The sequence below is a fragment of the Massilia luteola genome (assembly GCF_034420155.1).
Lineage (GTDB): Bacteria > Pseudomonadota > Gammaproteobacteria > Burkholderiales > Burkholderiaceae_D > Telluria > Telluria luteola.
This window is the reverse complement of the sequence record NZ_JAXOFN010000011.1, coordinates 56,806-170,635: the sequence shown is the minus strand read 5'-3', so window position 1 is coordinate 170,635 and position 113,830 is coordinate 56,806. Positions and strand designations below refer to the sequence as shown.

The following is a 113,830-nucleotide window of genomic DNA, read 5'->3' as shown; positions in this document are numbered from 1 at the left end:
CGTGCAGGGTCGCGGCCGTCGTCAGCATGATGAAGAACGCGACGGCGTTCGACACGGCCATGCCGACCAGCGTGTCGAAGCGGATGCGGCTGAACTGGCGCTGCACCTGCTCGGGCGCGTGGCGCAGCGGCCGCGCATCGTCGTCCGCGCGCAGCTCCTCGACTTCCTGCGACGCCTGCCAGAAGAACAGGTAGGGACTGATCGTCGTGCCGAACACCGCGACGATGGTGGTCAGATAGTCCTTGTTCCACGCGATCCGCGGCCACACGGTCGACTTGAGCACCTCGCCCCACGACACGTGGACGACGAACACGGTGGCCACGTACGCGAGCAGCACGAGCGTCAGCCATTTCAGCAGGTTGACATAGCGCTGGTACGGGATGAACACCTGCAGCAGCACGGACAGCACACCGAAACCGACGGCGTACCAGAGCGGCCGTCCGGGCAGGATGAGCGACATGGCCTCGCCCATCGCCGCCACGTCGGCCGCGATGTTGATGACGTTCGCGATGAGCAGCAGGCCGACGATGCCCCACACCACGTGGCGCGGCGCGAAGCGTTGCAGGTTGGTGGCGAGTCCGCGCCCCGTCACGCGGCCGATGTGGGCGCTGATGACCTGGATGGCGGCCATCAGCGGATACGTCAGCAGCAGCGTCCACAGCAGATTGAACCCGAACTGGGCGCCGCCCTGCGAATACGTGGCGATGCCGCTCGGGTCGTCGTCGGCCGCGCCGGTGATCAGGCCCGGCCCCAACTTCGACAGCCAGGTCGAGGCTTGCGGCGACGGCGGCGCGATCGTCCCGTCGGCATGCTTGGTGTCTTCGGCTTTCATGGAAGCCATCATGCACGCATGTGCGCAGGCGATATGTACGCCTGCGCACACAGTGCAGGGGCCGTAATGATCAGCAGGCAGTCACTTCTCCGCCGCGATCCACTTCTCCACCTGCGCCTGCAGGATCGGCAGCGGCAGCGTGCCGTCGCCCAGCACCACCTGGTGGAATTTCGCATAGCTGAACTTCGGCCCCAGCGCCTTCCGCGCCTGCGCGCGCAGGTCGAGGATCTTGAGCGCGCCGACCTTGTAGGCCAGCGCCTGGCCCGGCCACACCATGTAGCGCTCGACCTGGTTGGCGGCACGCTCCTCGCTGTACCCGAGGTTGTCCATCATGTACGCGATCGCCTTCTCGCGCGACCAGCCCTGCGCGTGCATGCCGGTGTCGACGACGAGGCGCACGGCGCGCAGCAATTCGTCGTTCAGGTGGCCGTAGTACGCGGCAGGATCGTCGTACAGGCCGAATTCGCGGCCCAGCGTCTCGCAGTACAGCGCCCAGCCTTCGGTGTAGGCGGCGGCGCTCGGGTGCTCCGTGAAGAACTTGCGGAAGTCCGGCAGCGGCAATTCCTTCAGCAGCGCCGCGTGCAGGTGGTGGCCCGGCACGCCCTCGTGCAGGAACAGGGTCGTCATGCCGACCACGCTGTAATCCTTCGGGTCGTTGACGACGGCCCAGAACACGCCCGGATGCGACCCGTCCGCCGCGACCGGCGTGTAGTGGTCGGACGCCGTGGCGCGCGTCAGCTCCGGTTCCAGCTGGATGTCCAGCTTCGCCTTCGGCAGCAGGGTGAAATACTGCGGCAGCTTCGCCTCGACGGCGGCGTAGATCGCGCGGTAGCGGTCCAGCACTTCACGGTCGGTCTTGAACGGCTTGAAGCGCGGCTGGGCGGCGACCCATTGCGGGAATGTCTTCAGCGGGCCGTCGTAGCCCAGCTTGGGCGCCAATGACGCCATCTCCTGCTGGATGCGCGCCACTTCCTTTTCGCCCAGCGCGTGGATCGCCGCGGGCGTCAGGTCGAGGTTCGTGTTGTTGCGGATGCGCGCCCGGTACCACGCGGCGCCGTCCGGCAACGCGCCGTAGCCGGCCGTCGCGCGGCCCGCGGGCAGGTAGTCCTTTTCGAGAAACGCGTTCAGGCGCGCGAGCGCGGCGTCGATCCGTTGCGCGGCCTGGCGGTAGCCGGCCGTGAACGTCTTCTTGTCCTGGTCCGTGAACCCGGCCGGCAGGCGTTTGATGGGCGTATAAAAAATACTGGCTTCCGGGTCGGTGCCTTGCAGCTGGCGGAACTGCGGCAGCATCTTCGCCGTGATCGCCTTCGGTTGCACGACGCCCGTGCGCATGCCTTCCCTCATGTTGGCGATGGCCTGGTCGATCCAGGCCGGCAGCTGGTCGAGCCGGGACAGGTAGGCGCGGTACTGGGCCGGCGTCGCCAGCGGCTGCGAGCCGGTGCCGCTCGCGTAGTTCGCCAGCGTGCTCGGGATGTTGTCGAAGTGGTTCAGCGGCAGCAGGTGCTCGGGGAAGCGTTCGAGGTCGAGCTGGCTGCGGATCTCGAAGGCGAGGATGTCGTAGTTCAGCCGGGCCTTGTCGCCCAGCCGCGCGCGGTCGATCTTGTGCAGGTCGTTCAACAGCCCGTGGTTCGCGGCGAAGTAGGCGGCGCGGACCTTCGGGGCGATCGCCATGCCGATCTGGTCGTCGTAGCGGCTGTCGCCGTTGGCCGTCGCGTACAGCAGCGGATCGAAGCGGGCGCGCGTATCGTAGAAGCGGGCCGCCAGGTTGTCCACCTGGCGCTCGGCGGCGGATGCGGCCGGGGTCGCGGTGGTTGCGGCGGCGTGGGCGGACAGGATAGGGGCGCCGGCCGCCAGCAGGGCCGCGAGGATGGCGGCGTTCAGGGTGCGGTTCATGAATCTCCTTTGTGAGGTTATTTCCCGAAAGCATACTACGACTTGCCATACCGACCATGGCCATCGCGGTGCACCGGACTGCGCCATGCATCCCCATTTTGGCGCATGACCGCACCGACACGGTGCTTGCGCACGCTTACGGGGCAATCCATACGGCATGCTCGCCCGGAGTGCACCGCTTCACCAAATTGGAACGTTTATTGCTACTCAGAAGTGCTTATTCGACCAACTTGCACTTTTTTGGAGTAGTACGCATGGATGCATACAAAAGCGGAGCCGACGCGCTCTTCATCTTGCTCGGCGGAATCATGATCCTGGCGATGCACGCCGGCTTCGCCTTCCTCGAACTGGGCACGGTGCGCCGCAAGAACCAGGTCAACGCCCTGGTCAAGATCCTGATCGACTTCGCGGTCTCCACCATCGCCTATTTCTTCGTGGGCTATGGCATCGCCTACGGCATCCACTTCATGGGCGCCACGAGCACGCTCGTCGCCAAGAACGGCTACGAGCTCGTCAAGTTCTTCTTCCTGCTGACGTTCGCCGCCGCGATCCCCGCCATCATCTCGGGCGGCATCGCCGAACGCGCCAAGTTCTATCCGCAGATGGCCGCCACCGCCCTGCTCGTCGGCCTCGTGTATCCGCTGTTCGAAGGCATCGCCTGGAACAACCGCTTCGGCGTCCAGGACTGGCTCGCCGCCACGTTCGGCGCCTCGTTCCACGACTTCGCCGGCTCCGTCGTCGTGCACGCCGTCGGCGGCTGGGCCGCGCTGCCGGCCGTGCTGCTGCTGGGCGCGCGCCGCGGCCGCTACACCAAGGATGGCCGCATCTCGGCGCACCCGCCGTCGAACATCCCGTTCCTCGCGCTGGGCGCCTGGATCCTCACCGTCGGCTGGTTCGGCTTCAACGTGATGAGCGCCCAGACGCTGGACAAGATGAACGGCCTGGTCGCCGTGAACTCGCTGATGGCCCTCGTCGGCGGCACGCTGGTCGCATTCGTGATGGGCAAGAACGACCCGGGCTTCGTCTACAACGGTCCGCTGGCCGGCCTCGTCGCCGTGTGCGCCGGCTCCGACCTGATGCATCCGATGGGCGCCCTCGTGACGGGCGCGATCGCGGGCGCGATCTTCGTCGTGATGTTCACCCTGGCGCAGAACCGCTGGAAGATCGACGACGTGCTGGGCGTGTGGCCCCTGCACGGCCTGTGCGGCGCGTGGGGCGGCATCGCGGCCGGCATCTTCGGCAGCCGGGCGCTGGGCGGGCTCGGTGGCGTGTCGCTGGCGTCGCAGCTGATCGGCACCCTGCTGGGCATCGCCATCGCCGGCATCGGCGGCGTGATCGTCTACGGCCTGCTCAAGGTCACCGTCGGGCTGCGCCTGGACGCCGAAGAGGAATTCGACGGCGCCGACCTGGCCATCCACCGCATCAGCGCGACGCCGGAACGCGAGACCACGTTCCAGTAAGCCCCGCGCGTCAAGCCTCGCGCGCGGCCGCGTCCTCGCCTTCGCCGGCGCCGCCGCGCGCCACGGCGCGCAGGATGGCCGCCGCCAGCGCGGCCGGCTCCACCGGCTTGGCCAGGTAATCCGTGAAGCCGGCCTGCAGCGCCTTGGCGCGGTCGTCCTGGCGCGTGAACGCCGTCAGCGCGATGGCGGGAACGGTCGCCGTGGCGGCGCGGCGGCGGATGCGCCGCATCATTTCGAAGCCGTCGACTTCGGGCATGCCCACGTCGCTGACGATCACGTCCGGCACCTCATGCTCCAGCAGGGCAAGCGCCGCGCCGGCGCCCGGCGCCGTCATGGTGGCGGCGCCGCTGTACGTCAGGATCTGTTCCAGCACGTCGAGCGTATCGGGCGCGTCGTCGATCACCAGCACCCGCACGCCGGTCAAATCGGCCAGGTCGCCCGCCGCAGCCGGCGCGACGGGCCGCATGCCCGCCGCCGGCACCACGGCCACCGGCTGGCGCGCGAGCGGCAGGCGCACGGTGAACGTCGTACCCGCCTGGGGCCCCGCACTGTCCACGGCAATGGTGCCGCCGTGCAGTTCGACGAGCTGCTTGGCGATCGACAGGCCCAGTCCGAGGCCGCCGTGCTGGCGCGAGATCGACGCGTCCTGCTGGCGGAAGCGGTCGAACACGTAAGGCAGGAAATCGGCCGCGATGCCGATGCCGGAATCGATCACGCGGATCACGGCGTCGGCGTCGTCGCGTCCCAACAGCACCTGCACGCTGCCGCCCGCCGGCGTAAACTTGACCGCGTTCGCCAGCAAATTCCACAGCACCTGCTGCAGCCGTCCCGGATCGGCGCTCACTTCGAGCGGCAAGGCGCCGGTCCCGCGCCCCAGGTCGGCGCGCAGGGCGATCATCTTGGCCGCCGCGGCCGGATGCACGGTGCCCAGCGCCGCCTCGATGATCCGGGCCGGATCGACCGCCTGGACGTCCAGGCGCACGGTGCCGGAAATGATGCGGCTCATGTCGAGCAGGTCGTCGATCAGCTGGCCCTGGGCGCGCGCGTTGCGTTCGATGGTCTCCAGCCCGCGCCTGAGGGTCGCCTCGTCCCTCACGCCCCGCTGCAGCATCCCGGCCCAGCCGAGGATCGCGTTGAGGGGCGTGCGCAGCTCGTGCGACAGCGTGGCCAGGAATTCGTCCTTCAGCGCGGACAGGCGCTCGGCCTGGTCGCGTGCGATGCGTTCGCGTTCGAGCAGTTGCTGGCGGTCGGCCGCCGTCGCCTGCGACATCGCGAGGATGCGGGCGTTCGCTTCCAGCCGGGCGTCGAACACGGACGCGATGAGGGCGAGGCCGAGCACGCAGAACGTGGCCAGCACGACGAGCGTGGCGAGGCTGTCGCGGTGGACGCCGACGCGCGCGGCCATGCACACGCTGTCGGCGGGGAAGTTCGCCGCCGCCATGCCCGTGTAGTGCATGCCGACGATGGCGAAGCCCATCACGACGGCGGCGCCGATGCGCGGCACCCACACGTCCGGCGTGCTGCGGCGCAGCCGGAAGGCGATCCACAACGCCAGCGCCGACGCGCCGACGGCGATCAGCACCGACAGCGCGAACAGCAGCGGGTCGTACACGATGCCCGGCGCCATGCGCATCGCGGCCATGCCCGTGTAATGCATCGCGTTGATGCCGATCCCCATGATCAGGCTGCTGACGCCGAGCCGCACGGGGCCCAGGTTCGCGCGGCTGACCTGCCACAGCGCGAGGCCGGACGCGCCGATCGGCAACACCAGGGAAACGAGGGTGATGGGAACGTCGTAGGCGATCGGAATCGGCAGGCGGAACGCCAGCATTCCGACGAAATGCATGGCCCAGATCCCGGACCCCATCGCGATCGCGCCGCCCAGTATCCAGGCGAACTTGGTGCGTCCGGCGGCTTCCGTCACCCGGCCGGCCAGGCTGAGCGCGGAATAGGACGCGACGATCGCGACGAGGATGGAAGTCAGGACCAGTGGGGTTTCATAATATCCGGTCAGCATCGTCGACGCGCATGAGTGGCAAAACGCAAGGACATGACGATCCTTGCGGCCCCGAGGGCTTTGGCCACAGTATGCTACCGCCGCCCGTCTTCGGCCAGAATAGTAACAGGAAATCGCATTTTGTTACTGGTGCGCAACAATTTCAGCCGGCGCGGGTCAGGCGCCCCCGGCGATGCCGGCCCGCTCCAGCATCGCGTGCAGCAATACGTTGCAGCCGGCTTCCAGGTGCGCGGGCTGGGCGTCTTCGATCTCGTTGTGGCTGATGCCATCCTTGCACGGCACGAAGATCATACCGGCGGGCGCGAGCCGCGCGACATAGATGGCGTCGTGGCCGGCGCCGGACACGACGTCCATCGTCGAGTATCCCAGCTTGTCCGTGGCGGCGCGCACGGCATCCACGCAGTCCGGGTGGAACGGGCAAGGCGGGTAGTACGACACGCGCTCCAGGTCGATGCCCAGGCCCGTCGCGCGCCGCGTGCGCCCGATGAACGCTTCGATCTCGCCGTGCATCGTGTTCAGCAGGTCATCCGTGACGTTGCGCAGGTCGATGCTGAACTTGACCTGGCCGGGAATCACGTTGCGGCTGTTCGGGAAGACCTGCACCATGCCCACCGTGCCGCGGCCGTAAGGCGGATAACGGTTCGCGATCGCCACCACTTCCTGCATGATGGTCGTGGCCACCTGCAGCGCGTCGCGGCGCAGGTGCATCGGCGTGGGGCCGGCGTGCGCCTCCATGCCGGTCACGGTGCAGTCGTACCACGACAGGCCCATCACGGCGGGCACCACGCCGATCACCTTGTCCGCATCCTCGAGCACGGGCCCCTGCTCGATGTGCGTCTCGAAATAGGCGCCGATCGGGTGGTCGCCCGGCGCTTGGGCGCCGCGGTAGCCGATCCGTTCCAGCTCCGCGCCGACCGACTTGCCGTCGACGTCGCGGGCCGCATACGCCGTCTCCAGGCTGAATGCGCCGCAGAACACGCCGGACCCCATCATCACGGGCACGAAGCGCGAGCCTTCCTCGTTGGTCCAGAACGCGACCTCGATCGGCGCTGCCGTGCGGATGCCGCGCTCGTTCAGCGTGCGCACGACTTCCAGCCCGGCCAGCACGCCGTAGTTGCCGTCGAACTTGCCGCCGGTCGGCTGGGTGTCGATATGGCTGCCCGTGACGACCGGCGGCAGGGCCGGATCCGCGCCCTCGCGGCGCATGAACACGTTGCCGATCGCATCGACGGTGACGGCGAGGCCCTCGGCCTGCGCCCACCGGACGACGAGGTCGCGGCCCTGGCGGTCGAGGTCAGTCAGCGCGAGGCGCTTCACGCCGCCCTTGGCGGTGGCGCCGATTTGCGCGAGTTCCATCAGGGAGGCCCACAGGCGGGTGCCGTTGATGCGCAGGTCGTTCATGGTTTGCTCTCCGGTTGAATAAGCCACGTCGTTCCCGCGAAGGCGGGAACCCAATTTTGTTCGCGTTTCGATAACGCATATAACTTGGGTCCCCGCCAAGGCGGACGGCCAGTCCGGGGACGACGTTTACGTGGTGCTGGTGAATGCGGGCCGTTCGACATACCGCCCGGCGCCCCGCTCCGCGCGCAGGTCGCCATCCGCATACACGAGCTTCCCGGCCGCCACCGTGTGCGTCGGGATGCCGCGCACCGTGCGGCCTTCGAACACGTTGAAGTCGCCCTTCGAATGCTGCGTCCTGGCCGACAGCGTGCGCGTGCCTTGCGGGTCCCACACGACGAGGTCCGCGTCCGCGCCCACGGACACGGAGCCCTTGCGCGGATAGATGTTGAAGATCTGCGCCGCGTTCGTCGACGTGACCTTCACGAATTCGGACGGCGTCAGGCGCCCCGTGTTCACGCCGGCGTCCCACACGACGGCCATGCGTTCCTCGACGCCGCCGCAGCCGTTCGGGATGCGCGTGAAGTCGTCCGCGCCCATTCCCTTTTGCCCGGCGCAGAACGTGCAGTGGTCGGTCGCCGTCGTGTGCAGGTTCCCGCCCTGCAGGCCCTGCCACAGCGCGGTCTGGTGGTGGCTGGAACGGAACGGAGGACTCATCACGTAGGCGCGCGCGACTTCCGGGTCGGCGTGGCGGTACACGCTGTCGTCGATGACGAGGTGGCCCGCCAGCGCCTCGCCGTACACGCGCTGGCCGCGCGCGCGCGCGCGGGCGATGGCGTCCAGCGATTCGGCGCAGGACACGTGCACGATGTACACCGGCGTGCCGAGGACGCCCGCGATGGCGATCGCGCGGTTCGCCGCCTCGGCTTCCACCTCGGGCGGCCGCGACAGCGGATGCGCTTCCGGCCCGCGGATGCCCTTCGCCAGCAGTTCGCGCTGCAACTGGTACACGAGCTCACCGTTCTCCGCGTGCACGGTCGGGATCGCGCCCAGTTCGAGCGCGCGGCGGAAGCTGTTCACCAGCGTCTCGTCGTCGGCCATGATGGCGTTCTTGTACGCCATGAAGTGCTTGAAGCTGTTCACGCCGTGCTCCCTGACGAGCGTGCCCATGTCCTCGTGCACGGTGTCGTCCCACCACGTGACGGCCACGTGGAACGTGTAGTCGGCCGCCGCCTTTTCGGCCCAGCCGCGCCACGTGTGGAACGCGTCCATCAGCCGCTGCTTCGGGTCGGGGATGACGAAGTCGATGATCGTCGTCGTGCCGCCCGCGAGGCCCGCCGCCGTGCCGGTATAGAAATCGTCGGCGGTGACGGTGCCCATGAACGGCAGCTGCATGTGCGTGTGCGGGTCGATCCCGCCCGGCATCACGTACTGGCCGCCGGCGTCGACGACGGTCGCGTGCGCGGGCGCGTCGAGGTTCGCGCCGACGGCGACGATCTTGCCGCCCTCGGTGAGGACGTCGGCGCGGAAGGCGCGGTCGGCGTTGACGACGGTGCCGCCACGGATCAGGATGGTCATGGTGTCCCCTTTTGCGAAGGATGCTTCAGTCGAGCGAACGGGCCGGACGCAGCGCCGGCGCCGCCCTGCCCTTCATCATGATGCCGTACACGAGCGCGGAAATCGCGATCCCGACGAACCAGGCATAGGTGTACAGGGTCTTGAAGCCGGCGCCCACGTCCGGGAACGATTCCGGAAACGCCGCGTTCAGGAAGCCCGGGATATTCGGCAGCACGCCGGCGCCGAACGCCACGATGGCGGCCGGGTTCCAGCCGTTGCGATAACCGTAGATGCCGTCGTCCTTGTACAGCTGGTCGACGGCGAGTTCCGTGCGGCGGATCAGGTAGTAGTCGATGATCAGCACCCCCGCGATGGGCCCCAGCAGCGCGGAATAGCCGATCAGCCACGTGAAGATATAGCCCTGCGTCGACTCGAGGATCTTCCAGGGCATCATCACGAGCGCGATGCCGGCCGTGAGGTAGCCGCCCGTGCGGTACGAGATGTGGCGCGGCGCCAGCGCGGAAAAATCGTAGGCCGGGCCGACGAGGTTCGCGGCCAGGTTGACGCTGACGGTGTCCACGAGCAGCACGATCAGCGCGATCAGCACGGCGGCCCCGGTCATGCGGCTGGCCAGGTCGACCGGGTCCCACAGCGCCTTGCCGTACAGGACGACGGTGGCCGACGTGACGATGACGGCGAGCGCGGCCAGCAGGCCCATTGGCACCGGCAGGCCGATGGACTGGCCCAGCACCTGGTCGCGCTGCGTGCGCGCGAAGCGGGTGAAGTCGGGGATGTTCAGCGCGAGCGTGGCCCAGAAGCCGACCATCGCGGTCAGCGACGGCCAGAACGTGGGCCAGAACTGGCCGGCCTTCTTGCCGCCGTCGACGAATTGCGAGGGCGCGGCCAGCAGGGGCCCGAAGCCGCCGGCCTTCTCGTAGACCCAGCCGAGCAGCACGAAGCAGATCAGGATCTTGAGCGGCGCCGTGTACGTCTCCAGCTTGCGGATCGAATCCATGCCGTGCACGATGAACCAGAACTGGATCGCCCAGAACACGATGAAGCACAGCAGCTGCGCGCCGTTGATGCCCAGGCCCGCGAGCTTGGCGCCGCCGATGGCGTGGCCGGCCAGCACGCCCAGCAGCGTGTAGATCATGCTGCCGCCGAACCACGTCTGGATGCCGTACCAGCCGCAGGCGACGATGGCGCGCATCAGCGCCGGCAGCCGCGCCCCGCGCGTGCCGAACGCGGCGCGCGCGAGCACGGCATACGGGATGCCGTACTTGGTGCCGGCGTGGCCGATCAAGAGCATCGGCAGCAGCACGATGGCATTCGCGAGGAACACGGTGAACACGGCCTGGTAGGCGGACATGCCGGCCTCGATCAGGCTGGCCGACAGCGTGTACGCCGGGATGCACATCACCATGCCGACCCACAGCGCGGCGAAGTGATACCAGCGCCACGTGCGCTGCGCGGCGCTCGTCGGCGCCAGGTCTTCGTTCCACAGGTCCTGGTCCGTTGCGGGGTCGATGCTCATCGGGGCGGTCTCCATCGGTTGCGGTGCAATGTTAACTACGCGTCGGTCAATGTTACCTCCGCCCGCGGATTCCGTGGGTCCTGCGTCCAGTTCATGTACGGCTTGCCCGTTTCTTGCGGCACCATCGTGATGCACCCTTCGACCGGACAGGTGATCTCGCACAGGTTGCACCCCACGCATTCCTGGTCGATGACCTCGTAGCGCCGCGCATTCCCGTCGACGAGCCGCGCGACGGCCTGGTGCGACGTGTCCTCGCACGCCACGTGGCAGCGGCCGCACTGGATGCACTTGTCCTGGTCGATGTGCGCGATGACCTGGTAATTCATGTCCAGGTATTTCCAGTCCGTCGTGTTGGGCACGGCCTTGCGCGAGAACGCGGCGATGTTGTCATAGCCTTTGCCGTCCATCCAGCGGGATAAACCGTCCTTCATCTCCTCGACGATGCGAAAGCCATGCAGCATCGCGGCGGTGCACACCTGCACCGAACCGGCGCCCAGCGCGATGAACTCGGCCGCGTCGCGCCAGTTGCCGATGCCGCCGATGCCGGAGATCGGCAGGCCTTTCGTGACCGGGTCGCGCGCGATCTCCGCCACCATGTTCAGCGCGATCGGTTTGACGGCCGCACCGCAATAGCCGCCGTGCGTGCTGGCGTTGCCAACCGCCGGGAACGCGACCATGCGGTCGAGGTCGAGGTGCGTGATCGAATTGATCGTGTTGATCAGCGAGACCGCATCCGCGCCACCCGCGAGCGCCGCGCGGGCGGGTGCGCGCACGTCCGTGATGTTGGGCGTCAGCTTGACGATCACGGGCAGCCGCGTGTACATCTTGCACCAGCGCGTGACCTGCTCGATCAGGTCGGGCTGCTGGCCCACAGCCGCGCCCATGCCGCGCTCGGGCATGCCGTGCGGGCAGCCGAAATTCAGTTCGATGCCGTCCGCGCCCGTCGCCTCGACGAGCGGCAGGATCTCGCGCCACGGCGCTTCCTCGCACGGCAGCATCATCGACACGACCAGCGCGCGGTCGGGCCACGCCTTCTTGACCGCCGTGATCTCGCGCAGGTTGATGTCCAGGCTGCGGTCGGTGATCAGTTCGATGTTGTTGAAGCCGATGACCTCGCGGTTCTTGCCATGCAGTGCGGAGTAGCGCGACGACACGTTGACGGCCGGCGGGTCCTCGCCCAGCGTCTTCCACACGACGCCGCCCCAGCCGGCCTCGAAGGCGCGCACGACGTTATAGGCCTTGTCGGTCGGCGGTGCGGACGCCAGCCAGAAAGGGTTCGGCGACTTGATGCCGCAAAAATCGATGCTCAGGTCGGCCATCATGCCTCCGCTTTGGAAAGGATGTCGTCATGGATCGCCAGCGCGGCCAGCTTGCCGTGCTGGACGGCCTGCACCGTCAGGTCCTGCCCCGGCGCCACGCAGTCGCCGCCCGCGTACACGCCCGGCAGCTTGGTGCGAAATTGCGCGTCGACGTGGATCTTGTCGCCTTCCCGTTCGAGTTCGCGCGCAAGCGGATCGGACAGAGAGTCCGCGTCCATGTGCTGGCCGATGGCCTTGAACACGGCATCGGCCGCGAGGTCGACGACGGCGCCCGTGCCGGCGAGCCGGCCATCGATCAGCTGCGTCTCCTCGAAACGCATGCCGCGCACGCGTCCCGCGTCGTCCAGCAGCACTTCCAGCGGCGCGGCCCACGTGCGGATGCGCACGCCATTCGTCTTCGCGATCTCGATCTCGTGGCCGGTGGCGCTCATCGCCTCGACGCCGCGGCGGTAGACGAGCGTGACCTCCTGCGCACCGAGCCGGCCGATCTGCACGGCCATGTCGACGGCCGTGTTGCCGGCGCCGATCACGATGGCGCGCCGCGGCACCGGCAGTGCCGCGAGGTCGGCCGCCTGGCGCAAGGTGGCGATGTAGTCGACGGCGGCCGCGAGGCCCGGCGCATCCTCGCCCGTGAGACCGAGCCGGCGGCTCGCACCGAGTCCGAGGCCGAGGAACACGGCGTCGTAGCGCGTGCGCAGGTCGTGCAGGTGCAGGTTGCCGCCGAGGACGCGGCCGTACTGGATCTCGATGCCGCCGATCGACAGCAGGAAATCGACCTCCTGCCGCGCGAAGTCGCCGGGCAGCTTGTACTTGGCGATGCCGTATTCGTTGAGACCCCCGGCCTTTTCGCGCGCCTCGAACACGACGACGTCATGGCCCAGCATCGCCAGCCGGTGCGCGCACGACAGCCCGGCCGGGCCGGCGCCCACGACGGCGATGGTCCTGCCGGTCGACGGCGCCCGCTGGAACGGGTGGCCGGCGAATTGCGCGTTGTCGATGGCGTGGCGCTGCAGCAGGCCGATCTTCACCGGCTGGCCTTCGGCGTCGTGGTTGCGCACGCAGGCGTCTTCGCACAGGATCTCGGTCGGGCACACGCGCGAGCAGCTGCCGCCGAAGATGTTCTGCTTGAGGATGTTGACGGCGGCGCCGTCCACATTGCCCTCGTGGATGTTGCGGATGAAGCTCGCGACGTCGATACCCGTCGGGCAGGCGCGGGTGCAGGGCGCGTCATAACAGTACAGGCAGCGGGCGCTTTCGATGGCGGCCTGGCGTGCCGTCAGCGCCGGCGCGAGGTCGGTGAAGCGCTCGGACAAGGCACCGTGCGTGCCGGCGGCGGGCGGCAGGTGGTGGAGTGACTCGATCATTTGGCATCCCTTTTATACGTGGAGACTCAACCAACGTCGCCCCTGCGGAGGCAGGGGCCCAATTTTGCAAGCGCTGTCGAGATGCTGCGAACTTGGGTCCCCGCCTGCGCGGGGACGACGGTTCATTTCATCTGCGGGAACGCGAACTCCACCCCGCTGGTCGCCGTATTCGGCCAACGCTGCATGACGGCCTTTTGCCGCGTATAAAACCGCACGCCCTCCGGCCCGTACGTGTGGTGGTCGCCGAACAGGCTTTTCTTCCACCCGCCGAAGCTGCTGAACGCCATCGGCACCGGCAGCGGCACGTTTACGCCGACCATGCCCACCTGGACCTGGCGCACGAATTCGCGCGCCACGCCGCCGTCGCGCGTGAACACGGCCACGCCGTTGCCGTACTCGTTGCCGTTGATGAGTTCCAGGGCGCTGCCCACGTCCGGCATCCGCACGACGCACAGCACGGGCCCGAAGATTTCTTCCCGGTAGATCGACATGGATGGCGTCACGTGGTCGAACAGGGTGCCGCCCACGAAGAAGCCGTTGGCGCGCTCCGGCACCGTGAAGCCGCGGCCGTCGACGACCAGGGTCGCGCCCTGCTCCACGCCTTCGCCGATCAGCTTTTCGATGCGCTGCTTGGCCGCGAGCGTGACGACCGGTCCCATCTCGGCGCCATCCGCCATGCCGTCCGCGATTTTCAGGGCGCGCGTGCGCTCGGCCAGCCGCGCGACCAGCGCGTCGCCCGCGTCGCCGACGGCCACCGCCACCGAGATCGCCATGCAGCGCTCGCCGGCCGAGCCGTAGGCGGCGCCGATCAGGGCGTCGATGGCCATGTCCATGTCGGCGTCCGGCATCACGACCATGTGGTTCTTGGCGCCGCCCAACGCCTGCACGCGCTTGCCGGCGGCGCTGCCGCGGGCATAGATGTATTCCGCGATCGGCGTCGACCCGACGAAGCTGACGGCCTGGATGTCCGGGTGATCCAGCAGCGCGTCGACCGCGCCCTTGTCGCCCTGCACGACGTTGAACACGCCGTCCGGCAGGCCCGCTTCCTTGAGCAGCCGCGCATGCAGCAGCGACGCCGACGGATCGCGCTCGGACGGTTTCAGGATGAACGTATTGCCGCACGCGAGGGCGACGGGGAACATCCACATCGGCACCATCACCGGGAAGTTGAACGGCGTGATGCCGGCGACGACGCCCAGCGGCTGGCGCATCGACCAGGCGTCGATGCCGCGCGCGATCTGGTCCGTGAATTCGCCCTTGAGCAGGTGCGGGATGCCCACCGCGAATTCGACGACCTCGATGCCGCGTGCGACTTCGCCGCGCGCGTCGGGCAGCGTCTTGCCGTGTTCGCGCACGACCAGCGCCGCGAATTCGTCCGTGTGGCGCCGGCACAGTTGCAGATAGTTGAACAGCACGCGGGCGCGTGCCAGCGGCGGCGTGGCGGCCCAGGCGGGGAAGGCTTGCGCCGCCGCGGCGACGGCCGCGTCCACGTCGGCGCCGCTGGCCAGCGCCACGCGCGCGCAGGGCTCGCCCAGCGCCGGGTTGTAGACGTCGGCGAACCTGTCGCCGCCGTCCGTCACGCGGCCGCCGATAAAGTGATTGATCGTTTCCATGGTCGCTTTCAGTCGAGGTTTCAGTCGAGGTTCTTGAGGACGGTGGCCAGCTTGCCGAACAATTCGTCGATATGCTTTTTCTCCAGCACGAGCGGCGGCGACAGCGCGATGATGTCGCCCGTCGTGCGGATCAGGATGCCGTCCGCGAACGCCTGCTTGAACGCCGCGAAGGCGCGGGCGCCGACCTTGCCGGGGATGCTTTCCAGCTCGATGCCGGCGACGAGGCCGATGGTGCGGATGTCGATCACGTGCGGCAGGCCGCGCAGGCTGTGCACGGCGTCTTCCCAGTACGGTTGCAGGGCCCTGGCGTTTTCCAGGACGCCCTGCTCCTTGAAGACGTCCAGCGTCGCGATCGACGCGGCGCAGGCCAGCGGGTGGCCGGAATAGGTATAGCCGTGAAACAGCTCGATGCCGGCCGGCGCGTCCATGAACGCGTCGTGGATGAATTTTTTCGAGAACACGGCGCCCATCGGCACGACGCCGTTCGTGAGGCCTTTCGCCGTCGTCATCAGGTCCGGTTCGACGTCGAAGTAGTCGACCGCGAACGGCGTCGTCAGGCGGCCGAAGCCCGTGATCACTTCGTCGAAGATCAGCAGGATGCCGTGCTTGCTGCAGATCTCGCGCAGCCGTTTCAGGTAGCCCTTGGGCGGTATCAGCACGCCCGTCGATCCGGCCACGGGTTCGACGATGACGGCGGCGATGGTCGACGCGTCGTGCAGCGCGACGATGCGTTCCAGCTCGTCGGCCAGTTCGGCGCCGTGTTCCGGCTCGCCGCGCGAGAATGCGTTCTTGGCGAGGTTGTGCGTGTGCGGCAGGTGGTCGACGCCCGGCAGCAGCGGGCCGTACGCCTTGCGGTTCGGGCCGATGCCGCCGACGGACAGGCCGCCGAAGCCGACGCCGTGATAGCCGCGCTCGCGCCCGATCAGCCGGGTGCGTCCGCCCTCGCCGCGCGCCTTGTGGTAGGCGAGCGCGATCTTGAGGGCGGTATCCACCGCTTCCGATCCGGAGTTGGTGTAGAACACGTGGCCGAACTTGTGGTTCGTATAGTCCATCAGGCGTTCGGCCAGGTCGAAGGCGGCCGGGTGGCCCAGCTGGAACGTGGGGGCGAAGTCGAGCTGGCCGACCATCTCGCTGACGGCGGCGACGATCCTCGGCTGCGCGTGGCCGCAAGGCACGCACCACAGGCCCGCGGTGCCGTCCAGCACGGCGTTGCCGTCGACGTCCTTGTAATACATCCCTTGCGCCGAGACGAGCAGGCGCGGGTGCGCCTTGAAGTCGCGGTTGTTGGTGAATGGCATCCAGAAAGATGACATCGATTCGGGTCTAGACTCGTTCATGCGACTCCCCTTGTGAATTCGAACGTAGGGTGGGCACCCTGTGCCCACGCGGACGTTTGCGGTCCGTTGCCGTGCAAGCATGCGCGCAAAAATTTACCAACTGGCAAAAACAATGATGCAATAATAGACAGCAGGACAACTGTGGCACATATACACAATCTGCAAATACGGCCAACCGTACTGGTAGCATAACCTGCACAGTTTTGAGTGTAGCGCGATGGAGTGGCGATGGAAGCAATGGAAAAGAACGGCAGCGATGACAGGCCCGGTTGGCCCGTGCTGGCGATCGACCGCCAGCGCCGCGGCAGCCTGGTCGACCAGATCGTCGCGGCCATCGCCGAGATGGTAAATCGGCGCACGCTGCCCGCCGGGACCAAGATGCCGTCGGTTCGACAATTCGCAAAAGTGAACGGCGTCAGCACCTTCACGGTCGTCGAATCCTACGACCGCCTGCTGCACCTGGGCCTGCTCTCATCGCGGCGCGGGTCCGGCTTCTTTGTCGCGCGCGGCGCGGACGCGCCCGCGCAACAGGCCTGCCTGCCCGCGTCGGCGAGCGTCGTCGACACGCTCACGCCCGACCTGTATTCCGGCCAGTCGGACGCGCTGCCCGTCGGCGCCGGCTGGCTGCCGCCCGAGTGGTATGGCGAATCGACGATCCTCGACGCCGTGCGCCACGCGATGAAGATCCCGGCCGGCCGCCTGCGCGGCTACGGCCACCCGCTCGGCTTTCCCAGCCTGCGCCAGCATCTCGCGGCCACGTTGTCGGACGAGCTGTGCGCCGTGGAGCCCGAGCAGATCCTGCTGACGCACGGCGCCACCCACGCGTTCGACCTCGTGCTGCGCACCCTCACCCGGCCGGGCGACGTCGTGTTCGTCGAAGATCCCGGCTACGGCAATTTGCTCGCGCTGGTGCGCCACCACGGCTGCGTGCCCGTCGGTATCCCGCGCGGCGCGCACGGCCTGGACATGGAGGTCCTCGCGCGCGAGGCGCAGGCGCGCCAGCCCAAGCTCATGTTCGTCAACACGGTGCTGCAGAATCCCCTGGGCACGTCGCTGTCGCAGGCGCAGGCGCACCGGCTGCTGGCGCTGTCCGAGCAATTCGATTTCTGGCTCGTCGAGGACGACATCTACCGCGAACTGGCCGCGCGCGGCGAATCGTCGCTGGCCGCGATGGACGGGCTGCGCCGCGTGATCCGCATCGGCAGCTTTTCCAAGACGCTGTCGCCGGTGCTGCGCGTGGGGTCGATCTGCGCGTCCGCATCGCTGCTGCCGGAACTGGTGCGCGTCAAGATGATCACGGGGCTCACGACGTCCGAAGTGAACGAGCGCGCCGTGTACGACGCCGTCAGCAGCCGCGCCTACCGCAAGCAGGTCGAGCGCCTCGTGCTGCAGCTCGACGGCGCGCGCGAACGGGCGCTGGAACGCCTCGGCGACGCCGGCCTCGTGCCGCTGGCCAGGCCGCGCGGCGGCATGTTCGTCAGCGCAGGGTGGACGCAACCCGGGCCGGACGCGCACCGCAGCGGCCGCGCCATCGCCGAACGCGCGCTGCGCGCCGGCATCCTGCTGGCACCGGGCGAGTTCTTTGCGCTGCAGCCGCCCGCCACCGCTTGGTTCCGCTTCAACGTCGCCTATGCCTTCGAGCCCGCCCTGCTCGACTTCCTGCGTTCGATCCGAGGAGATCCGCCATGAGCACCACCATGAGCACCGCCACCGTCAAGCGCCGCGTCACACACCGCGACAAGGTCGAAACCACGATCCTGGGCGAGGCCGTGCGCCTGTTCGCCGAATGCGGCTACGAAGGCACGTCGATCGCGACCGTCGCCGAGCGCGCGGGCCTGTCCAAGCAGAACCTGATGTACTACTTCACGACCAAGCAGGCCCTGTACCAGCGCGTGCTCGACAACGTGCTGGACGACTGGCTCGCGCGCATGGCCAGCCTGGCCGATCCGGCCGGGGACCCGGGCGACGTCCTGCGCGCCTACGTGCGCGCGAAGCTGCAATTCTCGCGCGAGCAGCCGCTCGCATCGCGCGTGTATGCGATGGAGGTGATCGGCGGCGCCAAGCTGTACGCCGACCAGATCCGCAGCCGCGTGATCCCGCTGCTGCGCGCCGACATCGCCGTGTTCGAACGCTGGATCGCGGAAGGAAAAATCGCGCCCGTCAACGCCACCCACCTGCTGTTCGCCGTCTGGGCCATGACGCAGTCGTACGCCGATTTCGCCGCCCAGATGACGCTCGTGCTCGACCGCGAGCAGCTGCAACCCGGCGACTTCGACGACGGCGAGCGCCTGATCACGGGCATGGTGCTCGCCGCCGTCGGCCTCCAGGAGAACCGATGCCCACCTTGAACCCCGTCGAACTGCGCACGCCGCGCCTGAAGCTGCGCTGGATGGATGAACGCGACGTCGACGCGCACTATGCCGTGTTTTCCGACCCCGACGTGACGCGCTACTGGAGCAGCGGCCCGTGGACGTCGCCGGACCAGGCGCGCGAGCACATCGTCGTCGCGCAGGCCGCCTACGCGGACGGCAGCGGCATGCGGCTCGGCGTCGAGCGGATCGACACGGGAGAACTGATTGGCAGCGTGAGCCTGCACCGCTTCGTGGACGGCAGCCGGCGCTGCGAACTGGGCTACGCGCTGGCCCGCGCCCACTGGGGCGGCGGCTACGTCAGCGAGGCGCTGCGCGCGCTGCTGGACCATGGCTTCACGGCGCTCGACCTGAACCGCATCGAGGCCGACGTCGACCCGCGCAACGCCGCGTCGGCGCGGGTGCTGGAAAAGCTCGGGTTCCGCAAGGAAGGCTTCATGCCGGAACGGTGGATCGTGCAGGGCGAGCCGGCCGACACGGTGTATTACGGCCTGCTGCGCCGGCACTGGAACGGGTGATCCCGCTATTCCACCGACAAGATCCAGTCGCGCAAGGCGGCCACCTTCGGGTTGTCCTGGCGCGCCTCCGGATAGACCAGGTAGTAGGCGAACGTCTCCATGTGCGCCGGCTGCGCCAGCCTGACCAGGCGCCCTGCGCCCACCTCGTGCGCCACCATGGCGGCCGGCAGCAGGCCGGCACCCTGCCCGGCCAGCACGGCGCCGAGCAGCAGGCTGGAATCGTCGAACGACGGGCCGCGCGGCAGCCCGACGTCGTCCACCCCGTTCGCCTGGAACCACAGGCTCCACCCCTTGCGTTCGGCGTCGTGGACATGCGGCCAGCGCGTCAACGCCGCGGGTGCCGCGGGCAGGCCGTGGCGTTCGACGAGGGACGGCGCGGCCACCGGCACGATCTCGACGGATGCCACGCGATAGCTGCGCAAGCCCGGGTAGCGTCCGGCACCGTGCCGGACGGCGGCATCCACGCCGTCGCGTGAAAAATCGGCAAGCGCGGTGCTGGTCACGATGTGCAGGTCGATGCCCGGATGCAGGTCGCGGAACCGCTGCAGGCGCGGCATCAGCCACGCGGACGCAAAGAACGGCGTGACGCTCAACGTCAGCGTGCCGGCATCCACCGACTCGACCAGGCGCTGCGTGGCCTGCGCAATCTGCCTGAAGGCGTTGCGGACGGGCGGCAGGTAGTCGCGGCCCGCGGGGGTCAGCAAGATCCCCCGGTTGACCCGCTCGAACAGCCGCACGCCCAGGTGCGACTCCAGTTGGCGCACCAGCTGGCTCACCGCGCCCGGGGTCACGCACAACTCCTCGGCCGCCGCTTTCACCGACAGGTGCCGCGCCGCGGCTTCGAACGCGCGCAGCGACTTCAAGGGCGGGACAGGGTCACGCATCATTTAGAAATCCTAAATTAAACCGGGCAGGAAAACTCGGTTGTTCATGGCGCTGGCGGCGGATAAAGTGAGTGAAGTAAAACTATATCATTATCCGACAGGAGAACACATGACCGAACCCGCACGCCCCCTGCACTACCTCGACATCGGCGAGCTCGCGGGCATGATCTGGACCGGCATCGTATCGTCCCGGGACGTGACGCAGGCGCTGCTCGACCGGATCGCGGCGCTGGACGGCGAGCTGCATGCGTACGCCGTGGTGATGGCCGACGCCGCGCTCGCACAGGCCGCCGCGGCCGACCGGGAAATCGCGGCGGGCGGATGGCGCGGGTCCCTGCACGGCGTGCCGGTCGCGGTGAAGGACCTGTTCGACGTCGAAGGCTGGCCGACGCGCGCCGGCATGCGGCTGCGCAGCCAGCCCCCGGCCGCCCGCGACGCGACGGTCGTGCGGCGCCTGAAAGACGCGGGTGCGGTCCTCATCGGCAAACCCGAGCTCACCGAAGGCGCGTATTCCGACCACCATCCGCGCGTCGTCCCGCCGCGCAATCCGTGGCGGGCGGACCATTGGCCGGGCATCTCGTCGAGCGGTTCCGGCGTCGCCGTCGCGGCGGGCATGGCGTATGGTTCGCTGGCCTCGGACACCGGCGGCTCGATCCGCTGGCCATCCGCCGCCAACGGCCTGACCGGCCTGAAACCGACGTGGGGACGCGTGAGCCGCCATGGTGCGGCCGAACTGGCGGCGTCGCTGGACCATGTCGGGACGATGGCGCGCAGCGCCGTCGATGCGGGCATCCTGCTCGGCGCCATCGCGGGCGCCGATCCGGACGACCCGACCGCGTCGCCGGCCCCGGCCCCGGACTTCGCCGCCGCAGCCGGTGCCGCGGCCCGTGCCGGCCTCGCGGGGGTGCGCATCGGCGTCGACCCGGCGTGGAATCGCGACGACGTGGACGCCGGCACGCGCCAGGTCCTCGCCGACGCCCTCGCGACATTCGCGGCGCTGGACGCGGAGATCGTCGAGGTCCGGTTCCCCGCCGTGGCACAGGCCATCGCCGACTGGGTGCCGGCCTGCGCCGTGGAGGCGGCCGTGGCGCACGAGGCCCGCTACCGCGCCATGCGGGACGATTACGGCGCCGTCCTCGCCGCCGTCATCGAGGCGGGCCAGGCGCTGTCGGGCACCGGGTACCAGGCCATCCTGCTGCGGCGCGCGGCGTTCCGCGGCCGGGTCGATCGCGTGATGGCAACGGTCGACGTCCTGCTCACGCCGGTGCAGCCGTTCGCGCCGCTCACGCTCGCGCAGATCCGGACGCTGGGCGCGCAGCCGGACCTCGTCGCCCGGCTGCAGCGCTACACCTGCCCGTTCAACATGTCCGGCCACCCGACGCTCACCCTGCCGGGCGGCTTCACGGCGCACGGCATGCCGGTCGGTATGCAACTGGTGGCGCCCCGCTGGCGCGAGGATGCGCTCGTGCGGGCCGGCGCCGCGTTCCAGGCGCGGACGGCGTGGCACCGGCGCCATCCGGAGATGTAGCATGGGGCCGCGCCTCTTCTACGGCTGGATCGTCGTCGCGGCGGCGTTCGCGGTGTGTTTCGTCGGCTTCGGCTGCGCGTACACGTTCAGCGCATTCGTGCCCGCCCTGCAGCACGATTTCCAGGCGTCGCGCGGGTCTGTCTCGATCGTGTTTTCGCTGGCGGGATTCCTGTATTTTTCGCTCGGCGTCGTCAGCGGCCCGCTCGCGGACCGCTGGGGCGCGCAACGCCTGGCCATGCTCGGCATGCTGCTGGTGGGCGCCGGCCTGGCGCTGGCCGGCGTGGCGCACAGCCTCGCGACGGTGTATGCCGCCTACGGCCTCGGCGTCGGCCTGGGCATCGGCTGCGCCTACGTTCCCGCGCTCGGCGCGGTGCAGCGCTGGTTCGTCAAGCGCCGCGGCTTCGCGTCGGGCCTGGCGGTCAGCGGCATCGGCGTCGGCACGCTGGTCATGCCGCCGCTCGCGACGGCGCTGATCGACGCGCTGGGATGGCGGACCGCCTACGTGGCGCTCGGGTGCGGCGCGGCGGTCGTCGGCATCGGCATGGCCCGGTTCATCGCAAACGATCCGGCGGACAGGGGCACCTTACCGGACGGCGCATCCATGGCCGCCGGCACGATGGCCGGCGACGGTGGCGGCATGCCGCTGCGCGACGCGGTCAGGTCACGGCAGTTCGCCTTGCTGTATGCGGCCTGCCTGGTCTGCTCGTTCGGCGTGTTCGTGCCATTCGTCCATCTGGTGCCGTATGCGCTGGACCACGGGATCGGCCGCAAGGACGCCGCGTACCTGCTGGGGGCGATCGGCGTCGGCAGCACGCTGGGCCGGTTCTTCCTCGGCGGGCTCGCGGACCGGATCGGGCGCCAGGCCTTCCTGCTGGCGATGTTCGGCGGCATGGCCGCGGCGCTGGCGATATGGGCCGCGGCGACAGGCTTCCTGGCGCTGGCCGCGTTCGCGCTGCTGTTCGGCCTGTTCTACGGCGGCTGGGTCGCCATCATGCCGCCCGTGGTGACGGACTTGTTCGGCAGCCGCCAGGTCGGCAGCATCATCGGCGTCCTGTACACCAGCGTCGCGGTGGGTACGCTCGTCGGCCCCACCGCGGCCGGCTACCTGTTCGACGCGAGCCGCAGCTACACCGTGCCGATCCTGGCCAGCGCGGCGTTCAACGTCGTCGCGGCGGGGATCGCCGCGCTGGCGGGCCGGCAGGCCAGGCCCGGCTGACGCGATTACCAGGCGTGCTCGGTGTTGCGCCACGCCGGCAGCTCGCGCACGCGCCCGAACCAGGCCAGCAGGTGCGGATAGTCGTCCAGCGGCAGCCGCGCCTTGTCCTTGTACATGAGCGGCGCCACGACGGCGAAGTCGGCCAGCGTCACGGCGTCGCCGACGAGCCAGCGGCGCGTGGCCAGGTGCGCGTCGAGCACGCGGGCCGTATCGGCCAGCTCGGATTCGCCGCGCGCCACCTCGTTCGCGTCGGCCTCGAGGCCCGTGACGAATTTCTTCCAGATGTGTTCCCACGTGAGCACGCCGATGGCCGGGGCGAAATGCTGGCACGCCCAGAACATCCAGCGGCTGGCGTCCGCGCGCGCTTGGCGCGCCTGCGGCCACACGGTCTGGCCCGGCGTGCCGTCGGCCAGGTATTGCATGATCGCGCACGATTCCCACAGGATGAAGTCGCCGTCGATCAGCACCGGGAGCTTGCTGTTGGCATTGACTTCCGCGAGGCGGCGCCGGTCGTCCTGGCTGGCCAGGTTGATCTCGATGAGATCGAACGCGATGCCGAGATGGTCGGCCGCCAGCAGCACGCGGCGGGTATTGGACGAGTAGTGGTTGTAGTAGAGCTGCATGGGTCGTCTCCGTGGGTGGGTGGATGCAACGATATTAAGGCCCGGCCATGACAGATTCTGTCAGGAGTATTCCGGGATGTCGTACTCCTGCCGCCAGCGCCGCAGCAGCTGATGGCGCGGCGACGGATAGCGTTCCGTGCTCGCTTCGGCGCGCACGATGCGGTCGACGCGGAAGTGGCGGATCGCGTCGCGCAGCTCGCACCACGCGGCCATGACCCGCTTGCCCTCGAAGAAGGCGAGCGCGAACGGCCACACGATGCGCTCCGTCGCCGTATCGCGCTCGTCGCGATAGGCGATGCGCAGCTTGCACTGGCGCCGGATCGCCTCGCGCGTGGGCTGGATGAACGCCTCGACCGGCGCCGCGGCCGGAAACGCCGGCACCCACAGGCTCGTCTCGGCCATGTGGTCGCGCAGGTCGCGCGGCGTGGCGGTGGCGATCTTGGCCAGCGTGCGTTCGGCCGCCGCGGACAGCGCCGGGTCGCCCTGCTGGCGCACCCAGCGCGCGCCCAGCACGAGGGCTTCCAGTTCGTCGGCGTCGAACATCAGCGGCGGCAGGAAGAAGCCGGTGCGCAGCACGTAGCCGACGCCCGCCGAACCGTCGACCGGCGCGCCCAGCTGACCGAGGGTCTGGATGTCGCGGTAGATGGTGCGCTCGGACACGCCGAGGCGCTCGGCCAGGGCGCTGGCCGTCACCGGGCGGCGGTGGCCGCGCAAGGCGTCCATCAGTTGGAACAGGCGTCCGGCGCGGCTCATGGTGTCCGGCGCGCCCGGTGGGAGCTTCGATATTTCATAAACGGCATCATAGTACGCCGGCGCCGCCCGGTCCAGACGCCCCGCCCATCCGGCCGCACGACCAGTCATCCTGCATTTTCGGCAGTTCGTCGACACGCTGTGGCCACCCGGTCGCCACGGATGTAGAGTGACTCCATCGCAACACGTCACGTCACTGGAGTCATCATGAACAAGACCGCTTTCCGCGAATTCGCCGCCACGATGGAAGACATCGCCCACGACATCGTCCGCGCGTGCCGCCGCGGCGCCCGCACCATCGCCGCCATGCCATGGCCCGCGATGCTGGCCTGCTGCATCGCCCTCGCCTTCGTGATCAGCATCCTGCCGCTGGCGCTGTTCCTGTTCGTCCTGTTCATGGGCCTCAAGGTGGTCATCGGGGCGTTCGCCGTCGACCACCGCCGCACGCAGCGCGAACCCTACGGCAAGCAATAAGCAGGGGAACGGCATGCGCGCCAGCGACATCAACCGCGTACTCGACTTCGTGCGCGACGCCTTCAACGAAGCCAGCAAGCTGTGGTGGCGCTTTTTCGACTGGCTCGCCGTCGTCGAGTGGCGCCAGCTGTTCCTCACGTGGTTCTTCGTGCTGATCTTCTGCGGGATGATCAACGCGCCCGAGCTGGGCGGCTGGTACCTCTTCATCTCGATCGCCGTCAAGGTGCTGGCGGGCGGCAAGCGCAAGGCCGAGCTGACGGCGCGCGAGGCGACGGCGCAGGCCAACGTGGCGACGCTGGAACGCCGCCTGATGGAAGCGCAGATGGCCGCGCTGCAGGCGCAGGTCGAACCGCACTTCCTGTTCAACACGCTGGCCCTGATCGGCCAGCTGATCGAGACCGACCCGCAGGAAGCGGCGCGCGTGCACGCCCACCTGATCGACTACCTGCGCTCGACCTTGCCGCAGATGCGCCAGCGCGGCGGCGCCACGCTCGGCAAGCAGGTCGAGCTGTCGCGGGCCTACCTGGCCATCATGCAGGCGCGGATGAAGGAGCGCCTGCAGGTGCGCTTCGACGTGCCCGACTTCCTCGGCAGCGCACCGTTCCCGCCGATGATGCTGCAAACGCTGATCGAGAACGCCATCAAGCACGGACTGGAACCCAAGATCGAAGGCGGCACCGTCGCCGTGCGCGCGCATGTCGTGGGGGCAGACCTGCACGTGGAAGTGTGCGACGATGGCGTCGGCATCGATCCGCACGCGGACGACGGCGTCGGCCTCGCCAACATCCGCGAGCGCCTGCAACTGCTGTACGGCGCGGATGCCGCACTGGACATCATGACCCCGCCGGGCGGCGGCGCCTGCGCCACGATCCGGCTCCCCTACAAGATGATGGAGGACGCATGAAGCCTGAAGAACGCCCCGTCACCGCGCTGATCGCCGACGACGAGGCGCCGATGCGCGACCTGCTGCGCGCGCGGCTCGCGGTCGCGTGGCCGGGATTGCAGATCGTGGCCGAGGCGGCGAACGGCGTGGAAGCCGTCGAGCTGGGCGAACGGCACCGGCCCGACATCGCCTTCCTCGACATCCGCATGCCGGGCCTGTCCGGCATCGAGGCGGCGCGCCGCCTGTACGAGCGTTCGCACATCGTGTTCGCCACGGCCTACGACCAGTACGCGCTGGACGCGTTCGAACAGGGCGCGCTCGACTACCTCCTGAAACCCGTGTCGGCCGAGCGGCTCGCGACCACGTGCGCGCGCCTGCAGGCGCGCCTGCGCGCGCGCGCAAGGACCGAAAACGGCGTCGACGCGGCGCCGCCGCAAGACATCGGCCAGCAACTGGCCAAGCTGACCACGCTGCTGGAAAACAAGGGCAAGCCGGAGAAGCCGGCCTACCTGCGCTGGATCCAGGCCCAGGTCGGTGCCAGCCTGCGCATGGTGAGCACGCGCGAGGTGCTGTTCTTCCAGTCCGACGAAAAATACACGCGGGTGCAGACGGCCGGTGCCGAATTTCTGATTCGCAAGACGCTGAAGGAATTGCTGGACGAGCTCGACCCGGACGAGTTCTGGCGCATCCACCGCTCCACGCTCGTGCGCGTGGACGCCATCGCCGAGGTCAAGCGCGACCTGCGCGGGCGCCAGATGCTGAAGGTGCGCGGCTATCCGGGCGAGCTGGAAGTCAGCCGCAATCACAGCTATCTGTTCCAGCAGATGTGAATCGGCGCATTTTCTCGTCTTCTGCTGCTAGCATGGAGGCTCGTCGACACGACAGGAGCCCGCCATGCCCTCGCTCGCCATTCCCTGCCTGCGCTACCGCGACACCCCGGCCGCCATCGACTGGCTGTGCGAAGTCTTCGGCTTCGCCTGCCAGGTCGCCGTCCCCGGCATCGACGGCGCCATCGCCCACGCGCAGCTGACGCTCGGCGACGGCATGATCATGCTGGGCTCGGTCAGCGAGGAAGGCGACTACGGCAAGGTGCTCGTGCAGCCGGACGAGATCAAGGGCCGCCAGACGCAGACCGTCTACCTGCAGGTGAACGACGCCGACCGCGTGTGCGAGCGCGCGCGCAATGCCGGCGCCGTCATCCTGCAGGAACCGGCCGACACCGAATTCGGCAGCCGCGGCTTCATGTGCCGCGACCCGGAAGGCCATGTGTGGAACGTCGGCACGTATGATCCGTGGAAGCCGGAGGATTTGTTCAGGTCGGGTTCGTGACGCCGTCAGCAGCGTCGTTCCCGCGCAGGCGGGAATCCAATTTTCTCAAGCAGTCGATACGCTGGACTTGGGCCCCCGCCTGCGCGGGGGCGACGTAGTTGGCGCGGGGGCGGCGTGGTCGGCGCGGGCGCGGCGTGGTCGGCGCGGGCGCGGCGTAGTGCCCGTGCCGGCAACCAAGCTCAGCTGAACAACCCTTCGTCCGATCCATCCCCGTCGAAGAATCCCTGCCCGCCATCCAGGCTGCCATTGTCGACGCTGCTGTCGAACAACCCTTCCGACGACGCGCCATTGTCCAGGACCCGGTCGACGTCGCCCAGCCCGGCCTGGTCGGCCAGCGCACTGCCGGACTGGTCGCTGAACAGGCTGTTGGCCGGATCGTCGCTGTTCAGCAGGCGGTTGCCGCCCTGCACGTGGTGGCTGAACATGTTTTCCAGGCCCTGGAAGAGGAAGCCGCCCGCCGCCACGCCCGCCGCCGTCGCCGCGATCGAGCCCAGGGTGCCGCCGAAACCGCCGCGCAAAAAGCCGGACGACGGCGCCGGCTGGTACTGTGGTTGATATTGCGGTTGATATTGCGGCTGGGATTGATAAGGCTGCTGGGTGTCGCGCTGGTAGGACTGGGCCGGTTGCGTCCTGCCGCTATTGCCCCAGGAATTGGCGTCGAGGAATTCGCCGCCACCTTGCTGGCCGGAATGCTGCTGGTCCAGCCGGCTTTCCAGGCCGGCGATGCGCTGTTTGGCATTCTTCAGCGCCTGGTCGAGCAGCAAGGCGCGCTGCACCAGCAGATAGGCGGCGTCCGGCTGCTGGGCGACCGCGCGCTGGATCAGGGCATCCGCTTCAGGATCCTTCTGGATGCCATGTGCCTGGACCAGCTGGCTCAGGAAATCGTTCAACATCTGCGAATCTTGCGGGCTCATGACGTCTGCTCCTTTGAATGACCGGATAGCCCACATGTTGTGGGCGTGTCCCTGAATTCAAGTTTGCCAGCATCCCGCCGCGGTTGGCTTAACGGGCGCTGAATCGCCCGCCCGGGTCACTGCTTCAGGTCCCAGCCGCCGAACGCGTTCGGCAGCTGCGCGGCGGCCGTGGTTTCCAGCACGTCGCCCTTCAGGTTCGTGAGCACGATGGGCAGGTCGTTGCCGCCCAGTTCCAGGATCACCTGGCGGCAGGCGCCGCAGGGGGCGATGGGGCCGTCCGTGTCGCCGATCACGGCCAGCGCCGCGAAGTCGCCCGGCGCATAGCCGTGGGCGATGGCAGAGAAGAACGCCGTACGCTCGGCGCAGTTGCACAGGCCGTAGGACGCGTTCTCGACGTTACAGCCGCGGAACACGTGGCCATCCCTGGTTTCGAGCGCCGCGCCCACCTTGAAGCGCGAGTAAGGCGTGTAGGCCAGTTCGCGCGCGGCGCGGGCTTCGTCGATCAGCTTTTCGTATTTCATCGGGATCCTCCAGACCATCGTCTCCGCGCAGGCGGGGAGCCAAGTTTTGCCAGCACTATCAAACGCGAGCAAGATCAGGCTTCCGCCTCCGCGGGAGCGACGGTCGATGTTGTCGTCTTAAGGCCGAATCGTCTTGTAGATCATCGGCTGCGCGGCCGGCCGTTCGGCCGCGATGCGGTACGCCGCCTGCACTTCGCGCACGGCGCGTTCGGCGGCGTCCTGCGTGCGTGCGTGCACGAGCGCCAGCGGCTGGCCGGCGTCGATCTGCGTGCCCAGCTCGACGAGGTCGGTCAGGCCGACGGCGAAGTCGATCGGGTCCTGCGGCCGGATGCGGCCGCCGCCCAGTCCGACGACGGCCAGGCCCAGGCCGCGGCAATCCGTCGCGTACGCGTAGCCGGATGCGGGTGCCGGCACGGGCACGACGATCGGCGCTTTCGCCAGGTGCGCATCCGGATTCTCCATCAGGTCGGCCGGGCCGCCCAGCGCGGCCACCATGCGCGCGAAGCGCTCGGCCGCCTCGCCCGAATCGAGCGCGTGCTGCAGCTTCGCGCGCGCTTCGACGTCGCCGGCGGCGAGGCCGGAAATGACGAGCATCTCGGCGCACAGCGCCATCGTCACCTCGTGCAGCCGCGCGGGACGCGACGCACCGGTCAGGTAGTCGATCGCGACGCGCACCTCGACGGCATTGCCGGCCGCCGGGCACAGCGACTCGTTCATGCCGGTGAGGATCGCGGACGTGCGCGTGCCGGCACCGTTGCCGACGTGGACGATGGATTCGGCCAGCTCGACGGATTTTTCGTAGGTCGGCATGAACGCGCCGCTGCCGGCCTTGACGTCCATGACGAGCGCGTCGAGGCCCGCCGCCAGTTTCTTCGACAGGATCGAGCCCGTGATCATGGCGACGGATTCCACGGTCGCCGTCGTGTCGCGGATGCCGTAGAAACGCTTGTCGGCCGGCGCCAGCTGCGCGGTCTGGCCGATGATGGCGACGCCCACGTCCCTGACGATCTTGCGGAACAGTTCCGGATCCGGCACGGTGCAATAGCCGGGGATCGAATCGAATTTGTCGAGCGTGCCGCCCGTGTGGCCGAGGCCGCGGCCGGAAATCATCGGCACGAAGCCGCCGCACGCGGCGACCATCGGGCCGAGCATCAGCGAGACGACGTCGCCGACGCCGCCCGTCGAGTGCTTGTCGACGACGGGACCGGGCAGGTTCAGCGACTTCCACTCCATCACCTGGCCGGAATCACGCATCGCGAGCGTGAAGGCGACGCGCTCATCCATCGTCATGTCGTTGAAGTAGACGGCCATCGCGAGCGCGGCGATCTGGCCTTCGGTAACGCTGCCATCGGGGATGCCGCGCACGAAGAAGCGGATCTCTTCCGCGGTCAGGGTGCCGCCGTCGCGCTTTTTGCGGACGATTTCCTGGGGGAGGAACATAGTTTATCCCGATTCAAATGCTGTCTTCAAAACGTCGTTCCCGCGGCGGCGGGAACCCAATTTACGCCGGCACAGCGCTGACGACTTGGGTTCCCGCCTGCGCGGGAACGACGGGTTTTTGGTGTTCCGCGCCTCAGACGCCGTACGGAATCCACACGTTCTTCACCTGGCTCGCATGCTGCAGCACCGTGCGCCCACATGCCTGCTTCGGATCGAACCAGTCGCGTCCTTTCGCGCCGCCCGTCCACGTGCGCTTCAGCGATTCCGCCGACAGACGTTCCACTTCCGCGCAACCGTCGGCCGACCCGTCGTGGCGCCACACGGCATCCACGTCGAAGTGCGACGCCAGCGTGCGCGCCAGTTCGTCGTGGCTGCCCGTGACGATGTTCAGCGCGCCGCCCGGCAGGTCGGACGTATCGAGCACCTGGTACAGGTCCGTGCTCGACAGCGGATGCGTTTCCGACGGCACCGCGATCACGCGGTTGCCCAGCGCCAGCGCCGGCGCGACGAGCGAGATGAAGCCCAGCAGCGGGTTCTCGTTCGGGCACACGATGCCGATCACGCCCACCGGTTCGTTCAGCGCGACGGTGATGCCGTGCATCGGCGGCTGGTGCGCGAGGCCGTCGTATTTGTCGGCCCATGCGGCCCAGTAGAACAGGCGTTCGATCGATGCCTGCACTTCGCGCGCGGCATCCTTGGCGCCCGTCTGCGCGGTGATGCGCGCGGCGAATTCGTCGGCGCGCACGGCCAGGTTTTCGGCGATGTAGTACAGCACCTGGGCACGGTTGTGCGCAGTGGCCTTGGACCAGCCGGACGCCTTGTGCGCCGCTTCCACGGCGTTGCGGATGTCCTTGCGGTTGCCTTCGCCCACGTCGGCCAGGAACTCGCCGTCCGCGCCCGCGATCGCGCGGCTGTACGCGCCGTCCGGGCGCGCCTGCTTGCCGCCGATGTACAGCTTCGCGGTGCGGTCGACGGCGAACGGGCTGTCGCCGGCGGCCGGTTTCACTTTCCCAGTTTGCTTGAACTGAGCGGCGAGCACCGGCGCGGCGGGACGTGCATCTTCCGCCAGCGGCATCAGGTACTCGACCATGCCTTCCTTGCCGCCCTCGCGGCCAAAACCCGATTCCTTGTAGCCGCCGAAGCCGCACGCGGCATCGAACTGGTTCGCCGTGTTGATCCACACGACGCCGGCCTTGATCTGCGGGGCGACGTCCAGCGCGAGGCTGATCGACTCGCTCCACACGCAGGCGGCCAGGCCGTACACGGTATTGTTCGCGAGCTGCACGGCTTCGCCCGGTGTGCGGAAGCTCGACGCGACGAGCACGGGGCCGAAGATCTCCGTCTGCGCCACGACGGCGGACGTCGACGCGCCCGTGATCAGGGTCGGCAGATACCATGCGCCGGCTTGCGGCGTCTCGGCTTCCGGTTGCCAGATCTCGCAGCCTTCGGCGCGCGCGGATTCGACGAGGCCGTGGATGCGCTGCTGCTGCACCGGGTCGACGAGCGCCCCGATGTCGTTCGATTTGTCCAGCGGCGAGCCGACGCGCAGATTGCGCATGCGCGCCTTGACCTTCTCGATGAAGCGCGGGTAGACGGTTTCCTGCACGAGCAGGCGCGACCCGGCGCAGCAGACCTGGCCCTGGTTGAACCAGATCGAATCGACGAGGCCTTCGACGGCGGCATCCAGGTCGGCGTCGTCGAACACGATGAACGGCGACTTGCCGCCCAGTTCCAGCGACAGCTTCTTACCCGTGCCGGCCGTGGCCTTGCGGATGATGCGGCCGACTTCCGTCGAACCGGTGAACGCGAGCTTGTCGATGCCGGGATGGTTGACGATCGCCTCGCCCACGCGGCCATCGCCCGTGACGATGTTGACGACACCGGCCGGCACACCGGCCTGCTGGCAGATCTCGGCGAACAGCAGCGCGGTCAAGGATGTGAACTCGGCCGGCTTGAACACGACGGTATTGCCGGCGGCGAGCGCCGGTGCGATCTTCCAGGCCAGCATCAGGAGCGGGAAGTTCCACGGCACGATCTGGCCGACGACGCCGACGGCGCGGTAGTCCGCGAATTCTTCCGATTGCAGCTGGGCCCAGCCGGCGTGGTGATAAAAGTGACGTGCGGCCAGCGGCAGGTCGGCGTCGCGCGTCTCGCGGATCGTCTTGCCGTTGTCCAGCGTCTCGAGCACGGCGAACAGGCGCGCATGCTTCTGCAGCAGGCGCGCCAGCGCGTACAGCACCTTCGCGCGGCCGTGGCCACCCATGGCGACCCAGCCCGGCTGCGCGCGGCGCGCGGCGTCGACGGCGCGGTCGATGTCGGCCTGCGCCGCCTGCGTCACCTGCGCCAGTTCGCTGCCGTCGGCCGGGTTGAACGAACCGAACGTGTCGGCCGCATCCGTCCAGGCGCCGTCGACGAACAGGCCGAAACGGCGGCCACGCGACTCCAGCCACGCTTGCGCTTCCTTGGTGCTCTCGGGTGCGGGGCCGTAATCCATGGTCTGAAGAATCTCTTTAATTGTGGGCATGGCGAATCATCCGTTGTCGGTTCAAGGTTGCGCGTGGCGATGGGCCGCCGAATAGCTGCCGGTGACGTAATGTTCGAGCTGGCGCTCGATGTCGGTCAGCAGGCTCGATGCGCCGATGCGGAACAAATGCGGCTGCAGCCACTCGTTGCCCAGCTCTTCCTTCATCACGGTCAGGTATTGGAGTGCCGTCTTGGCGGAGGACACACCCCCAGCCGGCTTGTAGCCGACCTTGTAGCCGGTGCGTTCGTAGTACTCGCGGATCGCGCGTACCATCACCAGCGACACGGGAATGGTCGCATTCACACCTTCCTTGCCGGTCGATGTCTTGATGAAATCGGCGCCTGCCATCATGCAGACCATTGACGCCTTTGCTACGTTTTCCAGGGTGACGAGATCGCCCGTCGCGAGGATCGCCTTCACGTGCGCCTCGCCGCACGCCCGGCGGTAGGCGAGCATCTCGTCGTACAGCGCCTGCCAGTTCCCGGTCAAGACGTGCTGGCGCGTGATCACGATGTCGATCTCGGTGGCGCCGGCGGCCACGGACAATTCGATCTCGCGGAGCTTCGTTTCCAGGCTGGACAGGCCGGCCGGGAACGCGGTCGACACCGCGGCGATCGGCAACCGGCCCTGCAGCACGTGCGCGGCCGGCTGGATCATCTCGTGGTACACGCACACGGCGCCCGTCGTCAGCTTGTCGAGGCCCAGCGCCTGCATCAGGTCCGCGCGCAGCGGGCGCATGGCCTTGCGGCACAGGCGCTCGACGCGGCCCGGCGTATCGTCGCCCGACAGCGTGGTCAGGTCGATGCACTCGATGGCGCGGACCAGCCACGCGGCCTGATACTCCTTCTTGACCGTGCGGCGGTTCGCCAGGCTGGCGGCGCGGCGGTCGGCGGCGTTGCGGTTGACCTTCAGGTGGTTGATCCAGCCCAGGTCCAGCTCGATGGCCGTGTTACGTTGAAAATCCAGGTTCGGGCTCATAGCAAAGCGGTTCCGTTGGCAAGGGGTTGGACGCCGAGGTGGTACGCCAGCGTGGCGCCGATGTCGGCGAACGTGTCGGACACGGGCAGCTCGCGCGCGGGCGCGGCCGGGCCGAAGAACAGCATCGGAATGTGTTCGCGCGTGTGGTCGGAGCCGGGCCACGTCGGGTCGCAGCCGTGGTCCGCCGTGATGACGACGAGGTCGCCCTCTTTCAGCTTGCCGATGAAGTCCGGCAGGCGCGCATCCAGCTCGTGCAGCGCGTTCGCATAACCGGCGACGTCGCGGCGGTGGCCGAAGTGCATGTCGAAGTCGACGAAGTTCACGAACGTGAGCGATTTATCGGGCGCGGTATCGGCCACTTCCAGCAACCGGTCGAACAGCGCCATGTTGTCGGCGCCCTTGATGAGCTGCGTGACGCCCTGGCCTGCGAAGATGTCGCTGATCTTGCCCAGCGCGATCACTTCGCCGCCGGCATCCTTCACGTGGTCGAGCAAGGTCGGCGCGACGGGCGGCACGGCATAGTCGTGGCGGTTGCTCGTGCGCTTGTAGTTGCCGTTCGCGCCCGTGAACGGACGCGCGATCACGCGGCCGATATTGTACGGCTTGACCAGTTCGTACGCGGCTTCGCAGACCTCGTACAGGCGCTCCAGGCCGAAGTGCTCTTCGTGCGCGGCGATCTGCATCACCGAGTCGGCCGACGTGTAGATGATCGGCTTGCCGGTCGCGACGTGTTCGTCGCCCAGTTCAGTGATGATGGTCGTGCCGGACGCGTGGCAGTTGCCCAGCCAGCCCGGCACGTTCGTGATCGCGGCCAGTTGATCGGTCAGCGCTTGCGGGAACGTGGGGACGGTCTTCGGGAAGTAGCCCCAGTCGAACAGCACGGGCACGCCGGCGATTTCCCAGTGGCCGCTCTGCGTGTCCTTGCCCGTCGAGCGCTCGCGCGCGACGCTCCACGCACCGGTGAAACCGTCGCGCTTGTCGAAGCCGGCCGGCCAGGCGCCGCTCGCCTTGTGCGCGGCGGCGCCGAGCCCGATCGCTTCGAGGTTCGGCAGCGCCATCGGCTTGCCCGCGTCGAGCGCCCACTTCGCGATGTGGCCGAAAGTGTTGGCGCCCGCGTCGCCGTATTTGTCGGCATCGGGCAAGGCACCGAGGCCGAAGGAGTCCAGCAGGAGGATGAATGCGCGTGACATAAAGTTATCCCTTTATCCGTCGCCCCCGCGCAGGCGGGGGCCCAAGTTTGCCCGCATCTCGACAACGTAAGCAAAATTGGATCCCCGCCTTCGCGGGGACGACGTGTTTATTGAGCCGTTTGTCCCAGTCGTTCGATGAAGCCGTGGATCAGCGCGACCATGTCCGTGGCCGCAACCGCAGCATACTTCAGCGTCTGCTCGTGCGACAGCGGGAACGGGGTCAGGCCCTCGGCCAGGTTGGTGATGGCGGACATGCCCGCGACCTTCAGGCCGCAGTGGCGCGCCGCGATCACTTCCGGCACGACGGACATGCCGACGACGTCCGCGCCCAGCGCCTTGAACGCGCGGATTTCGGCGGCCGTCTCGAAGTTCGGGCCCGGGCAGGCGAGGTACACGCCTTCGTTCAGCGTGATGTTCTTCTCGGCCGCCGTGGCCTTGACCAGGTCGCGCATGCCGGCGTCGTACGCGTTGGCCATGCTGAAGAAGCGCGGACCGAAGCGTTCGTCGTTCGGGCCGGCCATCGGGCTGCCCGGCAGCAGGTTGATATGGTCGGTCAGCACGACGACGCCGCCGGCGTCCACTTCGGCACGCAGCGAGCCCGCGGCATTCGTCACGAACAGCAGTTCGCAGCCGATCAGTTTGAAGGTGCGCACGGCCGACGTCATCACGCCCGGTCCATACCCTTCGTAGAAGTGGCCGCGGCCCTTCATGCACGCGACCGGGACGCCGGCCAGCGTACCCAATACCAGCTCGCCCGCGTGACCGTGCACGGTGCTGATCGGGAAGCCCGGCAGGTCGGCATAGCTGATCGCGACCGCATCCGTCATCTGCTCGGCCAGCACCCCGAGGCCGGAACCGAGGATCAGGGCCACGCGCGGCGTGAAGCCCGGCTTGCGGGCGCGGATGACGTCGGCGGCTTCGAATGGAGTGTTGCTGAAGGAGTGAGTAGTCATTGTCGCGCTCTGATCGAGAATTGGGCCGGCGGGTGCACCGAAATGTGGCAACTATGCATGAATGTCGATTGTGTTGGCAAATACCATTTTTCTGTTCGATTTATATCTTGGGAGAATAAATTCGCGCTAGACTTCCTGCATGCACGTTGACCTCGACCAAACATATGTTTAAGATAAAAAACAAAAGTTTAACCCACTTGCCATCGTGACCGAATCGTCGAAGAAACAACAGCTGTACGAGGCCATCCGCGCGAACCCGTTCATTTCGCAGCAAGAGCTCGCCAACGGGCTGGGCCTGTCGCGCTCGGCCGTCGCCGGCTATATCGCGGGCCTGATCCGCGAACGCAGGCTGCTCGGGCGCGCCTACGTGCTGCCGGACCGCCGCCCCGTCGTGTGCGTGGGCGCGGCGAACCTCGACCGCAAGCTGCGCTCGACCGGCGCCCTCGCGCTGGGCACCTCGAATCCGGCCAGCCAGAGCGAATCGTTCGGCGGCGTGGCGCGCAACATCGCCGAGAACCTCGCGCGGCTGGGCACGACGGTCGCGCTGCTGACGGCCATCGGCGCCGACACCGCGGGCGGCACCCTGCTCGCCCATGCCGAGGATCTCGGCATCGACGTACGCGGCGCGCTGCGCCTGTCCGGCTGCTGCAGCGGCACGTACACGGCCGTGCTGGACCGCGACGGCGAGATGGTCGTCGCGCTGGCCGACATGGCGCTGTACGACCGCCTGGCCCCCGCCTTCATCGAGGCGCGCCAGGCGCAGCTCGCGGGCGCCGCCCTCGTCGTGGCCGACCTGAACCTGCCGCGGGACACCGTCGCCGCCCTCGCCGTCCAGGCGCGCCGCCACGCCACGCCGCTCGTGCTGGTGGCCGTGTCCGAACCGAAGATGGCGCGCCTGCCCGCCGACCTGTCCGGCGTGCGCCTCCTGATCCTGAACGCCGGCGAGCTGGCGGCCCGGGTCGGGCGTCCGCTCGCGGACGATGCCGCGATCGCACACGCGATGCGCGAAGTACGGGCCCAGGGCGCGCGCGACCTCGTCGTCACGCGCGGCGCGCGCGGCGTCCTCGTCACCGCCGGCGAACGGATCGTCGACCTGCCCGCCGCCCCTGCCGACGTCGTCGACGTGACCGGCGCCGGCGACGCGTTCGCGGCGGCGGTCTGCTGGTCGCTCGTGCAGGACGACGGTGCCGACGACCTCGTGCTGGCCTGCAGGCGCGGGCTGCACCTGTCGGCCCTCACGCTGGGCGTGCCCGAGACCGTGCACCCCGGCCTGGGGCCGGACAGCCTCGCCGCCGCCGCAACCGAACATCCGCTTCCACAGGACTGAACATGCAAGCCTTCCTCCAGTTTCCCCCCGAAGTGCAGGCCGCGCGCGCGGCCGGCAAGCCCGTCGTCGCGCTCGAATCGACGATCATCTCGCACGGCATGCCGTATCCGCAGAACGTACAGACGGCGCGCGAGGTCGAGCAGGTGATCCGCGACGCCGGCGCGGTACCGGCAACCATCGCCCTCATCGACGGCAAAATTTGCGTGGGCCTGGCCGACGACCAGCTCGAACGGCTGGGCAATGCGCCGGACGCGCTGAAGGTGAGCCGGCGCGACCTGGCCTACGTGCTGGCCGAGAAGAAGCTGGGCGCGACGACGGTCGCCGCCACGATGATCTGCGCGGCGCTGGCGGGCATCGAAGTGTTCGTCACGGGCGGCATCGGCGGCGTGCACCGCGGCGCGGAGACGAGCTTCGACATCTCCGCCGACCTGCAGGAACTGGCGCGCACCAACGTCGCCGTCGTGTGCGCGGGCGTGAAATCCATCCTCGACATCGGCCTCACGCTGGAATACCTCGAGACGCACGGCGTGCCGGTGGTCAGCGTCGGCCAGCCGGGCTTCCCCGCGTTCTTCACGCGCGAATCCGGTTTCGCCGCCGACTTCCAGCTCGACACGCCGGAGCAGCAGGCCCGCTTCATCCGCACCAAGTGGCAGCTGGGGCTCGCGGGCGGCGTCGTCGTCAGCAATCCGGTGCCGCAAGCGGCCGCGATGCGGAACGACGAGATCGACGGCATCATCGGCCAGGCGCTGCGCGAGGCGGGCGCGCAAGGCGTGAAAGGCAAGGCCGTGACGCCGTTCCTGCTGGCCCGCATCAAGGACCTGACGGGCGGCCGCAGCCTCGCCACCAACATCGCGCTGGTGAAACACAACGCCCTCGTCGGCGCCGGCCTGGCGGTGGCGCTGCACGCCACGGCCCGCACCTGACGACGAACGAGGCCCTATGTCGATCGACCTGAAGCAACTGAAATACTTCCTGGCGGTGGCCGAAGAAAAAAGCTTCAGCCGCGCCGCCGAGCGCCTGCACATATCGCAGCCGCCGCTGTCGCAGCAGATCATGAAGCTGGAGAGCGAGCTCGGGGTGCGCCTGTTCGCGCGCACGACGCGCAGCTTCGAACTGACCGTCGCCGGCAAGGCGCTGATGCAGGAAGCAGCGGACCTGCTGGGCCGCATGCGCATGACCATCGACACGATCCGCCAGATCGACCGCGGCGAGGTGGGCCGCCTGCGCGTGGGCATCGTCGGCTCGGCGATGTGGGGCCCGATCCCCGGCCTGCTGGAACAGTTCCAGAGCCAGTTCCCGCGCGTGACGTGGACCATCCACGAACTGGGCCCGAACGACCAGTGGGACGCGCTGCGCGCCCGCCAGATCGACGTCGGGTTCTGGCGCGAGCCCAGGATCGACGAGGACATGCTGAGGAACGCCGGCCTGCGCCAGGAACTGTGCTTCCGCGAGGAGGTGTGCGTGGCCATGAACGCCCAGCACCCGCTGGCGCAGCAGGACGCCATCGAGTTGATGGACATCGCGCACGAACCGATGCTGACCCTGCACCTGGACCAGTCGGCCGAGCCGCGCTACCTGATCCAGTGCTGCGTCAACGCGGGCTTCCAGCCGACGATCTTCCAGGAGGCCGCCGAGCCGCAGACCCTGCTGGCGATGGTCGGCGCGGGACTGGGCGTGGCGCTGATGCCGTCGACGACGAGCCGCATCGGCTGGCCGGGCGTGCGCTTCCTGCCGGTGCGCACGAATCCGCCGTCGGCCAACCTGTACATCACGTATCCGACGCAGGACGATGCGCCGGTCGTGCGGGCGTTCCTCAAGATCCTGAATCCCGCAGGCGAGTAAGGCGCTAGCGCAGGGAACTGTAGTTCAGCGGCGCCCACGCATAGCCGCTGCCGCTGCGCTCGATGTAGCCCAGGCCGGGGAATGGCGCGTGGGCCGCGGCCACGATGACCCCGCGCGCGGCCGCATCCGCGAACACGGCGGCGCGCTGGCGCCGCGCCGCGTTCGGGTCTTCGTCGAACTGGATCGTCACCTGCGGTTCAGCCATCTGCACGTCCTTGGCATGCAGCGTGTCGCCCACGAAGCGGATCGTCTGGCCGCCGGCCGTCAGTTCGTACATGGTATGGCCCGGCGTATGCCCCGGTGCCGGCACCGCCCGGATGCCGGGCACCACCTCGCCGGGGCCGTCGAAGGTCCGGACCCGGCCCGCTTGCCGGTAAGGCGCGAACGCCGCCAACGCCTCGTCGATGACGTGGACGCTTTCCGGACGCACCCTGGCGCGGTTGGCCGGATCGAGCCAGGCGTCGGCATCGCGCTTCGCCACGACCACTTCCGCATTGGGCAGCACGGCCTTGCCGTCGACCGTCAGGCCGTTCGAGTGATCGCCGTGGATGTGCGTGAGCAGCACGGTGTCGACGTCTTCCGGCCGGTAGCCGGCGGCGCGGATGTTGTCCGCCAGGTGGCCGCCGTGCGCCCCGAAGCTGGTGCCGGCTCCGGTGTCGATGAGCACCAGCCGCTTGCCGGTGTTGACGAGGAATGCGTTGATCGACGTCTCGACCTGCGTGCCGAGATGGTGGCTGGCCAGGACGTCTTTCACGTGGGCCGCGCCGGTGCCCGTCAACAGCTTGTCGAGCGGGATGGTCACGGTGCCGTCCGACAGCGCGGTGATCTCGACGTCGCCGAGCAGGACACGATAAAAACCCGGCGCCTGGGTGCGCACCTGGGGCGCGGCCGCGTGCGCCGCCGGCAGCCAGGCAGGCGTCGCCAGCAGCGCCGAGGCGGTCAGGAACAGGGGTGGCAGGATATGCGAAAGCTTGGTCATGGTGGACTCCTCTGGCGTTGAACAATGCATCCATGATCCAATAGCGCACCACATCAATCAAATCGATTATCAAGATTATGGGAATCAGTGAAAATGATTTCAGAGGCGTCGACCTGAATTTGATGGTGACGTTTCTCGTGCTGATGCGCGAACGCAGCGTGTCCGCCGCCGCCCAAAAGCTGTTCCTCGGCCAGCCGGCCGTCAGCGGTGCGCTGGCGCGCCTGCGCCAGCTGTTCGGCGACGAGTTGCTCGTGCGCGGCACGCGCGGCATGGAACCGACGCCGCGTGCGCTCGAACTGGAAGCCGCCATCACGCCGGCCGTGACGATGCTGCAAAAGGCGATCGCCGTACCGCCGGCCTTCGACCCGGGCAGCGCCGAGCGGCTGTTCGTCGTCGGCATGCCGGACTGGGTCGAGCACTGGCTGGTGCCCGCCCTGCTCGCACGCGTGCGCCGGCTGGCGCCGCGCGTGCGCATCGTGCTCAAGGAAAGCAATCCGTTCGCCATCAGCGACATGCTGGACAAGGACGAGATCGAACTCGGCGTGGCGTCCATGCGTCCCGGCCCGCGCTGGCAACACCAGCGGACGCTGCGCGAGATGGGATTCCGCTGCGTCTACGACCCGCGCCAGTTGCCGTTCAAGGGCGACGTGACGCTGGCGCAATACGTCGCGGTGCCGCACCTGCTGGTGAGCTACAGGGGCGCCGTCGAGGGCCCGACCGACGCGGTGCTGGCCGGGCTCGGGCTGCGCCGCGAGGTGCGCTATACGACACCGCGCTTCTCGTCGGTGCCCGGCGTGCTCGGTGCGAGCGCCATCGTGGCGACGGTCCCGGAGGTGCTGGCCGACCGCTGGGCCGCGGCGGGCCTGCTGGCGTCGAGCGCGGTGCCCGTCACGCTGGACCGCTTCACCGTCTCGATGGGGTGGCATGCACGGCGCGACGACGACGCGGCATTGCACTGGTTGATGGACGTGATCGAGGACGTGGCGCGCGCCGTCCCGTGACCCGCGGTGTCAATGCGTCGCGCCGCCCGCCTCTTGCGTATCGGCCTCCGTGACCACCGCCACCTCGACCGCGATGCGCAGCGCATCGACGATGTCGCGCAGCGCCATCGACGGCGGCCGCTCCGGCCGGTCCGCGGCCTGCTCCGGCAGGAACGGCACGTGGATGAAGCCCGCCTTCAGCGGCTGCCCCACCGCGGCGTGCATCAGCCCATAGAACACGTGGTTGCACACGAAGGTGCCGGCCGCCTGCGACACGCCGGCCGGAAAGCCGCGCAGGCGCAGCGCTTTCACGATGGCCTTGACGGGCAGCGTGCTGAAATACGCGGCCGGCCCGTCCGCCACGATGGCCGTGTCGACCGGCTGGCTGCCTGCGTTGTCGCGGATGGACGCGTCGTCGACGTTGATGGCCACGCGCTCCAGCGAAATCTCGGAGCGGCCGCCGGCCTGGCCGACGGCGATCACGATGTCGGGCCTGACGCCGGCCACGGCGTCGCGCAGGACGTCGCGCGCGCTGCCGAACACGCACGGCAGCTGGCGCGCGACGACGGAAAAGCCCGGACCGGACCAGCCGTCCAGCGCCCGCACGGCTTCCCACGACGGGTTGATGGTGGCGCCGTTGAACGGTTCGAACCCGGTCAGCAGGACGGTCTTGGCGGGAGCTTGGGAGGTGGGTGCGGTCATGGTCGCCTCATCGATACATCAGGAAGTACAGCAAAACGATATTCGCGCCCAGCAGCGGCAGCGCGGTCGGCAGCTGGGCCTTGATCACGGCATTCTTGTCGGGCAGGTCGAGCAGCGCCGCCGGCACGATATTGAAATTCGCCGCCATCGGCGTCATCAGCGTGCCGCAATAGGCACTGAACATGCCGATCGCCGCCATCACGGCCGGATTCGCACGGTAGACCCCGACCAGGACGGGAATCCCGATGCCGCCCGCGATGACGGGGAACGCGGCGAAGCCGTTGCCCATCACGACGGTAAATAATGCCATGCCCACGCAGAACGCGGCGCAGGCCAGCAGGCGCGAATCGAGCGGCATATAACGCGTCACGACGTGGGCCACGGCCTTGCCGACGCCCGCCTCGGCAAACAGCAGCCCGAGCACGGCCAGCATGTGCGGCAGCACGACGGCCCAGCTCATCGCGTCGATCAGCCGGCGCGCCTCGCGCACGCCCTGCAGCGGCGTCGCGCGCGTGAGCGCGCACGCGAGCGCCAGCGCGACGACACCGCCGCAGCCCATGCTCACGAGCGTCAGGTTGTTCGGGTCCAGCAGGACAGCGAGGCCGACGTGGACATCCTTGAGCACGACGGAACCGAACATCGTCACGACCGGAATCGCCAGCGCCGGCACGAGCAGCCGGTTGCCCAGCCGCGCCGCGCTGGATGCCCTGGCCGCTTCCGGCGGGACGCCTGCCCTGCCGGGACGCACGAGGCCGCAGCCGGCGATGAGGGCCATCGCGATCATCAGCACGCCCGCCGCGGCCGGCGGCAGGCGCTCGCCCAGCAGGTAGACGAGCGCATACAGGCCCCAGAACAGCGCCGTCGTGACGCGGCGCGGATTGCTCCTGTCGCGCAAGGTCATGACGGCCGTCGCCGCGAACAGCAGGCCGACCAGCACATAGAACAAGTCGAGCGAGACGATCACGGGGCAACCTCGGGCGCCGTCTCGCGGCGGATGCGCGCGTCGAGCCGGCGCAGGTTCCAGGCGTGGATGACGAAGGCGGTCACCGCGGTCGGGATGCCCCACAAGGCCATCCGGATGGGATCGACGTCGAGGCCCTCGGCCTTGAGGATGGTCTGCATCAGCACGATGGCGCCGAACGCGACGAACACGTCCTCGCCGAAGAACAGGCCGACATTGTCCGTGGCCGCGCTCATCGCCCGGATGTGCTGGCGCAGCGGTTCCGGCAACTGCCCGTGGCGCGCTTCTGCCGCCGCCTCGGCCATCGGCGCGACGAGGGGCCGCACCATGTTCGGATGGCCGCCCAGGCTCGTCAGGCCGAACGCGGCGGCGATTTCGCGCGCCAGCAGGTACACCGTCAGCAGGCGCCCCGTCGTGGCCGCACGGATGCGCGCGATGCTGGCCTGCGCATGCTCCTTGAGGCCGAACCGTTCGAGCAGGCCGATCGCGGCCAGCGGCAGCAGCAGGATCAGCGGCAGGTTGCGGGTCTTGATGAAGGCGGTGCCGAGCGATTCCAGCAGGTGCATCACGGGCAGGTGCGCGGCCCAGCCGGTCACCCCGCAGGCCACGATCACGACGAGCACCGGATTGGCGCGCAACAGGAATCCGGCTGCGACGGCGGCGATGCCGAGCAGCGGCCACAGGTTGACGGCGGATTGCATGAGTCTCCAGCGGTTGTGGGTGCGTGCGGAATCTTACCTCACGGGTAAGAACGATTAACACAATCCCTTGCTTGCACGGCTGTCGACAGGCTACGTGAGCAATGCGTTCGCGAAGATCCCGCAACTTGGTTCCATTAGCTTCGGCCTGGCGTCGGGCCACGTGGCTTGTGATGCCGTTGCCACATTATTTCCGCTCAAACCAGGATTCCCGACCGCAGTTTGAGTACTCGACGAATGTCGGGTAGTTCTTGCGCTTCTCGATAATTTCCCGCATAAGCAGGTTGCCAGCTTCTTTTTCACGCTGAGTCAAATCTGGAATCAGCTGTTCGTCCGTGTAATCCCGGCAAGAAGCATCGAGTTCCTTACATAACGTCAGCCAGCCGTACGCCGCCACTCGGTCATGATGATGCGATTCCGGGCTGGCGTAAGCAAATATGAGATCGAGTTGGGCGCGTATATAGCCGCGTTGCGCGGCCTCCAACAACAGTGGGAAATGTCGCTCGTTATCCTTCCCATCTACGGTGACTGTAGTCCAATACCAATAGAGCGACGGTGGATAATGCTGATCTGCCCCTTTTCGAAAATAGGGTTCTGCGCTCTTGTTGAACTGAGAATCGTATCTGTCGCCGAAATGCATCAGGCCTAACACATGCGCCGCCCGGATGTCTCCCGCATTCGATTGCCGTTCGAGTTCGGCGGCCGGGGTGGTCACGCACGTTTTCTCGGCTTTAAAAATTTTCTCCGGCCCTTCCTGTGCTGAGCTCAGCCCGCACAGCGACATCAGCAGGCACGGCACGGCGATCCAAAGCATTTTCATAAAACGCTTTTAGTTCCTCTGGTGACGGCACGGCCCCGTGTGCCCAGCCGGTGCTGTCAAGGCGACCATATTATTTTGGCCGACGTTGCAGACCACGTTACGAATTGCTGAGCCGAATCCCGTTAATGTTCAATAATCAATTCGTGTTTCAACGTTTCTTGGACGGCTTGGCTAGTCTGGTGGTCAGGCTGTTCAGCTCGCGGCTATGGAACAGGTCAATGCACTTCATGGTATCGAACCGTCCTTCGACCGAACCGTTGTAGTGGCGCGCCGCATATTTCTCAACCAGCTCACGCAAGGCGGCATAAGCCTCGGGCGCTTGATGGCCGAACTCCATGTACGCGCTGGCCGTGGCGTTGGCGTCCGCGCGCAGCGCCGGGTCAGCCGCCACGGTCGCCAGACACGCGCTCAAGGCCCAGTTTTTTAACAAGTCCTGTTGCGAGTAGCTGGCCGTCATCGGGGCGCCGTCCCCGGCCGGATCCGTTTTCTGCACGGTGGCGTGCGCGGCGGACTGCTCCGCTGCCTGCACTCCAAATGCGCAGGCGAGCAACGCGCCAGCCGCGGCGGCCGCGAAGACCGGCTTCATTTGAGCACCCACAGTGACGCGGTGTCGGGAATGAAGCCCTGGTTTTCCGGATCGTTCATCAAATGACAGGTATCCGAACAAACCGCGCCATCCCACAGCGTGACGTGGCCACGCGCATTCGCCCAGCCGCTGCCCTTGATGACGATGATGCCTTGAAGGCCAGCGAAATCGGATGTTTTCGGAGACTTCACGATCTTGTCGGCCTTGCCGAAGGTCTCTTCCAGGTAGCTCATCATGTCATTGACGCGGTAAAGATATTGCAGATTGTCCGCGCCGCTGACCATGGCGTAGCGCGAGCTCTTGCGAATCGGGAAGCCGGTGTAGTTCAGCACATAGCTCATGCGGATCGGACAGGCGTTCTGGAATCCGCCGACCGGCATGTCGGTATTCTTCTGGACCGCGCCGCCGATCTTGCGGCCGACGTCGGCCACGGGCAGACGCACGGCCATGAAGGCGGCCCAAGCGCTTTTGAACAAAGGTCTGGCCATGGGGTGCCCTGGCTCAGATGATCTTATTGGTCGCCAAGTCCCAGCCGCCAGAGGTGCCTCCGCCTGCGCCGCCTGCGACTTTCTGCTGGGTGTAGCGCCATTTCACCTTGGAGAACTTCAGGCTGACGTTTTCCGACAGGATGTCGCCAGCGTGTACGCCCGGCGAGATCATGCCGATCAGGACATTTTCCAGCTCGATTTCGAAATATTTGACGCGATCGCCATTCCCATCGGCACGCATGAATTCGAATTTAGCGCGAGGAATGGTTTTACCGACTGCGCAAGTCTGCAGCAGGATCGGCGTCGAGATATCGGCCAGTTTGGTGAACATGATGTCCTGCAAATCGGCGCGCTCGGCGGTATGGCCGCCGCCGGTCGAAGCGGTTGCGCTCTTCGGCTGGGTGATGCCCCAGTGAACCGAGCTGCACTCGATCCAGTCGCGGTGCTTGTCGTCCGCCGATTCGCCTTTGATGCCGTCGATTTGCAGGTATACGTCAATTGCCATTATTTCTCCATAATATGATTCGATGCGGCGGCTGTACCGCCGACTCGCGCGGCTCCCGCAGGCAGCGCGCTTACCTCATGTAATTGCAACTTTTATCCAAATTTTTCGCCAACACTGTTAACTTACAGACACCTTTTCGGGGCCAGCATAGCTGGTTACGAAAGCGAAAAAGTCTCGAACTGTCACAACGGACACCTCCGGATCCATCTTTTCATAGGTGGCGCGCCCCCACGGCATGGCCCCGGTCCCGTCCATGAGGCGAGTGAAGAAGGCATGCGTCTGGTCGTCGGCGATGCTTTCGTGATGGCGACACAGCCGTTGTGTTTGACCGGTCGCGCAGGCGGAAGGATGAGTATTTCGTGTTTCTACACAGCTTGTCCGGCCGACTCAGTCGACCACGACATCGATCCCGGCCAGCGCCGCCTGGTCCGCGACCGCGCGGATGCCGGCGATGCGGCCGTCGCGCACCTCGAAGTTCAGCACCAGCAGCAACGCCCCGGCCGGCAGCACCGCGGCACCCAGCTCGCCGTCGATCAGCGCCACGGCGGCGGCCTGCGCCCGGCCCTTGAATGCGCCGGCCACGGCGGCCGCGCCGCGGATCTCCGCCAGTGACCCCAGCGTCATGGCCGCCGCGTCGGCGCGGAACACGACGTCCGGGTCGAGCACCTGCAGCAATGCCGTCATGTCGCCGCCGCGTGCCGCGACGAGGAAGGTCTCGATGATCCGCTGGCGGTCGACGGTCGCCCGGTCGGCTTTCGCGCCGCGCACGCGCCGGCGCGCACGGCTGGCCAGTTGACGGGCTGCGTCGGGCGACTTGTCCAGGATCGGCGCGATGTCCTCGAACGGCAGGTCGAACAGGTCGTGCAGCACGAACGCCAGTCGTTCGGATGGCGACAGGCGGTCGAGGACCACGAGCATCGCCACCCCGACGGAATCGGCCAGCATGATGTCGTGTTCCGGGTCGGCGTCGGACGCCAGGTCGAAGTCGGGATCGATCGGATCTTCGGCACGGGCGGTCCGGGCGCGCAGCATGTCCAGGCAGATGCGCGCGACGACCGTGGTCAGCCAGCCGGGCAGGTTGGCGACGTCGCCGGTGTCGCTGCGGGCGAGCCGCAGCCAGGCTTCCTGCACGGCGTCGTCGGCCTCGTGGGCATTGCCGAGCATGCGCAGGGCGACGCCGCGCAGGTGCTTGCGGCTCGTTTCGAAACGTTCGGACAACGCGTCCTGGGGCATCTGTCACATCTCCTCGATTGGATTCGTCAACGGTATGACGCGCCTGTGGACCGCGCTCCGACGATCCCGCGCTTTTCAAAGGAGAATAACATGCAAGCCCGTATGACCAATATCGCCGCCCTCGCCCCCGATACCTTCAAGGCCCTGCAAGCGCTGGGCAATGCCGTCAAGGACAGCGGCCTGCCGGCCAGGACGCGCGACCTGGTCCACCTGCGCGCCAGCCAGATCAACGGCTGCGGCGTCTGCTGCGACATGCACCCGCGCATGATGAAGCGCGCCGGCGAGACCGACGAGCGCCTGTTCGCCGTGGCCGCATGGCGCGACACGCCTTACTTCAGCGACGCCGAGCGCGCGGCGCTGGCCCTGGCCGAATGCGTGACGCGCATGGCCGACCGCGCCGATCCCGTGCCCGACGCGGTCTGGGACGAAGCGGCCCGCCACTACGACGAACGTGCGCTCGCGGACCTCGTCGTGCAGATCTCGGTGATCAACGTGTGGAACCGGCTGAACGGCAGCACGCGCCAGGTCGCCGGCCAGTGGGCCTGAGCGCCGGCGCGGTCACCGGCGGAACGGCGCGTTTGTCCGAGCCTGGCACCGCGCCCGTTGGTATACTCCGCTGGCGTTCTTTCACCAAATCATTCAACAAGGATCTTTATGCGCTTCCTGCGTTTTGCCATTGTCGCCGCCAGCCTGGTCGTTACGACTGCGTTTGCGTCGCCGAGCGACCCCAAGCAAGGTGCCGAGTACACGGTGCTGCCAGTGCCGCAGCCGAGCCAGACGGCCGGCAAAAAGGTCGAAGTCATCGAGTTCTTCATGTACCACTGCCCGTACTGCCACGCGCTGGAACCCGTCCTGGAACAATGGGTCAAGAAGGAGGGCGACAACATCGTCTTCAAACGCATCCATTTACCGTACCAGGGCCCTAACGATCCCGAAGCGCACCTGTTCCTGACGCTGCAGGCGATGGGGAAGAGCGAAGCGTACCAGGCCAAGATACTGGACGCCGTGGGCGATATCGTAAGACGCAAGCGATCGGAGACGTTGACCGAGCAGGAGCTCCTTGGCGTGGCCTACGGCCTGCCGGGCATCGACAAGGGCAGGTTCATGGACACCTGGAACTCGTTCGGCGTAAGGACGATGCTCAACCGCCTGCCCGGCATCGTCAGCAACAACTATAAAATCGATTCCACGCCGACCGTCGTGGTCGACGGCAAGTACGTGATCTCGCCAGGACAGGTGGCTGAGGCAACGCACACGCGGGATCAGCAGCAGTTGTTCCAGGAAACCCTCCAGGTCGTGGGGGCGCTGGTGGCAAAGGTACAGCAGTCGAAATGACGGATCCGTCCCCCACGCGCGATTCGCGTTGGGGATGTTGCCATCATCGACCGCTTGCTTCGGATCGCGACCGGCCGGGCCGAAGCGGTTCCGCCGAGCGCTTCTTTCGCTCGGCTGTTCACGGATCGGTTGGCGCTATGTGATCTACGCCGTTCGCGTGCGGCGCATGCGGCCACGCCGTCGCGTCGACGCGACGAGAATCCGACCTGCACATGAGCGGCCGGCGCGTTTTGCGCACACGCATGGCACGCCGGACGGTGCGCGGTAAGCTCGATCCCGTTTCCATCCGGGGTTTCGCCATGACAGCCATCGAACGCACAGTACGCCTGTTCCTGCTGACCGCCTGCCTGGTGCTGGGCCTGGGCGCCTGCGGCGGCGACGTCGGCATCGGGATCAGCTGGTATCACGAGGACGACCACCCGTGGCCCGACCACCCCGACTGGCCCAGCTGGCCCGACCGGCCACAGGGCGCGACGGGCCTGTTCCCGGTCGCGGGCGACATCTGCGGCCAGTGCGCGGGCTCGCAGGACGGCACCGGCGGCGCCGCGCGCTTCAACGCGCCGCAGGGCATCGCGGCGGACGCGGCCGGCAACCTGTACGTGGCCGAAAGTCCCAGCGCCACCGTGCGCAAGATCTCGCCCGAGGGCGCCGTGACGACGCTGGCGGGCACGCGCGGCGCCGTCGGCTATGCGGACGGGGCCGGCGCGGCGGCCCGCTTCAACGACCCGAGCCGGCTCGTCGCGGCTGCCGACGGCAACCTGTACGTGACGGACAGCGGCAACGCCGTCATCCGCCGCGTGGCGCCGGACGGCACGACGACGACGATCGCCGGCAACGGCACGTGCGGCAGCGCGGATGGCCGGGGCGCCACGGCGCGCTTCTGCAAGCCGCGGGGCATCGCGCTCGACCGCCAGGGCAACCTGTGGGTGGCCGATACCGGCAACCACATGCTGCGCCGCATCGATGCCGCGGGCAACGTGACGACGGTGGCCGGCACGCCGGGCGTATGCGGCAGCCGCGACGGCAGCGGCGGGCAGGCGCAGTTCTGCGACCCGGAGGACGTGGGCGTCGACAACTGGGGCAATGTCTACGTCGTCGACACGGGCAATTCGACGATCCGCATGGTGAACGACAAGGGCATCGTGTCCACGCTGGCGGGCCAGGCGGGACGGTGCGACGCCGTCGACGGCAGCCCGGGCGTCTCGCGACTGTGCGCGCCGAGCGGCATCACGGTCGACGGCAACGATTTATATATCGCCGACACCGGCAACTCGACCATCCGCCGCATCGACCTGGACAACGTGACGAGCACCGTGGCCGGTGTGGCCGGCCACGCCGGCATCGTCCTCGGCGCCCTGCCCGGCGGCCTGGACCGGCCGATCGGCGTGACCCTGGCACCCGACCGCTCGATCGCGCTCACGACGCACAACCTCGTCGTGAAACTGTTGCCGGCGAAGTGATCAAGTTGGGCGGACGGGATTGCTCGCATCCTTGCCGACGACCGTGACCCACGGCCGCACATGCCATTGCTGCACGAGGCCGTGCACGACGTAAGGATCGGCACGGGCAAAGCGCTCGGCGGCGTCCGACGATTCGCCGCTGAACAGCAGCACGGCCCGGTCGGCCGGATCGGCCAGCGCGCCGGCGATGACGATCTCGCCGCGCTCCTGGGCGGCCCAGCCCAGCTTCAGGTGCTCATCGCGGTATTCGCCGCGGCGCTCCAGGTAGTCGGGCGCCAGGTCATAGATCAGCAGGAAGTGCACGGCATGTCTCCATCAAAATGACGATACTGGACATCATAATCGGTCCTGCGCGACCTCGTCATCCGCCAGCAATGAAACCGTACCTCACGCCAGCACGACGATCACTTCCCGGGCCCGCGGCCGACGCCGCTGTTGGCCGCGCCTGGCGTCGCCAGTTCACCCGCCGGCGTCATCACCGTGCCCGCCGGATGGGAGTTGGCGAGCGGGCCGGTAAAGGCAATGCCCGTGCCCGCCACGCTGGCTCCGGCATCATGGGCGAGCGCCAGCGGCGCCGCGAGCGTCAGCCTGCCTGCCCGCCACGCCGTATCCACCGCTGCGACGGTACCCTTTTCTTCATCGGCGCCGCTGCCGATGACCACCGCCTGGCCGACCGCGAACTGGCGCGGGTCGTCGACGCGGACGACGGTGGCGCCCTTGTCCGCCGGTGCCGATGCACGGGTGATCCCGGGCGAACCGACCGTTGCGACCGTCAGGGTCTCGGCATTGGCGCCCGCATCGATGACGACGGCCTGGCCCGGGGAAAAGTGCGCGACCGTGACGGCCTTGACGGTCGTCGATCCCGCAACCGCCGCGCCTGTCCTGACCGAGTCGGACGTCACGAAATCCGTGCAATCGTGATCGCTGTCCTGGCCGTCCGGATAACGCCTCGTGCTGCCCTGGGTCGCATCGATCTGGCCGAGGTGGCCGCTGGACGGGATGCCCGGCAGGTCGCGCCGCTCCGCATGCGCGCCGGGGATGCCAGGCGCGCCCGCGTAGCAGGTGGCGTCCTTGCCGGCGGCCCCGCGAAAGCCGGCGGACGCCCACGGATCGACGATGCCGCCGTAGTTCAGGCTGTCGACCACATGTCCCGCCGCATCGCGCAGCACCATGCTGCCCGCTTCCCGCGATAGTTCGGGGCCGCCAAACCATTGGTCCGGCTTGCCCTGGAATCCCGCGCTGGTCACGGTGTCCACCCGCACCACGGCATCCGTGTCGTGGGCGTAAGCCAGGGCGCGGTCCAGCACGATCCCGCTGCCGGCCGGGCGCACGGGTTCGTTGCTCGAGTGCGCATGGCGGGTGGCGGGATTGAAGCTGATGCCGGTACCGCGCACGCTGAACGGCAGGTTGGCGGCATGGCCGTACTTCAACGGCGCCGCCAGTTCGAGGCCCGTGCCCGGCTCCACGAACGGTTCGCTGGCCACGTGGCGCTTGCCGAGCGCCGGCGAAATCGTCAGGGTGAGATCGGCACCCGGCTGGCCCGCGACATTGACGATGTCGACGGTTTCGAGATTGCCGGGCGCACCGATCACGGCTTTGCCGGGCGTGTAATCGATGTTCTTTCTCACCGGGAAGCCAAACGCGCCATGCACGACGATCGTCGTGGCGCCGGCGGCGGCATCGCGGGCCAGGCTGGTGCGCCGGGCGGCGGTGCCCACGTTCTTGACGGTGACCATATCGATGCCGTGGTCGACGCTGTCGATGTCGAGCCGGATCGTGTCGCCAACCGCGATGCCATTGGTCGACGTCACCTGGATCGTGGTCGAGCCCGCCGCCGCGTCGAGACCGAGCCACGCCTGGTTGCCCGCCGTGCCGACGCCGGTAATGGTCACTTTCTCATAGTGTTCGGTCGAGCGACCGACGACGGGATACGTGGTGCCGTAGCCGAGGGCCAGCGTATCGCCGACGGCGAAACCCTTGGTGGTGGTGACCGGGACGCTCGTGGAGCCGGCCGGAATGGTGATGATGGGACCGTCGGGAAGCGGCTGCCACAGCGGTGTCGCCTCGCCGGCCGGCGTGCCGACCCGGACGACCTTGCGGATTTCGCGGTCCCGACCGCTGCCGACCGCGATCGTGTCGCCCGGCTTGATGCCGTCGACATTTCGCACGTGGATGGTCGTGTCGCCGGGCGTGGCGGGCAGCACCAGGCCCGAATCGGCCAAGCCCAGGACATAGAAGCCATGCGGTGCCAGCCGGGTGTCGGCAGGAATCTTCACCGTCGAGAACAGCGCCTCGCGCGCCGCGTGCTGGGCGAAGGTCCAGTTCGAGATATCGACCGCTTGCGCACCCGCGTTGTACAACTCGATGAAGGCATTGGTCGGATTATTGCTCGCGCCGTCGCTCAGGCGGAATTCGTTGATCTTCACGGGCGCCACGTTGCGGACTTTCGCGACGGCCGAGGCGGTGCGTCGTGCGTGGCTCGCGGAATCCGTCCAGGTTGCCATGCCGTTCAGGTCACCATTGAACGGGGCGGCGCCGGACCTGACCGTGAAGGCCGCATGCACGCTGTCACCAGGCGCGATCGCGTCGGCGAAGGTTTTCGCCGGCGCCGCCGTGCCGGCCGCCACGGCGCGCCAGCCCGCCGGCACCGCCATCGACAGCGTGGCGCCCTGGACGGGCTGGCCCGTCGTGTTCGTAAACGTGACCGTCATCTCACGGGATTCCAGCGGCACGAAGGTGTGCAGGCCGGATGGCGCGTCGGCAACGGATTTGGTCCCGACACTGACGGCCGCGACATCATAGCGGGCGGCCGCCACGTTGTGCGCGACCAGTTGGTCCGTGTCGTTGGAAGGATAGGTGCGCGGCGCCGTCATCGCACCTTCGTAGAACGTGCCTTGCGACGCGGCGCTGTTGTCGCCGCCATTGCCGAGGATGACGGCGCCCTGCTTGCGCATGGGATCGTATGACGCATCGATCCGGCGGCCTTCATACATGACGGCCAGTTGCCCCCGCCGGGCATCGCCGCCCAGCGTCGCCCAATGTCCCGGCTTGCCTTTCGTGACGGCGGTGATGAAGCGCGCGCCGAGGGTGGGCACGCCGGCGCACAGCTTCGATTTGTCGTCGTTGACGCAACCGACAAGATTGTTTTCCTGGTCGGCCATCACCCACGGCCCGGCACCGCTGCCACGATACCACCCGGTCGCATCGCCGAAATAGATTGCCTCCATCGTGCCGTTGTCGTCGTCGATGCTGTCGATCTCGCCGTTGCCGTAGTCGAAGCAGCAACCCTGGTTGTAGTGGTAGCCATTGATGACGGCGTATTGCCCGCCCGCCTGGTCATCGACGGGCACGCCCTTCGTGTCGTTCAGGCGCAGGCCCATGCCCGGCGCGATATACACGCCGTAGACCTTGTGTCCCATGACCGTGACCGGCGCCAGGTCCGCCAGCGGCAGATTGTCGATGCCGCCCAGCGCCGGCCCCGTCCACGTGCCGCGCGGCGCCTGCACCAGGTGATTGCGCTTGCCCGACTGGTCGTACAGCACCGTGATCCAGCAATAGGTATTGGCGCAAAACGCATCCTGCGCCGCCGCGTTCGCGTAACCGCCGGCATCGGGAACCGGCAGGCGCGCAGGTTGCACGACGCCGATGTCGAGCGTTTTCCCGTCCGACTGGCGCATGACCTGGTACAGCGGCCCGTCGTACGCGGCATACAGCGCGCGCGTGCTGCTGTGCGCGGCGACGCAGGGCGCATCTGCCTTCGCATAGATGTCGCAGGGGCCTTCCGGACGGACCGGGAGGGCGCGCGCGGCGGTTTTCGGGGCTGCCTGGGCGGATGCCCAGGGCAGCACTCCGCTCGACATGAACGCCAGCGTGATCGCCAGGCCGGCGGCAAATTTCAGGATTCGCATGTATTCGTTCTTTTCGATGACCGTCGGGAATGATTTGTGATCGATAACCAAATCACGGAACCGTTCATCGTAGAATGAAATACATAGCCTTGACCAATTACTTTTTCTCTTCGACCGATATTCGATTTGCAATGCCTTCGTGCCCCGGCCCGGCCAGCCTCAGCGTGGCGTCGAACCGTTCCGTCCGCGCTGGTCCGCCGCACGGGCGACGATCGCATCGGCGCGCGCCTGGGCACGGGCTTTCTCGGCGGGCGTCAAGCCGGCACCGATCTCGTCGAGGAAGGGGCCGTTGAACGGAATGGCCTGCTGCTCGGGCACGCCGTCCAGCTTGACCATGATGTCGCGCAGCGCCATGCCGTAGGCCAGCGCGCTCTGCCGGTCGGCCGCGATGGCGGGATGCCCGAACCAGAAACCGGTGAACACCTGGTACAGGCTGGACCAGTAACCCTGCTCGGCCCGCTCGTCCAGCATCCCGTTGACGCGCGCCTTCCATTCCTTCACGAGCGGATCGTCGGGGCGCGTCGTGAGGGCGGTCGGGTCGCCGAACGGGCCTTCTTCGACCAGTTCCGCCAGCGCGCCGGGAACGAACGCGCGCGCGGCGCGCTCGAGGTGGTCGATGCGTGCCATCTTCATTCGTTCGGTCAAGGTCGCGCACGCATGCGCGGGGTCGGCGAGCACTTCCCGGTCCATGCCTTCGCGCGCGGGCAAGTGCCTGGTGCGCTCGAATACGACGCAGGCATGCAATAGCCACCAGGCTTGAAACGCGTCGTGCGGATCGCCGCTCGCGGCCAGGCGCTCGACGCGCCGCGCCAGCGGTTCGGCCGGGGCCGCCTCGGGCAGCGGCGCCGGTTCGCCCAGGCCGGACAGCCACGCCGGCCCCGTCGGCCCCGTCCCCGTTGCCGCGGGCGCCGTCGACGCCGCCGGCGCAGGCACGGCGGCAGGCGCAGGCGTGCCCGGCGGCGCCGGGCGCCACACCGGCAGCACCAACACGACGACCAGGCCCAGCACGGCGCCTGCCGGCACGACCGTTTTCCACCTCATGTGCGCTCCGCGTTCCCTGTTCATGGACAGCCTAACAAAGCCTTCCCCGCCGCGGCAACGCCGGCGCTGTAACAGGTTGTTGCAGCGAAACTACTCTTCATGCATCCGTACCATAATGCGTACGTATTTGATGGGCAGCGCACAGAATAATCCGGTACGCAGAGGTAGACTGTATACATGAGCACACATAAAAAACTGGCGGCGGGTATGGCTGGCTTTGCCAGCATGCTGTGGCTGGGCCTCACGGCCGCGGTCGCGGCGAACCAGCGCCGCCTCGTGTTCAACCCCACCGTCGAGCGCGAAGTGCTGCATCCGCGCAGCAGCGGCCACCGCACCCGTCCCGTCGTTCTGCGCGCCAAGGACGGCACGCGGCTGTCCGGCTGGCTGATGACGCCGCCGATGCCCGGCTCGCGTCCCGCCGTCATTTATTTTGGTGGGCGCTCCGAAGAAGTGTCCTGGGTCGTGCGCGATGCTGGCAAGCTCTTTCCCGGCATGGCCGTGCTGGCCGTGAATTACCGCGGCTATGGCGACTCGCAGGGCGATCCGGCCGAAGCGCACATGGTCGACGATGCCTGCATGCTGTTCGACTGGATGGCCGCGCACCACCACGTCGATCCGCGCCGTATCGCCGTCGTCGGCCGCAGCCTCGGTTCCGGCGTGGCCGTGCAGGTGGCGAAGGAGCGGCCCGTGCACTCCGTCGTGCTGATCACGCCGTACGACTCGATCCTGGCGCTCGCCAAGCGCAAGTTCCGCGTGATGCCGATCGAATACATGCTGCGCCACCGCTTCGAGTCGATCAAGTACGCGCCCACGCTCAAGGCGCCGACCTTCGTGCTGCGCGCGGCCAGCGACGATATCGTGCCCCATTCGCACACCGACCAGCTCGTTTCCAAGCTGGCCCGGCTGATCGCGGACGAGACGGTGCCCGATTCGGACCACCTGAACATCCCGTACCTGGAAGACACCCAGGCCCGCATCGCCCGTTTCCTCACGTCGCAGTTCGCCTCGGCGCCGGCGGCGATCCCATCCCCGGCCGTGTCCGAGATCGTCGTGCCCGCGGTCAAGGCGCCGGCCGCGGCGGCCGTCGCCGCCCTGCCCGTGCCGCCCGCCCTCCCCCTCGCCGAACAATAAGCACAGTGGTTTTCTATACGAAACCGGCTGGACTTGCGGTCATTTATATTTTAACCATATAAATTGCGAAGTAAAATCGTATTTGCCACGAATAAACGGGCTGATGCATAGTTCCGAAAATCCCCCCTCCCAGCACAGCCGTTGCGCCGGTACAATACGGGATTCAGGAGCCAAATCGATGAAATTCAAGCATATTTGTATGACGATCGCGGCGCTGTGCATCAGCGCCAGCGCCAGTGCCGACATGGCCGGCGCGAAGCTCGCGATCGTCTACGATGCCGGCGGCAAGTTCGACAAGTCCTTCAACCAGTCCGCCGCCGAAGGCGTGGCCCGGTTCACCAAGGAAACCGGCGTCAAGGTGTTTGAAGCGCAGGCCAACTACGACACCCAGGCCGAGCAGGTGCTGCGCGCCCTCGCGCGCAAGAAGCTGCTGCTGATCGTCTCGATCGGCTTTTCGCAGACGCAGCCCGTGCAAAAGATCGCGGCCGAATATCCGAACGTGCACTTCGTCATCATCGACGGCAATGCCCAGGGCAAGAACGTCAATTCCGTGCTGTTCAAGGAGCAGGAAGGGTCTTATCTCGTCGGCGTCGCCGCCGCGATGGCCTCGAAGACCAAGACGATCAGTTTCGTCGGCGGCATGGACATCCCGCTGATCCGCGCGTTCGCCTGCGGCTACGAGCAGGGCGCGAAAGTGGTCAACCCGAAGATCCAGGTGCTGCAGAACATGGTCGGCACGACGAGCGCGGCCTGGAACGACCCGGCCAAGGGCGGCGAACTGGCGCGCGCGCAGTTCGACCGCGGTTCCGACGTCGTGTTCGCCGTGGCCGGCGGCTCCGGCATGGGCGCCCTGCAGATGGCCAAGGAAAAAGGCAAGCTGGCGATCGGCGTCGACTCGAACCAGAACTATCTATACCCGGGCACCATGCTGACGTCGATGGTCAAGCGCGTCGACAACGCCACCTACGAAGCCTTCATGAAAGCCCGCAACGGCCAGTTCACGTCCGGCATCACGTACGAAGGCCTCAAGGAAGGCGGCGTGGACTGGGTGCTCGACAAGGACAACCGCATGGTCGTCACCCCCGAAATCGAAAAACGCGTGCTGGCTGCGCGGGCCGACATCATCGCCGGCAAGGTCAAGGTGGTCGACTATCGCGCGGCCGGTTCCTGCCCGCAGTAACGTAGCGAATGGTTGGAAGATCGAAGCGCGCCGCGCCGGTTCGAAGCCGGCGCGGCGCGCTTTTAGATGAATGCATCCCTTTTACTCTGTCTACCGAAAACGGACCGCTATGCAGTCAGCCGTAGAATTTCGCAACATTAGCAAAGCCTTCGGGGCGGTGCAGGCGAATGCCGACGTCAGCTTCTCGATCGCCAAGGGCTCGATCCACGGCGTGATCGGGGAAAACGGCGCCGGCAAGTCGACCCTGATGAGCATCCTGTACGGCTACTACAATGCCGACGGCGGCCAGGTCCTGGTCGACGGCCAGGCGCGTGACATCCGCACCAGCCACGAGGCGATCGCGCTCGGCATCGGCATGGTGCACCAGCACTTCATGCTCGTCGAGAACATGACCGTGCTCGACAACGTCATGCTGGGCAATGAAGGCGGTTTCAAGCTGGCCGCCAGGCGCGGCGCCGTGGAAGCGACGCTGCGCGAGATCTGCGACCGCTACCGCCTCGACGTCGATCCGCTCGCGACGGTCCAGGACCTGTCCGTCGGCGCGCAGCAGCGCGTTGAAATCCTCAAGCAGATCTACCGCAGCGCCAACATCCTGATCCTCGACGAACCCACCGCGGTGCTGACCGCGCAGGAGACGGCGTCGCTGTTCGAGATCCTGCGGCTGTTCAAGGAACAGGGCAAGACCATCATCCTGATCACCCATAAGCTGCAGGAGATCATGGAGATCACGGACGAGGTGACGGTGATGCGCGCCGGCCGCGTCGTCGGTGCGGTGCGGACGGCGGAGACGTCGAAGGAACAGCTGGCGAACCTGATGGTCGGCCGTCCGATCCAGAGCGAGCTGCCGCGCGCGCCGTTCAACCCGGGCGCCGACGTGCTGAAGGTGTCGAACCTGCAGTTGAAGGACGCGAACGGCGTCGCCCTGCTGTCCGACATCGATTTTACGCTGCGCGCGGGCGAGGTCGTCGCGATCGCGGGCGTGTCGGGCAATGGCCAGAGCGAGCTGCTGGAGATCCTGTCCGGCATGCGCCTGCCGACGAGCGGAAAGGTCGAATTCCTCGGCCGGGCGCTGCCGTACCAGGGCCGCACGAACGCGGACGGCCTGCCGGCCACGTTCCGCACGCTCGGCATCGGCCACGTGCCGGAAGACCGCCTGCGCGACGGCGTGATCAAGGATTTCTCCGTCATGCAGAACACGGTGTTCGGCTACCAGGACGACGTGAAAAACCGCTGGGGCCTGTTCGACTATAAGAAGATCGCGCAGCGCTGCGCGCACCTGATGACGGCGTTCGACGTGCGTCCGAACAATCCGGACCTGCGCATCGGCCTTCTGTCGGGCGGCAACCAGCAGAAGGTCGTGATCGCGCGCGAAGTGGCGGCTAAGCCGAAGCTGATGCTGGTCGGCCAGCCGACGCGCGGTGTCGACATCGGCACCATCGAAAGCATCCACACGCAGTTGCTGCGCCTGCGCGACGAAGGCGTGGCGATCCTGCTGTCGTCGGTGGAACTGGAAGAGGTGCGCGCGCTCGCCGACCGCATCATCGTGATGTGCGGCGGCCGCATCGCCGGCATCCTCCCCATCGACGAATTCGACACCACCCGCATCGGCCTGCTGATGGGCGGCATGCACAAGTCCTGACCATGAAAAAAACCGAACTCCCACGCTGGGCCACGGGTTTCGTCCTGCCCGTCCTGAACCTGATGTCGGCGCTGCTCGTGGCGGCGCTCGTGATCCACCTGCTGGGCGAGAGCCCGTCGGCATCGCTGGGCATCCTCGTCGACAGCGCCATCCTCGATCCGGAAGGCCTCGCGTACACGCTGTTCTACGCGAGCACCTTCATCTTCGCCGGCCTCGCCGTGTCGGTCGCGATGCAGGCGGGTCTCTTCAACATCGGCGCCGAAGGCCAGATGTACGTCGGCGGCCTGGGCCTGACCTGGGCCGTGCTGGCGCTCGACGGCCACCTGCCCGGCTGGCTGATGATCCCGATCGCGATGGTCGGCGCCGCCGTCTTCGGCGCGTTGTGGGCCTTCATCCCGGGCTACCTGCAGGCGAAGCGCGGCAGCCACGTGGTCGTCACGACGATCATGTTCAACTTCATCGCCGCGAGCCTGATGAACTTCGTGATCGTCAAATACCTGATCCCGGAAGGCCAGCAGAACCCGGCCTCGCGCGTGTTCGCCGACAGCGCCGCCCTGCCCCTCTTGAATAAGCTGCTGCCGGTGCTGGGCGACACGCCGCTGAACATCAGCTTCCTCCTCGCGATCCTGGCGCTCGTGATCTACGGCGTGATGGTGTGGCGTTCGAGCTGGGGCTACCAGCTGCGCGCGACGGGCCTGAACGCCAACGCCGCGCACTACGCGGGGGTGAAAATCAGCCGCACGATCATCGTCACGATGCTCGTGTCGGGCGCGCTGGCCGGCCTCGGCGCCGTCAACTCCGTGATGGGTTCCACGCACTACCTGAGCCTGAACTTCCCGGCCGGCGCCGGCTTCGTGGGCATCGCCATCGCGCTGATGGGCCGCCAGCATCCGGTCGGCATCTTCCTGTCGTCCGTGCTGTTCGGCGCGCTGATCCAGGGCGGCTTCGACCTGTCGCTGGAAAAGCCGAACATCCCGCAGGAGACCTTCATCTTCATCCAGGGCCTGATCATCCTGTTCTGCGGCGCGATGGAGAATTTCTACGCCCCCGCCATCCTGAAACTGATCAACCTCACCCGTACCGACAAGGGGGTTTGAATGGAAGACTTCCACATCGCCAGCATCATCGTCTCCACGGTCCGCAACGCGCCCGTGCTGATGTTCGCCGCGCTGGCCGGCCTGTTCGCCGAGCGCTCGGGCGTCGTCGACATCGGCCTCGAAGGCAAGATCCTCGCGTCGGCGTTCGCGTCGGCCGCCGTCGCCTACGTCACGCAGAATCCGTGGTACGGCATCCTCGCCGGCATGGGCGTGTCCGTCGCCCTCGCGATGGTGCAGGCATTCGTGTCGATCACGCAGAAAGGCAACCAGCTCGTGTGCGGCATCGCGATCAACATCGCCATGAGCGGCCTGACGTTCGTGCTCGCGCAGTTCTTCTTCCAGCAGGGCGGCCGCACGCCCGACCTGCGCAACGCGCGCCTGCTCGACGTGACCCTGCCCGGCACGGCGACCCTCGAGCACATCCCCGTCATCGGCTGGCTGTACGGCCACCTGATCGGCGGGCAGTCGGTGCTGGTCTATGTCGCGTTCCTGCTGCTGCCGGTCGTGCACTGGGTCGTGTACCACAGCCGCTTCGGCCTGCGCCTGCGCGCCTGCGGCGAGAACCCGCACGCGGCCGACGCGGCCGGCGTCTCGGTCGAACGCACGCGCTATCTGGCCATGTTCGTGGCGGGCGTGCTGTGCTCCTTCTCGGGCGCGTACCTGACCCTGGTCCAGAGCGGTTTCTTTTTGCGCGACATGTCGGCCGGCGCCGGCTACCTGGCGCTGACGGCGCTCGTCTTCGGCAACTGGCGGCCGCTGCACACGGTGCTCGGGTGCCTGATGTTCGGCCTGTTCGGCGCGATCCAGATCCAGCTCGAAGGCGTCGACATTCCCGTCGTCGGCCGCTTGCCGGGGTCGTTGATCCAGGCGATTCCGTACATCGTCACCGTGATCGTGCTGGCCGGCCTGATGGCCAAGTCGGTCGCGCCGAAGGCGATCGGCAAGCCGTTCGTGAAATCGCGTTAAAGCGCATCGGCAGGCGCAGGGCGGGCATTTGAGGCCGGGGGCCTCAAATGAAACGAGCCCGCGCGTAACGTCGGCACATCGCAAACGTCCGCGCGGGCACAGGATGCCCACCCAGCGAGGTCATTCGTTCGCGCGGCGACTCGACCTCGCCAACGTCCACGCAAACCCCACGCCCACCGACGCCCCGGTCGTCTTCTCGAACAACGGGCTGTCCTTGTTCGCATTCCCCGCATAGCTGTCCATCCGGACGAACCCGAACACCCGCACGTCCGGATCGATCCGAACCGTGCCGAACACGCCCGTCCGCACGAGCATCAAGCCGCCGTCCGCCCGATACGCCGGCCGGTCCGCCGTCGCATACTGCGGCGCGACCTCGTAGAAATAGCGGTGGATGCGCGCATCGCCGAACAAGGCGCCCAGCTGCGCTTCCATCGTCCAGCGACCCGCATCGCCGCGCCGTTCCCACACGAAGCGCGGCTCCGTCGTCCAGCCCTGGCGGCGCACGCCGCCGCGCCCTTCGATGACGGCGCGCAGCGGCAGCTCGAAGCGCAGGCGTCCCGCGTCGCCCAGGTCGGCGAATTTGTATTTCACGCGCGGGCCGAATTCGACGAGCGTGCCGAGATCCGGCATGCCGCGCCGTGCCGCCACGTCCTTCGAATGCGCGGGCAGCGCGGCGGCGAAGCCGACGTCGAATTCGACCTTGTCCGTGTCCAGCAGCCGCGCGCCGACGCCACCCTGGTCCACGCGCAGGACCTTGCCGCGATACAGGAGAAACGGCAATGCGAGAACGCGGTTGCTGCGGTCGGATGCGCCCGGATACGCGGGCGTGCTGAACGCGGCGGCGCCCACGCCCGCTTCCCACAGGGGCAGGTTGCGTGCATCGGGTTCGGCGGCCAGCGCAGGCAGCGCGAGGAGCAGGGGTAAAGGCAAAGCGAGACGAAGCATGGTAGTGGTCCGGAACGAGTTGCCGCAGATTCTAACGGCACGCGCCCCCGCGCGGCGCGCGGCGCCATGAAAAAAACCGCCGCGGCCTCATGAGCACGCGGCGGTTCGCGAAGGGATGGCGCCGGGGTTACGGCCAGATCGCCTTCAACAATTCGGCCAGGTTGTAGCCGCCCTTGATCATCTGCGTCTTCGCGAGCGCCGAACTGGGCACGGGGTAATCGTTCGGCACTTCCAGCGTCCACGTGTAATAGGTCTCGCCCTTCTTGCCCACCTGCTGCACGATTTTCCCCGCGGTGACGCCGGCGAACGCCAGCTTCGACACGGCCAGCGTATCGTCCGCCCACTGGTATGGCCACGTCACCGGGTCGCCCGTGTTGTGCGCGACGTCCGGCTTGCCGTCGATGACGGCCTGGGCAAACTGCTCTGGCGTCTTCGTGCGGATGCGGCGGAACGCGTAGTCGACCGTCGTGCTGTCCCAGTACGAGTGGAACGGCTTCGTCAGCGCCTTCGGCACGCCCGGCTTGACGGGCTTCGGCTCGCCCGGCGGGATCAGGTTGGCGGACATCTGCTCGATCTTCGCATCGTCCATCAGGAAGTTGTTGCCGCCGCGCGAATCGAAGACGACCGTCTCGTCGATCTCGGCCTTCGTCTTCGGCACGACGAAGCGCCCGTCCTTGTCGACGAAGGCGGCGCCCACGTGCAGCGGCTGGACGATGTCGCCGGCCAGGTGGGTGACGAGGATCAGCGCCTGGCGTCTCGTGAATTTGTGCGGGTTGGTGGCCGGGGTGTCCTTGCCCTGCAGGACGGCGATCGCTTCCTTGAGGGTCTGCACGATGTCGTCGTCGGCCGTGCCGGCGGCGCCGTCGTGATAGTGGTCGAGCTGGAATGGCACGTCGGTGTAGTGGTACTCGCTGTGCTTCGGGTTGGCGTTCACGTACTCGATCATTTCCGGCGTCTGCGGACCGCACCAGTTGCCCTTCACGCAGTCGGGCCAGGTGGAGACGGCCGCCAGCGATTCGCCCGGCAGCAGCAGCGCCTTCACTTCGGCCTCGGCGTGGGTGCCCTTGATCAGCTTGTCGGCGATGGCGCCGACGGCGCGGTGGCCGTCCGTGCCCCAAGCGGCCGCGTCCAGCGACACGAAGGCGCCGGCCAGCGCCACGATGCATGCGATTTTCTTCATTGAGGATCTCTCGTTCATACAGTTTATATCGTTAGCGCACCTTGTGGATGCGCTGCGGCGCAGCCAGGCTCGTCGCTCCCAGCTCCGGATGCTTCTGCAAATACGCGATCAGGGTGTCGAGGTCGCGCAGGCCCGTCTCGACGCGGCGCGTGCCGCTGGCGAACATCGGGATGTTGTCGCCGCCCTCGGCCAGGAAGTTGTTCGCCACCACGCGATAGGTTTTGTTATCGTCGAGCGGCGCGCCGTCCACCTTCACGCCCGCCACGCGGCGCCCGGGTGGCTGCGTGCCGTCCCAGTCATACGCCAGGCTGCCCGACACGGCCAGGATCGACGGCTCGGACGACGCCGGCCGGTCCCACTGCTGTTCGAGCACGCGGCGCAGCTGGGCGCCGGTGAGGTCCATCACGACGAGCGTGTTCCCGAACGGAAGCACGGCCTGCGCCTGGCCGAAGGTCACGACGCCGCCCGCGCCGGCTTCCAGGTCCTTGCGGATGCCGCCCGGGTTCATGAAGCCGATCTGCACGCCCTGGTCGCGCGTGGCGGCGACGGCCGCGTCGGCGATCACGTCGCCCAACGCGGATTCGCCCGACGGCGCCTCGCGCCGCGCGATGGACGCCGCGATGCGCGCCACCGGCTTGGCCAGCACCGCGCGGCTCTGCGCGCGCACGTCGGCGAGGTAGGCGGCCAGGCCGGGATCGGGTGTGAACGCATCCGGCGCCATCACCACATTGCGCACCTGGATGTCCTCGACGGCCTTGGTGGCCGGATCGAGGCGCAGGCGGATGCGCGACAGCAGGTGGCCGTAGGCGTCGGCCTGCGTGACGACCTTCCCGTCCACCTTGCACAGATAACCCGTGTGCGAATGGCCGCTGATGACGAGGCGGATGGCCGGGTCGAGCTTCCTGGTGATGGCGACGATGGGACCGTGCAAGGTGTCGCAATCGGCCTTGTCGTACGGCTGGTCGGCGAAACCGCCCTCGTGGATCAGCACGACGAATACCTGCGCGCCCTGCGCGCGCATCGCCGGCAGCACGGCATTGATGGACGCCGCTTCGTCGTTCACGGCCAGGCCCTTGATCGACGAAGCGACCGTCACGGAGGCGAGATCGTGCAGCACGGCGCCGATCAGGCCGACCTTGACGCCCTTGACGTCGACGATGCGCCAGCCCGGCACGAGGTTCTTGCCCGTCCGGGCGTCGACGACGTTGGCGGCGAGATAAGTAAAACCGGCGCCCTTGAAGTCCGGCGCGAAGCGGCAGGCCTTGGCGGGCCGCGGCGAATCGCAGCCGCCGTGCTGCTGGCGCAGGAGTTCCTTCGGTCCCTGGTCGAATTCGTGGTTGCCGAGCGAGCTGGCGACGAGTCCCATGCGGTTCATCGCCACGATGCTCGGTTCGTCCGCGAACATCGACGACACGGCGGGACTCGCGCCCACGAGGTCCCCGGCCGCGACGAACAGCAGATCCGGGTCGTCCTTGCGGAATGCGTCCAGCGCGCCTTTCAGCACGTCGATGCCGCCGGCCTGGATGGTGCGCGGTTGCGTCGAACCCGGCGGCGTATAGGTGTATTTGCTGGGTTCGAGGTTGCCGTGGAAGTCGTTCAGCGCGACGAGGTTGATCTCGATGGGCCGGTGCGGCGTTCCGGCGGCCGGCCCGGACGGCGTGCCGGCGCAGCCGGACAACAGCAGCGCGACGGCCAGGGCCAGTGGACGGGAAGCGATCATGTGAAGCCTTTTGTCATGCGTAAAAGCAGCCATCGATTATGGCATGCGGTCTCTCCGCGCTGGTCTTTACGGGCGGCGATACGACGAGAAAAAAACGGCCGGTGTCGCCACCGGCCGTCTTCGTTACGTCAGGCCGCGTCCATCAGAACTCGTACTTGACGGTGACCTGTGCGGCCCACTGCGATTCGCCCTTGACCTGGCGGATCTGGTACGGGTCGACCGAGGTGCGGACCGCGTACACATAGTGGCCGTTCGCATCCAGACCGGCGTAGTCGACGAAGCCGCGGGTCTGGCCTCCCGACGAGAAGAACGGCACCTCGTTGATGTGGCCCCACTTCTTGTTCAGCAGGTTGCCGAAGTTGAGGATGTCGAACGAGATCGACGCCTTGTTACGCTTGAACATGCCCGGGATTTCCTGGCTGAGGCGCAGGTCGATGCTGTTGGTCCACGGCGAGAAGTCGCTGTAGCGGGTCACGACGCCGCCGGCCGCGCTGCGCAGGGCCTTGTTGGCATTGACGACGTCCCAGAAGCGCTGCTCGTTGGCGTGGTTGGTCGCCGTATCGCCCGCGAACACGACCTCGCCCGAACCGAAGGCTTTCGGGATGTACAGCAGGTCGTTGCCGCCGACGCCGTCGCCGTTCATGTCGTTCTTGAAGGTCCAGCTGTACGGCTTGCCGGTACGGCCTTCGTAGAACACGCCGAAGCGGGTCTTATAGGTGCCGAAGAAGGCCTTCTCGAAGTTCAGCAGCGCGTTGATGCGGTTCTTGACCAGGTAGGCCGAGTTGGCGGCCACGTCTTCGTTCGGGTTGTAGATCGAACGGGCGTTGAAGTTCGAGCCCGACGTCGACGACGTCAGGTTCGACACTTCCGTCGCGTAGGTGTGGCTCGCCGCGACCGACCAGCCGAAGCCCTTCGTCATCGGGTAGGACAGCGACAGGGTCGACACGCGGGTCTCGCCCTTGTCGGTGCCGGTGACCTTGATCACGTTGCCGAAGGCGGAGTTGGACAGCGACTTGGTCGTGTTCGTGCAGCCCTTCTTGGTGCCGACCGAGTTGTTACCCACGCTCCAGCAATTGGCGTCCAGGCCGCCGGCGTTCCAGAACATCTGGCGGCCGTCCGGCGAGGTGCGCGTCGACGTGCCCAGGTTCAGGCTCTGGAAGTAGATGCCGTCCTTGGTGTGGGCGTACAGCAGCTCGGCGCCGGCGACGAGGCCGTACCACGGCAGTTCCGTTTCGAACGCCAGGTTGGCTTTCCAGATCGACGGCTGTTTCAGGTTCGGATCGAGCAGGTCGACGTTGGCGGTCGGCGGGGTGGAGCCGCCCAGCGTCGGCTGGTTGTTGACGTCGGTGCTGAACGCGCCGCTGGCCGTCGGCGGGCACTTCGTGTTGCTGGTGGCCGAGCAGGTGATCTGCTGGGTCGTCATGCCGGTGTTCTGGAACGGGTTGGCCAGCCACACGCTCATGGCGGCGCCCTGGAACAGGCCGGCGCCACCGCGCAGCTGCATGCGGCGCGGCGTGTCGAAGTTGTAGTTGAAGCCGAAGCGCGGCTGGAACAGCTTGGTGCCGTCGATGGTCTGCTGGTTGTTGTAGCCGAAGCCGCCGGTCTGGCGGCCGTTCGGCACCAGCACCGCTGCCTGGGCCACTTTCGGGTTGGCGACCGGCTGGCCGCCGACGCCCACGTCATCCACGCGGAAGCCGTAGTTCAGGGTCAGCTGGCGGTTGACGTTCCACGTGTCCTGCAGGAACAGGCCCGTGTTCGTCATGTTGAACCCGGCGACGGCGTCGTTCAGCGTGAAGCCCGGTGCCGGCACCTGCAGCGTGTACGACGTGAAGCGGCCCGTGCGCAGGTTTTCCAGCACGGCGGCTTCGACCTGGGCTTGCGACGCGGTGTTGCAGTTGATGCTGCCGAACGAGTAGCTCAGGCTGTTGTCGCAACCGAAGGTGTAGTTGCCGTACACGTTCTGCAGGAACGCGTTGTAGATCTTGTTCTTCTGGTAGTCGGCGCCGAACTTGAGTTCATGGTCGCCCAGCGTCCAGTTGGCGCCCGCGTAGTAATCCTGCGTACGGGTACGCAGCGAGTTCATATGGCGCGAGTTGTCCGTACCCAGGTTGATGGTGCGGCTGCCGGTGGTCACGCCGCTCGGGGTGCCGGCCGGCACGGCGCCGGTGAACTGCACGCCGATGGTCGGCAAGGTCGTGTTGTTGGTCGGGACGGAGTCGTAGTTGCGTGACGACGCCTTCAATTCGGTCGAGAAGGTCGGGGTCCAGTCCGAGAACAGCTGGGCCACGGTGGTCTCGATCTGCTTGCCCTGCGAGTAGTACGCGGAATCCAGGCTCAGGCCGGTGGCGCTGAACAGCGAATACTGCGGCTCGGCCTGCGTCGTGCGCTGGTAGCGGATGTTGGCGCGCTGGTTGTCGCTGATGTTCCAGTCGACCTTGAGCATCTGCTCGCGCGAGACGAAGTTGCCGCCGCCCTGCGCCAGGCCGCCGGCGTTGACGCCGTACTGGCTCTTCATGATGTTCTGCACGGCGGCGATTTCGGCCGGCGTGATGGCGACCGTCGTGCCGTTGCTCGAGCCGATCGGCCCGAAGTCCGGCGCGTTGCGCGAGGAATTGGTTTCTTCCGACAGCGCATACAGGAACAGCTTGTCCTCGACGAGCGGGCCGCTCGCCCACACGCCCTTGGTCGTTTCCTTGAACGGCACCGGATCCGAATAGCTGTCGTTGGCCGAGTTGTAGCGCTGGCCGGCCAGGCGGTCGTCGCGGTACACGTAGTACACGCCGCCCTTCCACTGGTTCGTGCCGGACTTGGTGACGGCGTTGATGTTGCCGCCGGTGTAGCCTTTCTGCGTGACGTCGTAGTTGGCGACGTTCACCTGCGTCGACTGGATCGCTTCGATCGAGATCGGCTGGCGCGCGGTCGGGCTGCCGCTCGCTTCCAGGCCGAACGTGTCGTTCACGTTCACGCCGTCGACGGTGATCGAGTTGTAGCGCGAGTTCTGGCCGGCGACGGACAGTTCACCGCGTTCCTTGTCGGTCTGCGAGACGCGCGGATCGGCACGGGCATAGTCCTGCAGGTTGCGGTTGATCGACGCCTGGATCTGCAGCTGGGTGTTGCTGATCGCGGTGCCGGCCCCCATGTTGGAGCGGCTGAAAATGTCGGAACGGGCGCGGTTGCCGGCGATGGTCACGGTCTGCATCGGCGCGCCGACGGTGGCGTCGACGGTGGCGGTTTCCGCCAGTTGCAGATAGATGCCTTCGCGTTTTTCGGTGACGCCGTCCTTGGTGATAATGATCGTGTACGGACCGCCGGTACGCAGGCCGCGCGCGATGTAGCGGCCTTCGGCGTCGGCGACGACGTTGCTGACCGAACCGGATTCGGTGTGGATGATTTGCACCGAAGCGCCGGCGGCCGGTCGGCCATCCGCGCTCGAGATACGGCCACCGACAGCCGACGTCGTGTTCTGCGCCAGGGCCGGCGCACCCGCGAGCGCAATCGACAGAGCCAGCGCCAGCTTGGTCAGCTGGATCCGTTTTTGATAGATCATTGATTAACCCCAAATAGACTTGATTTTATGGTTGGGAACGGAGTTCCCCCTCGAGTACTGCAAACTCTCGGACCGGCCAGCTCATGACGGCCAGTCTGTATCCGGTCGAACTGCTGTCTTGTCGATGCATTTGTGGATGACAATGCACCAACAAAAGGCAGCGCACGCGAGTCTAGCGGCTTATTGTTTCCAGGCTATTACACCGGAATCCGCTCTATTTCTTGGCCGTTGCATTAATAAAAGACCAATATGCATGAAGGCTCTTATCGAGACAAATACGTTTTCTTTTTTGAATTTATAGCTTGCGCGTATAAGTCGCTTAAAAAACGGGCATGACGTCGCGTGCAGCTTGTCTTTTCCCTCAGGATCGGACACGGCGGGATTATAAATGCGGCATTCTCTGATGAAATTCTTTCGCTTGTTTTTTAGGCAAACGGAACGAGAAATCGCGGGATTTGTAGCGAGTTGGCCACAGAGACCGCCTATGCATATGCGCTTTCCACGCAGTCAAGGCGGCAACAGTCGTTGGGGAGGATAACCGGCGGCGGAGCCGCCGCCGGCAGGCGGGGAATTACTGCGACGTTCAGTGCTTCACGGCGGTGCGGTCGAGCGCCACGACATCCGCCTCGAAACGCGCATACCGGGCATCGAGCTGGCGCGTCAGGCGCGCCTTGTCGGCGTCGGGCAGGAAGCTGTAGCGGATACTGTTGTAGGACGCCTTTTTCACTTCCGCGTAGCTCGGCTTGTAGCGGCTGGCGAACAGCACGTACTCGTGGGCCAGGTTATGGCGGGTCACGCCGGCGTCGTCGGTCGAGATCACGTACGGCACGCCATACTTGCGGTACAGCGTGATCGGGTGGTCCTGGCCCTGCACGCCCTCGATGAAGGCGTTCGACGTCAGGTTGATCTCAACCGGGATGTTCTTCTCCCGCATCGTCTTCATGATGCCGACGGCGTTCGTCTCGTGCGCGAGGTCGATGCCGTGGCCGATGCGCTGCGCGCCCGCCACGTTCAGGGCCTGGTCGATGTGGTACTTGAGGTCTTCCGGCGGCACGTCGCCCAGCGCCAGCTCACCCGCGTGCATGGCCACGTTGACCTTCGGGTAGACCTTCTTCAGGAAGCGGAACATCTGCATGTGCAGCGTGTAGTCGCGCATCGACACCATCTGGCTTTCCTGGCCCACGATGTTCACGCCGACGATCTTGCCGCCGCGCGCCGCCGCCTCGAACGCGGCCAGCATGGACGAGAACACGCGCGACGGCGAGAACAGGCGCACGACATAGGTCTGGTAGCGCATCGTGAAGTTGTCGTCGTCGATGCCCTGCGCCGCGTCGTTGACCGTCTTGACGAAGCCGTCGACCGACGCCTTGAAGGCCGGGCTGGCGTCGAGCTTCTGGCGCGCGGTGTCCAGCAACTGGGCGAACTTCGCGTCGTCGCGCGCGGTGTCCCAGGCCCGCTTGTCGAACTCGGGGTCGGAGATCGTGTCCGGGCTCTTGAACATCGTCTCGATGTAGCCGACGTTCTCGGCGAGCGCGCGGTTCTTCAGCTCGAGGAGGCCGTCGTGGAAGTTGTGGTCGGAGACGGGGCCGAAGTAGCCGAACGTCTGGAAGAACTGGCGGTCGGGCGGCGGCTGGACCGCGCCGTGGTTATTGAAATCCTTGCTCGACCAGTGCTGTAGCAGCTCGCGCCACGTGGCGTCGTCGGCGTACACGTCGGCACCCGACAGGCAGGTGCGGTCCTTCGGCTGCTTGGCGCGTTCGGCGTCGACGAGGCTCTTGTCCGTCTCGATGCGGTAGGTCAGCTTGTTGACGCACGCGCCCTGCTTGTCCAGCCAGTCGACATAGGTCTCGGCATAGATCGCGCCGGAATAATGGTGGTGCAGGTCGCCGCCCTTGGGCATCTGCGAGAAGAACAGGACCAGTTCCGCCGTCTTGGGCTCGGGGCCCGCGATCAGGGCGGCATAGTGGCGCGCCGTGGCCGCTTCGTTGGGGCCGGACGCCGGCGGGCGCGCGGAAGCGGTGGCTGTGAGGGCCGCCAGGGTGATCAGCAGGCTGCTGCTCAGGGTTTTCGTCATATCGGTCTCGGCTGGTGAGTGATCGGTGGCAGCCCGTCTCCAACCGCTGAACCAGACACCGTCGCCCCCGCGAAGGCGGGGCCCAAGCTTGCGCAGTGCCTGCGCACGAAACTCGGGTTCCCGCCTGCGCGGAAACGACGTGATAACGCGGTTCCGCGTGCTCGAATTACTGCGCCCGCTCGTGCACCCGCTTGCCCGCCGCATACGTGGCGCGGATGGCGCGGTCGTCGCCCAGCAGGGCCAGCGCGAACAGGTTTTCCTCGAGCGAGTCGCTGTTCGCCGTGCGGCGCGCCAGCAGCGGCGTCGCCTTCGGATCGAGGACGATGAAGTCGGCCTCGGTACCGGCGGCAAAATTGCCGATCGTCCCTTCGAGCTGCATGCTGCGCGCGGCGCCCAGCGTGGCGAGATAGAACATGCGCAGGGCCGGGAGATAGCTGCCTTTCAATCGCGCAACTTTATACGCTTCATTCATTGTTTGCAACATCGAGAACGACGTGCCGGCGCCGACGTCGGTCCCGAGCGACACGTGGGCCTTCACGCCGTCCGCCTTGGCGACGTCGAACAGCCCGCTGCCCAGGAACAGGTTCGACGTCGGGCAGTGCGAAATCGCCGAGCCGGTGTCGGCCATCAGCGCGAAGTCGACGTCGTCCAGCCAGATGCAGTGGCCGAACATGGCGCGCGGCCGCATCAGGCCATAGTGCTCATAGACTTGCAGATAGCTGCGGCGCTCCGGGAACAGGCCCTGCACCCACGCGCATTCGTCGCGGCTTTCCGACACGTGGGTCTGGATGTACGTCGTCGGGAACGCGCGCGCCAGTTCGCCCGCCGCGCCCAGCTGGGCCGGGGTCGACGTCGGCGCGAAGCGCGGCGTGATCGCGTACAGCGCGCGGCCGTTGCCGTGCCAGCGTTTGATGAGGTCTTCGCTGTCGCGCAGGTCGGCCGTGTCGCGCAGGAAGTCCGGGCAGTTCCGGTCCATCAGCACCTTGCCGCCGGCCATGCGCAGGTTGCGCGCGGCGCTGGCCTCGAAGAACGCGTCGACCGATTCCTTGTGCACCGTGCAGTAGACCAGCGCCGTCGTCGTGCCGTTGCGCAGCAGTTCGTCCAGGAAGAACTCGGCGACGGTGCGCGCGTGCACCGGGTCGGAAAACTGGCGCTCGGTCGGGAACGTGTAGTTCTCCAGCCACGGCAACAGGTCCGGCGCGGGCGAGCCGATCATGTCGGTCTGCGGGAAGTGCAGGTGCGTGTCGATGAAGCCGGGCGTGATGATCTGGCCGCGGTAGTCGACGATGCCTGTCCCGGGCGGCAGCGTCGGCGCCAGCTTGTCGTAGTCGCCGGCGGCGAGCACGCGGCCGTCTTCGACGACGAGCAGGCCGTCCTCGTGCCAGGCGTGGGCGTTGTCAAGCAGCGCCGGATCGGCGTGGAAGTGCAGCAGGCTTGCTCGGTAGGCCTGCACGTTGCGGGTATCGTTGGACATCTTAGTCTTGTTCCAGTAAGGCGGGGGTTGCGGTCGCGAGAGGGGCGGACCTGGCCGCCGCCTCCCAGACCATCAGCAGTTGCGCGACGACGGAGACGGCGATCACGGCGGGCTCCTTGCCCTTGATGCCCGGGACGCCGATCGGGCACACCATGTCGTCCAGGCGCGCGCGCGACACGCCGCGGTCGCGCAGGCGGTGCTCGAACTGCTTGCGTTTGGTATCCGATCCGATCAGGCCGAACCAGTCCCGGTGCGCGGGCCGCCTGAGGATCGCTTCGGTCAGGCGCTGGTCGAGCGCGTGGTTGTGCGTCATGACGAGGAAGCACGTGCCGGGGGCGGCCTGGCGCGCCAGGACTTCCGGCATGTCGGTCGCTTCCACGACGACGTTGGGCGGGATCACAGTCGGAAACATGTCCTCGCGTTCGTCGACCCACGTCACGCGGCACGGCAGGTCCGCGAGCAGGCGCACGATGGCCGCGCCCACGTGGCCGGCGCCGAACAGCATCACGTGCGCGCGCGGCGCCTGCACGTGGTCGACCAGCCAGCGCCGCTTGTCGCCGTCCAGCAGCACGCGGGTACCGCCGCTGCGCTCGAAACCCGGGTAGCGGCCGCCCTGGACGAGGATGTTGTGGCCCAGCGCATCGACCAGCGCGCGGTCGGGCTCTCCGTCCAGCGCGACGAGGCGCCAGCAGTCGTCGTGGCGGCGCGCCGCCAGCTGCGCGCAGTGGTCGCGGTCGACGAGTTCGAACGCGAGGTGCACGACGCCGCCGCAGCATTGGCCGAGGCTGGGGCCGAGCGGGAAGCGCTCCAGCCGGCGCGCTTCGCCCTTGTCCAGCATGGCGCGCGCGGTCTCGATGCCGCGCAGCTCCAGGTGGCCGCCGCCGACGGTGCCCCACTGCCCGTGCGCGTCGACCAGCATGCGGGCGCCGGGTTCGCGCGGCACGGAACCGTCGACCCGCGCGACCGTGATCAGCACGGCCGCCTGGTCGGTGGGGATGAGCCAGTCGTCCATGTCAGGCCGCCTTGGATTCCTGCACGGCGTGTTCGACGAACGAGACGGCGTCGAGGATCGCCTCGCTCGTCGCCGGCGCGCGCAGCGGCGGATTCACCTTGTGCCCGCCGACGGCCGAGATAGCGTCGCGGATCGCGAGGAACACGGAGAACGGCAGCAGCAGCGGCGGCTCGCCGACGGCTTTCGAGCGGTGGATCGAATCGGCGACGTTGCGGTTGTCGAACAGGCGCACGGTGAAGTCGTCCGGGCAGTCCGACACGCCCGGGATCTTGTACGTGGACGGCGCGTGCGTCATCAACTTGCCCTGGCCGTTCCACCACAGTTCTTCCGTCGTCAGCCAGCCCATGCCCTGGATGAAGGCGCCTTCGACCTGGCCGATGTCGATCGCGGGATTCAGCGAGTTGCCGGCGTCGTACAGCGCGTCGACGCGCAGCAGCTTCCATTCGCCCGTCAGGGTGTCGATGACGACTTCCGACACGGCCGCGCCGTACGCGAAGTAGAAGAATGGATTGCCCGTCATCGACTTCGCGTCCCAGCTCAGGTTCGGCGTGGCGTAGAAGCCGTCCGACCACAGCTGCACGCGGGCCAGGTAGGCCTTGGCGACCAGTTCCCCGAACGGGATTTCCTGGCCGTTCGCGAACACGGTGTCGGCGACGAAGCGCACGTCGTCGGCGCCGCCGCCGTACTGCTTGGCGGCGAAACCTGCCAGGCGCTCGCGGATCTGGCGCGCCGCGTCCTGGGCGGCCTTGCCGTTCAGGTCGGCGCCCGTCGATGCCGCCGTCGCCGACGTGTTGGCGACCTTGCTCGTATTGGTCGCGGCGATGCGCACGCGGGTGAGATCGACGCCCAGTTCGTGCGCCACGACCTGCATCACCTTGGTGTTGACGCCCTGCCCCATCTCCGTGCCGCCGTGGTTGACGAGGATGGAGCCGTCCACGTACACGTGCACGAGCGCGCCGGCCTGGTTCAGGTGCGTGACGTTGAACGCGATGCCGAATTTCAGCGGCGTCAGCGCGAGGCCTTTCTTCAGCACGGGGCTCGTCTTGTTGTGCGCCTCGACGGCCTGGCGGCGCGCGCGGTATTCGCTCGTCTCTTCCAGCTGGGCCACCAGTTCGTGGATCACGTTGTCGACGACGGGCTGGCCGTACGGCGTGACGTTGCGGTCGATCTTGTCGTAGAAATTCAGCTTGCGGATGTCGAGCGCATCCTGGCCCAGGTTGCGCGCGATCTCGTCGATGATGTACTCGATCGCGATGGCGCCCTGCGGACCGCCGAAGCCGCGGAACGCCGTATTCGACTGGGTGTTCGTCTTGCCGGCCGCCGCGCGGATGTCGCAGTCGGACAGGTAATAGGTATTGTCGAAGTGGCAGATGGCGCGGGTGGCGACGGGACCGGACAGGTCGGCCGAATAGCCGGCGCGGCTCACCATGTCGACCTTCGCCGCGACGATGCGGCCGCTGTCGTCGTAGCCGACTTCGTACAGGTAGTGGAAGCAGTGGCGCTTGCCGGTGACCATCATGTCGTCGTCGCGGTCGGCGCGCAGTTTGACGGCGCGGTTCAGGCGCTTCGCCGCGATCGACGCGCAGGCGGCCCACAGCGCCGACTGCGATTCCTTGCCGCCGAAGCCGCCGCCCATGCGGCGGCACTCGACGACGACGTTGTGCGAATGCAGGTTCAAGGCATGCGCCACGACGTGCTGCATCTCGCTCGGGTGCTGCGTGGAGCACAGCACCAGCATGCCGTCGTTTTCCTGCGGGATGGCGTACGAAATCTGGCCTTCCAGGTAAAACTGCTCCTGGCCGCCGACATGCAGCTCGCCCTTGACGCGGTTCGGCGCGCGCTCGAACGCGGTCTCGGCGTCGCCGCGCGTCAGGCGCATCGGCGGCAGCACGAACGAGCCGGCGGCGCGCGCGGCCTGCGGGGTCAGGATCGCGGGCAGTTCCTCGTACTCGATCTTGACCTTGCGGACGGCGCGCCGCGCCAGGTCGTGGCTGTCGGCGATGACGACGAAGATCGGCTGGCCGATGTACTGCACGAGGCCATCCGCGAGGATCGGATCGTCGTGGATGATCGGACCGCAGTCGTTGGTGCCGGGGATGTCCTTGGCCGTCAGCACGGCGCGCACGCCGGGGCTGGCCAGCACGCCGGCGAAGTCGATGTCGACGATGCGCGCATGCGCCTTGCCCGACAGGCCGAGCGCCGCGTGCAAGGTGCCGCGCACCTCGGGGATGTCGTCCGTGTAGTCGGCCTGGCCGAGCACGTGCAGCCGGGCCGATTCGTGTGCTTTTCCGAGACCGACCTGCGCCCAGGCGGCCTTGGTCAGTGCGGGGGATCCTGCGTCGTTCATGGTGTTCTCCTCAGGCCACTGCGTCGGTGGCGGATGTCGTTGCGCTTTTCGTTCCTGCCTTCGCGAACGGGTTGACTGCGGACGTCGGCAGCGGGTCGTCCTTGCGCGTTTCGAGCCAGTAGCGGCGCAGCAGGTTCTGCGCGGTCTTCATGCGGTAGGCGCTCGATGCGCGCATGTCGGACAGCGGCGCGTAGTCCTGCGCCAGCGCGGCCATTGCCGCCGTCACGGCGGCTTCGTCCCACGCGCGGCCGTTCAGCAGGGCTTCCGCCTGCGTGGCGCGCTTGGGCGTCGCGGCCATGCCGCCGAACGTGATGCGCGCATCGACCACGACGCCGTCGTCCAGCGTGAAGGCGAAGGCGGCGCACACCGCCGAGATGTCCTGGTCGAAGCGCTTGGCCAGTTTATAGGTGCGGAACGCCACGTTCTTGCGCGGCAGCGGCACGCGCACGGCCTGCACGAATTCGCCGTCGCGCCAGTCCTTGACCTGGTAGCCCAGGTAGAAGCTTTCGAGCGGCATGGTGCGCTCGCCGTCCGGTCCGCGCAGCACCAGTTCGCTGCCGAGCGCGATCAGCCACGGCATCGAGTCGCCGATCGGCGAGCCGTTGGCGACGTTGCCGCCCAGGGTACCGGCGTTGCGGATCGGGAGCGACGCGAAGCGCTGCCACAACTCGCCCAGCTCGGCGTCGTAATGCTTGCAGATGGCGGCGTACGCATCCTCGAGTGAGACGCCGGCGCCGATCTCGATGAAGCCGTCCTGCTCGCGCAGGGTCTTCAGCTCGGCCACGTGGCCCAGGTAGATGATGTCGGTCAGTTCGCGCATCTGCTTCGTGACCCAGAGGCCGACGTCGGTCGAGCCGGCGAGGATCGTCGCTTTCGGATGCGCGCCGCGCACCGCGACCAGTTCGTCCAGCGTGCGCGGGGCGTGGAAGGTCTGGCCTTCGTACGTGTAGGTGGCGCCGGCGTCGCGCTGCAGGGCGCGCAGCTGCTTGGTGACGGCGTTGCGGTCGAATTCCGCGGGCGGCAAGGTCACCATGCGCTTGGCGGCGTCGATGATGGGACGGTAGCCCGTGCAGCGGCACAGGTTGCCGGACAGGGTATCGTCGATCTGGCAGCGGCTCGGCTCGCGGCCTTCCTGCTCGAGGTACAGGCCCCACAGCGACATGGCGAAGCCCGGCGTGCAGAAGCCGCATTGCGAGCCGTGGCATTCGACGAGGGCCTGCTGCACCGGGTGCAGGGCGCCATCCTTCTGCGCCAGGTCTTCGACGGTGAACAAGGCCTTGCCGTCCAGCGTCGGGGTGAACTGGATGCAGGAATTCACCGACCGCATCTGCAGTTCGCCGTTTTCGAGCGATCCGAGCACGACCGTACAGGCGCCGCAGTCGCCTTCGGCACAGCCTTCCTTGGTGCCGGTGCAGTGCAAGTCCTCGCGCAGGTGCTGCAGGATGGTCTGCGTCGGCGCGACGTCGTTCACTTCATGGACGGCGCCGCGGTAGAAAAATCGGATCGGAGTGGACATCATCGCCTCGGTTCGGAAAGGACATGTGAAAATATGACTGACTGGCTACTAGGTTAGCACCGGGGGTCGGGCAAGATATATCGGAATACGGATTTTGAATATCAGGTATTTCAAATATCGAGGTGCGCGCCTGCGCGGCGTCCTTACCTAGCATGCCCGTCCTGTCCGCGGCACGCAATGCGGAACGAGCCAACATTGCGAAACTTGCTATGCTTGAGCCGTCACCGGGAGGCTTCATGGCATTGCACATCGTTCATTTCATCGGACCGATCAACGCGAACTCGGCGTGTACCGTGCGCAACCTGTGCCTGCAGGCGCTGCAGAGCGGCGCGACCGGGATCGAGCTGCACATGTCGACGGAAGGCGGCAACATGACGGCCGGCTTCGCCCTGTACTACTTCCTGAAATCGTTGCCGCTGCCGCTGACGACGTGGAACGTGGGCAGCGTGGAATCCGTCGGCGTGGCGATCTTCCTGGCCGGGACGCAACGTTACGCCTGCCCGGGCACGCGCTTCCTCATCCATCCCCTGCACTGGGGCTTCGGCAACCTCGTGGCGGCGGACCATGCCCGCATTTCCGAATGGCGCGACTGCCTCGACTTCGACGCCGAGCGCTACGCCGCCATCTTCGAGGACGCCACCCGCGGCGCGCCGGACGCCCACGACATCCGGTCCTACCTGACGGCCTGCTCCCGCATCTACACGGCCGAGCAGGCCGTCGAGGCCGGCATCGTGCACGCGGCGCAGCAGGCGCGCCTGCCGGAAGCGGGCACGACGTCGCACTGGTGGAATTAAAAACATCATCTAAATCTGATAGCGCTCGCTGTCAGATTGCTGCAACAAAAGGTGGCATTAATCCCTAGAGTAGAGTGATTATTCGCGTATTTTCCTTGCGGCACTTTTTCTGGTCGCTCTACAATTTATTACAGATTCGTTACGCGGCCCAACCCATCGCCTCGGTAGTGTCTCTATAACAAAAACCGTCCACCCGCAGTCTTCAGCAGGTCAATCCCATGAAAAAACGCATCATCGCGAGTGCGCTCGCCTTGTCTTTTGCCGTGCCTTGCGCATTCGCGCAGAACGCTTCCGCCGTCCGCATCAGCGGCTTCGGCACCGGTGCCCTCACCTGGACCAATACCGACAAGGCCGAGTTCGGCCGCCCGAACCAGGCCAGCGGCGCCACCAAGGACGTCACCACCGGCGTCGACTCCAACTTCGGCGTACAGGCCGACTACGCCGTCAACAGCTGGCTGTCCGTCACGGGCCAGGGCCTCGTGCGCAAGGACGCGCAGGACGACTTCGGCGCCGAGCTGGCCTGGGCCTTCGCCAAGGCCAGGGTCTCGGACGACGTGGCGATCCGCGTCGGCCGCATGGGCGTGCCGGCGTTCATGATTTCGGACTACCGTAACGTCGGCTTCGCCAACACGATGCTGCGTCCGCCGGCCGAGATGTATTCGCAGATGCTGTTCAACACGGTCGACGGCGCCGACGTCACCTGGCAGCACAGCTATGGCGACACGACGTACACCGCCCAGTTCGCGGTCGGCAAGAGCAAGGTCGACATCGCCGGCGGTCCCACGCTGGACGGCCGCCGCCTGACCGCGCTGAACCTCGTGGCCGAACACGGCCCGCTGACGGTGCGCTTCGGCCGCGTCGACGGCCGCCTGGCGCTGAACGGCTCGACGTCGCTGGCGACGCTGCTGAACTCGCTGAACGCCGTCGCGGCCGGCTACCGGATCCCGCAGGCGGCCCAGCTCGCTTCGGACATCGACGTGCACGACAAGAAGGCCTCGTTCACGTCCCTCGGCGCAACGCTCGACTGGAACGACGTCGTCGTGCAGAGCGAGTACGCGAAGCGCAAGACCGACAGCTACATCAACGACACGACGTCGTGGTACGTGATGGGCGGCTATCGCATCGGCAAGTTCCTGCCGTACTACAGCCACGCCAGGCTGACGATCGACGGCTCGGTCAACAACGGCATGCCGGCGGCCTGCCCGGCCGGCTACCCGGCCGCGTGCACCCCGACGCTGGCCGCGCTGTCCGGCATCGTCTCCACCCTGCGCTACACGGGCGTGAGCCAGGGCGAGCAGCAGACCGACACGATCGGCGTGCGCTGGGACTTCTACCGTTCGCTGGCGCTGAAGGTGCAGTTCGACCACGTGCGCCCGAACCAGGCGAGCGGCCTGATGGTCAACGCGCAGCCCGGCTTCCACGGTCCGGTCAACGTCGGCGCCGTCGCGCTCGACTTCGTGTTCTAAGGAGAGGTCGATGAAACATCTGATCAAGACGGGCATCGCCGTCGCCGCACTGCTGCTCACCCTGCCGGCCATGGCGGAGGTCGTGGTCGTCGCGAATCCGAAGGCGGCCGAATCGTCGATGACGAAAGACCAGGTCGCACAGTTTTTCCTGGGCCGGTCGAGCGCGATGAACCCGATCGACCAGCCGGAAGGCACCCCGGTCCGCGCCGAGTTCTACAAGAAGGTGACGGACAAGGATGCGTCCCAGGTCAAGTCCCTGTGGTCCAAGCTGGTGTTCACCGGCAAGGCCACGATGCCCAAGGAAGCCGCGGACAGCGCCGCCGTCAAGAAGATGGTGGCGAGCGACCCCAAGGCCATCGGCTACATCGAAAAGAGCGCGGTCGACGCCACGGTCAAAGTGATCTACACACCGTAAGCATCCCCATCCACCCGCCCGCCCCGGCCTGTCCGGCGGCGGGCTGTTGAATTCAGAGGTAACGGCATCATGAGCATCAAGCGCAAGATCTGGGCACTTCCGGTCATCTCGACCATCATCTTCGGCCTCGGCGTGGCGGTGTCCGCCAGCATCGCCAGCGGCGCCCTGGACTCGATCCACACGACCGAGGCCGTCGATTACCCGGCGCTGGGCACGGCGAAGGCGCTGACGACCGACCTGCAGGGCATCACCGACGGTCTGCGCGATGCCGTTTCCGAAGGCGACAAGACCCGCGTCGCCCAGATCGGCGAACAGGCGAACAAGGTCCGCGCCAAACTGGCCGAAGTCACCAAGATTCCGGGCATGGATGCGACCGGCAAGCGTCTCTCGAAGGAATTCGAGGATTACTATGCGCCGGCCGTCTCGGCCGCCAAGATCATGCTCGAACTCGAGAAGGGCGATCCGCAGGCCACCGTGCAGCGCATGCAGGCCGCGCTGACCGCGCTCAATGCCGACGTCGCCAAGTTCAACGAGCAGGCCCAGCAACAATTCAAGGACGGCATCGCACAAAGCGCGTCGAGCGTGCGCCGCGTGCTGTCCGTCACCATCCTCACGGCACTGATCGTGATCGCGACCCTCATCGGCGTATCGTGGTTCGTCATCCGCACCATCTGGCAACAGCTGGGCGGCGAACCGGAATATGCGCGCGAGATCACGCGGCTGGTTGCGGCCGGCGACCTGTCGATGGAGATCCGCCTCGACGCCGGCGACCAGCACAGCCTGCTGGCCGCGCTGCAGGAAATGCGCACGCGCCTGGCGACGATGGTGTCCGGCATCAAGACGTCGGCCGAGACCATCGCCACGGCCAGCGCCGAAATCGCCAGCGGCAACGCCGACCTGGCCGGCCGCACGGAATCGCAGGCGGGCAGCCTGGAGCACACGACGCGCGCCGTCGAATCGCTGACGGAAACCGTGCGCACGAACGCCGCCAACACGAGCCAGGCCAACTCGCTCGTCGTCTCGGCCACCGACATCGCCACCCGCGGCGGCGAAGTGGTCGGCAACGTGGTGAGCACGATGGGCGCCATCAACGCGTCCGCCAAGCAGATCGTCGACATCATTTCCGTGATCGACGGTATCGCCTTCCAGACGAATATCCTGGCCCTGAACGCGGCCGTGGAAGCGGCCCGCGCGGGCGAGCAGGGCCGCGGCTTCGCCGTCGTCGCGGGCGAGGTGCGCAACCTGGCGCAGCGCTCGGCGGCGGCGGCCAAGGAAATCAAGCAGCTGATCGGCGATTCCGTCGCCAAGGTCGACGCCGGCAGCGCCCTCGTTGACGAAGCGGGCGCGACGATGGAACAGATCGTCGCCTCGGTCCGCAAGGTGCACGACATCATGGCCGAGATCAGCGTGGCGGGCCAGCGCCAGGCCGAAGGCATCGAGCAGATCGGCCACGCCATCGACGACATGGACCAGATGACCCAGCAGAACTCGGCCCTCGTCGAGGAAGCGTCGGCGGCGGCGGAATCGCTGGCTGAGCAGACCGAGCAGTTGTCGGGTGCGCTGGCGCAGTTCAAGCTGACGGCCGGACACGCGCTCGGCGTGCCCGCCGGCCAGGCACGGCTGGCGCTCGCGCGCGGCTGAGGCGCAGGCGCGATCCGCGATCGGGCAAGGTGTGCGCCCTGCCCGGATTCGGCGTATGCTTTAGTTGTCAAGCGCCGTACTGCATGAAGTGACCCCTGGTCGCGCTGATGCACCCCCGGCCGTCAAGGCGGCCACTCTCCGGCACGACGCTCGCGACGAGTCATCGGGGAGAACATCATGCGCCACATTCTGAATCGCGACTACCCACCGGGCACCGCGCCCGGCGCCCTGCAACACCACCCTCACGAGGACAGCCGCTACTTCGGCACGCAGAACGCGGAAGCGCCACCCGCCGGCACCACGTTCCAGGAAACGCTGGGCACCATCGCACAGTGGAACGGGCCGGAGGATGACGATGCGTGGACCGCTCAGGCCGGGGACGTGCGCGCCGGCGACGACGGCCCCAGCCAGACATGGGAAGACGTCGAGCCCGCCCTGAAGAGCGACTGGGAGCGCAGGCACGCGGGCGGCCTGGCGTCGGCCTGGGACAAGGTGAAGACGGCCATACGCCATGGCTGGGAACGGTCGATGCACTGACATCATGAACCCGGTCACATCATTCCTGGTCGCCGTCAGCCTCGCCGTTGGCGCCGTCCTCACCTACTGGGCCAATCCACTGCTCGGATTGCCGTTCCTGGCGCTCGCCGCGATTCTCGCGCTGTCGTTGAAGATGGCGAATGCGTGGGAAAAATTCGTCATCCTGAGGCTGGGGAAACTCCACAGCGTCAAGGGCGCCGGCTTGTTCGCCATCGTTCCCATCATCGATAACGTGATCGCCGTCATCGACGGACGCATCCAGACCACGGCCTTCAACGCCGAGCAGGCCTTGACCAAGGACACCGTCCCGGTCAACGTCGATGCCATCATTTTCTGGCACGTGCACGATGCGGAGAAAGCCGCGCTGGCGATCACGAATTACCGCGAGGCGATCGACCGGGTGGCCCAGACGTCGCTGCGGGAAATGATCGGCCTGTCGATGCTGACGGCGCTGCTGTCCGACCGCAAGGAGGCGGACGCGCAGTTGAAGGAATCGATCGGCCGGAAAACGGCGCCGTGGGGGATCTCCGTCGGTTCGGTGGAAATCCGCGACGTCGCCATTCCGGTCGTGCTGCAGGATGCCATGTCGCGCCAGGCCCAGGCGGAACGCGAGAAGCAGGCGCGGGTCATCCTCGGCTCCGCCGAAGCCGCCATCGCCGGGAAGTTCGTGGAAGCGGCCGACATGTATGCCGGCCACCCGGCCGCGCTGCAGCTGCGGGCGATGAACATCATCTACGAAACGACGAAGGAGCGCGGCGCCACCATCCTGATCCCCAGTTCGATGGTCGACAGCCTGAATCCTGCGACCGCACCCGTCTGGCCAAACTTGCAAGCCCCCTCCCCTTGACTTAGAATCGACCTCCGCGCTGGCCTCGCCAGTTTCACGACGATTCTTGACGGTGATCCTTGGAAACCGTACCACTTTGGGTGCTCATCCTCGCACTCGTTCTCCTGATTCTTTGCTCGGCCTTCTTCGCGATGGCGGAAACCGCCCTGATGGCGGCCAATAAATATCGCCTGCGCCATCTTGCGAAACGGGGCCACCGCGGCGCCATCACCACGTTGTGGCTGCTGGACCGCACGGACAAGCTGCTGTCCCTCGTGCTCATCGCCAATACGCTGATCAACGCGATGGCGACGGCGCTCGTCACCGCGATCGCGATCCTGTTCTTCGGCCACGCGGAAAGCGTGATCACGATCGCCACGGCCGTCGTCGCGTTCCTGCTGATCGTGTTCGCGGAGATCTCGCCGAAGATCATCGGCGCGACCTACCCGGAACGCATCTCGCTCGGCTCCAGCTATGTGCTGCGTCCGCTGATGAAGGTGGCCAAGCCGGCGATCTGGTTCGTCAACCTGTTCGTGCAAAGCCTGTTGCGCCTGCTGCGCATCCGCGGCGTCGGCGTCGGCCATGCGGATGCCCAGCAGCGCCTGTCGCCGGAAGAATTGCGCTCCGTCGTGCTGGAAGCGGGCAGTTATATCCCGCAAAAGCACAAGAGCATCCTGCTGAACCTGTTCGACCTGGAAAAGATTTCCGTCGAAGACATCATGACGCCGCGCCCCCAGATCGAGGCGCTGAACCTCGCGTTGCCGGTCGAGGACATCAAGGCCGAGCTGACCACGTGCTACCACAACAAGCTGCCCGTGTACGAAGGCGAGATCAATCGCATCGTCGGCATCCTGCACGTGCGCAAGGCGGTCGCGCTGCTGAACGAGCAAGACGACCTCACGATCGGACACTTCCGCGAACTGTTGACGGAGCCCTATTTCATCCCGCAAGACACGGGCGTCTTCACCCAGCTCCAGTATTTCCAGGAAAACAAGGAACGCCTGGGCATCATCGTCGACGAATACGGCGAGGTGCAGGGTCTCGTCACGCTCGAAGACATCATCGAGGAAATGATCGGCGACTTCACGACGTCCACCCCGGGCGCCGCGCGCAGCGATGCGATGGCGTGGAATGCCCAGGGCGAAGTCCTGCTCGAAGGCACGACGCCACTGCGCGACATCAATAAAAAGCTGGGTCTCGACCTGCCCCTCGACGGCCCCAAGACCGTCAACGGCCTGCTGCTGGAACAGCTGCAGGAAATCCCGGAATTCCCCATCGCCCTCAAGATCGGCAACTGTGTGATCGAAGTCGTGCAAGTGCAGAACCAGGCCATCAAGGTCGTGAAACTGTTGCGGCCGGTCGCGGTCAAACGCTGGCTGGCAGCCTGATCGCGCTTCGCCGGCCGAGCGCCACCGGCCACGATCCGGCGGTTTGCCCCTGTCCTTGCACGAGGAATAACGATGTTGTTCACCCGACATTGCCTAGGCCACACATACCATTTCGTCCACGTGGTATGCATGCATCTTTCCCCACGACAAAGTCTTGACCGATTTGATGCCTACGGGCATCATCGAGAACATCCGCCGGGGCCGTTCGTCCTGCCCGGCTTCTTGTCGTCCTTCCGACCTTAACCATATGGCAGCAGTCCTCCCCAACACCACCCCAGGCACTGCGTTGCCCGGGCTGGCGCGTGCCCTCGTGCAGGCGGGACGCTTGACGCTGCCCCAGGCGGACACGCTGCAAAAGAAGGCGTCCGCCGACAAGGCCGGTTTCATCGACACCCTGCTGGGTGCCGGCACCGTCGACGCGCGGTCCCTGGCCGCCTTTTGCGCCGAAACCTTCGGCTATCCGCTCCTCGACCTCACCACCTTCAGCCTCGAGGCGCTGCCCGTCAATGCCATCGACGCCAAGCTGATGCAGGCCCAGCGCGTCGTCGCGCTGGCACGGCGCGGCAACAAGATGTCGGTGGCGCTGTCCGACCCGACAAATACGCAGGCGCTGGACCAGATCAAGTTCCAGAGCGAATCGACGGTCGAACCGGTGATCGTCGCCCACGACACCCTGCTGGCCCTGCTGGCGAATCTCTCCAAGAGCGCCGAGCAGGACTTGAGCGAGCTGGTCGGCGACGAACGCGAGATCGAGTTCGCCGAGGACGAGCCGCAGCAGACGCAGGCATCGGAAGCGGCCGCCGCCGAGGTCGAGGATGCGCCCATCGTGCGCTTCCTGAACAAGGTCCTGATGGACGCGATCACGCTGGGCGCGTCCGACATCCACTTCGAGCCGTACGAAAAGCAGTACCGCATCCGCCTGCGCGTGGACGGCGTGCTGCGCGACCACCTGGCGCCGCCGCTGTCGATCCGCGACAAGCTGGTCTCGCGCATCAAGGTGCTGGCCAAGCTCGACATCTCGGAAAAGCGCGTGCCGCAGGACGGCCGCATGCGCCTCGTGCTGTCGCCCACGAAAACGATCGACTTCCGCGTCAGCACGCTGCCGACCCTGTTCGGCGAAAAGACGGTCATGCGTATCCTGGACGCGACGCAGGCCCAGATGGGCATCGACGCGCTCGGCTACGACCCAGACCAGAAGGCCATCCTGATCGATGCGATCACGCGCCCGTACGGCATGGTGCTCGTGACGGGCCCGACGGGTTCCGGCAAGACCGTGTCGCTGTACAGCTGCCTGAATGTGCTGAACAAGCCCGGCATCAATATCTCGACGGCGGAAGACCCGGCCGAGATCAACCTGCCGGGCGTGAACCAGGTCAACGTCAACGAAAAAGCGGGCCTGACCTTCCCCATCGCGCTGAAAGCCTTCCTGCGCCAGGACCCGGACATCATCATGGTCGGCGAGATCCGCGACCTGGAAACGGCCGACATCGCGATCAAGGCCGCGCAGACGGGTCACATGGTGTTTTCCACCCTGCACACGAACGACGCGCCGTCGACCCTGACGCGCCTGATGAACATGGGCGTGGCGCCGTTCAACATCGCCTCGTCCGTCATCCTGATCACCGCCCAGCGCCTCGCACGCCGCCTGTGCACGTGCAAGCAGCCGCTCGACATCGGACGCGACACATTGAAGGCGGCGGGCTTCCGCGACGGCGACCTGGACGGCGACTGGAAGCCCTACGGCCCCGTCGGCTGCGAGCGCTGCCTCGGCTCCGGTTACAAGGGCCGCGTGGGCATCTACCAGCTCATGCCGATCTCGCCGGCGATCGAAGCCCTGATCCTGTCCCACGGCAACGCGATGCAGATTGCCGCCCAGGCCGAGGCCGACGGCGTGAACTCGCTGCGCCGGTCCGGCCTCATGAAGGTCAAGCAGGGCCTCACCAGTCTCGAGGAAGTGCTCGGCTGCACGAACGAATAAGGATTCAACATGGCAACGACATCCGTCCCGGCGCGCCGCGGCGCAAGCGCGCAAGTCAAGGAATACATCTTCGCCTGGGAAGGCAAGGACAAGACCGGCAAGACCGTGCGCGGCGAAATGCGCGCCGGCGGCGAGACCATCGTGAACGTGACCCTGCGCCGCCAGGGCATCATGGTCACCAAGGTCAAGAAGAAGACTTATCGCAGCGGCAAGAAGATCCAGGACAAGGACCTGACCCTGTTCACGCGCCAGCTGGCCACGATGATGAAGGCCGGCGTGCCGCTGCTGCAATCGTTCGACATCGTCGGCAAGGGCCACTCGAACCCGTCCATGTCGAAGCTGATCATGGACCTGCGCGCGGACATCGAGACGGGCACCAGCCTGAACAACGCCTTCCGCAAATACCCGCTGTACTTCGACCCGCTGTTCTGCAACCTCGTCGGCGCCGGCGAGCAGGCGGGTATCCTGGAAGACCTGTTGACGCGCCTGGCGATCTACAAGGAAAAAACACTCGCGCTGAAGAGCAAGATCAAGGGTGCGCTGATGTACCCATGCGCGATCATGGCGATCGCCTTCATCGTCACGGCCGTGATCATGATCTGGGTGGTGCCCGCATTCAAATCCGTGTTCTCCAGCTTCGGCGCGAACCTGCCGGCGCCGACGCTGATCGTGATGGGCATCTCCGACTTCGTCGTGCAATGGTGGTACATCATCTTCGGCTCGATCTTCGGCGCCCTGTACTTCTTCTTCCAGTCCTGGCGCCGCTCGCTCAAGATGCAGCAATTCATGGACCGCGTGCTGCTGCGTCTCCCCATCTTCGGCGAAGTGATACGCAAGGCCACCATCGCCCGCTGGACCCGCACGCTGGCGACGATGTTCGCGGCCGGCGTCCCGCTGGTCGAGGCGCTGGACTCGGTCGGCGGTGCTTCCGGCAACAACGTCTACCTGGACGCGACGAAAAAGATCCAGACGGAAGTCAGCACGGGCACGAGCCTGACGGCCGCGATGCAGAACGCCAATGTCTTCCCGAATATGGTCACGCAGATGGTGGCCATCGGCGAAGAATCCGGCGCGCTGGACGGCATGCTCGGCAAGGTGGCGGACTTCTACGAGGAAGAAGTGGACGAGGCCGTCAAGGCGCTGTCGTCGCTGATGGAGCCCTTGATCATGGTCGTGCTGGGCGTGCTGATCGGTGGTCTGGTCATCGCGATGTATTTGCCGATCTTCAAGCTGGGCTCGGTGGTGTAACGGCGGGTCGAGCCACTGAACGGCCGTCCGCCACGGATTTCCTCGCCATTGTGCGCTACCGCACCGTGCTGCAAGGCAATGACTGATAAGTTGAGAACGAATGTTCACAACTTATCGGTCAATTCCAATGCCCTCTTGCCCCGAATGCGGTTCCACCTATATACGCCGGATCGCGCGTACTCCCCTGATGCGTATCCTGTGGAGCAGCGAGCACATCCTGTGCAGCGACTGCGGGGAACGCTCGCTGGTGTTTCCAAAGCTCAGGAAGTTCGTCACGAGAAGCCGGACGCCGGTCCGGCAAGCACGCATCAAGCCGAACAGCCCGCTTCATCCCTGACCCCGTTCGAACCCGGCCAAGCCACCGAACCGCTCGACGGCAAAGTCGATGAACAACCTGGTCCGCAGCGGCTGAAACTGCCGCGACGGATACAGCAGGTATAAATCCTGCGCCCGCGCCGACCACCCGTCCAGCACCCGCACCAGTTCCCCGCTGTCCAGCAGATCGCGGACCAGCCAGTCCGGACACACGCCGATCCCGCTGCCCAGAACCAACGCCTCGCGTATCGCCAGCGCATTGTTCACACGGAAGCGGCTCGAGACCGGCAGCCGCGCGTGTTCGCCGCCGCGGAACAAGTCCACCGTATTGCCCGGTGTCCAGGCGAAGCGAACGAAGTCGTGCGCGGATAACGCGTCCGGCTCAGCCGGCACGCCGCGCCGCGCGAGATACGTCGGTGCCGCCACCAAAAAGCGCGGCACCGTCGCCAGGTGCCGGCCGATCGCATCCGGCGGCAAGGTGCCGCCCAGCCGGAATGCGACGTCGACGGCTTCCTCGACGAGATCGACGAAGCGGTCGTTGAGGATCAGTTCGACGTCGATGGCGGGATGGTCCGCCATGAACCGCTGCACCATCGCGTTGATGCGGAACTGGCCCAGCGCGACGGGCGCATTGATCCGCAACAGTCCCGCCGCCTGCCCCGTCATGCCCTGGACGGCGCCCACGGCCGCGTCGAATTGCTCGATCACCCGTCGGGCGTCGGCGTGGAAACGCTGGCCCTGCTCGGTCGGGGACAGGCCGCGCGTGCTGCGCTCGAACAGGCGCACGCGCAATTGCCGCTCCAGCTGGGCCAGCCATTTGCTGACGGTGGGCTGCGTCGTGCCGAATTCGCGCGCCGCCGCGGACAGGCTGCCCAGTTCCAGGGTGCGTACGAAGACGCGCATCGCGTGCAGGGTGTCCATCGTCTTTATTCCGTATTGGAATGAGTGATCTGCGATCCTACCATCTTCATCGCCATTCCAGAATGACCTATCGTGAGCGCTCATTCCAAGGAGCTCACCATGACCCGACACAAGCCGCTCGCGGCACTCACCCTCGCCCTGGCATTCCAGGCGCAACCCGCGCTGGCGGGCGACCACTGGCTCACGTCCTGGTACGCGGCGCCGCAACCGGCCTGGGACGGCAGTTTTACGCTGCCGATGAACGTCCCGGCCCGCCTCGACGACGCGACCCTGCGCGAGACCGTCCGCCTCAGCGCCGGCGGACAACGCATCCGCCTGGTGTTCTCGAACCGGTATGGCCGCGAGCCGGTCAAGCTCGGCGCCGTGCGCGTCGGGCCGGCCGACGACGCACGCGGCGGCCGGACGCTGACGTTTTCCGGCCAGCCGGGCGTCGCCATCTTGCCGGGCGCGACGGTGACGAGCGATCCCGTCGCCTTGCCCGTGCGGCCGCTGTCCCGGCTGGCCGTGACGACCTGGCTACCGGCGCCCACGCCCATCGCCAGCTTTCACTGGGGCGCTCAACAGACCGTGCAAGTCACCATGGGCAACGACACCGCCCGGTTCGGAGGACGATTGTTCCTGAACGCCGTCATGGTCGACGCGGCGGCGCCAGGGCGCACCGTCGTCGCCCTCGGCGATTCGATCACGGACGGCAACGGGTCAACGCCGGATGCGGATCGCCGCTGGCCCGACGTTCTCGCGGAACGGCTGGCAAAGCACGGCATCGCCGTCGCCAACGCTGGTATCTCGGGCGGCAGGCTGGCGCGCGACGGCATGGGGCAGAGCGCCGTCGCCCGCTTCGGGCGCGACGTGCTCGGCCAGCCCGGCGTGTCGGACGTGATCGTTTTACTCGGCATTAACGACATCGGCTGGCCGGGCAGCCCGTTCGCACCAGGCGAGCGCGCCGCCACGCTGGACGAGCTCACGGCCGCCTACAAGCAACTGGTCGCAGCGGCCCACGTGCGCGGCGTGCGCGTGACGGCGGGCACGTTGCCGCCGTTCGAGGGCGCCCTCGCCGGCACGCCGTACGCCGGCCACTACAGTCCTGAAAAGGAGCGCCTGCGCCAGCAACTGAACCAGTGGATCCGCACGGCCGGCGCGTTCGATGCCGTCGTCGACTTCGACGCCGTCCTGCGCGACCCGTCCAACCCGCGCCGCCTGCGGGCCGCATACGATTCGGGCGATCATCTGCATCCGGGCGACGCGGGCTACCGGGCGATGGCCGAGGCCATCGATATCGATCGCCCATCGGCCACCGCCGCGGGCGGCCCGGTAACGGGGCAGGTACGGCCCGCCGCCTTGCCTCGGCGGCAACTTCGCCCTTAAACTCGGCGTTCCGCCCATCCGCGTCGACGAGGAACGCCATGCCCAGGTCCGGAAAGCCTGCCGATTTCACGATCATCCGTTCCGCGCTGCCGGGCGTGGACGCCGTGGAAGCGCGCAGCGATCACGTGTTCGCCCGACACAGCCATGAACAGTTCGGCGTCGGCGTCATGCTGGCCGGCGGCCAGACCTCGAGCAGCGGGCGCGGCCAGGTAGAGGCACTGGCGGGCGACGTCATCACCGTGAACCCGGGCGAAGTGCACGATGGCGCCCCTCTCGGCGGCGCGCCCCGGGCATGGCGCATGCTGTACCTGCCCCAGCCGCTCGCCAGTGCCACGGCGGCCGACCTGAGCGAAGGCGCCCGCCATGAGTACGTTTTCCATGACCCGGTCGCCCGCCATGCGGCGCTGGCCGCCTGTTTTCACCACCTCTACGCGGCCGTCACCGCGCACGGCGGGGGCGACGCGGCAAACCTGTTGCGCGAGCAGTTGCTGCTGGAACTACTGCACGGCCTGCGAGACGATGGCGCGCGATCGCGGCGGACGCCGGCCACGGCCGCGATCGCGCATGCGCGGGCGATGATCGACGATGCGCCCGCCACCGCATGGTGTCTCGCCGACCTGGCCGGCGTCTGCGGGCTCAGCCGCTTCCAGCTCGTGCGCCAGTTCGCCGGCGCGACCGGGCTGACGCCCCATGCCTACCTGATCCAGCGCCGCATCGAAGCGGCGCGCGCCCTGCTCGCGCGCGGCGTGGCCCTGGCGGACGCGGCGGCGGCCAGCGGCTTCGCCGACCAGAGCCACATGACGCGCATCTTCATCCGCACCTACGGCGTCACGCCCGGCACCTACGCGGCGGCACTGGCGTAACACCGCCCGCAATTTCGTTCAATACCGGCGCCGCGCCGGCGGCTATCGTGCGTTCCCTGTCACTGAAAGGAGAACGTCGTGTCCGCTAAAACCCTTGGGTATGTGTACCTGGCGCTGGCCATGCTGCTCGTCGGCAGCACCGTCGTGGCCAGCAAGATCGCCGCCGGCGCCCTGCCGCCGTTCACGGCCACGGCCCTGCGTTTCGCGCTCGCCCTGCCCTGTTTTCTCTTGCTGTTGCGCGTGACCGGCACGCCCGTGCCGCGTCCCGGCAGGCGCGACGGGGCGATCCTCGTCCTGCAGGGACTGGCCGGCACCGCCGGGTACACGGCGCTGCTGATGGCGGGGTTGCGCGCCACGTCGGCGGCCGACGCCGGCGTCATCCTCGGCACGCTGCCTGTCGTCGCGACCGTCGCCGCCGTGGCCCTTCTCGGCGAACGGCCGCGGCCCATGCTGCTCGCGACCGTCGCGCTGGCGAGCGCCGGGCTGTTCGTCCTGCATCGGCAACCGGCGGGCACCGCCGCCGGTTCGATGTCCGGCAATGCGCTCGTGTTCGGCGCCGTGGTGTGCGAAGCCTGCTTCATCCTGCTCAACAAGCGCTTGCGCGTCGCCGTGCCGCCCCTCGCCCTGTCGACGCTGATGAGCGCCATCGGCCTGGCGGCCTCCCTGCCGTTCGCGCTGGCCGAAGCGGCGTGGACCGCCCCCGTCGCGTCGTCCGCACTGCTCGCCGTCGGCTATTACGCGCTGTTGCCGACCGTCGGCGGCTTCCTGCTCTGGTACGCGGGGGCGGCCCGGGTCGCCGCGACGGAAGCGGCGCTGTTCACGGCGCTGGCACCGGTCGCCGCGCTGCTGCTCGCGACCCTGCTGCTGGGCGAGCCGGTGGGATGGCGGCAACTGGCCGGCATCGCATTCGTCCTTGCGGCGGTGGGTGCGCTGGCCTTCGCCAAGGAGCGATGAGGGTATGTTTTACTTCGCGCAGGCCTTGCCGCCGACGCCGTGGTAACCCTTCGCCTTGGCGTCGGCTTCCGCCATGTATTCGCCCTTCTTGGTCTTGCCGTAGTACTTGTCCCCTTCGCAGTGGTAGACCTTGCTGGAACTGTTCGCCCAGACCTTGCCCGCGCCGCCGCCGGGCGCCTGCTCCTTTTGCGCCTGCGCCGTCTTCGACGCCTTCGCGGCGGCGGGGGCGCCGTGGCTCGCGGCATGCGGCGCCGCATCCGGTGCGAGCGGATTCGGCACGGTCGTCTGGGCAAATGCCGCGGCTGCCGTCAATGCGCCGAGCAGCAATACGAGATGTCTTTTCATGGTTTCTCCATAGGATTTGCGAACGTCGTCCTCCACGGACGAGCCGCATCATATTCCCACACGACATGACAAAACGAAAAAATGACCAAACCGTAACGTGTGCGCGCCTGGCGCAGAGCTATCATTTGCATGCGTTGTACATACATTGGAACGGTCATGGAACAGACGGACCGCCGCATGCCGCCGCACGCGTCGAACGATGGCGCGCAGCCGCGACACCCGGACGCGATCCCGCGCGCCGGGCGCCGTTGCGCGCCGCCTTAGGATTGGCGCCATGTCCAGCACGCCGCCCGACCTCGACGACATCGGCCCGCTGCTGCGCACCGACGCGGCGCCGGCGCGCCCCGCGTCCGCGCCGGACCTCACGCGCCGCTTCGTGCTCGGCACCCGCACCTGGACCTTCGTCGTCCTGCTCGGCCTGTACGTCCTGCCGGGACTCGTCGGCCACGAACCTTGGAAACAGGACGAGACGTATATCGCGGACATCGTGCGCAATATGCTGGCGACCGGCGACGCGGTCGTGCCCCGGATGGCGGGCGAGGCGTTCATGGAAAAGCCGCCGCTGTTCTACTGGGTCGCGGGCGCGCTCGCGACGTTGACGTCGCCCGTGCTGCCGCTCGCCGACGGCGCGCGCCTGGCCACCGGCGCGTTCGTCCTGCTGGCCTGCGCGGCCATGGCGCAGTGCGGCCGGCGCTGGGTCGATGCGCAGTTCGGGCGCACGACCGTCTTCGTGCTGCTCGCCTGCTTCGGGATGGCCGCGTTTGCGCACCTGATGCTGACCGACACGGCGCTGCTCGCGGGGATCGCCATCGGCATGGCGGGCCTGCCGCGCTGGCGCACGCGGCCCGGCGCCAGCGGCCTGCAGATCGGCACCGGCGTCGGCATCGGGTTCCTCGCCAAGGGCCTGCTCGCGCCCGGCGTGTTCGGCCTCGCCGCCGTGCTGCTGCCGCTGTGCTTTGCGCGCTGGCGCGCGCCCGCCTATGCGCGTACCGTGCTCGTCGCGCTGCTGGCCGCGCTGCCGTGGCTGACGCTGTGGCCGGCCGCGCTCTGGCTGCGCGCGCCGAACCTGTTCCACGACTGGCTCTGGACGAACAACATCGGACGCTTCGTGGGGTTTTCCGTCCCCGTGCTGGGCGCGGCGCACGATCCCGGATTCTGGGCGAAGAACCTGTGGTGGATCACGTTCCCGGCGGCGCCGCTCGCCGTGCTCGCGCTGTGGCGCGGACGGGGCGCGTGGCGCACGGACGAGCGCATGCAGTCGGCCGCCGTGTTCGCGGCGGTCGTCTTCGGCGTGCTGGTCGCCTCGGCCTCCGCGCGCGACGGCTATGCGCTGCCCCTGTTGCCGCCGCTGGCGCTGCTCGGCGCACGCAGCGCCCTCGCGCTCGCCCCGCGCGTGGAGCTCGCGTGGTGCGTGGGCGCGCGCGTCCTGTTCGGCGGCATCGCCGCGGCGCTCTGGCTCGCGTGGACCTATATCATGCTGGCGCACGATCCGCTGCGCCTGCGCGCACTTGCCGACCTGCTGCCGCCGCATCCCGACCGGCACCTGCACGTCGCGGCGCTCGCCTGCGCGCTGGCCGCGACGGCCGGCGCGGCCTGGCTCATGGTGTTTTACCCGCGGCGCCAGGCGGCGTTGCAGACGTGGGTGACCGGGATCGCGCTGTGCTGGCTGCTCGCGGCGACGCTGTTCATGCCGTGGGCCGACGAGGTCAAATCCTATCGCGGCGTTTTCGGTGCGCTGCGGCCCGCGCTCGGGCCCGGATGCGTGGCGAGCTACGGCGTCGCCGAAAGCGAACGTGGCATGCTCCACTACTACGACGGCATCGTCACGGAACGGCTCGGGACGCGGCCGTCATCCGCCTGCACGCAGATCCTGCTGGAGAATCCGGAAGGCCGGCTGCCGCAGTGCAGCGACGCGGGATCGTGGCAACCGGTGTGGGACGGCGCCCGCCCGGCCGATCGCCACGAACACTTCTGGCTGTTCCGGCGCGCGCCCGGCGCGGCCCGGTGCACGGACCGCGATTGACGCACGGCGATGGCCGGGATCGCCGCCGCGACATCCCTGGCGGGCGCCACGCCCGGACCGTATTGACGGCATCGAACCACGAACGGACAGGGTCGGGGCGCCATACGTGGCGGCGACGCGTCACGACGCTGCCCAAAGGACGGGAAAACCCCTAGAATAGTTGATTCACGGAATCAGCCACCCATCGGAGCATCATGTCACCGGAAATCCTGCTCTTCGCCGCCCCGGCGACTCTCGCCGCGACCCTCGCCGCTGCCCTGTTCGGCCTGTTGATCGGCAGCTTCCTGAACGTGGTCGTGTACCGCCTGCCCGTGATGGCGCAGCGCGAACTCGACAACTACATCGCGCACGAGGCCGGCAAGGAATTGCCACACCCGGACCGCTTCAACCTGATGGTGCCCCGCTCCGCCTGCCCCCATTGCGGCCACCAGATCACGGCGCTGGAAAACATCCCCATCGTCAGCTGGCTGTTCCTGCGCGGGAAGTGCAGCGCCTGCAAGGCGCCGATCTCGCCGCGCTATCCGGTCGTGGAAGCCGTCACGGGGCTGCTGTCGGCCGTGCTGATCTGGCATTTCGGCAGCGGCTGGCTGGGCCTGGCGAGCCTCGTGTTCGCGTACTTCCTGATCTCGATGACCTTGATCGACTACGACACGAAGACGCTGCCGGACGACCTCACCTACCCGCTCTTGTGGCTGGGCTTGCTCGTCAACCTGGGCGGCACCATCGTCCCGCTGCGCGACGCCGTCATCGGCGCGATGGCCGGCTACCTGTCGCTGTGGGCCGTGTACTGGCTGTTCAAGCTCGCCACGGGCAAGGAAGGCATGGGCTACGGCGACTTCAAGCTGCTCGCCGCGCTGGGCGCGTGGATGGGCTGGACGATGCTGCCGACCATCATCATCCTGTCGTCGGTCGTCGGCGCCATCGTCGGCATCGGCCTGATCGTGTTCGCGCGGCGCGACCGCAATAATCCGATCCCGTTCGGTCCCTATCTCGCGGCGGCTGGTATGATCGCACTCTTGTACGGAACACCATTGACCCGCTACGCGCAGGGTTTCCTGGCCTAGCCTCCCGGCCAGGCCCGAGGTACGCATGCACACACCAGGCCCGGCCGTTTCAACTCCTCAATCCGCCCCCCGTTTCGCGGTGGGCCTCACCGGCGGCATCGGCTGCGGCAAGACGACCGTGGCCGACCTGTTCGGCGCGCGCGGCGCCGCCGTCATCGACACCGACCGGATCGCCCACGGCCTGACGGCCCCGCACGGCGCCGCGATGCCCGCGCTGATCGAAGCGTTCGGCCCCGCATACGCCACCCCCGACGGCGCCCTCGACCGCGCCCGGATGCGCGCCCTCGTGTTCTCCGATCCGGACGCGCGCACCCGCCTGGAAGCCATCCTGCACCCGCGCATCCGCGAAGCGACGGCCGCGGCCGCGCTGCTGGCGGGCGGTCCATACACGATCTTCGTCGTCCCTTTGCTGATCGAATCGGGCACGTGGCGCGAACGCGTGGCGCGCGTGCTCGCGATCGACTGCTCCGAAGACACGCAGGTGGCGCGCGTGATGGCACGCAACGGGCTGGCGGAGGAACAGGTCCGCGCCATCATGGCGGCCCAGGTGTCGCGCGCGCGCCGGCTGGAAGAAGCGGACGACGTGATCCGCAACGACGCCGGCGTCGACGCGCTGCTGCCGCAAGTGGAGCGCCTGCACCGGTTTTATCTCGACGCAGCGGAAAAATTGGCAGGACAACCAAGCCAGCGTTTGTAATTTTGTGCATCATGGTTCAGAATCACGTGGTTGCCAGCCTACATTCTTAAGGATGTCATTTTGATCGTCTACGAATACCCATTCAACGAGCGCATACGCACGTTGTTGCGGCTGGAGGACCTGTACGAGAAGTTCAAATTCTTTGTAGCGCAGGACCATCCTCTGCAGCACCATGTCGCGCTCGCGACGATCTTCGACATGCTGGAAGTGGCGGGCCGCGCGGACCTCAAGTCCGACCTGCTGCAAGAGCTGGAACGCCAGAAGCAAAGCCTGCTGGGCTACCGCAGCAATCCCGCCGTCGCCAAGGACATGCTCGACGCGGTGCTGGCCGAACTCGACGCCGTCAGCAACGCCCTCGTCAACGCCCAGGGCAAGACGGGCCAGAACGTGCGCGACAACGAATGGCTGATGAGCATCCGCGGCCGCACGATCATCCCCGGCGGTGCCTGCGAATTCGACCTGCCCTCCTACTACGCGTGGCAGCGGCGTCCGGCCGAACAGCGCTACGCCGACATCACGGCCTGGTTCGCGCCGCTCGCGCCGCTGTTCGACGCGCTGGCCCTCGTGCTGCGCCTGCTGCGCGATTCCGGCGGCCCCGTCAAGATGATCGCCGTGGCCGGCAGCTACCAGCAGATGCTGCAGGGGAAGGTCTACCAGATGCTGCGGCTGTCCGTGGATGACGCGCTGGGCGCGATCCCCGAGATCTCCGCCAACAAGTACATGCTGTGGGTGCGCTTCACGACCCAGGGCGGCGATTTGAAACCGAAGCCGCTGGAAGAAGACGTCCCGTTCGAGCTCACGCTCTGCAATTTCTGATCACCGATTTTTTTAGAAGCACACCATGACCGTCGTATCCTGCCCCACCTGCGGCAAGAAGGTCGAATGGACGGAGGCCAACAAGTTCCGCCCGTTCTGTTCCGATCGCTGCAAGCAAATCGACCTGGGCGCCTGGGCCGAAGAGAAGTACACGATCCCCGGCGCGCCGCCGGGCGACGCCGACGACGATTCCGTCTCGAAGGAATAAGCGCTTACCAGGGAGGTCGCATGCCATTCGTCACGCTCACCGTCCGCAAGCCCAAGAACGCCGAATTCAAGGACAAGGTGTTCGCCGCCGTCCACGCCGCGCTCGTCGCGACCGGCGTGCCCGACACCGACAAGTTCCAGCGCGTGCTGGAACTCGATGCGGCCGACTTCCGCTACGACAGCCGCTACCCCGACGTGACGACGACGCGCACGGACGACTTCGTGCTGATCGAGATCGTCTGGTCGGTCGGGCGCAGCGTGAAGGTCAAGAAGACGCTGCTGGCCGAGCTGATGGACCACCTGCGCGCATCCGGCTTCGATCCGGAAAACGTCATGGTCGTGTTCAAGGAGACGAACTGGGAAAACTGGTCGTTCGCGGGCGGGCGGATCCTGCACACCTGAAGCGCGCCGCGCTGGCCGCGATCGGCTTCGACCGGCCAGGTCGGCGGCCATGGCTGCAAAGGCCAGTTAGCTGTGCGGACCGATGTTGCCCGATCCGGTGAACGACCAGGGTCTATCTGACTGACGAAAGGCCAGCGGCATCGGTTTTTACGTCGTTCCCGCGGCGGCGGAAACCCGGGTTTGCGAGACCGTCCCCTGCGCGGGATACCGCACCTGGTCCAGCCATGCCAGCAACGGAATGGTGGCCGGCAGCAGGGGACTGACGGCATACGCGCCCTGCCAGGCGAACGCCTGCCCTTCCAGGCTTTGCGGCTCGCCGTCCCATTCGCGGCTGATGTAGAAGTACAGCCGCACGTGCGCATGCTCGTACACGTGTTCGACGCAGCACCACGGCTCGGCCGAGATCACGTTCACGCCCAGCTCTTCGACGAACTCGCGCTGCAGCGCATGGAAGATGTCTTCGCCCGGCTCGACTTTCCCGCCCGGGAATTCCCAGTAGCCGGCATACGGCTTGCCGTCGGGGCGCTGGCCCAGGAGCACGTCGCCGTTCGGGCGCATCAGGACGCCCACGGCGACGTCCACCGGTTTCGAGGTGATATCAATGCGCGCCTCAGACATCGACCTGTTCCTGTGCCGGCGCGGGCGGCAGCTTGCCGGCGTAGTCCTTGGCGAACTGCCAGGCCACGCGGCCCGAGCGCGAGCCGCGGCCCAGCGCCCAGCGCAGCGCGTCGCCGCGCGCGGACGCGATCTGCGCCGGCGTGCAGCCGAAGCTCGCCAGCCAGTGGCCGACGATGTCCAGGTAGTCGTCCTGCTTGAACGGATAGAACGACAGCCACAGGCCGAAGCGCTCGGACAGCGAGATCTTTTCCTCGACCGTCTCGCCCGGATGCAGGTCGCCGTCGTCCGTGTGCTTGTAGCTCGCGTTGTCCGACATCCTTTCCGGCATCAGGTGCCGCCGGTTCGACGTCGCGTAGATCACCACGTTGTCCGACTGCGCCGCGATGCTGCCGTCCAGCGCCACCTTCAGCGCCTTGTAGCCCGCTTCGCCCTCTTCGAAACTGAGGTCGTCGCAAAAGATCACGAAGCGCTCCGGGCGGCCGGCGACGATGTCGACGATGTCCGGCAGGTCGGCCAGGTCGGCCTTGTCGACTTCGATCAGGCGCAGGCCCTGCGGCGCAAACTGGTTCAGGCACGCCTTGATCAGCGACGATTTGCCGGTGCCGCGCGCGCCCGTCAGCAGGACGTTGTTGGCCGGGCGCTTCGCCACGAACTGGCGCGTGTTCTGCTCGATCTGGTCCTTCTGCGGGCCGATGTGCTGCAGGTCGGCGAGGCGGATGTTCGACGCGTGCGCCACCGGCTGCAGGTATTTGACGTTGCCGCTGCCCGCGCGCTTGCGCCAGCGATAGGCATAGCCGTGCCGGAAGTCCGGATCGCGCGGCGCGGCGGGCGGCAGCAAGGCCTCCACGCGCGCCAGCAGGGCTTCGGCGCGGTGCAGGAAGTTATCCAGCTGGTTCATCGGCTCAGGAACGGTAGTCGGCGTTGATCGAGACGTAGTCGTGCGACAGGTCGCAGGTCCACACGGTTGCCTCGGCCTCGCCGCGCGCGAGCACGACGCGCACGAGGATCTCGGCCTTCTTCATCACGCGCTGGCCATCCTCTTCCTTGTAGTCCGGGTTGCGGCCGCCGGCCTTCGCGACCAGCACGTCGTCCAGGTACAGGTCGAGCTTTGCCGTGTCGAGATCGTCGACGCCCGCGTAGCCGATGGCGGCCAGGATGCGGCCCAGGTTCGGGTCGGACGCGAAGAACGCGGTCTTCACGAGCGGCGAGTGGGCGATGGCGTAGGCGATCTTGCGGCACTCTTCCATGTCGCGGCCCTGCTCCACCGTGATGGTGATGAACTTGGTGGCGCCTTCGCCGTCGCGGATGATCTGCTGCGCCAGGTGGCGCGCAATGCCGCTGACGGCGTCGCGCAGCGCCGCGTAGTGCGGGCTGTCGGTCGAATCGACGACGAGCGTGCCGGCGCCCGTGGCGACGAGGATGAAGGAATCGTTGGTCGACGTGTCGCCGTCGATGGTGATGCTGTTGAACGAGCGGTCGGCCGCGTACTTCACCAGTTCGTCGAGCACGGGCTGCGCGACTTTCGCATCGAACGCCAGGTAGCCCAGCATCGTCGCCATGTTCGGCTTGATCATGCCGGCGCCCTTGCTGATGCCGGTCATCGTGACGGCGTGGCCGTCAATGGTCGTCGTGACCGACGCCGCTTTCGGCTGGGTGTCCGTGGTCATGATGGCTTCGGCCGCGTTGAACCAGTTGTCCGCCTTCAGGTTCGCGATCGCGGCCGGCAGGCCCGCGACGATCTTTTGCACGGGCAGCGGTTCCAAGATCACGCCCGTGGAAAACGGCAGCACCTGCTGCGCGTCGAGGCCCAGCAGGCGCGCCACTTCGGCGCACGTGGCCTGCGCGTTCGCGAGGCCCGGCTCGCCCGTGCCCGCGTTCGCGTTGCCCGTGTTGACCACCAGCGCGCGGATCGGCTTGCCGCCCGCCTTCACCGCCTCGAGATTCGCCTTGCTCACCTGGACCGGCGCCGCGCAGAAGCGGTTCCTGGTGAACACGCCGGCGACGGTCGCACCTTCGGCGAGCTTCATCACCAGCACATCCTTGCGGTTCGGCTTCTTGATGCCGGCTTCGGCGTAACCGAGTTCGATGCCGGCGACGGGTTTCAGGTCGGCGGCGACGGGCAGAGGGGAATTGACGGCCATGGCGTTCTCTAATGAAAAGATGGAAAGAAGGTGCGGTATTGTACCGCCTGCGCGAGACAGGCACGGTCCGCCGGTGCGTACGTCGCCCCCGCGCAGGCGGGCGCCCGGTTTGCTTGCGTACCGACGGCCCGGGAACGACGACTCACCTGTTAATACACACTTAAGTCGGCCAATTGATAATCGGCAACACCACCCATCCGGCGATGCCGTTTTGGTAAGATGTTCCATCCACCGGAGAAGCCATGACCGACAACCAACGCGATGTGCTGAGCGCCTGCTTTTCGCTGGCGATCGTCCTGTTCGCCCTGCTCGTGACGCAACGCTTCATCCTGCCGCTGCTGTGGGCCGCCATCCTGTGCATCGCCACGTGGCCGCTGTACGTGCGGGTCCGCACGGCGCTGGGTGGCCGCACCATCCTCGCGGCGGCCCTCGTCACCCTCGCCGCCGCCATCGTCTTCATCATCCCGCTCGCGCTGGGCGTCACGCAGGCCGCGCGCCAGGCGCCGGCGCTGGCCCAGCTGGTCGCCAGCGCCAACACCGAAGGCCTCGCCGCGCCGGAATGGCTGCACCGCATTCCGTTCGCCGGCGACGCCGTCTACAACTGGTGGCTGGCCACGCTCGGCCAGCCGCACGGCCTCGCGCACCTGCTGCAGGACGGTTCCGTCGGCCGCATGCAGACGGCCAGCGAAGTGCTCAAGCGGGTCGGCAGCGGCGTCATGCACCGCCTGGTCGACATGCTGTTCGCCTTCCTCTGCCTGTTCTTCTTCTACAAGGACGGCACCGCCCTGCAGCGCCAGACGGACGCCATCGGCGCCGACCTGATCGGCGTGCGGCGCTGGACGCTGTTTTCGCTGAAGGTGCCCGTCGCCGTGCGCGCCACCGTCAACGGCCTGGTGCTCGTCGGCCTCGCGGAAGGCGTCCTGCTCGGCATCGGCTACCAGCTCGCGGGGCTGCCGTCGGCCGTGCTGTGGGCCGCGGCGTCGGGCGTCCTCGCCATCATCCCGTTCGGCGCCCCGCTCGCGTTCTGCGCCGCCGCCGGCCTGCTGGCGTGGCAGGGCGCGACGATCGCCGCGATCGCGATCCTCGTGCTGGGCTTCATCATCCTGTTCGTGGCCGACCATTTCGTGCGCCCGGCGATGATCGGCAACGCCACGCAACTGCCGTTCATCGCCGTCCTGCTGGGGATCCTCGGCGGCGTCGAGACGCTCGGCCTCATCGGCCTGTTCGTCGGCCCCGTCGTGATGACCCTGTTCGTCACCCTGTGGCACGAGGAGCGCAGCTTCCGCGACGCGAAAGCCCTTGACCCTGACGTCGCGTGAGCCTCGAGACTGTCCCCACGCTGAAGAACGGAGACGAACGATGCTGAAAGTGGGAGAGCTGGCCGCCCTGGCCAACCTGACGGTGCGCACGCTGCACCACTACGACAGCATCGGCCTGCTCCGTCCGCAAGCGCGTTCCGATGCCGGCTACCGGCTCTACGACCGCGACGACGTGGCACGCCTGCACCGTATCCAGGCCCTGCGCGCGTTCGGCCTGAGCCTTTCCGACATCGCCCTCACGCTGGACAGTCCGGCCGGCTCGCCGCTGGCGATCGTCGACCGCCAGTTGGCCGCGCTCGAAGTCCGCATGGCGGAAGCGACGCGGCTGCGCGACCAGCTGCTGCGCGTGCGCGCGCAACTCGTGCGCGGCAGCGCGCCGGACCTGTCCACGTGGCTCACCACATTGGAAAACACCATGGACATGACGAACGTGTACGAACGCTATTTCACCAAGGAGGAACTGGACCGCCTGCCGCTGGTCAGCAACGACGCCGCGAAGGCGCAATGGCAGGGGATGGTCGAACAGGCGCGCGGCCTGATCGACTCGCAGGTCCCGCCGGATGCCGACGCCGCCCGGGCCTTCGCCCTGCGCTGGCTGCAGGCGTTCGCGCGCGACACCGGGAACGACCCGGCGCTGACGGCGAAACTCAACATGATGGTCGAGCGCGAACTGGACGCCGTCGGCATGCCGGCGTCCGTGATGCAGTACGTGCACGCGGCCATCGGTGAACTGAAGCTGGAGACGTGGGCAAAATATGTGCGGCCGGAGGTCGTCGAACGCATGCGCCGCCACTACGCGACCCGCGGCCACGAGTGGACGCCCCTGATCGCACAGATGCAGGCCGAGATGCAGGCCGATCCCGATGCGACCGGCCCGCGGGCGGGCGCGCTCGCGCGCCAGTGGATGGACCTGTTCCACGACATGGTCGGCCGCGACCAGCAGGACATCGACGCCTTCCGCGCCGCCAGCGCGACCGATCCCCTGCTGCGCATGGGATCGGGCATCGGCGGCGAAAGCATCGACTGGCTGCGCAAGGTGATGCAGGCGCAGCGGCCCTCGGCCGTCAAGGACGGCAACGATGCAGCTTAACTGCGCATCTTAACCCCGCGGCTCGTCGCCGGGCGCCGGGCGCGCGATCCGCTCCGCGCGCTGGGGCAACAGCAGCACGAGCAGCAGCATGCCGGCGACGAGCGCCGCGGACGCCGTGTAGCGGCTCAGCGCGAGGCCGCCGGCGGCGACGGGCTTGTCGAGGAAATCGCCGACCGTCGCGCCCAGCGGCCGGGTGAGGATGAACGCGGCCCAGAACAGCGCGGTGCGCGACGTGCGCGTCCAGAAATACAGCGCCAGCACGACGACCAGTCCCGCCGCGAACAGCACCGCGCCGCCGCCATAACCGAGGCCCCAGCCGGTGTCCGGATCGGCGACCCAGTCGCCGAGCGCCGTGCCGAGGGTCTGGGAAAACAGAATCGTGATCCAGTAGTACACCTCGGCGTCGCGCGTATCGAGCCGGTCGATCGACACCGATCCGAGCGCGCGGTGCCAGGCAAACAGCGTCGCCGCCAGCAGCGCGGCCAGCAGGGCCGAGCCGCCGAGGTAGCCGATGCCCAGCGAGCGGTCGCACAGGTCCGCGAGCGTGGTGCCGACCGTCGTGGTGGCGACGATCGCGGCCCAGAACAGCAGCGGGTGGAAGCGGGTGGCGCGGATCTGCGCGCTCAGCATGACGGCCAGCAGCGCCGCGAAGATCGCCGTGCCGGCCAGGTAGCCCAGTTCCATCGACATCGTCACGGCATCGCCCGCCGTTTCGCCAAGCGTCGTCGCAAGGATCTTGATGAGCCAGAAGCCGAGGGTCATGGCCGGGACCTTGGCGAGGTCGTAGCGGGAAGGCGGGGAGTCCATGGAAAGTGCGAAGTGAACGGTCGAGCCCCATCGTAGCGCACCCGGACCGGCCGGGACATTACGATGCGGTCACCATGAAAAAAGGCACCCGCGGGTGCCTTTCGTCGGACGTTATGACATCACGCCAGCTTGCCGTGGCAAGCCTTGAACTTCTTGCCGCTGCCGCACGGGCACGGGTCGTTGCGGCCGACCTTCATGCCCAGGTAGGTGGTGGACGGATCGTCCGCCATCGCCGTCGTGCCCGAGGTCACCGCGAGGGGTGCCATCAATTCTTCCGGCGCGGCCGTCGGATCGAAGTCGGCGTGCTGGTAGTTGACGTTTTCCAGGTGCGCCGCGGCCGCCTGCATGGCCGCTTCCGCCGCCTCGACTTCTTCGCGGGTCTGGATGCGGACGGTCATGATGGTGCGGATCACTTCGTTCTTGATCTGGTCCAGCATGGCGCCGAACAGCTCGAACGCTTCGCGCTTGTATTCCTGCTTCGGATTCTTCTGCGCATAGCCGCGCAGGTGGATGCCCTGGCGCAGGTGGTCCAGCGCGGCCAGGTGCTCGCGCCAGTGCGTGTCGATATTCTGCAGCATGACGTTGCGCTCGAAGCCGCCGAACGCTTCCTTGCCGACGATGCCGACCTTCGCCTCGTACGAGCTTTCCGCCGCGGCCAGCACGCGCTCGAGGATGTCGTCGTCGTTCAGGTTCGGCTCGTCCTCCAGCATCCGCGCCAGCGGCAGGGAGAGCGACCATTCGTCGGCCAGCACGCGCTCGAGCGTGGGAATGTCCCACTGCTCTTCCACCGACTCCGCCGGCACGTGGGCGCGCACGACGTCGGTGAACACGCCGGTACGCAGCGACGCGATCAGCTCGGAGATGTCGGCCGCTTCCAGCAGTTCGTTACGCTGGGTGTAGATCACCTTGCGCTGGTCGTTGGCGACGTCGTCGTATTCCAGCAGCTGCTTGCGGATGTCGAAGTTGCGGGCCTCGACCTTGCGCTGGGCGCCTTCGATGGAGCGGGTCACGATGCCCGCCTCGATCGGTTCGCCTTCCGGCATCTTGAGGCGGTCCATCACGGCGCGCACGCGGTCGCCCGCGAAGATGCGCAGCAACGGGTCGTCCAGCGACAGGTAGAAGCGCGACGAGCCCGGGTCGCCCTGGCGGCCGGAGCGTCCGCGCAGCTGGTTGTCGACGCGGCGCGATTCGTGGCGTTCGGTGCCGATGATGTGCAGGCCGCCCTGCGCGACGACGTGGTCGTGCAGCGACTGCCATTCCGCGCGCATTTTGGCGGCCTGCTCGGCCTTCTGCTCTTGCGCCGACGCCCCGTCGGCCTCGGAACCGGCTTCAATGAGCTGGATCTGCTTCTCGACGTTGCCGCCCAGGACGATGTCGGTACCGCGGCCCGCCATGTTGGTGGCGATGGTGATCATCTTCGGGCTGCCCGCCTGCGCGATGATCTCCGCCTCGCGGGCGTGCTGCTTCGCGTTCAGCACGTTGTGCGGCAGTCCCGCCTTGGTCAGGATGCCGGACAACAGTTCCGAGTTCTCGATCGACGTCGTGCCGACGAGGACCGGCTGGCCGCGCTCGTAGCAGTCGCGGATGTCGTTCAGCATGGCCTGGTATTTTTCCTCGGCCGTCTTGTAGACCTGGTCCTGGCGATCCTTGCGCTGGGACGGACGGTTCGGCGGGACGACGACGGTTTCCAGGCCGTAGATCTCCTGGAATTCGTACGCTTCCGTGTCCGCCGTACCGGTCATGCCGGACAGCTTGCCGTACATGCGGAAGTAGTTCTGGAACGTGATCGAGGCCAGCGTCTGGTTCTCGTTCTGGATGCGCACGCCTTCCTTCGCTTCCACGGCCTGGTGCAGGCCTTCGGACCAGCGGCGGCCCGTCATCAGGCGGCCGGTGAATTCGTCGACGATCACGACCTCATCGTTCTGCACGACGTAATGCTGGTCCTTGTGGTACAGCACGTGCGCGCGCAGGGCGGCGTACAGGTGGTGGATCAGCGTGATGTTGGCGGCGTCGTACAGCGATGCGCCTTCCGGCAGCAGGCCCATCTTCGTCAGGATGGCTTCGGCCTTCTCGTGGCCGGCCTCGGTCAGCAGCACGGTGTGCGCCTTCTCGTCCTTCGTGTAGTCGCCCGGGACCTCGATCTGGCCCTTGCCGTCCGGGGTCTCCTCGCCGATCTGCAGCGTGAGCATCGGCGGGAGTTCGTTGATCTTGTGGTACAGCTCCGTGTGGTTCTCGGCCTGGCCGGAAATGATCAGCGGGGTACGCGCTTCGTCGATCAGGATCGAGTCGACTTCGTCGACGACGGCGAAATTCAGGCCGCGCTGCACGCGCTCGCGCACGTCGTACACCATGTTGTCGCGCAGGTAGTCGAAGCCGTATTCGTTGTTGGTGCCGTAGGTGATGTCGGAACCGTAGGCTTGCTGCTTGCTGTCGTGATCCATCTGCGACAGGTTCACGCCCGTCGTCAAGCCGAGCCAGCCGTACAGGCGGCCCATCTGCTCGGCGTCGCGCTGGGCCAGGTAATCGTTGACCGTCACCACGTGCACGCCCTTGCCGGACAGCGCGTTCAGGTACACGGGCAGGGTCGCCATCAGCGTCTTACCCTCGCCCGTGCCCATCTCGGCGATCTTGCCGTAGTGGAGGACCATGCCGCCGACCAGCTGCACGTCGAAGTGGCGCATCTTCATGACGCGCTTGGCTGCTTCGCGGCAGACGGCAAAGGCTTCGACGAGGATGTCGTCCAGGGAGGCGCCCCCAGCCACGCGTTGCTTGAATTCGGTCGTCTTTGCCTGGAGATCGGCGTCCGACAGCGCTTCCATCTGCGGCTCGAGCGCGTTGATGTCGCGCACGGATTTTTGGTATTGCTTGAGCAGACGCTGGTTACGGCTGCCGAAAATCTTGGTCAGGAATGACATGCTGTGTTCTTCAAAAGTACGCCGCGAAAGGGTCCGAGGAGCCCAGGATGATAGCAAAAACACATCAACCCGAGAGCGCCAATGGCAAAAAGCCACCGATTTTATCATGCGATGCGGCCACACTTGGGGTCCGCCGGGCGGATCACAAGTGTGGCTGGCAAAAATTGTTATCAGATTGCATTCGATTACGCCATTCGCGCATGATTGCTCGCGGCATGGCGCGCGGCTGTGGTAAGGTCCGGGCATGCAGTCCACGAACAAACAGCGTCCCTTCCATATCTACGGCACCCGCGACCGCAAGACGTCGTTCGTCGCCACCGATTTCCTGCGCTCCAACGACCGCCTCGCCGCGCTGATGCCGACCGCCCTGCGCGTGGGCAACCTGCAGCGCGACGTCAAGGTGATCCTGCCGCCGATGTATGCCGGCTGCGACGTGCTGTCGTTCCAGGAAGCGACCCTGACCCTCGCCGTGCCCTCCTCGGCCGTCGCGGCCAAGCTCAAGCAGCAGCTGCCCAAGCTGCAGGCGGGCTTGCAGAAAAAGGGATGGCAGGTGGACAACGTGCGCATCAAGATCCAGATGCGGCCCAACGTGCCGGTGCGCGAGGAATTGAAGCCGTCGTCGCTGACCTTGCCACCGACGGCGGTGGAAGCGTTCGAGCAGCTGGGCGAAACGTTGCCGGAGACGCAGCAGAATGCCGCGCTGATCGCGGCGATCAGAAGATTGGCGGAGAGAAGGAAGAAGTCATAACGTCGTTGCCTCAAACGCCGTCGTTACCTTCAAGGCCGTCATTCCCGCGCGGGCGGGAACGACGTTGTTTTGGGTTACGGTCAAGATAACAGGCGGCGACTTACGTCAGCGCCCACTCCCTTTCCATCTGCGCCTCGTACGACACCGGCGCCCGCTCCTGCGCGCCGAAAGAAACGATCTCGTAGGATTCCGGATGCGCCAGCAGTTCGCGCAGCAGCAGGTTGTTCAGACCATGGCCCGACTTGTGCGCCTCGTAGCTGGCCAGCAGCGGCGCGCCGACGAGGTACAGGTCGCCGATCGCATCGAGGATCTTGTGGCGCACGAACTCGTCTTCGTAGCGCAGGCCGTCCGCATTCAGGATGCGGTACTCGTCCATCACGATCGCGTTTTCCAGCGAGCCGCCGCGCGCGAGGCCCATGCCGCGCAGGCTTTCCACGTCCTGCATGAAGCCGAACGTACGGGCGCGCGCCACGTCGTGCACGTACGATACCTTGCCGAAGTCGACGATGGCGCGCTGCGTCGTGCCGTCCACGGCCGGGTGATTGAATTCGATGAAGAAGTCGAGCTTGAAGCCATCGTACGGGCTCAGGCGCGCCCATTTCTCGTTGGCGCCGCTGCCCTGGCGGACTTCCACGGGCTTCAGCACGCGGATGAATTTCTTGGGCGTGCCCTGCTCCTGGACGCCCGCCTGCTGCAGCAGGAACACGAACGACGACGCCGAACCATCCATGATCGGGATCTCTTCGGCCGTGACGTCGACATACAGGTTGTCGATGCCGAGTCCGGCGCAGGCCGACATCAGGTGCTCGACGGTCGAGACGCGCGCATCGCCCTGCGTGAGCACCGACGCCATGCGGGTATCGCCCACGATGTCCGCATTCGACGGGAACTCGACGACGGGGTCGAGGTCGACGCGGCGGAACACGATGCCCGTATCGGCGGCGGCCGGACGCAGGGTCAGCTCGACCTTGGTCCCGGAGTGCAGGCCGACGCCTGTCGTGCGCACCAGCTGTTTGATGGTTCGTTGTTTGAGCATCGTTCGATTATATCGTAGGGCATTCGAGCCTGCCGGCGGCCCCCACCGGGCGGTGGCAGGAACACCACGTTTTCACGGATGCTCGGCCTCCGCATGCACGGTTTCGTGGCGGATCAGGTACAGGCCGCTGCCGATGATGATGGCGGCGCCCAGCAAAGTATATTCATCCGGCAAGGTTTTCCACATCAGCCAGTCGATCGCCACGCCCCATGCCAGCGCCGTGTACTCGAACGGCGCCACGACCGACGCCTCGCCATGGCTGAACGCTTCCGTCAGCGCCAGCTGGCCGAAAAAGCCGCTGACGGCCAATGCCAGGATCAGCAGCCAGTCCCCGGCCTGGACGGGCACCCAGTGCGGCGCGGCCAGCGGCGTCGCACCGATGGACATCAGGACCATCAGCCAGAACATCATGTGCTCGCCGCGGTCGGTGCGCGCCAGCACGCGGCCCGCGACGGCCGACACGGCATAGCACACGGCCGACGCCAGCACGGCGAGCCCGCCCAGCGTGAAGAAGCCGGCGCCGGTCGGCCGCAGCACGACGAGCACCCCGGCCATGCCGACGGCGATCGCGATCCAGCGCGCGCCGTTCACGCGCTCGCCCAGCACGAACACGGACAGCGCCGTGATCAGGATCGGACCGACGAAGAAGATCGAATACGCCTCGGCCAGCGACAGCGTCTTGAGGCCGTAGGTGAACAGCGACAGCATCGCGACGCCGATCGCGCCACGCAGCAGGTGCAGCGGCCAGCGGATGCGCAGCAGCGAGCGCTGGCCGCCGCGCCAGAACAGATAGGCGGCGACGAGCGGCAGCGCGGACAGCGCGCGGATCGCCGCCACCTGCATCGGCGGGAAGTGCGCGGACAGCAGCTTCATCGTCATGTCCATGAGCGAGAACATGGCGACGCAGACCAGCATCGCGCGGATGCTGCGCATATTCCCCGCCATCCGGCTCACAGCCGCTTCTCCATGAAGATCGACAGCGGGTCCGCGCGGTAATCGCCGAACGGCGCACAGCGCACGAAGCCGGCGCGTTCGTACAGGGCGATGGCCTCGGGCTGGTGGATGCCCGTCTCCAGGCGCAGCATGCCCAGGGCCGACATCCTGGCGAACATGACGAGGTGCTCCAGCAGCTTGCTGCCGGCGCCCAGGCCGCGGCGCTGCGCGTCGACGAACATGCGCTTCACCTCGCCGTAACCGGCGCGATTGACGAGCGCCGCGCAGCCGACCGCGCCGCCGTCGACGTCGCGCGCGACGAGGAACAGCACGTCGCCCTGCATGAGCGACGCGATGTCCATCAGGTGGTTGCTCTCGGCCGGGTACAGCGCGGCGCAGTACGCGTCGAGGCGCGCGAGCAGGTCGCGCACCTCGGGCTGGTCCGGTGTTTCGGCGTTGATGATCAACGGTCGATCAGCCCAGTTGCTTGAGCAGCGTCTCGGCCGACGACACGTCGAAGCCGCCGCTTTCCACGTTCAGCTGCTTGACGACGCCGTCCTGCACCAGCATCGAGTAGCGCTGGGAACGGACGCCGAAGCCCTTCGCGACGAGGTCGAATTCCAGGCCCAGCGCCTTGGTGAACGCGGCGCTGCCGTCGGCCATCATGCGCACGATGCCGGTGGCCTTCTGGTCGCGGCCCCACGCGCCCATCACGAACGCGTCGTTGACGGAGATGCACCAGATCTCGTCGACACCCTTGGCCTTCAATTGGTCGGCCAGCTGGATGTAGCCGGGCAGGTGCTGGGCCGAGCAGGTCGGCGTGAAGGCGCCCGGCAGGCCGAAGATGGCGATGGTCTTGCCTTTCGCGAGGTCGGCCACGTCGAACGTGTTCGGGCCGAGCGCGCAGCCTTCGGTCTCGACGTCGATGAATTCCTGCAGGGAGCCTGCGGGCAGGCGGTCGCCGATCTGGATGGTCATGGTGGTGTTCCTTTCAAGTTTTCAGAACCCGCAAGTATGCCTGAACCAAACAAAACCGGGGTCAGAGCCCTTTTTTTGGCAACAGCCCTCAGGCCATTTCCAAAATTCGGGCTCTGACCCCGGTTTAAAAACGAAAGGCCAGGCTGCTTGGAACAGCCTGGCCCCGCATCATGGAGCGCCGGTGGTCAGCCGGCGTTGGAGTCTGCTACTCAGTCGGCCTGCTTGCGCAGGAACGCCGGGATGTCGTAGGTCTCGACACCGTTGTTCTGCATCGCGCGCACCTGCTCGGACGCCTGCTCGCGGCGCCACACGGCCGGCTGCTTCATGCCGTCCATCGCGCCGGCACCGCTGGCCGCTCCCATGGTCACGCCAGCCGTCACGCCCGGGGTGCCGGACATCATCGGCGCGCCGTACGTGCCGGTGCGCAGCACCTGCTGCGGCTGCACCAGCGAGATGTTGGCCTTGTTCTTGCCGAGGCCCGTCGCGACGACGGTCACGCGCAGCTCGTCGCCCATCTCGTCGTCGTAGGCGATGCCCTGGGCGATCGCGGCGTCCGGTGCCGCGAAGGCGCGCACGGCGGCCATGACTTCCTTGATCTCCTTGCCTTTCAGGCTGCGCGACGCGGTGACGTTCACCAGCACGCCCTTCGCGCCCGACAGGTCGATACCGTCCAGCAGCGGCGACGCGACGGCCTGTTCGGCGGCGATGCGCGCGCGGTCCACGCCCGACGCGGTGGCCGTGCCCATCATGGCCTTGCCCTGCTCACTCATGATGGTCTTGACGTCGTTGAAGTCGACGTTGATGTGGCCCGGGACGTTGATGATCTCGGCGATACCGGCGACGGCGTTGTTCAGCACATCGTCCGCATGCTTCATCCAGTCCAGCATCGATTCGTCTTCGTAGATGTCTTCCAGTTTTTCGTTCAGGATGACGATCAGCGAGTCGACGTGCTTGGTCAGTTCGTTCAGGCCTGTTTCGGCGACGTCCATGCACTTCTGGCCTTCGTACGAGAACGGCTTCGAGACGACGGCCACGGTCAGCGCGCCCAGGCTCTTGGCGACTTCCGCGACGATCGGCGCGGCGCCCGTGCCCGTGCCGCCGCCCATGCCGGCGGCGATGAACACCATGTGCGCGCCGCGCAGCGCGTCCTCGATGCGCATGCGCGATTGCTCGGCCAGCTGGCGGCCGATTTCCGGACGCATGCCCGCACCCAGGCCGGACTCGCCGATCTGGATGATGTTGTGGGCGCCGGATGCGGCCAGCGCCTGGGCATCGGTGTTGGCGGCGATGAACTCCACGCCGGACACGCCCTTGTTGATCATATGCTGGACCGCATTGCCACCCGCGCCGCCAACGCCGACGACCTTGATGACCGTGCCCAATGCTGCGTTATCGACCATATCGAACTCCATGATGAACTCCTAATCTCGATGAGCCGTTTCCAAGCCCGAATTCTCACGAACGCCGTCAGAACTCGAGATTGGAAACGTGCCACTATTTTAAAAATGTTTCGTGTCCGTTACCAAGCAAAACCGTTACCAGCTGTTACTACACTCCCGAAAAGCCTCTCCCGCGTTGTGTTTACGTCCTCCACAATGCGCCGCCGCTTTTTCGGTCTCTAGAAATTCCCTAGGAACCATTCTTTCATTCGCTGCCAGACCGCCTTCACCGAACCGTCCTGACGCGTGACGATGTGTCCGCGCAGGTACTGTTTTTTCGCTTCCAGCAGCAGACCGAGGACCGTCGCATAGCGCGGGCTGCGCACGACGTCCGCCAGTTGGCCGCGGTACTCCGGCGTGCCGAGGCGCGCCGGCTTCAGGAAAATATCTTCCGCCATCTCGATCATGCCCGGCATGATCGACGAGCCGCCGGTGAGCACGATGCCCGACGAGAGCACGCCCTCGTAGCCGGACTCGCGCACGACCTGATGCACCATCGCGAACAGTTCTTCCACGCGCGGCTCGATCACGGCGGCCAGCGCCTGGCGCGACAGCGAACGGGGACCGCGGTCGCCGAGGCCCGGCACTTCCAGCGACTCGCCCGGGTCGGCCAGCACCTGCTTGGCCACGCCGTAGCGGATCTTGATCTCTTCCGCCTCGCCGGTCGGCGTGCGCAGGGCCATCGCGATGTCGCTCGTGATCTGGTCGCCGGCGATGGGGAGCACCGCCGTGTGCCGGATCGCGCCGTCACTGAAGACCGCGATGTCGGTGGTGCCGCCGCCGATGTCGATGAGGACGACGCCCAGTTCCTTCTCGTCGTTCGTCAGCACCGAATCGGCCGACGCCATCGGCTGCAGGATCAGGTCCGAGACCTCGAGGCCGCAGCGGCGCACGCACTTTACAATATTCTGCACGGCGGACACCGCACCGGTGACGATGTGCACGCGCACCTCGAGGCGGATGCCGCTCATGCCGATCGGCTCGCGCACGTCTTCCTGGTTGTCGACGATGAATTCCTGCGGCACCGTGTGCAGCAGTTGCTGGTCGGTCGGGATGTTCACGGCCTTGGCCGTCTCGATCACGCGCGCCACGTCCGTGGCCGTCACTTCCTTGTCCTTGATGGCGACCATGCCGCTCGAATTGAACGAGCGGATATGGCTGCCGGCGATCCCCGCGTACACGTTGCGGATCTTGCAGTCGGCCATCAGCTCCGCTTCCTCGAGCGCGCGCTGGATCGATTCGACGGTCGCTTCGATGTTGACGACAACGCCCTTCTTCAGACCCTTGGACTCGTGCTGGCCGAGTCCGATCACCTCGTGGCGCCCATCGGCCATCACTTCGGCCACCACCGCCACCACCTTCGAGGTGCCGATGTCGAGGCCGACGATCAGGTTCTTCGCGTCTTTTGTCATGTTTGCTGTCGCCTGCTTAAATTAGATCTGCTTTGTTGTTTTGGTATTTGTTTTTTTCTTCACCGCCGCCTTCACGGGCTTGGTCGCATCCGCCGGGATGGTGAGCGCCGCGGAGGACAGGGCCAGGCCGTTCGGATAGCGCATGTCGATCGTATCGATGCGTCCTTCCTGCAGCCTCGCCACCAGCTGGGGATAGATGCTCACCAGCCGCTGCACGCGCGTGTGCAGCGTGTCCTTGTCCTTTTCGCGTCCCAGCTCCACGCTCATCCCGTTGTCCAACCTGACCGTCCAGGCGTAGCGGTTCGACAGGCTGATCGACTCCGGCACGAGGCGGATCGGCGCGAACCAGCGGCGCAGTTCCGCAAAGCGCGTCAGCACCTCCTTTTCGCTGCCGGCCGGACCGCCGAACGCAGGCAGTGCGTGGTCCTCGTCGGCCTCGGCCAGATTGGCCGTGAACACCTCGCCCTTCACCGACAGCAGCCGGCCATCCTCGCCCCAGGTGCCGAGCGCCTCGTGCTCTTCCACCTGCACGATCAACTCGTTGGGCCACTCGCGGCGCACGCTGGCCTTGCGCACCCACGGCACCGACTCGAAGGTGGTGCGCACCTGTTCGAGGTCGGTCGTGAAGAAGTTGCCGTTGATCTTTCCGAGCACGCCATTACGCACCGTCAGCTCGTTCACGTGCTGCAGGTCCAGCCCGTACATGCTCTCGACACGCACCTCGCGCAGGGTGAACATCGGGCGCTGCGACAGCCACCACAATCCCGATCCCACGCAGGCGAGCACCGTCAGCGCGGTGATCGCGCCGGCGGTTGCGTTCAGAGCTCGCACGTCATGCCACATGTTGCTTCCCTAGTCCTTTAGGCCTTTTTCACCTGGCCGGCCTTCAAGCTGGCGGAGCGCAGGATATCCACGCACAGGTCTTCGTAACTCGTGCCCTCGGCGCGCGCCGCCATCGGCACGAGCGAGTGCGTCGTCATGCCGGGCGACGTGTTCACCTCCAGCAGGAACGGCGCGTTGTCCGACGCGCGCAGCAGTACGTCGATGCGGCTCCAGCCTTCGCAGCCGAGGGCGCGGTAGGCGTCCACCACGTGCGCCTGGATCGCGGCCGTCGTCGCCGCGTCGAGCGGCGCCGGGCAGTGATATTGCGTGTCGTCCGTGAAGTACTTGTTCTGATAGTCGTAATTGCCTTCGGGCGCGACGATCTCCACGATCGGCAGCGCGCGCGCGCCGGCCCCGGTGCCCAGCACCGGCACCGAGAATTCGCGGCCCTGGATGAACTGCTCGACCAGCACCGCCTTGTCGTACTGGCGCGCCAGGTCGACGGCCGCCTGCAGCTCGGCGGCGGCGCTGACCTTGGTGATGCCGATGGTGGAACCTTCCAGCGGCGGCTTGACGATCAGCGGCAGGCCGAGCGCCGCGACGATGCCGTCGGCGTCGACGTAGTCATCGGCGCCGATCGTGAGGTACTTCGGCGTCGGCACGCCGGCGGCCAGCCACACGATCTTGGTCGTGATCTTGTCCATGCCGACGGAGGACGCCATCACGCCGCTGCCCGTGTACGGAATGCCCAGCAGTTCCAGCGCCCCCTGCAGGGTGCCGTCCTCGCCGAAACGGCCGTGCAGCGCGATGAACACGCGGTCGAATTTTTCCGCGGCCAGTTCGGCCAGCGAACGCTCGGCCGGGTCGAACGCATGGGCGTCGACGCCTTTCGATATCAACGCCTGCAGCACGCCGCTGCCCGAGATGAGCGAGATCTCGCGCTCGGCGGACCGGCCGCCGAACAGCACGCCCACCTTGCCGAGTGCCTTCGCTTCGGTGTCTGTCATACTCACGATGCCACCTTTTGATTCGATGTCAGTTGTTGGGGGACGCCGCCGATGGAGCCGGCGCCCATGGTGAGCACGACGTCGCCATCGCGCGCCACCTTGAGGATCGTCGCCGGCATGTCGGCGATCGCTTCCACGAAAATCGGTTCGATCTGGCTGCCCGCGCGCAGCGCACGCGCGAGCGCGCGGCCGTCCGCGGCCACGATCGGGGCTTCGCCGGCCGGATACACTTCCGCCAGCAGCAGCACG

General features: G+C 67.1%; 100 protein-coding genes (2 of these 100 running past the window's edge). 43 read left to right on the top strand and 57 right to left on the bottom strand.

Annotated elements, in window-relative coordinates; genetic code table 11:
• Together U9J41_RS13665 and U9J41_RS13660 are read right to left on the bottom strand one after the other, a co-directional pair.
• Positions 1-832 carry the 5' portion of an Nramp family divalent metal transporter gene (locus tag U9J41_RS13665; RefSeq protein ID WP_322402744.1) on the bottom strand. Its footprint begins 479 nt before the window's first position, so only the first 832 of its 1,311 coding nucleotides appear in the window; its start codon is at positions 830-832; its stop codon lies off the left edge, out of view.
• A gap of 81 nt (positions 833-913) precedes the next feature.
• Positions 914-2,725: a DUF885 domain-containing protein gene (locus tag U9J41_RS13660; protein WP_322402743.1), complete on the bottom strand. Its 1,812-nt coding sequence runs from the start codon at positions 2,723-2,725 to the stop codon at positions 914-916.
• Positions 2,726-2,979: 254 nt separating this feature from the next.
• Here U9J41_RS13660 and U9J41_RS13655 point away from each other — a divergent pair, with 254 nt between their 5' ends.
• Positions 2,980-4,185 carry an ammonium transporter gene (locus U9J41_RS13655; RefSeq protein WP_322402742.1) on the top strand — a complete coding sequence of 402 codons (1,206 nt, stop codon included), beginning with the start codon at positions 2,980-2,982 and terminating at the stop codon, positions 4,183-4,185.
• A 10-nt stretch (positions 4,186-4,195) separates the two neighbouring features.
• Here U9J41_RS13655 and U9J41_RS13650 read toward each other — a convergent pair whose 3' ends face one another.
• The 8 genes from U9J41_RS13650 to aptA all read right to left on the bottom strand — a co-directional run bounded on the left by U9J41_RS13650 (position 4,196) and on the right by aptA (position 16,264).
• The gene (locus U9J41_RS13650) at positions 4,196-6,202 is read right to left on the bottom strand and encodes an MHYT domain-containing protein (protein WP_322402741.1); all 2,007 of its coding nucleotides are present in this window, start codon (positions 6,200-6,202) and stop codon (positions 4,196-4,198) included.
• Between the two features lie 156 nt (positions 6,203-6,358).
• The gene (locus U9J41_RS13645; protein ID WP_322402740.1) at positions 6,359-7,603 is read right to left on the bottom strand and encodes a Zn-dependent hydrolase; all 1,245 of its coding nucleotides are present in this window, start codon (positions 7,601-7,603) and stop codon (positions 6,359-6,361) included.
• A gap of 126 nt (positions 7,604-7,729) precedes the next feature.
• Positions 7,730-9,118, bottom strand: a complete 1,389-nt coding sequence (gene hydA, locus U9J41_RS13640) for a dihydropyrimidinase (protein WP_322402739.1) — start codon at positions 9,116-9,118, stop codon at positions 7,730-7,732.
• A 25-nt stretch (positions 9,119-9,143) separates the two neighbouring features.
• Positions 9,144-10,631: an NCS1 family nucleobase:cation symporter-1 gene (locus tag U9J41_RS13635; protein ID WP_322402738.1), complete on the bottom strand. Its 1,488-nt coding sequence runs from the start codon at positions 10,629-10,631 to the stop codon at positions 9,144-9,146.
• A gap of 35 nt (positions 10,632-10,666) precedes the next feature.
• On the bottom strand, positions 10,667-11,950 hold the full coding sequence (gene preA / locus U9J41_RS13630) for an NAD-dependent dihydropyrimidine dehydrogenase subunit PreA (protein WP_322402737.1): 1,284 nt from the start codon (positions 11,948-11,950) through the stop codon (positions 10,667-10,669).
• Positions 11,950-13,314, bottom strand: a complete 1,365-nt coding sequence (locus U9J41_RS13625) for an NAD(P)-dependent oxidoreductase (RefSeq protein WP_322402736.1) — start codon at positions 13,312-13,314, stop codon at positions 11,950-11,952. Before U9J41_RS13625 ends, preA begins: the two co-directional genes overlap by 1 nt.
• Positions 13,315-13,436: 122 nt before the next feature.
• Entirely contained in the window at positions 13,437-14,927 is a 1,491-nt protein-coding gene (locus tag U9J41_RS13620; RefSeq protein WP_322402735.1) for a CoA-acylating methylmalonate-semialdehyde dehydrogenase, read from the bottom strand.
• Positions 14,928-14,947: 20 nt separating this feature from the next.
• Entirely contained in the window at positions 14,948-16,264 is a 1,317-nt protein-coding gene (aptA, locus tag U9J41_RS13615; RefSeq protein WP_322402734.1) for an omega-aminotransferase AptA, read from the bottom strand.
• A 228-nt stretch (positions 16,265-16,492) separates the two neighbouring features.
• Between aptA and U9J41_RS13610 the strand changes: the two genes are divergently transcribed.
• From U9J41_RS13610 to U9J41_RS13600, 3 genes are read left to right on the top strand one after another with little or no spacing between them, the layout of a single operon-like run.
• Entirely contained in the window at positions 16,493-17,953 is a 1,461-nt protein-coding gene (locus tag U9J41_RS13610; RefSeq protein ID WP_322402733.1) for an aminotransferase-like domain-containing protein, read from the top strand.
• Positions 17,950-18,612 carry a TetR/AcrR family transcriptional regulator gene (locus tag U9J41_RS13605; RefSeq protein WP_322402732.1) on the top strand — a complete coding sequence of 221 codons (663 nt, stop codon included), beginning with the start codon at positions 17,950-17,952 and terminating at the stop codon, positions 18,610-18,612. The genes U9J41_RS13610 and U9J41_RS13605 overlap by 4 nt, the downstream gene beginning before the upstream one ends.
• Positions 18,600-19,151: a GNAT family N-acetyltransferase gene (locus U9J41_RS13600; protein ID WP_322402731.1), complete on the top strand. Its 552-nt coding sequence runs from the start codon at positions 18,600-18,602 to the stop codon at positions 19,149-19,151. The genes U9J41_RS13605 and U9J41_RS13600 overlap by 13 nt, the downstream gene beginning before the upstream one ends.
• A gap of 5 nt (positions 19,152-19,156) precedes the next feature.
• On the opposite strand, the gene gcvA is transcribed toward U9J41_RS13600, so the two are convergent.
• Positions 19,157-20,038: a transcriptional regulator GcvA gene (gene gcvA / locus U9J41_RS13595; protein WP_322402730.1), complete on the bottom strand. Its 882-nt coding sequence runs from the start codon at positions 20,036-20,038 to the stop codon at positions 19,157-19,159.
• A gap of 106 nt (positions 20,039-20,144) precedes the next feature.
• Here gcvA and U9J41_RS13590 point away from each other — a divergent pair, with 106 nt between their 5' ends.
• Both U9J41_RS13590 and U9J41_RS13585 read left to right on the top strand, forming a co-directional pair.
• Entirely contained in the window at positions 20,145-21,563 is a 1,419-nt protein-coding gene (locus U9J41_RS13590; protein WP_322402729.1) for an amidase, read from the top strand.
• A gap of 1 nt (position 21,564) precedes the next feature.
• Positions 21,565-22,779, top strand: coding sequence for an MFS transporter (locus tag U9J41_RS13585; protein ID WP_322402728.1), 1,215 nt, complete (start codon positions 21,565-21,567; stop codon positions 22,777-22,779).
• A 5-nt stretch (positions 22,780-22,784) separates the two neighbouring features.
• Here U9J41_RS13585 and U9J41_RS13580 read toward each other — a convergent pair whose 3' ends face one another.
• Both U9J41_RS13580 and U9J41_RS13575 read right to left on the bottom strand, forming a co-directional pair.
• Positions 22,785-23,402: a glutathione S-transferase family protein gene (locus U9J41_RS13580; protein WP_322402727.1), complete on the bottom strand. Its 618-nt coding sequence runs from the start codon at positions 23,400-23,402 to the stop codon at positions 22,785-22,787.
• 60 nt (positions 23,403-23,462) lie between these two features.
• Positions 23,463-24,155 (bottom strand): helix-turn-helix transcriptional regulator, encoded by a 693-nt coding sequence (locus U9J41_RS13575; protein ID WP_322402726.1) that lies wholly within the window; start codon positions 24,153-24,155, stop codon positions 23,463-23,465.
• Between the two features lie 204 nt (positions 24,156-24,359).
• Between U9J41_RS13575 and U9J41_RS13570 the strand changes: the two genes are divergently transcribed.
• From U9J41_RS13570 to U9J41_RS13555, 4 genes are all read left to right on the top strand, one after another.
• Positions 24,360-24,626 carry a hypothetical protein gene (locus U9J41_RS13570; RefSeq protein WP_322402725.1) on the top strand — a complete coding sequence of 89 codons (267 nt, stop codon included), beginning with the start codon at positions 24,360-24,362 and terminating at the stop codon, positions 24,624-24,626.
• 13 nt (positions 24,627-24,639) lie between these two features.
• Positions 24,640-25,530, top strand: coding sequence for a sensor histidine kinase (locus tag U9J41_RS13565; RefSeq protein WP_056438667.1), 891 nt, complete (start codon positions 24,640-24,642; stop codon positions 25,528-25,530).
• Positions 25,527-26,339 (top strand): LytR/AlgR family response regulator transcription factor, encoded by an 813-nt coding sequence (locus U9J41_RS13560; RefSeq protein ID WP_322402724.1) that lies wholly within the window; start codon positions 25,527-25,529, stop codon positions 26,337-26,339. Before U9J41_RS13565 ends, U9J41_RS13560 begins: the two co-directional genes overlap by 4 nt.
• A gap of 64 nt (positions 26,340-26,403) precedes the next feature.
• Complete coding sequence (locus tag U9J41_RS13555) at positions 26,404-26,838, top strand: VOC family protein (RefSeq protein ID WP_322402723.1); 435 nt, start codon at positions 26,404-26,406, stop codon at positions 26,836-26,838.
• 179 nt (positions 26,839-27,017) lie between these two features.
• Here the strand turns inward: U9J41_RS13555 and U9J41_RS13550 are convergent, their stop codons facing one another.
• From U9J41_RS13550 to xapA, 7 genes are all read right to left on the bottom strand, one after another.
• Positions 27,018-27,752: a DUF2076 domain-containing protein gene (locus U9J41_RS13550; protein WP_322402722.1), complete on the bottom strand. Its 735-nt coding sequence runs from the start codon at positions 27,750-27,752 to the stop codon at positions 27,018-27,020.
• A 116-nt stretch (positions 27,753-27,868) separates the two neighbouring features.
• On the bottom strand, positions 27,869-28,273 hold the full coding sequence (locus U9J41_RS13545) for a cytidine deaminase (protein WP_322402721.1): 405 nt from the start codon (positions 28,271-28,273) through the stop codon (positions 27,869-27,871).
• Positions 28,274-28,390: 117 nt separating this feature from the next.
• Positions 28,391-29,713, bottom strand: a complete 1,323-nt coding sequence (deoA, locus tag U9J41_RS13540; protein ID WP_322402720.1) for a thymidine phosphorylase — start codon at positions 29,711-29,713, stop codon at positions 28,391-28,393.
• A 133-nt stretch (positions 29,714-29,846) separates the two neighbouring features.
• Entirely contained in the window at positions 29,847-32,237 is a 2,391-nt protein-coding gene (locus U9J41_RS13535) for an aldehyde dehydrogenase family protein (RefSeq protein ID WP_425260419.1), read from the bottom strand.
• A 21-nt stretch (positions 32,238-32,258) separates the two neighbouring features.
• Complete coding sequence (gene deoC, locus U9J41_RS13530) at positions 32,259-33,215, bottom strand: deoxyribose-phosphate aldolase (protein ID WP_322402719.1); 957 nt, start codon at positions 33,213-33,215, stop codon at positions 32,259-32,261.
• Positions 33,212-34,405 carry a phosphopentomutase gene (locus tag U9J41_RS13525; RefSeq protein ID WP_322402718.1) on the bottom strand — a complete coding sequence of 398 codons (1,194 nt, stop codon included), beginning with the start codon at positions 34,403-34,405 and terminating at the stop codon, positions 33,212-33,214. Before U9J41_RS13525 ends, deoC begins: the two co-directional genes overlap by 4 nt.
• A 107-nt stretch (positions 34,406-34,512) precedes the next feature.
• Positions 34,513-35,358 carry a xanthosine phosphorylase gene (xapA, locus tag U9J41_RS13520; RefSeq protein WP_322402717.1) on the bottom strand — a complete coding sequence of 282 codons (846 nt, stop codon included), beginning with the start codon at positions 35,356-35,358 and terminating at the stop codon, positions 34,513-34,515.
• Positions 35,359-35,563: 205 nt separating this feature from the next.
• On the opposite strand from xapA, the gene U9J41_RS13515 reads away from it, so the two are divergent.
• From U9J41_RS13515 to U9J41_RS13505, 3 genes are read left to right on the top strand one after another with little or no spacing between them, the layout of a single operon-like run.
• On the top strand, positions 35,564-36,685 hold the full coding sequence (locus U9J41_RS13515; protein WP_322402716.1) for a carbohydrate kinase: 1,122 nt from the start codon (positions 35,564-35,566) through the stop codon (positions 36,683-36,685).
• A 2-nt stretch (positions 36,686-36,687) separates the two neighbouring features.
• On the top strand, positions 36,688-37,608 hold the full coding sequence (locus U9J41_RS13510) for a pseudouridine-5'-phosphate glycosidase (protein WP_322402715.1): 921 nt from the start codon (positions 36,688-36,690) through the stop codon (positions 37,606-37,608).
• A gap of 16 nt (positions 37,609-37,624) precedes the next feature.
• Entirely contained in the window at positions 37,625-38,527 is a 903-nt protein-coding gene (locus U9J41_RS13505; RefSeq protein WP_322402714.1) for a LysR family transcriptional regulator, read from the top strand.
• Positions 38,528-38,531: 4 nt separating this feature from the next.
• On the opposite strand, the gene U9J41_RS13500 is transcribed toward U9J41_RS13505, so the two are convergent.
• Positions 38,532-39,506, bottom strand: coding sequence for an MBL fold metallo-hydrolase (locus tag U9J41_RS13500; protein ID WP_322402713.1), 975 nt, complete (start codon positions 39,504-39,506; stop codon positions 38,532-38,534).
• 122 nt (positions 39,507-39,628) lie between these two features.
• On the opposite strand from U9J41_RS13500, the gene U9J41_RS13495 reads away from it, so the two are divergent.
• Positions 39,629-40,507 (top strand): LysR family transcriptional regulator, encoded by an 879-nt coding sequence (locus U9J41_RS13495; RefSeq protein WP_322402712.1) that lies wholly within the window; start codon positions 39,629-39,631, stop codon positions 40,505-40,507.
• 9 nt (positions 40,508-40,516) lie between these two features.
• On the opposite strand, the gene pcp is transcribed toward U9J41_RS13495, so the two are convergent.
• From pcp to U9J41_RS13455, 8 genes are all read right to left on the bottom strand, one after another.
• Positions 40,517-41,188, bottom strand: coding sequence for a pyroglutamyl-peptidase I (pcp, locus tag U9J41_RS13490; RefSeq protein ID WP_322402711.1), 672 nt, complete (start codon positions 41,186-41,188; stop codon positions 40,517-40,519).
• A 7-nt stretch (positions 41,189-41,195) separates the two neighbouring features.
• Positions 41,196-42,152, bottom strand: a complete 957-nt coding sequence (locus tag U9J41_RS13485; protein ID WP_322402710.1) for a DUF979 domain-containing protein — start codon at positions 42,150-42,152, stop codon at positions 41,196-41,198.
• Positions 42,149-42,850, bottom strand: a complete 702-nt coding sequence (locus U9J41_RS13480) for a DUF969 domain-containing protein (protein WP_322402709.1) — start codon at positions 42,848-42,850, stop codon at positions 42,149-42,151. Before U9J41_RS13480 ends, U9J41_RS13485 begins: the two co-directional genes overlap by 4 nt.
• A 184-nt stretch (positions 42,851-43,034) precedes the next feature.
• The gene (locus U9J41_RS13475) at positions 43,035-43,667 is read right to left on the bottom strand and encodes an SEL1-like repeat protein (RefSeq protein WP_322402708.1); all 633 of its coding nucleotides are present in this window, start codon (positions 43,665-43,667) and stop codon (positions 43,035-43,037) included.
• Between the two features lie 148 nt (positions 43,668-43,815).
• Positions 43,816-44,253: a T6SS amidase immunity protein Tai4 family protein gene (locus U9J41_RS13470; RefSeq protein WP_322402707.1), complete on the bottom strand. Its 438-nt coding sequence runs from the start codon at positions 44,251-44,253 to the stop codon at positions 43,816-43,818.
• Positions 44,250-44,741, bottom strand: coding sequence for a type VI secretion system amidase effector protein Tae4 (locus U9J41_RS13465; protein WP_322402706.1), 492 nt, complete (start codon positions 44,739-44,741; stop codon positions 44,250-44,252). Before U9J41_RS13465 ends, U9J41_RS13470 begins: the two co-directional genes overlap by 4 nt.
• A 13-nt stretch (positions 44,742-44,754) precedes the next feature.
• A complete protein-coding gene (locus tag U9J41_RS13460) occupies positions 44,755-45,246 on the bottom strand; it encodes an Hcp family type VI secretion system effector (protein WP_322402705.1) in 492 nt (163 codons plus the stop codon).
• A 387-nt stretch (positions 45,247-45,633) separates the two neighbouring features.
• Positions 45,634-46,479 (bottom strand): sigma-70 family RNA polymerase sigma factor, encoded by an 846-nt coding sequence (locus tag U9J41_RS13455; protein ID WP_322402704.1) that lies wholly within the window; start codon positions 46,477-46,479, stop codon positions 45,634-45,636.
• A 90-nt stretch (positions 46,480-46,569) separates the two neighbouring features.
• On the opposite strand from U9J41_RS13455, the gene U9J41_RS13450 reads away from it, so the two are divergent.
• From U9J41_RS13450 to U9J41_RS13440, 3 genes are all read left to right on the top strand, one after another.
• The gene (locus U9J41_RS13450; protein WP_322402703.1) at positions 46,570-47,025 is read left to right on the top strand and encodes a carboxymuconolactone decarboxylase family protein; all 456 of its coding nucleotides are present in this window, start codon (positions 46,570-46,572) and stop codon (positions 47,023-47,025) included.
• A gap of 108 nt (positions 47,026-47,133) precedes the next feature.
• On the top strand, positions 47,134-47,814 hold the full coding sequence (locus U9J41_RS13445; protein ID WP_322402702.1) for a thiol:disulfide interchange protein DsbA/DsbL: 681 nt from the start codon (positions 47,134-47,136) through the stop codon (positions 47,812-47,814).
• Between the two features lie 299 nt (positions 47,815-48,113).
• Positions 48,114-49,274 carry an SMP-30/gluconolactonase/LRE family protein gene (locus U9J41_RS13440; RefSeq protein ID WP_322402701.1) on the top strand — a complete coding sequence of 387 codons (1,161 nt, stop codon included), beginning with the start codon at positions 48,114-48,116 and terminating at the stop codon, positions 49,272-49,274.
• Here the strand turns inward: U9J41_RS13440 and U9J41_RS13435 are convergent, their stop codons facing one another.
• The 3 genes from U9J41_RS13435 to U9J41_RS13425 form a co-directional block, all read right to left on the bottom strand.
• Complete coding sequence (locus U9J41_RS13435; protein WP_322402700.1) at positions 49,275-49,577, bottom strand: YciI-like protein; 303 nt, start codon at positions 49,575-49,577, stop codon at positions 49,275-49,277.
• 101 nt (positions 49,578-49,678) lie between these two features.
• Complete coding sequence (locus U9J41_RS13430; RefSeq protein WP_322402699.1) at positions 49,679-53,182, bottom strand: arabinofuranosidase catalytic domain-containing protein; 3,504 nt, start codon at positions 53,180-53,182, stop codon at positions 49,679-49,681.
• Positions 53,183-53,341: 159 nt separating this feature from the next.
• Positions 53,342-54,223: a hypothetical protein gene (locus U9J41_RS13425; RefSeq protein WP_322402698.1), complete on the bottom strand. Its 882-nt coding sequence runs from the start codon at positions 54,221-54,223 to the stop codon at positions 53,342-53,344.
• 177 nt (positions 54,224-54,400) lie between these two features.
• On the opposite strand from U9J41_RS13425, the gene U9J41_RS13420 reads away from it, so the two are divergent.
• The 5 genes from U9J41_RS13420 to U9J41_RS13400 all read left to right on the top strand — a co-directional run bounded on the left by U9J41_RS13420 (position 54,401) and on the right by U9J41_RS13400 (position 60,236).
• Positions 54,401-55,354: an alpha/beta hydrolase gene (locus tag U9J41_RS13420; protein ID WP_322402697.1), complete on the top strand. Its 954-nt coding sequence runs from the start codon at positions 54,401-54,403 to the stop codon at positions 55,352-55,354.
• A gap of 178 nt (positions 55,355-55,532) precedes the next feature.
• Entirely contained in the window at positions 55,533-56,534 is a 1,002-nt protein-coding gene (locus tag U9J41_RS13415) for a BMP family lipoprotein (protein ID WP_322402696.1), read from the top strand.
• Between the two features lie 109 nt (positions 56,535-56,643).
• Positions 56,644-58,173: an ABC transporter ATP-binding protein gene (locus U9J41_RS13410; RefSeq protein WP_322402695.1), complete on the top strand. Its 1,530-nt coding sequence runs from the start codon at positions 56,644-56,646 to the stop codon at positions 58,171-58,173.
• A 2-nt stretch (positions 58,174-58,175) separates the two neighbouring features.
• Entirely contained in the window at positions 58,176-59,270 is a 1,095-nt protein-coding gene (locus U9J41_RS13405) for an ABC transporter permease (RefSeq protein ID WP_322402694.1), read from the top strand.
• A complete protein-coding gene (locus U9J41_RS13400) occupies positions 59,271-60,236 on the top strand; it encodes an ABC transporter permease (protein ID WP_322402693.1) in 966 nt (321 codons plus the stop codon). It abuts the gene before it with no gap.
• Positions 60,237-60,356: 120 nt separating this feature from the next.
• Here U9J41_RS13400 and U9J41_RS13395 read toward each other — a convergent pair whose 3' ends face one another.
• The 9 genes from U9J41_RS13395 to xdhA all read right to left on the bottom strand — a co-directional run bounded on the left by U9J41_RS13395 (position 60,357) and on the right by xdhA (position 76,051).
• Positions 60,357-61,181 (bottom strand): MipA/OmpV family protein, encoded by an 825-nt coding sequence (locus tag U9J41_RS13395; protein WP_322402692.1) that lies wholly within the window; start codon positions 61,179-61,181, stop codon positions 60,357-60,359.
• A gap of 127 nt (positions 61,182-61,308) precedes the next feature.
• Positions 61,309-62,361 (bottom strand): S1/P1 nuclease, encoded by a 1,053-nt coding sequence (locus U9J41_RS13390; RefSeq protein ID WP_322402691.1) that lies wholly within the window; start codon positions 62,359-62,361, stop codon positions 61,309-61,311.
• A gap of 31 nt (positions 62,362-62,392) precedes the next feature.
• Entirely contained in the window at positions 62,393-64,081 is a 1,689-nt protein-coding gene (locus tag U9J41_RS13385; protein WP_322402690.1) for a bifunctional metallophosphatase/5'-nucleotidase, read from the bottom strand.
• Positions 64,082-64,223: 142 nt separating this feature from the next.
• On the bottom strand, positions 64,224-67,628 hold the full coding sequence (locus tag U9J41_RS13380) for a TonB-dependent receptor (protein WP_322402689.1): 3,405 nt from the start codon (positions 67,626-67,628) through the stop codon (positions 64,224-64,226).
• A gap of 583 nt (positions 67,629-68,211) precedes the next feature.
• Positions 68,212-69,702, bottom strand: coding sequence for an adenosine deaminase family protein (locus U9J41_RS13375; protein ID WP_322402688.1), 1,491 nt, complete (start codon positions 69,700-69,702; stop codon positions 68,212-68,214).
• A gap of 166 nt (positions 69,703-69,868) precedes the next feature.
• Positions 69,869-71,176 carry a guanine deaminase gene (gene guaD, locus U9J41_RS13370; protein ID WP_322402687.1) on the bottom strand — a complete coding sequence of 436 codons (1,308 nt, stop codon included), beginning with the start codon at positions 71,174-71,176 and terminating at the stop codon, positions 69,869-69,871.
• Position 71,177: 1 nt separating this feature from the next.
• Positions 71,178-72,188, bottom strand: a complete 1,011-nt coding sequence (gene xdhC, locus U9J41_RS13365) for a xanthine dehydrogenase accessory protein XdhC (RefSeq protein ID WP_322402686.1) — start codon at positions 72,186-72,188, stop codon at positions 71,178-71,180.
• Between the two features lies 1 nt (position 72,189).
• Complete coding sequence (xdhB, locus tag U9J41_RS13360; protein ID WP_322402685.1) at positions 72,190-74,535, bottom strand: xanthine dehydrogenase molybdopterin binding subunit; 2,346 nt, start codon at positions 74,533-74,535, stop codon at positions 72,190-72,192.
• 10 nt (positions 74,536-74,545) lie between these two features.
• Positions 74,546-76,051, bottom strand: coding sequence for a xanthine dehydrogenase small subunit (xdhA, locus tag U9J41_RS13355; protein WP_322402684.1), 1,506 nt, complete (start codon positions 76,049-76,051; stop codon positions 74,546-74,548).
• Positions 76,052-76,287: 236 nt separating this feature from the next.
• Here xdhA and U9J41_RS13350 point away from each other — a divergent pair, with 236 nt between their 5' ends.
• From U9J41_RS13350 to U9J41_RS13310, 9 genes are all read left to right on the top strand, one after another.
• Entirely contained in the window at positions 76,288-76,845 is a 558-nt protein-coding gene (locus tag U9J41_RS13350) for a ClpP family protease (RefSeq protein WP_322402683.1), read from the top strand.
• Positions 76,846-77,063: 218 nt separating this feature from the next.
• A complete protein-coding gene (locus tag U9J41_RS13345; RefSeq protein WP_322402682.1) occupies positions 77,064-78,311 on the top strand; it encodes a hypothetical protein in 1,248 nt (415 codons plus the stop codon).
• Between the two features lie 10 nt (positions 78,312-78,321).
• Positions 78,322-78,726, top strand: a complete 405-nt coding sequence (locus U9J41_RS13340; protein WP_322402681.1) for a hypothetical protein — start codon at positions 78,322-78,324, stop codon at positions 78,724-78,726.
• A gap of 69 nt (positions 78,727-78,795) precedes the next feature.
• A complete protein-coding gene (locus U9J41_RS13335) occupies positions 78,796-80,367 on the top strand; it encodes a methyl-accepting chemotaxis protein (protein WP_322402680.1) in 1,572 nt (523 codons plus the stop codon).
• A 177-nt stretch (positions 80,368-80,544) separates the two neighbouring features.
• Complete coding sequence (locus tag U9J41_RS13330) at positions 80,545-80,904, top strand: hypothetical protein (RefSeq protein WP_322402679.1); 360 nt, start codon at positions 80,545-80,547, stop codon at positions 80,902-80,904.
• 4 nt (positions 80,905-80,908) lie between these two features.
• Positions 80,909-81,751, top strand: coding sequence for a slipin family protein (locus tag U9J41_RS13325; RefSeq protein ID WP_322402678.1), 843 nt, complete (start codon positions 80,909-80,911; stop codon positions 81,749-81,751).
• 59 nt (positions 81,752-81,810) lie between these two features.
• A complete protein-coding gene (locus U9J41_RS13320; RefSeq protein WP_322402677.1) occupies positions 81,811-83,118 on the top strand; it encodes an HlyC/CorC family transporter in 1,308 nt (435 codons plus the stop codon).
• 247 nt (positions 83,119-83,365) lie between these two features.
• Positions 83,366-85,096 carry a type IV-A pilus assembly ATPase PilB gene (gene pilB, locus U9J41_RS13315; RefSeq protein WP_322402676.1) on the top strand — a complete coding sequence of 577 codons (1,731 nt, stop codon included), beginning with the start codon at positions 83,366-83,368 and terminating at the stop codon, positions 85,094-85,096.
• Between the two features lie 9 nt (positions 85,097-85,105).
• A complete protein-coding gene (locus U9J41_RS13310) occupies positions 85,106-86,344 on the top strand; it encodes a type II secretion system F family protein (protein WP_322402675.1) in 1,239 nt (412 codons plus the stop codon).
• 327 nt (positions 86,345-86,671) lie between these two features.
• Here the strand turns inward: U9J41_RS13310 and U9J41_RS13305 are convergent, their stop codons facing one another.
• Complete coding sequence (locus U9J41_RS13305; RefSeq protein ID WP_322402674.1) at positions 86,672-87,580, bottom strand: LysR family transcriptional regulator; 909 nt, start codon at positions 87,578-87,580, stop codon at positions 86,672-86,674.
• Between the two features lie 99 nt (positions 87,581-87,679).
• Here U9J41_RS13305 and U9J41_RS13300 point away from each other — a divergent pair, with 99 nt between their 5' ends.
• The 3 genes from U9J41_RS13300 (at position 87,680) to U9J41_RS13290 (ending at position 90,762) form a co-directional block, all read left to right on the top strand.
• A complete protein-coding gene (locus U9J41_RS13300; RefSeq protein ID WP_322402673.1) occupies positions 87,680-88,945 on the top strand; it encodes an SGNH/GDSL hydrolase family protein in 1,266 nt (421 codons plus the stop codon).
• Between the two features lie 38 nt (positions 88,946-88,983).
• On the top strand, positions 88,984-89,808 hold the full coding sequence (locus U9J41_RS13295; RefSeq protein ID WP_322402672.1) for an AraC family transcriptional regulator: 825 nt from the start codon (positions 88,984-88,986) through the stop codon (positions 89,806-89,808).
• Between the two features lie 78 nt (positions 89,809-89,886).
• Positions 89,887-90,762: a DMT family transporter gene (locus tag U9J41_RS13290; protein WP_322402671.1), complete on the top strand. Its 876-nt coding sequence runs from the start codon at positions 89,887-89,889 to the stop codon at positions 90,760-90,762.
• 9 nt (positions 90,763-90,771) lie between these two features.
• Here U9J41_RS13290 and U9J41_RS13285 read toward each other — a convergent pair whose 3' ends face one another.
• Positions 90,772-91,107, bottom strand: coding sequence for a signal protein (locus tag U9J41_RS13285; RefSeq protein WP_425260407.1), 336 nt, complete (start codon positions 91,105-91,107; stop codon positions 90,772-90,774).
• A gap of 274 nt (positions 91,108-91,381) precedes the next feature.
• Here U9J41_RS13285 and U9J41_RS13280 point away from each other — a divergent pair, with 274 nt between their 5' ends.
• The 6 genes from U9J41_RS13280 to U9J41_RS13255 all read left to right on the top strand — a co-directional run bounded on the left by U9J41_RS13280 (position 91,382) and on the right by U9J41_RS13255 (position 96,316).
• Entirely contained in the window at positions 91,382-93,130 is a 1,749-nt protein-coding gene (locus U9J41_RS13280) for an ArnT family glycosyltransferase (RefSeq protein WP_322402670.1), read from the top strand.
• A 194-nt stretch (positions 93,131-93,324) separates the two neighbouring features.
• Positions 93,325-94,194: a prepilin peptidase gene (locus U9J41_RS13275; protein WP_322402669.1), complete on the top strand. Its 870-nt coding sequence runs from the start codon at positions 93,325-93,327 to the stop codon at positions 94,192-94,194.
• A 25-nt stretch (positions 94,195-94,219) separates the two neighbouring features.
• Positions 94,220-94,891, top strand: a complete 672-nt coding sequence (gene coaE, locus U9J41_RS13270; protein WP_322402668.1) for a dephospho-CoA kinase — start codon at positions 94,220-94,222, stop codon at positions 94,889-94,891.
• 60 nt (positions 94,892-94,951) lie between these two features.
• Positions 94,952-95,707 (top strand): cell division protein ZapD, encoded by a 756-nt coding sequence (zapD, locus tag U9J41_RS13265; protein ID WP_322402667.1) that lies wholly within the window; start codon positions 94,952-94,954, stop codon positions 95,705-95,707.
• Between the two features lie 25 nt (positions 95,708-95,732).
• Positions 95,733-95,915, top strand: coding sequence for a DNA gyrase inhibitor YacG (yacG, locus tag U9J41_RS13260; RefSeq protein ID WP_056449657.1), 183 nt, complete (start codon positions 95,733-95,735; stop codon positions 95,913-95,915).
• 20 nt (positions 95,916-95,935) lie between these two features.
• Positions 95,936-96,316, top strand: coding sequence for a tautomerase family protein (locus tag U9J41_RS13255; protein ID WP_322402666.1), 381 nt, complete (start codon positions 95,936-95,938; stop codon positions 96,314-96,316).
• 147 nt (positions 96,317-96,463) lie between these two features.
• On the opposite strand, the gene U9J41_RS13250 is transcribed toward U9J41_RS13255, so the two are convergent.
• The 3 genes from U9J41_RS13250 to argJ are packed head-to-tail and all read right to left on the bottom strand — an operon-like array spanning position 96,464 to position 99,075.
• Complete coding sequence (locus tag U9J41_RS13250) at positions 96,464-96,934, bottom strand: NUDIX domain-containing protein (protein ID WP_322402665.1); 471 nt, start codon at positions 96,932-96,934, stop codon at positions 96,464-96,466.
• Positions 96,927-97,832 (bottom strand): ATP-binding protein, encoded by a 906-nt coding sequence (locus U9J41_RS13245; protein ID WP_322402664.1) that lies wholly within the window; start codon positions 97,830-97,832, stop codon positions 96,927-96,929. Before U9J41_RS13245 ends, U9J41_RS13250 begins: the two co-directional genes overlap by 8 nt.
• A 4-nt stretch (positions 97,833-97,836) precedes the next feature.
• Positions 97,837-99,075 carry a bifunctional glutamate N-acetyltransferase/amino-acid acetyltransferase ArgJ gene (gene argJ, locus U9J41_RS13240; RefSeq protein WP_322402663.1) on the bottom strand — a complete coding sequence of 413 codons (1,239 nt, stop codon included), beginning with the start codon at positions 99,073-99,075 and terminating at the stop codon, positions 97,837-97,839.
• Between the two features lie 242 nt (positions 99,076-99,317).
• Between argJ and U9J41_RS13235 the strand changes: the two genes are divergently transcribed.
• Together U9J41_RS13235 and U9J41_RS13230 are read left to right on the top strand one after the other, a co-directional pair.
• Positions 99,318-100,394, top strand: coding sequence for an AI-2E family transporter (locus U9J41_RS13235; RefSeq protein WP_322402662.1), 1,077 nt, complete (start codon positions 99,318-99,320; stop codon positions 100,392-100,394).
• Between the two features lie 40 nt (positions 100,395-100,434).
• On the top strand, positions 100,435-101,484 hold the full coding sequence (locus U9J41_RS13230) for a MerR family transcriptional regulator (protein WP_322402661.1): 1,050 nt from the start codon (positions 100,435-100,437) through the stop codon (positions 101,482-101,484).
• Between the two features lie 9 nt (positions 101,485-101,493).
• Here U9J41_RS13230 and U9J41_RS13225 read toward each other — a convergent pair whose 3' ends face one another.
• Both U9J41_RS13225 and secA read right to left on the bottom strand, forming a co-directional pair.
• Positions 101,494-102,291: a COG4705 family protein gene (locus tag U9J41_RS13225; protein WP_322402660.1), complete on the bottom strand. Its 798-nt coding sequence runs from the start codon at positions 102,289-102,291 to the stop codon at positions 101,494-101,496.
• A gap of 119 nt (positions 102,292-102,410) precedes the next feature.
• Entirely contained in the window at positions 102,411-105,206 is a 2,796-nt protein-coding gene (gene secA, locus U9J41_RS13220; RefSeq protein ID WP_322402659.1) for a preprotein translocase subunit SecA, read from the bottom strand.
• A gap of 244 nt (positions 105,207-105,450) precedes the next feature.
• On the opposite strand from secA, the gene U9J41_RS13215 reads away from it, so the two are divergent.
• Positions 105,451-105,954, top strand: coding sequence for a DciA family protein (locus U9J41_RS13215; RefSeq protein WP_322402658.1), 504 nt, complete (start codon positions 105,451-105,453; stop codon positions 105,952-105,954).
• Positions 105,955-106,054: 100 nt separating this feature from the next.
• Here the strand turns inward: U9J41_RS13215 and lpxC are convergent, their stop codons facing one another.
• From lpxC to murC, 9 genes are all read right to left on the bottom strand, one after another.
• Complete coding sequence (lpxC, locus tag U9J41_RS13210) at positions 106,055-106,990, bottom strand: UDP-3-O-acyl-N-acetylglucosamine deacetylase (protein WP_322402657.1); 936 nt, start codon at positions 106,988-106,990, stop codon at positions 106,055-106,057.
• A 72-nt stretch (positions 106,991-107,062) separates the two neighbouring features.
• Positions 107,063-107,923 carry a DMT family transporter gene (locus U9J41_RS13205; RefSeq protein ID WP_322402656.1) on the bottom strand — a complete coding sequence of 287 codons (861 nt, stop codon included), beginning with the start codon at positions 107,921-107,923 and terminating at the stop codon, positions 107,063-107,065.
• 17 nt (positions 107,924-107,940) lie between these two features.
• Positions 107,941-108,390: a GNAT family N-acetyltransferase gene (locus U9J41_RS13200; protein WP_322402655.1), complete on the bottom strand. Its 450-nt coding sequence runs from the start codon at positions 108,388-108,390 to the stop codon at positions 107,941-107,943.
• A gap of 7 nt (positions 108,391-108,397) precedes the next feature.
• Positions 108,398-108,901: a peroxiredoxin gene (locus tag U9J41_RS13195; protein WP_322402654.1), complete on the bottom strand. Its 504-nt coding sequence runs from the start codon at positions 108,899-108,901 to the stop codon at positions 108,398-108,400.
• Positions 108,902-109,110: 209 nt separating this feature from the next.
• Positions 109,111-110,313 carry a cell division protein FtsZ gene (ftsZ, locus tag U9J41_RS13190; RefSeq protein WP_322402653.1) on the bottom strand — a complete coding sequence of 401 codons (1,203 nt, stop codon included), beginning with the start codon at positions 110,311-110,313 and terminating at the stop codon, positions 109,111-109,113.
• A gap of 206 nt (positions 110,314-110,519) precedes the next feature.
• Positions 110,520-111,752 carry a cell division protein FtsA gene (gene ftsA / locus U9J41_RS13185; protein WP_056122830.1) on the bottom strand — a complete coding sequence of 411 codons (1,233 nt, stop codon included), beginning with the start codon at positions 111,750-111,752 and terminating at the stop codon, positions 110,520-110,522.
• 21 nt (positions 111,753-111,773) lie between these two features.
• Complete coding sequence (locus U9J41_RS13180; RefSeq protein ID WP_322402652.1) at positions 111,774-112,595, bottom strand: cell division protein FtsQ/DivIB; 822 nt, start codon at positions 112,593-112,595, stop codon at positions 111,774-111,776.
• A gap of 17 nt (positions 112,596-112,612) precedes the next feature.
• Positions 112,613-113,581: a D-alanine--D-alanine ligase gene (locus U9J41_RS13175; RefSeq protein ID WP_322402767.1), complete on the bottom strand. Its 969-nt coding sequence runs from the start codon at positions 113,579-113,581 to the stop codon at positions 112,613-112,615.
• Positions 113,582-113,583: 2 nt separating this feature from the next.
• Positions 113,584-113,830, bottom strand: the 3' portion of a protein-coding gene (gene murC / locus U9J41_RS13170; protein WP_322402651.1) for a UDP-N-acetylmuramate--L-alanine ligase. Its footprint extends 1,151 nt past the window's final position; the window shows 247 of its 1,398 coding nt (coding positions 1,152-1,398); the start codon falls outside the window, past its right edge; its stop codon occupies positions 113,584-113,586.

What these genes read in the sequence shown, in the direction of transcription:
- U9J41_RS13660 (WP_322402743.1), bottom strand. Translation starts at nt 2,725, where the DNA reads ATGAACCGCACCCTGAACGCCGCCATCCTCGCGGCCCTGCTGGCGGCC.
- U9J41_RS13655 (WP_322402742.1), top strand. Translation starts at nt 2,980, where the DNA reads ATGGATGCATACAAAAGCGGAGCCGACGCGCTCTTCATCTTGCTCGGC.
- U9J41_RS13650 (WP_322402741.1), bottom strand. Translation starts at nt 6,202, where the DNA reads ATGCTGACCGGATATTATGAAACCCCACTGGTCCTGACTTCCATCCTC.
- U9J41_RS13645 (WP_322402740.1), bottom strand. Translation starts at nt 7,603, where the DNA reads ATGAACGACCTGCGCATCAACGGCACCCGCCTGTGGGCCTCCCTGATG.
- hydA (WP_322402739.1), bottom strand. Translation starts at nt 9,118, where the DNA reads ATGACCATCCTGATCCGTGGCGGCACCGTCGTCAACGCCGACCGCGCC.
- U9J41_RS13635 (WP_322402738.1), bottom strand. Translation starts at nt 10,631, where the DNA reads ATGAGCATCGACCCCGCAACGGACCAGGACCTGTGGAACGAAGACCTG.
- preA (WP_322402737.1), bottom strand. Translation starts at nt 11,950, where the DNA reads ATGGCCGACCTGAGCATCGATTTTTGCGGCATCAAGTCGCCGAACCCT.
- U9J41_RS13625 (WP_322402736.1), bottom strand. Translation starts at nt 13,314, where the DNA reads ATGATCGAGTCACTCCACCACCTGCCGCCCGCCGCCGGCACGCACGGT.
- U9J41_RS13620 (WP_322402735.1), bottom strand. Translation starts at nt 14,927, where the DNA reads ATGGAAACGATCAATCACTTTATCGGCGGCCGCGTGACGGACGGCGGC.
- aptA (WP_322402734.1), bottom strand. Translation starts at nt 16,264, where the DNA reads ATGAACGAGTCTAGACCCGAATCGATGTCATCTTTCTGGATGCCATTC.
- U9J41_RS13610 (WP_322402733.1), top strand. Translation starts at nt 16,493, where the DNA reads ATGGAAGCAATGGAAAAGAACGGCAGCGATGACAGGCCCGGTTGGCCC.
- U9J41_RS13605 (WP_322402732.1), top strand. Translation starts at nt 17,950, where the DNA reads ATGAGCACCACCATGAGCACCGCCACCGTCAAGCGCCGCGTCACACAC.
- U9J41_RS13600 (WP_322402731.1), top strand. Translation starts at nt 18,600, where the DNA reads ATGCCCACCTTGAACCCCGTCGAACTGCGCACGCCGCGCCTGAAGCTG.
- gcvA (WP_322402730.1), bottom strand. Translation starts at nt 20,038, where the DNA reads ATGATGCGTGACCCTGTCCCGCCCTTGAAGTCGCTGCGCGCGTTCGAA.
- U9J41_RS13590 (WP_322402729.1), top strand. Translation starts at nt 20,145, where the DNA reads ATGACCGAACCCGCACGCCCCCTGCACTACCTCGACATCGGCGAGCTC.
- U9J41_RS13585 (WP_322402728.1), top strand. Translation starts at nt 21,565, where the DNA reads ATGGGGCCGCGCCTCTTCTACGGCTGGATCGTCGTCGCGGCGGCGTTC.
- U9J41_RS13580 (WP_322402727.1), bottom strand. Translation starts at nt 23,402, where the DNA reads ATGCAGCTCTACTACAACCACTACTCGTCCAATACCCGCCGCGTGCTG.
- U9J41_RS13575 (WP_322402726.1), bottom strand. Translation starts at nt 24,155, where the DNA reads ATGAGCCGCGCCGGACGCCTGTTCCAACTGATGGACGCCTTGCGCGGC.
- U9J41_RS13570 (WP_322402725.1), top strand. Translation starts at nt 24,360, where the DNA reads ATGAACAAGACCGCTTTCCGCGAATTCGCCGCCACGATGGAAGACATC.
- U9J41_RS13565 (WP_056438667.1), top strand. Translation starts at nt 24,640, where the DNA reads ATGCGCGCCAGCGACATCAACCGCGTACTCGACTTCGTGCGCGACGCC.
- U9J41_RS13560 (WP_322402724.1), top strand. Translation starts at nt 25,527, where the DNA reads ATGAAGCCTGAAGAACGCCCCGTCACCGCGCTGATCGCCGACGACGAG.
- U9J41_RS13555 (WP_322402723.1), top strand. Translation starts at nt 26,404, where the DNA reads ATGCCCTCGCTCGCCATTCCCTGCCTGCGCTACCGCGACACCCCGGCC.
- U9J41_RS13550 (WP_322402722.1), bottom strand. Translation starts at nt 27,752, where the DNA reads ATGAGCCCGCAAGATTCGCAGATGTTGAACGATTTCCTGAGCCAGCTG.
- U9J41_RS13545 (WP_322402721.1), bottom strand. Translation starts at nt 28,273, where the DNA reads ATGAAATACGAAAAGCTGATCGACGAAGCCCGCGCCGCGCGCGAACTG.
- deoA (WP_322402720.1), bottom strand. Translation starts at nt 29,713, where the DNA reads ATGTTCCTCCCCCAGGAAATCGTCCGCAAAAAGCGCGACGGCGGCACC.
- U9J41_RS13535 (WP_425260419.1), bottom strand. Translation starts at nt 32,237, where the DNA reads ATGCCCACAATTAAAGAGATTCTTCAGACCATGGATTACGGCCCCGCA.
- deoC (WP_322402719.1), bottom strand. Translation starts at nt 33,215, where the DNA reads ATGAGCCCGAACCTGGATTTTCAACGTAACACGGCCATCGAGCTGGAC.
- U9J41_RS13525 (WP_322402718.1), bottom strand. Translation starts at nt 34,405, where the DNA reads ATGTCACGCGCATTCATCCTCCTGCTGGACTCCTTCGGCCTCGGTGCC.
- xapA (WP_322402717.1), bottom strand. Translation starts at nt 35,358, where the DNA reads ATGACTACTCACTCCTTCAGCAACACTCCATTCGAAGCCGCCGACGTC.
- U9J41_RS13510 (WP_322402715.1), top strand. Translation starts at nt 36,688, where the DNA reads ATGCAAGCCTTCCTCCAGTTTCCCCCCGAAGTGCAGGCCGCGCGCGCG.
- U9J41_RS13505 (WP_322402714.1), top strand. Translation starts at nt 37,625, where the DNA reads ATGTCGATCGACCTGAAGCAACTGAAATACTTCCTGGCGGTGGCCGAA.
- U9J41_RS13500 (WP_322402713.1), bottom strand. Translation starts at nt 39,506, where the DNA reads ATGACCAAGCTTTCGCATATCCTGCCACCCCTGTTCCTGACCGCCTCG.
- U9J41_RS13495 (WP_322402712.1), top strand. Translation starts at nt 39,629, where the DNA reads ATGGTGACGTTTCTCGTGCTGATGCGCGAACGCAGCGTGTCCGCCGCC.
- pcp (WP_322402711.1), bottom strand. Translation starts at nt 41,188, where the DNA reads ATGACCGCACCCACCTCCCAAGCTCCCGCCAAGACCGTCCTGCTGACC.
- U9J41_RS13480 (WP_322402709.1), bottom strand. Translation starts at nt 42,850, where the DNA reads ATGCAATCCGCCGTCAACCTGTGGCCGCTGCTCGGCATCGCCGCCGTC.
- U9J41_RS13475 (WP_322402708.1), bottom strand. Translation starts at nt 43,667, where the DNA reads ATGAAAATGCTTTGGATCGCCGTGCCGTGCCTGCTGATGTCGCTGTGC.
- U9J41_RS13470 (WP_322402707.1), bottom strand. Translation starts at nt 44,253, where the DNA reads ATGAAGCCGGTCTTCGCGGCCGCCGCGGCTGGCGCGTTGCTCGCCTGC.
- U9J41_RS13465 (WP_322402706.1), bottom strand. Translation starts at nt 44,741, where the DNA reads ATGGCCAGACCTTTGTTCAAAAGCGCTTGGGCCGCCTTCATGGCCGTG.
- U9J41_RS13460 (WP_322402705.1), bottom strand. Translation starts at nt 45,246, where the DNA reads ATGGCAATTGACGTATACCTGCAAATCGACGGCATCAAAGGCGAATCG.
- U9J41_RS13455 (WP_322402704.1), bottom strand. Translation starts at nt 46,479, where the DNA reads ATGCCCCAGGACGCGTTGTCCGAACGTTTCGAAACGAGCCGCAAGCAC.
- U9J41_RS13450 (WP_322402703.1), top strand. Translation starts at nt 46,570, where the DNA reads ATGCAAGCCCGTATGACCAATATCGCCGCCCTCGCCCCCGATACCTTC.
- U9J41_RS13445 (WP_322402702.1), top strand. Translation starts at nt 47,134, where the DNA reads ATGCGCTTCCTGCGTTTTGCCATTGTCGCCGCCAGCCTGGTCGTTACG.
- U9J41_RS13440 (WP_322402701.1), top strand. Translation starts at nt 48,114, where the DNA reads ATGACAGCCATCGAACGCACAGTACGCCTGTTCCTGCTGACCGCCTGC.
- U9J41_RS13430 (WP_322402699.1), bottom strand. Translation starts at nt 53,182, where the DNA reads ATGCGAATCCTGAAATTTGCCGCCGGCCTGGCGATCACGCTGGCGTTC.
- U9J41_RS13425 (WP_322402698.1), bottom strand. Translation starts at nt 54,223, where the DNA reads ATGAGGTGGAAAACGGTCGTGCCGGCAGGCGCCGTGCTGGGCCTGGTC.
- U9J41_RS13420 (WP_322402697.1), top strand. Translation starts at nt 54,401, where the DNA reads ATGAGCACACATAAAAAACTGGCGGCGGGTATGGCTGGCTTTGCCAGC.
- U9J41_RS13415 (WP_322402696.1), top strand. Translation starts at nt 55,533, where the DNA reads ATGAAATTCAAGCATATTTGTATGACGATCGCGGCGCTGTGCATCAGC.
- U9J41_RS13410 (WP_322402695.1), top strand. Translation starts at nt 56,644, where the DNA reads ATGCAGTCAGCCGTAGAATTTCGCAACATTAGCAAAGCCTTCGGGGCG.
- U9J41_RS13405 (WP_322402694.1), top strand. Translation starts at nt 58,176, where the DNA reads ATGAAAAAAACCGAACTCCCACGCTGGGCCACGGGTTTCGTCCTGCCC.
- U9J41_RS13400 (WP_322402693.1), top strand. Translation starts at nt 59,271, where the DNA reads ATGGAAGACTTCCACATCGCCAGCATCATCGTCTCCACGGTCCGCAAC.
- U9J41_RS13395 (WP_322402692.1), bottom strand. Translation starts at nt 61,181, where the DNA reads ATGCTTCGTCTCGCTTTGCCTTTACCCCTGCTCCTCGCGCTGCCTGCG.
- U9J41_RS13390 (WP_322402691.1), bottom strand. Translation starts at nt 62,361, where the DNA reads ATGAAGAAAATCGCATGCATCGTGGCGCTGGCCGGCGCCTTCGTGTCG.
- U9J41_RS13385 (WP_322402690.1), bottom strand. Translation starts at nt 64,081, where the DNA reads ATGATCGCTTCCCGTCCACTGGCCCTGGCCGTCGCGCTGCTGTTGTCC.
- U9J41_RS13380 (WP_322402689.1), bottom strand. Translation starts at nt 67,628, where the DNA reads ATGATCTATCAAAAACGGATCCAGCTGACCAAGCTGGCGCTGGCTCTG.
- U9J41_RS13375 (WP_322402688.1), bottom strand. Translation starts at nt 69,702, where the DNA reads ATGACGAAAACCCTGAGCAGCAGCCTGCTGATCACCCTGGCGGCCCTC.
- guaD (WP_322402687.1), bottom strand. Translation starts at nt 71,176, where the DNA reads ATGTCCAACGATACCCGCAACGTGCAGGCCTACCGAGCAAGCCTGCTG.
- xdhC (WP_322402686.1), bottom strand. Translation starts at nt 72,188, where the DNA reads ATGGACGACTGGCTCATCCCCACCGACCAGGCGGCCGTGCTGATCACG.
- xdhB (WP_322402685.1), bottom strand. Translation starts at nt 74,535, where the DNA reads ATGAACGACGCAGGATCCCCCGCACTGACCAAGGCCGCCTGGGCGCAG.
- xdhA (WP_322402684.1), bottom strand. Translation starts at nt 76,051, where the DNA reads ATGTCCACTCCGATCCGATTTTTCTACCGCGGCGCCGTCCATGAAGTG.
- U9J41_RS13350 (WP_322402683.1), top strand. Translation starts at nt 76,288, where the DNA reads ATGGCATTGCACATCGTTCATTTCATCGGACCGATCAACGCGAACTCG.
- U9J41_RS13345 (WP_322402682.1), top strand. Translation starts at nt 77,064, where the DNA reads ATGAAAAAACGCATCATCGCGAGTGCGCTCGCCTTGTCTTTTGCCGTG.
- U9J41_RS13340 (WP_322402681.1), top strand. Translation starts at nt 78,322, where the DNA reads ATGAAACATCTGATCAAGACGGGCATCGCCGTCGCCGCACTGCTGCTC.
- U9J41_RS13335 (WP_322402680.1), top strand. Translation starts at nt 78,796, where the DNA reads ATGAGCATCAAGCGCAAGATCTGGGCACTTCCGGTCATCTCGACCATC.
- U9J41_RS13330 (WP_322402679.1), top strand. Translation starts at nt 80,545, where the DNA reads ATGCGCCACATTCTGAATCGCGACTACCCACCGGGCACCGCGCCCGGC.
- U9J41_RS13325 (WP_322402678.1), top strand. Translation starts at nt 80,909, where the DNA reads ATGAACCCGGTCACATCATTCCTGGTCGCCGTCAGCCTCGCCGTTGGC.
- pilB (WP_322402676.1), top strand. Translation starts at nt 83,366, where the DNA reads ATGGCAGCAGTCCTCCCCAACACCACCCCAGGCACTGCGTTGCCCGGG.
- U9J41_RS13310 (WP_322402675.1), top strand. Translation starts at nt 85,106, where the DNA reads ATGGCAACGACATCCGTCCCGGCGCGCCGCGGCGCAAGCGCGCAAGTC.
- U9J41_RS13305 (WP_322402674.1), bottom strand. Translation starts at nt 87,580, where the DNA reads ATGGACACCCTGCACGCGATGCGCGTCTTCGTACGCACCCTGGAACTG.
- U9J41_RS13300 (WP_322402673.1), top strand. Translation starts at nt 87,680, where the DNA reads ATGACCCGACACAAGCCGCTCGCGGCACTCACCCTCGCCCTGGCATTC.
- U9J41_RS13295 (WP_322402672.1), top strand. Translation starts at nt 88,984, where the DNA reads ATGCCCAGGTCCGGAAAGCCTGCCGATTTCACGATCATCCGTTCCGCG.
- U9J41_RS13285 (WP_425260407.1), bottom strand. Translation starts at nt 91,107, where the DNA reads ATGAAAAGACATCTCGTATTGCTGCTCGGCGCATTGACGGCAGCCGCG.
- U9J41_RS13280 (WP_322402670.1), top strand. Translation starts at nt 91,382, where the DNA reads ATGTCCAGCACGCCGCCCGACCTCGACGACATCGGCCCGCTGCTGCGC.
- U9J41_RS13275 (WP_322402669.1), top strand. Translation starts at nt 93,325, where the DNA reads ATGTCACCGGAAATCCTGCTCTTCGCCGCCCCGGCGACTCTCGCCGCG.
- coaE (WP_322402668.1), top strand. Translation starts at nt 94,220, where the DNA reads ATGCACACACCAGGCCCGGCCGTTTCAACTCCTCAATCCGCCCCCCGT.
- yacG (WP_056449657.1), top strand. Translation starts at nt 95,733, where the DNA reads ATGACCGTCGTATCCTGCCCCACCTGCGGCAAGAAGGTCGAATGGACG.
- U9J41_RS13255 (WP_322402666.1), top strand. Translation starts at nt 95,936, where the DNA reads ATGCCATTCGTCACGCTCACCGTCCGCAAGCCCAAGAACGCCGAATTC.
- U9J41_RS13250 (WP_322402665.1), bottom strand. Translation starts at nt 96,934, where the DNA reads ATGTCTGAGGCGCGCATTGATATCACCTCGAAACCGGTGGACGTCGCC.
- U9J41_RS13245 (WP_322402664.1), bottom strand. Translation starts at nt 97,832, where the DNA reads ATGAACCAGCTGGATAACTTCCTGCACCGCGCCGAAGCCCTGCTGGCG.
- argJ (WP_322402663.1), bottom strand. Translation starts at nt 99,075, where the DNA reads ATGGCCGTCAATTCCCCTCTGCCCGTCGCCGCCGACCTGAAACCCGTC.
- U9J41_RS13235 (WP_322402662.1), top strand. Translation starts at nt 99,318, where the DNA reads ATGACCGACAACCAACGCGATGTGCTGAGCGCCTGCTTTTCGCTGGCG.
- U9J41_RS13230 (WP_322402661.1), top strand. Translation starts at nt 100,435, where the DNA reads ATGCTGAAAGTGGGAGAGCTGGCCGCCCTGGCCAACCTGACGGTGCGC.
- U9J41_RS13225 (WP_322402660.1), bottom strand. Translation starts at nt 102,291, where the DNA reads ATGGACTCCCCGCCTTCCCGCTACGACCTCGCCAAGGTCCCGGCCATG.
- secA (WP_322402659.1), bottom strand. Translation starts at nt 105,206, where the DNA reads ATGTCATTCCTGACCAAGATTTTCGGCAGCCGTAACCAGCGTCTGCTC.
- U9J41_RS13215 (WP_322402658.1), top strand. Translation starts at nt 105,451, where the DNA reads ATGCAGTCCACGAACAAACAGCGTCCCTTCCATATCTACGGCACCCGC.
- lpxC (WP_322402657.1), bottom strand. Translation starts at nt 106,990, where the DNA reads ATGCTCAAACAACGAACCATCAAACAGCTGGTGCGCACGACAGGCGTC.
- U9J41_RS13205 (WP_322402656.1), bottom strand. Translation starts at nt 107,923, where the DNA reads ATGCGCAGCATCCGCGCGATGCTGGTCTGCGTCGCCATGTTCTCGCTC.
- U9J41_RS13195 (WP_322402654.1), bottom strand. Translation starts at nt 108,901, where the DNA reads ATGACCATCCAGATCGGCGACCGCCTGCCCGCAGGCTCCCTGCAGGAA.
- ftsZ (WP_322402653.1), bottom strand. Translation starts at nt 110,313, where the DNA reads ATGGAGTTCGATATGGTCGATAACGCAGCATTGGGCACGGTCATCAAG.
- ftsA (WP_056122830.1), bottom strand. Translation starts at nt 111,752, where the DNA reads ATGACAAAAGACGCGAAGAACCTGATCGTCGGCCTCGACATCGGCACC.
- U9J41_RS13180 (WP_322402652.1), bottom strand. Translation starts at nt 112,595, where the DNA reads ATGTGGCATGACGTGCGAGCTCTGAACGCAACCGCCGGCGCGATCACC.
- U9J41_RS13175 (WP_322402767.1), bottom strand. Translation starts at nt 113,581, where the DNA reads ATGACAGACACCGAAGCGAAGGCACTCGGCAAGGTGGGCGTGCTGTTC.